The organism is uncultured Streptomyces sp. (assembly GCF_947488945.1).
Classification (GTDB): domain Bacteria; phylum Actinomycetota; class Actinomycetes; order Streptomycetales; family Streptomycetaceae; genus Streptomyces.
In genome coordinates this window covers 115,343-209,824 of the sequence record NZ_CANLBS010000015.1, presented here as the reverse complement: position 1 = coordinate 209,824, position 94,482 = coordinate 115,343, and the positions used below count along the sequence as shown (strand labels likewise).

93 protein-coding genes and 1 rRNA gene (1 of these 94 running past the window's edge) are annotated in these 94,482 nt (G+C 72.2%); 58 read left to right on the top strand and 36 right to left on the bottom strand.

Annotated features, from left to right (window positions below):
* From rrf to Q0994_RS23160, 9 genes are all read left to right on the top strand, one after another.
* Positions 1–74 (top strand): 5S ribosomal RNA (gene rrf / locus Q0994_RS23200); the annotation flags it as partial.
* A 71-nt stretch (positions 75–145) separates the two neighbouring features.
* Positions 146–790 carry an HAD family phosphatase gene (locus tag Q0994_RS23195; protein WP_299537973.1) on the top strand — a complete coding sequence of 215 codons (645 nt, stop codon included), beginning with the start codon at positions 146–148 and terminating at the stop codon, positions 788–790.
* Positions 791–832: 42 nt separating this feature from the next.
* A complete protein-coding gene (locus tag Q0994_RS23190; protein WP_299537971.1) occupies positions 833–2,041 on the top strand; it encodes an MFS transporter in 1,209 nt (402 codons plus the stop codon).
* A complete protein-coding gene (locus tag Q0994_RS23185; protein ID WP_299537970.1) occupies positions 2,010–3,182 on the top strand; it encodes an acetoin utilization protein AcuC in 1,173 nt (390 codons plus the stop codon). The genes Q0994_RS23190 and Q0994_RS23185 overlap by 32 nt, the downstream gene beginning before the upstream one ends.
* Before the next feature lie 124 nt (positions 3,183–3,306).
* Complete coding sequence (locus Q0994_RS23180) at positions 3,307–4,122, top strand: phosphatase (RefSeq protein WP_299537968.1); 816 nt, start codon at positions 3,307–3,309, stop codon at positions 4,120–4,122.
* A 128-nt stretch (positions 4,123–4,250) separates the two neighbouring features.
* On the top strand, positions 4,251–4,463 hold the full coding sequence (locus Q0994_RS23175; RefSeq protein WP_299537967.1) for a helix-turn-helix domain-containing protein: 213 nt from the start codon (positions 4,251–4,253) through the stop codon (positions 4,461–4,463).
* Between the two features lie 141 nt (positions 4,464–4,604).
* Entirely contained in the window at positions 4,605–4,703 is a 99-nt protein-coding gene (locus Q0994_RS23170; RefSeq protein ID WP_003948845.1) for a 30S ribosomal protein bS22, read from the top strand.
* Positions 4,704–4,952: 249 nt separating this feature from the next.
* Positions 4,953–6,035 carry an NAD-dependent epimerase/dehydratase family protein gene (locus tag Q0994_RS23165; protein ID WP_299537966.1) on the top strand — a complete coding sequence of 361 codons (1,083 nt, stop codon included), beginning with the start codon at positions 4,953–4,955 and terminating at the stop codon, positions 6,033–6,035.
* Positions 6,036–6,050: 15 nt separating this feature from the next.
* A complete protein-coding gene (locus Q0994_RS23160) occupies positions 6,051–7,094 on the top strand; it encodes a lysophospholipid acyltransferase family protein (RefSeq protein WP_299537964.1) in 1,044 nt (347 codons plus the stop codon).
* An 89-nt stretch (positions 7,095–7,183) separates the two neighbouring features.
* Here Q0994_RS23160 and Q0994_RS23155 read toward each other — a convergent pair whose 3' ends face one another.
* From Q0994_RS23155 to Q0994_RS23145, 3 genes are all read right to left on the bottom strand, one after another.
* The gene (locus Q0994_RS23155; protein WP_299537963.1) at positions 7,184–8,413 is read right to left on the bottom strand and encodes a DUF5667 domain-containing protein; all 1,230 of its coding nucleotides are present in this window, start codon (positions 8,411–8,413) and stop codon (positions 7,184–7,186) included.
* A gap of 312 nt (positions 8,414–8,725) precedes the next feature.
* Positions 8,726–9,502 carry an ECF subfamily RNA polymerase sigma factor, BldN family gene (locus Q0994_RS23150; RefSeq protein ID WP_299537962.1) on the bottom strand — a complete coding sequence of 259 codons (777 nt, stop codon included), beginning with the start codon at positions 9,500–9,502 and terminating at the stop codon, positions 8,726–8,728.
* A gap of 403 nt (positions 9,503–9,905) precedes the next feature.
* Entirely contained in the window at positions 9,906–10,862 is a 957-nt protein-coding gene (locus Q0994_RS23145) for an HAD family phosphatase (RefSeq protein WP_299537961.1), read from the bottom strand.
* A 188-nt stretch (positions 10,863–11,050) separates the two neighbouring features.
* On the opposite strand from Q0994_RS23145, the gene Q0994_RS23140 reads away from it, so the two are divergent.
* The 7 genes from Q0994_RS23140 (at position 11,051) to Q0994_RS23110 (ending at position 18,293) form a co-directional block, all read left to right on the top strand.
* Entirely contained in the window at positions 11,051–11,326 is a 276-nt protein-coding gene (locus tag Q0994_RS23140) for a glutaredoxin family protein (RefSeq protein WP_299537959.1), read from the top strand.
* Between the two features lie 277 nt (positions 11,327–11,603).
* Positions 11,604–12,371 (top strand): redox-sensing transcriptional repressor Rex, encoded by a 768-nt coding sequence (locus tag Q0994_RS23135; protein ID WP_299537958.1) that lies wholly within the window; start codon positions 11,604–11,606, stop codon positions 12,369–12,371.
* Entirely contained in the window at positions 12,368–13,885 is a 1,518-nt protein-coding gene (locus Q0994_RS23130) for a glutamyl-tRNA reductase (RefSeq protein ID WP_299537957.1), read from the top strand. The genes Q0994_RS23135 and Q0994_RS23130 overlap by 4 nt, the downstream gene beginning before the upstream one ends.
* Positions 13,882–14,868: a hydroxymethylbilane synthase gene (gene hemC / locus Q0994_RS23125; RefSeq protein ID WP_299537956.1), complete on the top strand. Its 987-nt coding sequence runs from the start codon at positions 13,882–13,884 to the stop codon at positions 14,866–14,868. The genes Q0994_RS23130 and hemC overlap by 4 nt, the downstream gene beginning before the upstream one ends.
* Positions 14,865–16,535, top strand: coding sequence for a bifunctional uroporphyrinogen-III C-methyltransferase/uroporphyrinogen-III synthase (locus Q0994_RS23120; protein WP_299537954.1), 1,671 nt, complete (start codon positions 14,865–14,867; stop codon positions 16,533–16,535). The genes hemC and Q0994_RS23120 overlap by 4 nt, the downstream gene beginning before the upstream one ends.
* A gap of 142 nt (positions 16,536–16,677) precedes the next feature.
* Entirely contained in the window at positions 16,678–17,676 is a 999-nt protein-coding gene (hemB, locus tag Q0994_RS23115) for a porphobilinogen synthase (protein WP_299537952.1), read from the top strand.
* Positions 17,677–17,777: 101 nt separating this feature from the next.
* Complete coding sequence (locus Q0994_RS23110) at positions 17,778–18,293, top strand: DinB family protein (protein WP_299537950.1); 516 nt, start codon at positions 17,778–17,780, stop codon at positions 18,291–18,293.
* Positions 18,294–18,297: 4 nt separating this feature from the next.
* On the opposite strand, the gene Q0994_RS23105 is transcribed toward Q0994_RS23110, so the two are convergent.
* Positions 18,298–18,828 (bottom strand): HEAT repeat domain-containing protein, encoded by a 531-nt coding sequence (locus Q0994_RS23105; protein ID WP_299537949.1) that lies wholly within the window; start codon positions 18,826–18,828, stop codon positions 18,298–18,300.
* Positions 18,829–18,941: 113 nt separating this feature from the next.
* On the opposite strand from Q0994_RS23105, the gene Q0994_RS23100 reads away from it, so the two are divergent.
* Positions 18,942–19,181 carry a hypothetical protein gene (locus Q0994_RS23100; protein WP_299537947.1) on the top strand — a complete coding sequence of 80 codons (240 nt, stop codon included), beginning with the start codon at positions 18,942–18,944 and terminating at the stop codon, positions 19,179–19,181.
* A gap of 104 nt (positions 19,182–19,285) precedes the next feature.
* Here the strand turns inward: Q0994_RS23100 and Q0994_RS23095 are convergent, their stop codons facing one another.
* The 3 genes from Q0994_RS23095 to Q0994_RS23085 form a co-directional block, all read right to left on the bottom strand.
* Entirely contained in the window at positions 19,286–19,831 is a 546-nt protein-coding gene (locus Q0994_RS23095; RefSeq protein ID WP_299537946.1) for a hypothetical protein, read from the bottom strand.
* Between the two features lie 290 nt (positions 19,832–20,121).
* Positions 20,122–22,491 (bottom strand): chitinase C-terminal domain-containing protein, encoded by a 2,370-nt coding sequence (locus Q0994_RS23090; RefSeq protein ID WP_299537944.1) that lies wholly within the window; start codon positions 22,489–22,491, stop codon positions 20,122–20,124.
* Between the two features lie 283 nt (positions 22,492–22,774).
* Complete coding sequence (locus Q0994_RS23085) at positions 22,775–23,743, bottom strand: S1 family peptidase (RefSeq protein ID WP_299537942.1); 969 nt, start codon at positions 23,741–23,743, stop codon at positions 22,775–22,777.
* A gap of 254 nt (positions 23,744–23,997) precedes the next feature.
* On the opposite strand from Q0994_RS23085, the gene Q0994_RS23080 reads away from it, so the two are divergent.
* Entirely contained in the window at positions 23,998–24,555 is a 558-nt protein-coding gene (locus Q0994_RS23080; RefSeq protein ID WP_299537940.1) for a hypothetical protein, read from the top strand.
* An 88-nt stretch (positions 24,556–24,643) separates the two neighbouring features.
* On the opposite strand, the gene Q0994_RS23075 is transcribed toward Q0994_RS23080, so the two are convergent.
* Both Q0994_RS23075 and Q0994_RS23070 read right to left on the bottom strand, forming a co-directional pair.
* Positions 24,644–24,898, bottom strand: a complete 255-nt coding sequence (locus Q0994_RS23075; protein WP_299537939.1) for a DUF397 domain-containing protein — start codon at positions 24,896–24,898, stop codon at positions 24,644–24,646.
* Positions 24,895–25,680 carry a helix-turn-helix transcriptional regulator gene (locus tag Q0994_RS23070; RefSeq protein WP_299537938.1) on the bottom strand — a complete coding sequence of 262 codons (786 nt, stop codon included), beginning with the start codon at positions 25,678–25,680 and terminating at the stop codon, positions 24,895–24,897. Before Q0994_RS23070 ends, Q0994_RS23075 begins: the two co-directional genes overlap by 4 nt.
* Before the next feature lie 152 nt (positions 25,681–25,832).
* Between Q0994_RS23070 and Q0994_RS23065 the strand changes: the two genes are divergently transcribed.
* From Q0994_RS23065 to Q0994_RS23050, 4 genes are all read left to right on the top strand, one after another.
* Positions 25,833–26,288, top strand: coding sequence for an ATP-binding protein (locus Q0994_RS23065; protein WP_299537937.1), 456 nt, complete (start codon positions 25,833–25,835; stop codon positions 26,286–26,288).
* A gap of 236 nt (positions 26,289–26,524) precedes the next feature.
* On the top strand, positions 26,525–27,673 hold the full coding sequence (locus Q0994_RS23060; RefSeq protein ID WP_299537935.1) for a YncE family protein: 1,149 nt from the start codon (positions 26,525–26,527) through the stop codon (positions 27,671–27,673).
* 256 nt (positions 27,674–27,929) lie between these two features.
* The gene (locus Q0994_RS23055; RefSeq protein ID WP_299537934.1) at positions 27,930–29,138 is read left to right on the top strand and encodes a phosphatidylserine/phosphatidylglycerophosphate/cardiolipin synthase family protein; all 1,209 of its coding nucleotides are present in this window, start codon (positions 27,930–27,932) and stop codon (positions 29,136–29,138) included.
* An 81-nt stretch (positions 29,139–29,219) separates the two neighbouring features.
* On the top strand, positions 29,220–29,648 hold the full coding sequence (locus Q0994_RS23050; protein ID WP_299537933.1) for a hypothetical protein: 429 nt from the start codon (positions 29,220–29,222) through the stop codon (positions 29,646–29,648).
* Positions 29,649–29,743: 95 nt separating this feature from the next.
* On the opposite strand, the gene argS is transcribed toward Q0994_RS23050, so the two are convergent.
* Complete coding sequence (gene argS, locus Q0994_RS23045) at positions 29,744–31,531, bottom strand: arginine--tRNA ligase (RefSeq protein WP_299537931.1); 1,788 nt, start codon at positions 31,529–31,531, stop codon at positions 29,744–29,746.
* A gap of 148 nt (positions 31,532–31,679) precedes the next feature.
* On the opposite strand from argS, the gene lysS reads away from it, so the two are divergent.
* The gene (lysS, locus tag Q0994_RS23040; protein WP_299537988.1) at positions 31,680–33,449 is read left to right on the top strand and encodes a lysine--tRNA ligase; all 1,770 of its coding nucleotides are present in this window, start codon (positions 31,680–31,682) and stop codon (positions 33,447–33,449) included.
* 28 nt (positions 33,450–33,477) lie between these two features.
* Here lysS and Q0994_RS23035 read toward each other — a convergent pair whose 3' ends face one another.
* The 3 genes from Q0994_RS23035 to Q0994_RS23025 all read right to left on the bottom strand — a co-directional run bounded on the left by Q0994_RS23035 (position 33,478) and on the right by Q0994_RS23025 (position 37,568).
* Positions 33,478–35,358, bottom strand: a complete 1,881-nt coding sequence (locus tag Q0994_RS23035) for a DUF2637 domain-containing protein (protein WP_299537929.1) — start codon at positions 35,356–35,358, stop codon at positions 33,478–33,480.
* A gap of 262 nt (positions 35,359–35,620) precedes the next feature.
* Positions 35,621–36,466 carry a DUF3558 domain-containing protein gene (locus tag Q0994_RS23030; RefSeq protein ID WP_299537928.1) on the bottom strand — a complete coding sequence of 282 codons (846 nt, stop codon included), beginning with the start codon at positions 36,464–36,466 and terminating at the stop codon, positions 35,621–35,623.
* 226 nt (positions 36,467–36,692) lie between these two features.
* Positions 36,693–37,568: a DUF3558 domain-containing protein gene (locus Q0994_RS23025; protein WP_299537927.1), complete on the bottom strand. Its 876-nt coding sequence runs from the start codon at positions 37,566–37,568 to the stop codon at positions 36,693–36,695.
* A gap of 175 nt (positions 37,569–37,743) precedes the next feature.
* Between Q0994_RS23025 and Q0994_RS23020 the strand changes: the two genes are divergently transcribed.
* Positions 37,744–38,937 (top strand): RtcB family protein, encoded by a 1,194-nt coding sequence (locus Q0994_RS23020; RefSeq protein ID WP_299537926.1) that lies wholly within the window; start codon positions 37,744–37,746, stop codon positions 38,935–38,937.
* Positions 38,938–39,093: 156 nt separating this feature from the next.
* Here Q0994_RS23020 and Q0994_RS23015 read toward each other — a convergent pair whose 3' ends face one another.
* The 6 genes from Q0994_RS23015 to Q0994_RS22990 all read right to left on the bottom strand — a co-directional run bounded on the left by Q0994_RS23015 (position 39,094) and on the right by Q0994_RS22990 (position 43,837).
* Positions 39,094–39,852 (bottom strand): SDR family NAD(P)-dependent oxidoreductase, encoded by a 759-nt coding sequence (locus Q0994_RS23015; protein WP_299537924.1) that lies wholly within the window; start codon positions 39,850–39,852, stop codon positions 39,094–39,096.
* 142 nt (positions 39,853–39,994) lie between these two features.
* Positions 39,995–40,720 (bottom strand): Mut7-C RNAse domain-containing protein, encoded by a 726-nt coding sequence (locus Q0994_RS23010; RefSeq protein ID WP_299537922.1) that lies wholly within the window; start codon positions 40,718–40,720, stop codon positions 39,995–39,997.
* Between the two features lie 156 nt (positions 40,721–40,876).
* Positions 40,877–41,443, bottom strand: coding sequence for a GNAT family N-acetyltransferase (locus Q0994_RS23005; protein ID WP_299537920.1), 567 nt, complete (start codon positions 41,441–41,443; stop codon positions 40,877–40,879).
* A 66-nt stretch (positions 41,444–41,509) separates the two neighbouring features.
* Positions 41,510–42,337, bottom strand: coding sequence for a helix-turn-helix domain-containing protein (locus tag Q0994_RS23000; protein ID WP_299537918.1), 828 nt, complete (start codon positions 42,335–42,337; stop codon positions 41,510–41,512).
* Positions 42,338–42,573: 236 nt separating this feature from the next.
* Positions 42,574–42,891 (bottom strand): hypothetical protein, encoded by a 318-nt coding sequence (locus Q0994_RS22995; protein WP_299537917.1) that lies wholly within the window; start codon positions 42,889–42,891, stop codon positions 42,574–42,576.
* A 355-nt stretch (positions 42,892–43,246) separates the two neighbouring features.
* The gene (locus Q0994_RS22990; RefSeq protein ID WP_299537915.1) at positions 43,247–43,837 is read right to left on the bottom strand and encodes a hypothetical protein; all 591 of its coding nucleotides are present in this window, start codon (positions 43,835–43,837) and stop codon (positions 43,247–43,249) included.
* A 286-nt stretch (positions 43,838–44,123) separates the two neighbouring features.
* Between Q0994_RS22990 and hemL the strand changes: the two genes are divergently transcribed.
* The 7 genes from hemL to ccsB all read left to right on the top strand — a co-directional run bounded on the left by hemL (position 44,124) and on the right by ccsB (position 51,877).
* Positions 44,124–45,431, top strand: coding sequence for a glutamate-1-semialdehyde 2,1-aminomutase (hemL, locus tag Q0994_RS22985; protein WP_299537914.1), 1,308 nt, complete (start codon positions 44,124–44,126; stop codon positions 45,429–45,431).
* On the top strand, positions 45,428–46,120 hold the full coding sequence (locus Q0994_RS22980; RefSeq protein ID WP_299537913.1) for a histidine phosphatase family protein: 693 nt from the start codon (positions 45,428–45,430) through the stop codon (positions 46,118–46,120). The genes hemL and Q0994_RS22980 overlap by 4 nt, the downstream gene beginning before the upstream one ends.
* 226 nt (positions 46,121–46,346) lie before the next feature.
* Positions 46,347–47,609, top strand: a complete 1,263-nt coding sequence (locus tag Q0994_RS22975) for a hypothetical protein (RefSeq protein ID WP_299537912.1) — start codon at positions 46,347–46,349, stop codon at positions 47,607–47,609.
* Between the two features lie 67 nt (positions 47,610–47,676).
* The gene (locus Q0994_RS22970; RefSeq protein ID WP_299537911.1) at positions 47,677–48,288 is read left to right on the top strand and encodes a TlpA disulfide reductase family protein; all 612 of its coding nucleotides are present in this window, start codon (positions 47,677–47,679) and stop codon (positions 48,286–48,288) included.
* 7 nt (positions 48,289–48,295) lie between these two features.
* On the top strand, positions 48,296–49,060 hold the full coding sequence (locus tag Q0994_RS22965) for a cytochrome c biogenesis CcdA family protein (protein ID WP_299537909.1): 765 nt from the start codon (positions 48,296–48,298) through the stop codon (positions 49,058–49,060).
* A gap of 4 nt (positions 49,061–49,064) precedes the next feature.
* On the top strand, positions 49,065–50,828 hold the full coding sequence (locus Q0994_RS22960; protein WP_299537907.1) for a cytochrome c biogenesis protein ResB: 1,764 nt from the start codon (positions 49,065–49,067) through the stop codon (positions 50,826–50,828).
* The gene (gene ccsB, locus Q0994_RS22955; protein WP_299537905.1) at positions 50,825–51,877 is read left to right on the top strand and encodes a c-type cytochrome biogenesis protein CcsB; all 1,053 of its coding nucleotides are present in this window, start codon (positions 50,825–50,827) and stop codon (positions 51,875–51,877) included. Before Q0994_RS22960 ends, ccsB begins: the two co-directional genes overlap by 4 nt.
* 93 nt (positions 51,878–51,970) lie before the next feature.
* Here the strand turns inward: ccsB and Q0994_RS22950 are convergent, their stop codons facing one another.
* Positions 51,971–53,299 carry an aldehyde dehydrogenase family protein gene (locus Q0994_RS22950; protein WP_299537903.1) on the bottom strand — a complete coding sequence of 443 codons (1,329 nt, stop codon included), beginning with the start codon at positions 53,297–53,299 and terminating at the stop codon, positions 51,971–51,973.
* 200 nt (positions 53,300–53,499) lie between these two features.
* On the opposite strand from Q0994_RS22950, the gene Q0994_RS22945 reads away from it, so the two are divergent.
* Positions 53,500–53,940: a MarR family winged helix-turn-helix transcriptional regulator gene (locus Q0994_RS22945; RefSeq protein WP_299537901.1), complete on the top strand. Its 441-nt coding sequence runs from the start codon at positions 53,500–53,502 to the stop codon at positions 53,938–53,940.
* A 98-nt stretch (positions 53,941–54,038) separates the two neighbouring features.
* On the opposite strand, the gene Q0994_RS22940 is transcribed toward Q0994_RS22945, so the two are convergent.
* Complete coding sequence (locus Q0994_RS22940; protein WP_299537900.1) at positions 54,039–54,434, bottom strand: PLD nuclease N-terminal domain-containing protein; 396 nt, start codon at positions 54,432–54,434, stop codon at positions 54,039–54,041.
* 256 nt (positions 54,435–54,690) lie between these two features.
* Between Q0994_RS22940 and Q0994_RS22935 the strand changes: the two genes are divergently transcribed.
* From Q0994_RS22935 to mqnP, 6 genes are all read left to right on the top strand, one after another.
* A complete protein-coding gene (locus tag Q0994_RS22935; protein WP_299537898.1) occupies positions 54,691–55,131 on the top strand; it encodes a hypothetical protein in 441 nt (146 codons plus the stop codon).
* A gap of 49 nt (positions 55,132–55,180) precedes the next feature.
* Complete coding sequence (locus Q0994_RS22930; RefSeq protein ID WP_299537896.1) at positions 55,181–56,632, top strand: hypothetical protein; 1,452 nt, start codon at positions 55,181–55,183, stop codon at positions 56,630–56,632.
* A gap of 68 nt (positions 56,633–56,700) precedes the next feature.
* The gene (locus Q0994_RS22925; protein ID WP_299537894.1) at positions 56,701–57,312 is read left to right on the top strand and encodes a hypothetical protein; all 612 of its coding nucleotides are present in this window, start codon (positions 56,701–56,703) and stop codon (positions 57,310–57,312) included.
* 21 nt (positions 57,313–57,333) lie between these two features.
* The gene (locus Q0994_RS22920) at positions 57,334–58,185 is read left to right on the top strand and encodes a histidine kinase (protein ID WP_299537892.1); all 852 of its coding nucleotides are present in this window, start codon (positions 57,334–57,336) and stop codon (positions 58,183–58,185) included.
* Positions 58,186–58,347: 162 nt separating this feature from the next.
* Positions 58,348–59,805, top strand: a complete 1,458-nt coding sequence (locus Q0994_RS22915) for a menaquinone biosynthesis decarboxylase (protein WP_299537891.1) — start codon at positions 58,348–58,350, stop codon at positions 59,803–59,805.
* Between the two features lie 26 nt (positions 59,806–59,831).
* Complete coding sequence (mqnP, locus tag Q0994_RS22910) at positions 59,832–60,731, top strand: menaquinone biosynthesis prenyltransferase MqnP (protein WP_299537987.1); 900 nt, start codon at positions 59,832–59,834, stop codon at positions 60,729–60,731.
* Between the two features lie 56 nt (positions 60,732–60,787).
* Here the strand turns inward: mqnP and Q0994_RS22905 are convergent, their stop codons facing one another.
* Entirely contained in the window at positions 60,788–61,381 is a 594-nt protein-coding gene (locus Q0994_RS22905) for a rhomboid family intramembrane serine protease (protein ID WP_299537890.1), read from the bottom strand.
* A 141-nt stretch (positions 61,382–61,522) separates the two neighbouring features.
* Here Q0994_RS22905 and Q0994_RS22900 point away from each other — a divergent pair, with 141 nt between their 5' ends.
* Positions 61,523–62,209, top strand: a complete 687-nt coding sequence (locus Q0994_RS22900; RefSeq protein WP_299537986.1) for a UbiX family flavin prenyltransferase — start codon at positions 61,523–61,525, stop codon at positions 62,207–62,209.
* 37 nt (positions 62,210–62,246) lie between these two features.
* Here the strand turns inward: Q0994_RS22900 and Q0994_RS22895 are convergent, their stop codons facing one another.
* Entirely contained in the window at positions 62,247–62,378 is a 132-nt protein-coding gene (locus Q0994_RS22895) for a hypothetical protein (RefSeq protein WP_299537990.1), read from the bottom strand.
* Positions 62,379–62,511: 133 nt separating this feature from the next.
* Between Q0994_RS22895 and Q0994_RS22890 the strand changes: the two genes are divergently transcribed.
* The 6 genes from Q0994_RS22890 (at position 62,512) to Q0994_RS22865 (ending at position 68,159) form a co-directional block, all read left to right on the top strand.
* The gene (locus Q0994_RS22890; protein WP_299537985.1) at positions 62,512–62,967 is read left to right on the top strand and encodes an Lrp/AsnC family transcriptional regulator; all 456 of its coding nucleotides are present in this window, start codon (positions 62,512–62,514) and stop codon (positions 62,965–62,967) included.
* 60 nt (positions 62,968–63,027) lie between these two features.
* Positions 63,028–64,191 (top strand): aminofutalosine synthase MqnE, encoded by a 1,164-nt coding sequence (gene mqnE, locus Q0994_RS22885; protein ID WP_299537889.1) that lies wholly within the window; start codon positions 63,028–63,030, stop codon positions 64,189–64,191.
* A 187-nt stretch (positions 64,192–64,378) separates the two neighbouring features.
* Positions 64,379–64,903, top strand: coding sequence for a GNAT family N-acetyltransferase (locus tag Q0994_RS22880; RefSeq protein ID WP_299537888.1), 525 nt, complete (start codon positions 64,379–64,381; stop codon positions 64,901–64,903).
* 157 nt (positions 64,904–65,060) lie between these two features.
* On the top strand, positions 65,061–65,354 hold the full coding sequence (locus Q0994_RS22875; protein WP_299537887.1) for a DUF4229 domain-containing protein: 294 nt from the start codon (positions 65,061–65,063) through the stop codon (positions 65,352–65,354).
* A 423-nt stretch (positions 65,355–65,777) separates the two neighbouring features.
* Complete coding sequence (locus Q0994_RS22870; RefSeq protein WP_299537886.1) at positions 65,778–67,145, top strand: dicarboxylate/amino acid:cation symporter; 1,368 nt, start codon at positions 65,778–65,780, stop codon at positions 67,143–67,145.
* 372 nt (positions 67,146–67,517) lie between these two features.
* Positions 67,518–68,159 (top strand): TetR/AcrR family transcriptional regulator, encoded by a 642-nt coding sequence (locus Q0994_RS22865; RefSeq protein ID WP_299537885.1) that lies wholly within the window; start codon positions 67,518–67,520, stop codon positions 68,157–68,159.
* 82 nt (positions 68,160–68,241) lie between these two features.
* Here Q0994_RS22865 and Q0994_RS22860 read toward each other — a convergent pair whose 3' ends face one another.
* Positions 68,242–69,096, bottom strand: a complete 855-nt coding sequence (locus Q0994_RS22860) for a MaoC/PaaZ C-terminal domain-containing protein (RefSeq protein WP_299537984.1) — start codon at positions 69,094–69,096, stop codon at positions 68,242–68,244.
* 5 nt (positions 69,097–69,101) lie between these two features.
* Positions 69,102–70,421: a 3-oxoacyl-ACP reductase gene (locus Q0994_RS22855; RefSeq protein WP_299537883.1), complete on the bottom strand. Its 1,320-nt coding sequence runs from the start codon at positions 70,419–70,421 to the stop codon at positions 69,102–69,104.
* 100 nt (positions 70,422–70,521) lie between these two features.
* On the opposite strand from Q0994_RS22855, the gene Q0994_RS22850 reads away from it, so the two are divergent.
* Both Q0994_RS22850 and Q0994_RS22845 read left to right on the top strand, forming a co-directional pair.
* Entirely contained in the window at positions 70,522–71,793 is a 1,272-nt protein-coding gene (locus Q0994_RS22850; protein WP_299537983.1) for an acetyl-CoA C-acetyltransferase, read from the top strand.
* 147 nt (positions 71,794–71,940) lie between these two features.
* Positions 71,941–73,869, top strand: a complete 1,929-nt coding sequence (locus Q0994_RS22845; RefSeq protein WP_299537882.1) for a long-chain fatty acid--CoA ligase — start codon at positions 71,941–71,943, stop codon at positions 73,867–73,869.
* Between the two features lie 16 nt (positions 73,870–73,885).
* Here Q0994_RS22845 and Q0994_RS22840 read toward each other — a convergent pair whose 3' ends face one another.
* Both Q0994_RS22840 and Q0994_RS22835 read right to left on the bottom strand, forming a co-directional pair.
* Positions 73,886–74,299 carry a DNA-binding protein gene (locus Q0994_RS22840; RefSeq protein WP_299537880.1) on the bottom strand — a complete coding sequence of 138 codons (414 nt, stop codon included), beginning with the start codon at positions 74,297–74,299 and terminating at the stop codon, positions 73,886–73,888.
* Positions 74,296–74,559, bottom strand: coding sequence for a CopG family transcriptional regulator (locus Q0994_RS22835; protein WP_299537878.1), 264 nt, complete (start codon positions 74,557–74,559; stop codon positions 74,296–74,298). The genes Q0994_RS22840 and Q0994_RS22835 overlap by 4 nt, the downstream gene beginning before the upstream one ends.
* Positions 74,560–74,833: 274 nt before the next feature.
* Here Q0994_RS22835 and Q0994_RS22830 point away from each other — a divergent pair, with 274 nt between their 5' ends.
* Positions 74,834–76,399, top strand: coding sequence for an APC family permease (locus Q0994_RS22830; protein WP_299537876.1), 1,566 nt, complete (start codon positions 74,834–74,836; stop codon positions 76,397–76,399).
* 98 nt (positions 76,400–76,497) lie between these two features.
* Here Q0994_RS22830 and Q0994_RS22825 read toward each other — a convergent pair whose 3' ends face one another.
* On the bottom strand, positions 76,498–78,117 hold the full coding sequence (locus Q0994_RS22825) for a CehA/McbA family metallohydrolase (RefSeq protein WP_299537875.1): 1,620 nt from the start codon (positions 78,115–78,117) through the stop codon (positions 76,498–76,500).
* Between the two features lie 224 nt (positions 78,118–78,341).
* Here Q0994_RS22825 and Q0994_RS22820 point away from each other — a divergent pair, with 224 nt between their 5' ends.
* The gene (locus Q0994_RS22820; RefSeq protein ID WP_299537874.1) at positions 78,342–79,187 is read left to right on the top strand and encodes a TIGR03619 family F420-dependent LLM class oxidoreductase; all 846 of its coding nucleotides are present in this window, start codon (positions 78,342–78,344) and stop codon (positions 79,185–79,187) included.
* 178 nt (positions 79,188–79,365) lie between these two features.
* Here the strand turns inward: Q0994_RS22820 and Q0994_RS22815 are convergent, their stop codons facing one another.
* Complete coding sequence (locus Q0994_RS22815; RefSeq protein WP_299537873.1) at positions 79,366–80,520, bottom strand: Lrp/AsnC family transcriptional regulator; 1,155 nt, start codon at positions 80,518–80,520, stop codon at positions 79,366–79,368.
* Positions 80,521–80,579: 59 nt separating this feature from the next.
* On the opposite strand from Q0994_RS22815, the gene Q0994_RS22810 reads away from it, so the two are divergent.
* Together Q0994_RS22810 and Q0994_RS22805 are read left to right on the top strand one after the other, a co-directional pair.
* Positions 80,580–81,833 (top strand): M20 family metallopeptidase, encoded by a 1,254-nt coding sequence (locus tag Q0994_RS22810; RefSeq protein ID WP_299537872.1) that lies wholly within the window; start codon positions 80,580–80,582, stop codon positions 81,831–81,833.
* Positions 81,834–81,837: 4 nt separating this feature from the next.
* On the top strand, positions 81,838–83,262 hold the full coding sequence (locus Q0994_RS22805) for an MFS transporter (RefSeq protein ID WP_299537871.1): 1,425 nt from the start codon (positions 81,838–81,840) through the stop codon (positions 83,260–83,262).
* 129 nt (positions 83,263–83,391) lie between these two features.
* Here Q0994_RS22805 and Q0994_RS22800 read toward each other — a convergent pair whose 3' ends face one another.
* A complete protein-coding gene (locus Q0994_RS22800; RefSeq protein ID WP_299537870.1) occupies positions 83,392–84,081 on the bottom strand; it encodes an HAD family hydrolase in 690 nt (229 codons plus the stop codon).
* Between the two features lie 135 nt (positions 84,082–84,216).
* Between Q0994_RS22800 and Q0994_RS22795 the strand changes: the two genes are divergently transcribed.
* A complete protein-coding gene (locus tag Q0994_RS22795; protein WP_299537869.1) occupies positions 84,217–86,799 on the top strand; it encodes a bifunctional FO biosynthesis protein CofGH in 2,583 nt (860 codons plus the stop codon).
* Between the two features lie 154 nt (positions 86,800–86,953).
* On the opposite strand, the gene Q0994_RS22790 is transcribed toward Q0994_RS22795, so the two are convergent.
* Complete coding sequence (locus Q0994_RS22790) at positions 86,954–87,400, bottom strand: DUF1772 domain-containing protein (protein WP_299537868.1); 447 nt, start codon at positions 87,398–87,400, stop codon at positions 86,954–86,956.
* A 98-nt stretch (positions 87,401–87,498) separates the two neighbouring features.
* Here Q0994_RS22790 and Q0994_RS22785 point away from each other — a divergent pair, with 98 nt between their 5' ends.
* Positions 87,499–88,077, top strand: coding sequence for a TetR/AcrR family transcriptional regulator (locus Q0994_RS22785; protein WP_299537867.1), 579 nt, complete (start codon positions 87,499–87,501; stop codon positions 88,075–88,077).
* 158 nt (positions 88,078–88,235) lie between these two features.
* Here Q0994_RS22785 and Q0994_RS22780 read toward each other — a convergent pair whose 3' ends face one another.
* The gene (locus tag Q0994_RS22780; protein ID WP_299537866.1) at positions 88,236–88,877 is read right to left on the bottom strand and encodes a TetR/AcrR family transcriptional regulator; all 642 of its coding nucleotides are present in this window, start codon (positions 88,875–88,877) and stop codon (positions 88,236–88,238) included.
* A gap of 154 nt (positions 88,878–89,031) precedes the next feature.
* On the opposite strand from Q0994_RS22780, the gene Q0994_RS22775 reads away from it, so the two are divergent.
* The gene (locus tag Q0994_RS22775) at positions 89,032–90,006 is read left to right on the top strand and encodes an aldo/keto reductase (protein WP_299537864.1); all 975 of its coding nucleotides are present in this window, start codon (positions 89,032–89,034) and stop codon (positions 90,004–90,006) included.
* A 70-nt stretch (positions 90,007–90,076) separates the two neighbouring features.
* Here Q0994_RS22775 and Q0994_RS22770 read toward each other — a convergent pair whose 3' ends face one another.
* Positions 90,077–90,541 carry a MerR family transcriptional regulator gene (locus tag Q0994_RS22770; RefSeq protein ID WP_299537863.1) on the bottom strand — a complete coding sequence of 155 codons (465 nt, stop codon included), beginning with the start codon at positions 90,539–90,541 and terminating at the stop codon, positions 90,077–90,079.
* 59 nt (positions 90,542–90,600) lie between these two features.
* Between Q0994_RS22770 and Q0994_RS22765 the strand changes: the two genes are divergently transcribed.
* Positions 90,601–91,737, top strand: coding sequence for an alkene reductase (locus Q0994_RS22765; protein WP_299537861.1), 1,137 nt, complete (start codon positions 90,601–90,603; stop codon positions 91,735–91,737).
* A 47-nt stretch (positions 91,738–91,784) separates the two neighbouring features.
* Positions 91,785–91,985 (top strand): hypothetical protein, encoded by a 201-nt coding sequence (locus Q0994_RS22760; RefSeq protein WP_299537860.1) that lies wholly within the window; start codon positions 91,785–91,787, stop codon positions 91,983–91,985.
* Between the two features lie 49 nt (positions 91,986–92,034).
* Here Q0994_RS22760 and Q0994_RS22755 read toward each other — a convergent pair whose 3' ends face one another.
* Genes Q0994_RS22755 through Q0994_RS22745 form a run of 3 tightly spaced genes read right to left on the bottom strand, consistent with a single transcriptional unit; the run spans position 92,035 to position 93,253 of the window.
* Complete coding sequence (locus Q0994_RS22755) at positions 92,035–92,229, bottom strand: DUF397 domain-containing protein (RefSeq protein WP_299537858.1); 195 nt, start codon at positions 92,227–92,229, stop codon at positions 92,035–92,037.
* Positions 92,229–92,432, bottom strand: coding sequence for a DUF397 domain-containing protein (locus tag Q0994_RS22750; RefSeq protein WP_299537857.1), 204 nt, complete (start codon positions 92,430–92,432; stop codon positions 92,229–92,231). Before Q0994_RS22750 ends, Q0994_RS22755 begins: the two co-directional genes overlap by 1 nt.
* Positions 92,429–93,253, bottom strand: a complete 825-nt coding sequence (locus tag Q0994_RS22745; protein WP_299537856.1) for a helix-turn-helix transcriptional regulator — start codon at positions 93,251–93,253, stop codon at positions 92,429–92,431. The genes Q0994_RS22750 and Q0994_RS22745 overlap by 4 nt, the downstream gene beginning before the upstream one ends.
* 152 nt (positions 93,254–93,405) lie before the next feature.
* Here Q0994_RS22745 and Q0994_RS22740 point away from each other — a divergent pair, with 152 nt between their 5' ends.
* Together Q0994_RS22740 and Q0994_RS22735 are read left to right on the top strand one after the other, a co-directional pair.
* Positions 93,406–93,693: a hypothetical protein gene (locus tag Q0994_RS22740; protein WP_299537854.1), complete on the top strand. Its 288-nt coding sequence runs from the start codon at positions 93,406–93,408 to the stop codon at positions 93,691–93,693.
* A 225-nt stretch (positions 93,694–93,918) separates the two neighbouring features.
* On the top strand, positions 93,919–94,482 hold the 5' portion of the coding sequence (locus Q0994_RS22735) for an ADP-ribosylglycohydrolase family protein (protein ID WP_299537853.1). It continues 552 nt past the right edge of the window; 564 of the gene's 1,116 nt are visible here — the first part of the coding sequence; the start codon lies at positions 93,919–93,921; the stop codon falls past the right edge of the window.

The window sequence follows — 94,482 nt, the reverse complement described above, 5'->3', positions numbered from 1 at the left end:
ACCCGGAAGCTAAGCCTTTCCGCGCCGATGGTACTGCAGGGGGGACCCTGTGGGAGAGTAGGTCGCCGCCGAACAATTTTTGTGGGGAACCCCCGTGCCTGGTGGCACGGGGGTTTTCTGCGTTCCGAGCGTCTAGGCTCGAACCATGCGCTACGAACTGGTCATCTTCGACAACGATGGTGTGCTCGTCGACAGTGAGCCGATCTCCAACACCATCCTCGCCGGCTACCTGACTGAACTCGGTCACCCCACCTCGTACGAGGAATCGGTCCGCGACTACATGGGGTCCGCGGTGCACCGCGTGCACGACCTCGTGGAAGAGCGGACCGGTGAGAAGCTGCCCGACGACTTCGACGCGACGCTGCACTCCCGCATCTTCGAGGCGTTCCAGCGGGAGCTGGTCGTCGTCGACGGGGTGGAAGACCTTCTCGGCAAGCTCGTCGCGGACGGCGTCGCCTACTGCGTCGCCTCGTCCGGGACCCACGAACGCATCCGCGTGGGCCACCTCAAGGCCGGGCTCGACCAGTGGTTCGAGGACGAGTGGATCTTCAGCGCCGAGGACGTCGGCCGCGGAAAGCCCGCCCCCGACCTGTTCCTGCACGCCGCGGAGCGGATGGGCGTCGCCCCCGAGCGGTGCGTGGTCATCGAGGACAGCCCGCTGGGCGTCGAGGCGGCACGGGCCGCGGGCATGGACGTGTACGGATTCACCTCGATGATGCCGGCGGACCGGCTCACGGGCGTGAACGGCTACTTCTCCGACATGTCCCAACTCCCCGAACTGCTCGCCTGACAGCCCTTACCCACGGGTAGCCCGTGGCCCTAGTCTCCCGCCATGACAGATGCGCGGTTGCGGCACGGCAGGGCCTCGTTGGCGTTGAGCTTCTTCGTCCAAGGAGTCACCTTCGCCCTCCTGGTCACCCGGATCCCGGCCATCCAGGACCAGTACGGGATATCCGACGGGCTGCTGCCCGTCTTCCTCGCCGCGGTGCCGATCCTCGCGGGGGTCGGCAGCGTCGTCACCGAGAAGGTGGTGACCCGCGTCCGGCCCGGAACTCTGCTCCGGTGGGCGCAGCCGCTGGTGCTGCTCGCTCTGCTCGGGGTGGGCGCCGGCGACGCGCTCTGGCACGCGGCCGCGGCCCTGGCGGTCTTCGGCCTGGCGGTGGGGGCGCTCGACGCCTCCATGAACATGATGGGTGTCAGTCTCCAACGGGCGTACGGACGCAGCATCATGCTCGGCTTCCACGCGGTCTACAGCCTCGGCGGCATCGCGGGGGCCTCGCTGGCGTGGGCCGGGGCCCACTGGGACCTGTCGCTGCTGGTCTCGTACCTGCCGGTGGTCGTGGTGGCGCTGCCCGTCGCGCTGGCCGGCAGCCGCTGGTACACCTCGGGGAAGCCGGCCGGGGAGCCGGGGGAGGAGGCCGGGGAGGCCGCCGGTGGTGCGGGGCTGTCCTTCGGCCTGCTGCTGCCGCTGTGCCTGGTGATGACGTTCGCGTACATCGGGGACTCCACCGTCTCCAACTGGAGCGCGAAGTACCTCCAGGACGTCCTCGGCAGCTCCGAGCAGATGGCGACGGTCCCGTACAACGTGTACATGGTGACCACGCTGATCGGGCGGGGTCTCGGCGACTTCGGGGTGCGGCGGTTCGGGGCCGCGGCGGTGGTGCGGGCCGGCAGCGTGCTGGCGGCCCTCGGGTTCGGCGTGGTCGCCGTCGCGCCGGGCGCGTGGACCGGGATGCTCGGGTTCACGCTGCTCGGGCTCGGGCTCTGCGTGATCGTCCCGCAGACGTTCGCGGCGGCCGGCCGGCTGTTCCCCGGTGCCAGCGACGCGGCGGTCGCCCGGCTCAACATCTTCAACTACGTGGGTTTCCTGGTGGGATCGCCGCTCGTGGGGGCGCTCGGCGACGCGTGGAGCTACCGCGGGGCGATGCTGGTGCCGATGGTCCTGGTCCTCGTGACGCTGGTGTACGCCCGCTCGTTCGGCGAGGGGGCCGCCCGATACGGTGGCGGGCATGAGCGGGCGCGCACGGTTGATGTGGGATGACGCGGTAACCGGATACGACTTCGGGGAGAGCCACCCGATGGACCCGGTCCGGCTGGCCCTGACGATGGGGCTGGTGCGGGCGTTCGGGCTGGAGGCGGCCGTGGACGTACGGACGGCGAAGGCCGCGGGGGAGTCCACGCTGCGGCTGGTCCACCGGGAGGACTACGTGCGGGCGGTGCGGGCCGCCTCGGCCGACCCCCGCGCCGCCGACCAGGCGTACGGGCTCGGCACCACCGACGACCCGGCCTTCGCGGGAATGCACGAGGCGTCCGCGCTGATCGCCGGGCTCTCGGTCGGGGCGGCGGAGGCGGTGTGGCGCGGCGAGAGCGCGCACGCGGTGAACTTCACCGGCGGGCTGCACCACGCGATGCCCGGCGCCGCCTCGGGGTTCTGCGTCTACAACGATCCGGCGATCGCCGTCGCCCGGCTGCTGGAGATGGGCGCGGAGCGGGTCGCGTACGTCGACGTGGACGTGCACCACGGTGACGGGGTGCAGGCGGCGTTCTGGGAGGACCCCAGGGTGCTGACCGTGTCGATGCACGAGCACCCCCGGACGCTGTTCCCGCAGACCGGCTGGCCGGAGGAGACCGGCGCCGGGCCCGGTGAGGGAGGGGCGGTCAATCTGCCGCTGCCCGCCGGGACGGGCGACGCGGGGTGGCTGCGGGCGTTCCACGCGGTGGTGCCGGAGCTGATCGCCGACTTCCGGCCGCAGGTGCTGGTGACCCAGCACGGGGCGGACACGCACATCGAGGACCCGCTGGCGCACCTGGCGGTCTCGCTGGACGCCCAGCGGGCCGTGATGGAGGCGTGCCACGACCTGGCGCACCGGCACGTGGAGGGCGGCCGGTGGGTGGCGCTCGGCGGCGGTGGTTACGCGGTCGTGGACGTGGTGCCGCGGTCCTGGACCCATCTGGTGGGGATCGCGGCGCACGCCCCGGTCGACCCCGGTTCGGTGGTCCCGGCGTCCTGGCGGGACGAGGTGTACGCCCGGACCCGGCAGCTCGCGCCGGGCCGGATGACGGACGGGCTGACGCCGTCCTGGCAGCCGTGGGAGGCGGGTTACGACCCGGCGGACCGGGTGGACCAGGCGGTGCTGGCGACCCGTCGGGCGGCGTTCCCGCTGCGCGGGCTGCTGGCCTGACGGGCGGGCTTGCGGGCGCGGCGGCCGGACCGTGCACGGTCCGGTGTTCGGTGATTGCGCCAAGTGTGGGCCGGAATCAGCCTTTTGGTCCCCTTGTCGTCCCTGGTCGGGGAGCATCGGCAGGGTGTTGAGCACCGGAGCGCTGCGCGCTCATCTTCTGGCGGCCCGGCTCGCCGGGCCCGTCGCCACCACCCGCGAGGACAGCCTGCGGAGCTACCGTCTGTTCGCCGCCCGGGACCCCCGGGCGACGCTCGGGCTCGATCCCGAACAGGAGTGGGACGAGCGGGCGCTGCTGGGGCTGATGGCGCGCCGGTGCGGGGTGTCCGCCGATCCGACGCACGTCGACGGGCCGGACGTCATCGACCCGCGGCGGACGGTGGAGGCGCTGGACGCCTTCGCGGAGCGGCTCGCCGAGGCGGCCCGCAGGCGGTGGCCGGTGCTGATCGGCACCGGCCACCCGCATCGGCTCCTCGGGTTCTACGCAGGGCTGGCAGACGCCCTGTCGGCGGCCGGATGCCCCGTTCTCACCCCGGCGCAGGGGCGGAGTGTCGACATGGTGACCGGGTTCGGCGTACGTACGCACCAGCTCGACTACGTACGCGGTGTCGCGTTGGTGCGGGAGCCCGGAGGGGGCGTGGGCGGCGGTGTGCCGGGGGCGCACACGCACTCGCCGCTGCCCGTGCGGGTGGCGCTGGAGGCGGCGGCCCGGGGCGGCGGGGTGCTGCCCCGGCTGGTGATCGGCGACCACGGGTGGGTCTGCGGCGCAGGTCAGCTGGGCATCGAGGCGATGGGACCGGCCGACACCAACGATCCGGCGCTGTTCGTGGGGGAGGCGGAGGGGCGGATCTCGGTGGCGGTGCCGCTGGACGACGCGGTGCGGGGGGAGTTCTACCGCCCGGTGGCGCGCTATGTGCTTAATCGGGCCCGTCTGTCACAGTAGGCGGCCGATCGTCTCCCCTCTTCCCCACTCGTACCACCCGCCCCTACTCTGGGCAGTGAGCGCACAACGACGAAGAGTCACCGGAGGGGAAGCCGGTGCGCGTCGCGTGCGGAAGGTACAGGTGGGTCATGGCTGCTGGCAGCGAGAGACCTCTGAACGAGGTCAAGTTTCTGACCGTGGCGGAAGTCGCCTCGGTCATGAGGGTGTCGAAGATGACCGTGTACCGCTTGGTGCACAGCGGTCATCTGCCGGCGATCAGGGTGGGAAGGTCCTTCCGGGTGCCGGAGCAAGCGGTTCACGAGTACCTCCAGTCGTCGTTCGTGGGGGTCGAATCGGCGTAGGGCGGCCTCGCGGGCTGCCTCGGACCGCCCCGGTCGCCCTCGGATTACGTCCCTCACCCGCTGGCGGGTAGGCTAGGCCGACGTAGGTCGTGTGGGCCCAGACGCCCCGCACCAGTGAAGAAGAAGTGAGCGAGGGTAGTCGTGGGCTCTGTTATCAAGAAGCGGCGTAAGCGGATGGCCAAGAAGAAGCACCGCAAGCTGCTCAAGCGCACGCGCGTTCAGCGTCGCAACAAGAAGTAAGCGAACGCGGTTCGTGTCATCGCAGCCCCTCCGCCCCCGGGCGGAGGGGCTGTTGTGCTGTCCGGGGACAGCCGTGCGGCGGGTCCGGAGGGCGGGGCGGCCGCCGGTGCCCGCCGCTGCCGCGACCGGGTCATGACTTCGGCAAAGCGCGCGCTGGGGACGTCACGGTGCGGCGTCCACCCGCTACGGTGGCCTGCGGAGACCCCGGCGGGGTGACCCGCCCCACGCGACGACCGGAAGGCGCTGATCTTGGGCAAGGTCGTGCTCGTCACAGGAGCGGCCCGGCAGCTCGGCGGCCGGTTCGTGCGCCGTGTGCTGGAGGACCCCGGCGTGGACCGGGTGGTGGCGGTCGACGCGGTGGCGCCGGAGCAGCCGTTGGAGGGCGCGGAGTTCGTGGTGACGGACATCCGGCAGTCGTCGATAGCGCGGGTCCTCGCCGAGCACGCGGTGGACACGGTGGTCCATCTCAGTGTCTCGGGGAAGGCGCTGGGCGCCGCGGGCCGGACGGCGGTCAAGGAGACCAACGTCATCGGCACGATGCAGCTGCTCGGCGCGTGCCAGAAGTCGCCGACGGTCCAGCGGCTGGTGGTGAAGTCGACCACCAGCGTCTACGGTTCCGCCTCCCGCGACCCGGCCGTCTTCACCGAGACGACGCCGCCCAAGTCGCTGCCGAGCGGCGGGTTCGCCAAGGACGCGGTGGAGGTCGAGGGGTACGTGCGCGGCTTCGCCCGCCGCCGTCCCGACGTCGCGGTGTGCGTGCTGCGGTTCGCCAACATCCTCGGCCCGGATCCGGACTCGCCGCTGGCGGACTACCTGGCGCTGCCGGTGCTGCCGACGGTGTTCGGGTACGACCCGCGGCTCCAGTTCGTGCACGAGGACGACGTGCTGGACGTTCTGGAGGCGGCGGCGCGCGAGCCCCGGCGCGGCACCCTGAACAGCGGGACGTTCAACATCGCCGGCGACGGGGTGCTGCTGCTGTCGCAGTGCGCCCGGCGGCTGGGGCGTCCGACGGTGCCCCTGCTGCTGCCGGCCGTCACCTGGGTCGGGTCGGCGCTGCGGACGGCGGGGATGACGGACTTCTCGCCGGAGCAGATCCGGTTGCTCACCCACGGCCGGGTGGTCTCCACCGTCCAGATGCGCGAGACGCTGGGGTTCCGGCCGAGGTTCACGACGGCGGAGACGTTCGCCGCGTACGCGCACAGCAGGGGGCCGGGGCTGCTGCCGCCGGCGGCGGTGGGCCGGGCGGTCGACCGGTTCGCGGCGGTGCTGGCGTCCGACGGCGCCCCCGGCGGTTCCCCCGACGATGTCCACACGACGCACGGCGCGAGGTAGAGGAGGGCACCCACGATGGCGGACGCCAAGGTGATCCCGTTCGACGACGACCGTTCCCGGTCCGGTTCCACCCCCCGGTCGGCGCGCCGCCGGCCGGGGCCGGCGGCCGGGCAGGAGGGCCCCGGCGCGCCGGTCAGCGCCCTGCCGGGGGCCCGGCTGCCCCTGGGCGACGAGGAGGCTCCACGGGCCGCCCAGGAGCCGCCGGAGGACGCGCCGCGGGGGGAGTGGGAGCGGCGGGTCGCGAGCGGACTGGCCTTCCTGCGCCGACGGGTCACCGGCGACTACGAGGTCGACGACTTCGGTTACGACGAGGAGCTGACCGACCAGGTCCTGATGTCGCTGCTGCGGCCGCTGGCGGACCACTACTTCCGCGTCGAGGTGAAGGGCGTGGAGAACATCCCGTCGGACGGCGGGGCGCTGGTGGTGGCCAACCACTCGGGGACGCTGCCGCTGGACGGGCTGATGCTCCAGGTCGCGGTGCACGACCACCATCCGGCCGCCCGGCACCTGCGGTTGCTCGCGGCGGACCTGGTCTTCCAGCTTCCGGTGGTGAACGAGCTGGCGCGGAAGGCGGGGCACACCCTGGCGTGTGCGGAGGACGCGCAGGCGCTGCTGGAGCGGGGAGAGATCGTCGGGGTGATGCCGGAAGGGTTCAAGGGCCTCGGCAAGCCGTTCGGCGACCGGTACAAGCTCCAGCGATTCGGCCGGGGCGGGTTCGTGTCGACGGCGCTGCGGGCCGGGGTGCCGATCGTGCCGTGCTCGATCGTCGGCGCCGAGGAGATCTATCCGATGGTCGGCAACGCGCGGACGGTGGCGCGGCTGCTCGGCTTCCCGTACTTCCCGGTCACGCCGACGTTCCCGTGGCTGGGGCCGCTGGGCCTGGTGCCGCTGCCGACGAAGTGGACGATCCAGTTCGGTGAGCCGATCCAGACCGACGGGTATCCGCAGGAGGCGGCGGAGGACCCGATGCTGATGTTCAACCTGACGGACCAGGTGCGCGAACAGATCCAGCACACGCTCTACAAGCTGCTGGTGCAGCGGCGTTCCGTCTTCTTCTGAGCGGTTTCCCGGACCGGGCGTGCGGAGCCGGGCACGACGAGGTGGGGGCGGACCCGTGCGGGTCCGCCCCCACCTCGTGCCCGGTGCCCCTACGGGGCGATGTCCTCGCCCTGGATGCCCAGGCCGGGGAGCAGGCCGGGGAGCAGCGGGGGCAGGGTGATGTCCGGGGCGGGGTCCGGAGTGGACCGGTCGCCGGGCGACGGGGTGGTGGCGTCGTCGTCCTGGCCGGTGGGGAGTTCGTCGAGCAGGCCGCCGCCCGCGCCGCCGGTGAGGAGTCCGTCCTTCTCGGGGGACTCGTCCGTGCCGGTGGCGCCGGAGGGCTCGGGGGTGTCGCTCTTCCGGTCCGCGGCGGGGTCGGAAGCGGGGTCCCCGGGCGGGGCGGGTACGGCGTCGTCGGCGCCGGGTGCGCCGCCGTCCTGCCGCGGGGCCGCGGAGCGCTCGGCGGTGCGGCTCTCCTGCGGCCCGCGGGGCAGCAGGGACTGCAGCGGGGCGATCTCGTCCTCCATGGCGTCGAGGACGGAGCTCACCTGTTCGCCCACGTCGGCGAGTTGGACGGGCAGCCGGTCGCGCAGTCCGGCCCAGGTGTCCCGGTGGGAGCGGGAGAAGGAGTCGAGCAGCTGGATCGGGCCGATCTTGCCGTCCCGCTCGTAGGCGGAGTGCAGCAGCCGGTGGCCCTCGGCGGCGTCGTGGGACATGCCGTTGAGGGTGCGCCTGACCTCGCCGAGGGATTCGTGGTCCAGGGGACCGGAACGCCCCCGCTCCATCAGGCGTCTCGCCTCGCTGAGCCGGGTGGACGCCTGGTCGAGGTAGGCCTCGCCGCGGGCGGCGTCGGAGTCGGCCATGGAGCGCTGGATGTCCTCCATGCCGCGCTTCAGGCCGTAGAGCGAGTCACCCGGCAGGGCGTCGGAGCTCGCGGCGGCCACCCCGCCGAAGGCACCGGCGGCGACCCCGACGGTCAGTCCGCCGGCCGTGAGTCCCTTCGCCCAGCGCGAGCGGGGGCGGAGCTTCTTCAGGGGGGACGCCCGGTGCGCTCCCCCGGTCCGCTGGTCGGGCACCGTAGGGCCCGTGGACGCACCGCCCTGGGCGAACATGGTCTCCATGGCGGCGACGAGCTGGGCCCGTTGCACCACTTTGACTTCGGGATCGAACTCGGGCTTCGGTACTTCACCGAGGCCGTTCGCCAGGGCCAGCAACGGTCCGTGGTCGGCCTGCTCGGCCGGCTCCTCGGGCTGTGCGGCCGCCGCACCCTGGGACGACTGCTCGTCCAGGGCCTGGGCGAAGGCGTTCGCCCGCCGGTGTGCCGAAACGTTTGCGATCACTGGCGGCACCTCCTCTCGTCATGACGGTCGACTCCCCTGAGGGTTCGGAAGGTTGCCCACCTTGAGCGCTTCCACTCGATGGAGTGAGTGGGGCGAACAGGGTGTGCGACAGGGGGCCTGCATCCGGCACAACGAGCGGCGCGGCACTTGGGTTACGGACGACGGATGATCGGACCAGCGCGTCAGGTCCGCGACACGCCGGGTCATGACGGACGTACGGATGTACGGCCCGCGAACGGGTGTGCGCGGGGTGCGGGCGGTTCTGGTGGTGCTCGGGGTGCTCGTGGTTTCGAGGGGGTGGTCGGTGCGCGGTCAGCGGGCGTCGTCGGGCAGGAGCCGGGCGAGGGTGCGGACCGCGCGGTACTGGAGCGTCTTGATGGCGCCCTCGTTCTTGCCCATCACCCGGGCCGTCTCGGCGACCGAGAGCCCTTGCAGGAACCGGAGCGTGACGCACTCCTGCTGCTGCGGGTTGAGCCGGCGCACGGCCTGGAGCAGCGCGGCGTTGGAGAGGGACTCCAGGACGGAGTCCTCGGGGGAGCGTTCGACCTCGTTGGCGTCGAGCATCTCGCCGGTGGTCACTTCCAGCCGGAAACGACTGGACTTGAAGTGGTCGGCGACCAGGTTGCGGGCGATCGTGACCAGCCAGGCGCCGAAGTCGCGGCCCTGCCAGGTGAAGGTGGAGATGCGCCGCAGCGCGCGCAGGAAGGTCTCGCTGGTGAGATCCTCCGCCGTCGCCTTGCCGCCCACGCGGTAGTAGATGTACCGGTACACGGTGTCGCTGTACTGGTCGTACAGGCGGCCGAAGGCGTCCGCCTCACCGGCCTGCGCGCGTTCGACGAGATCCATCATGCGCGCGCTGTCGCTGTCGGCGGTGGGCCGGCGAACGGTCGACGTGGCCGCGGTGCCGCGGTTGCCGCGTCTTCCGACCGCCGCGCTCCGTTCGGCCAGGGCGTAGCAGGGGCCGACAGGTGCAGGGGCGGCGAGCGCGGGGACGGCGTACGCGGTGGGGACGAGGCCGCGCAAGCGGTCGACGACCGACGCACGCAGCGTAGCCAGGCCCGAGGCGTCAACCCCGACGTGTGGGTACACGGGACTCCCAGAGGCAGAGCTTCCATCACGAGCAGTGGGAAAACCGTCACGTGACGTAAGGGTGACGGGCTTCGTTATGCGTCTGAGGAGAATAACGCTTCGTACAGGCGGCGCTACACCGAGTTGCTCAAATCATCGGTTAGGTCGTTTTCGTCATCTTTCGGTGACGGTTTCAGTCGCAGATGGTGATCAGTTATTGATCGAATTCCGTCGTGATCTGTCTTTGGTGACGACGTGTTGTGCTCGGGGGGCGATCACGGGACTCGATGCCCCAGGGGTGCACGGGGTGTGACGGGTGCGGGGATCCCCGGCACGGAACTGCCGTACGGACGGCGCGTGTCGGGCGCGGCGGAGCACGCGGGCGCGCCCGCGCGAAGGAAGGGGGAGGGGTGGAGCGGCGGGGTCAGCGGCGGCGGCGGTGCAGCGCGACCGCGGCGACGGTGCCGCCGGCCAGGGCGCCCACACCCGCGGCGGCCGGGATGCCGACCTTCGCGGCCTTGCGGCCGGTGCGGTAGTCGCGCAGCCGCCAGTCCAGGGACCGGGCGTGCTTGCGGAGCTTGGTGTCGGGATTGATCGCGTACGGGTGGCCGACCAGCGACAGCATCGGGATGTCGTTGTGCGAGTCGCTGTACGCGGCGCAGCGTTCGAGGTCGAGTCCCTCGGCCGCGGCCAGGGCGCGGACGGCCTCGGCCTTGGCGGGGCCGTGCAGGGGCTCGCCGACGAGGCGGCCGGTGTAGACGCCGTCGACGGACTCGGCGACGGTGCCGAGGGCGCCGGTCAGGCCGAGCCGGCGGGCGATGATCGTCGCGGTCTCCACCGGGGCGGCGGTGACCAGCCATACCTTCTGCCCGGCGTCCAGGTGGGCCTGGGCGAGGGCGCGGGTGCCGGGCCAGATGCGGTCGGCCATGTACTCGTCGTAGATCTCCTCGCCGATGGACATCAGCTCGGAGACCCGGTGGCCCTTGACGATGGACAGGGCGCTGTCGCGGGCGTCCTGCATGTGCTCGGGGTCCTCGACGCCGGCCAGCCGGAACCACGCCTGCTGCCAGGCGAAGCGGGTGAGCTCGCGGCGCTGGAAGAACTTCCGCTTGTACAGTCCGCGGCCGAAGTGGAAGATCGCGGCGCCCTGCATCACGGTGTTGTCGAGGTCGAAGAACGCGGCCGCGCGTTCGTCCCCGGCCACCGGGAACGCCGGCACCTCGGGAGCCTGGTCGGCGTCGCCGGGGGGCCGGGTGAGCAGGGAGGCGTCGTCCGGGGCCAGCGCCGCCTTGCGGGCGGCCTCGGCCGCGGCTTCACCTGCGAGCACGCTGCGTGCCGTGGCGGAGCGCCTACGGGGCGTGAGCCATCCAAGAGAGGCCATGCGGCGAGCATAACCAGTCCGGGCGTCCCCGGCCGCGCGCCCCGTGGGCGAGGGCGTGAACTCTCCGCGGCGTCGTCGTGACGCGCCGGGCGGGCCGTTTCCCCGCGCGTTTCCCCCACGCCGTGCCCCGTCGTTCCGGTGTGCGGCACGGGGTCGGAAAAGCGGGGCGGGGGCGCAGAATGGTGGACATGAGTGCCCTGTTGCGTCGTACGAGGAAGAGGCCCGCGGACCGGGTGGTCACGCTGGTGGGGAAGCCCGGCTGCCATCTGTGCGACGACGCGCGGGCGGTGGTGAGCGAGGTGTGCGCGGAGACCGGGGCATCCCTGGTCGAACGGGACATCACGCAGGACGAGGCGTTGTACAAGGAGTACTGGGAGCAGGTCCCGGTGGTGCTGGTGGACGGTGAGCAGCACACGTTCTGGCGGGTGGACCCGGCGAGGCTGCGCAAGGCGCTGGGTGCTTGAGGCGACGAAACCCGGTTAACATTACGGGCGTTTTGAGTGGTGTTCGGGGGCGGAGTCGTGAGGAGTGTGTACCGCTTTGTCCCCTTCGAGCCCGCAACGGGTTGATGCGGTCCGTGGTTCCTGGAACAGGCGGGAAATCCGCGTGACCCCGGTCACTTTGACCGGACAAACCGGACACAATCTTTGTGCACGTGTTCACAAAGACATAGCCTGCTGTGGACGGGGCGGTCTTGGGACATACGGCCGCCTGCAGCCCCGCTCATCCCGCAGGAGCACCGTGGCAACTGGCCGAACTCACCGACCGGCGACCCGAAGCCGAGGAATTCCCGAGGCCACGGTCGCCCGACTCCCTCTGTACCTCCGCGCGCTGACCGCGCTGTCCGAGCGTTCCGTTCCCACGGTCTCCTCCGAGGAACTCGCGACGGCGGCCGGGGTCAACTCCGCGAAGCTGCGGAAGGACTTCAGCTACCTGGGCTCCTACGGGACGCGCGGTGTCGGCTACGACGTCGAGTACCTCGTCTACCAGATCTCCCGCGAACTCGGCCTCACCCAGGACTGGCCGGTCGCCATCGTCGGCATCGGCAACCTCGGCGCGGCCCTCGCCAACTACGGCGGGTTCGCCTCGCGCGGCTTCCGGGTCGCCGCGCTGATCGACGCGGACCCGGCCATGGCCGGCACGCCCGTCGCGGGCATCCCCGTCCAGCACACGGACGAGCTGGACCGCATCATCAGCGACAACGGCGTCTCCATCGGCGTCATCACCACCCCGCCCGGAGCGGCCCAGCAGGTCTGCGACCGGCTGGTGGCCGCCGGGGTGACGTCCATCCTGAACTTCGCGCCGACCGTGCTCCAGGTGCCCGAGGGCGTCGACGTGCGCAAGGTCGACCTCTCGATCGAGCTCCAGATCCTCGCCTTCCACGAGCAGCGCAAGGCGGGCGAGGACGGTCAGCCCGAGGGCGACGACGCCGCCGCGCCGCCCATGCGCGCCACCCCCGCGAGCCGGAAGGGACCCGACGGGGACATGCCCGCCGTGATGCCGGCATGAGTCTCCTCGTCGTCGGACTGAGCCACCGCAGCGCCCCCGTCTCCGTACTGGAACGGGCGTCGCTCGCCGCGGAGGCGCAGGCCAAGCTGTTGCAGGACACCCTCGCCGCGGAACCCGCGACCGAGGCCGCCGTGCTGGCCACCTGCAACCGCATCGAGCTCTACGCCGACGTGGACAAGTTCCACGCGGGCGTCGCCGAGCTGTCCACCCTGCTCGCGCAGCACAGCCGTGTCGGCCTGGACGAGCTCACCCCTTATCTGTACGTGCACTACGAGGACCGCGCCGTCCACCACCTGCTCTCGGTGGCCTGCGGGCTGGACTCGATGGTCGTGGGCGAGGGCCAGATCCTCGGCCAGATCAAGGACGCGCTCGCCCTCGGCCAGGAACTCCACACCGCGGGCCGGCTGCTGAACGACCTGTTCCAGCAGGCCCTGCGGGTCGGCAAGCGCGCCCACAGCGAGACCGGGATCGACCGCGCCGGGCAGTCCCTCGTCACCTTCGGCCTGGAACAGCTGGCCGCCGGGCAGGAGGTGTCCGCCTGGGCGCGCGGCAAGCGCGCCCTGGTGATCGGCGCCGGCTCCATGTCGTCGCTGGCCGCCGCCACGCTCGCGCGGGCCGGGGTCGCCGAGATCGCCGTCGCCAACCGCACCCGCGCCCGCGCCGACCGGCTGGTGGAGATCCTCGGGCAGCCCGGCGGGTCCGGGGTGCTCGCCAGGGCCGTCGAGATGACGGCCGTACCGGCCGAACTGACACGTGCCGACATCGTCGTCTCCTGCACCGGCTCGACCGGTCTCGTGCTGACGGCCGAGGCCGTCGCCGGGGCCCTGGGCGTCGGCTTCGACGCCTCGGCCACGGCGCCGGCGGTGCCCGCGCCCGCCGGCCGCGAGGCGATGGACCAGCACGCCGCCTGGCTGGAGAACGGCACCGTCGCGTACGCCGACGGGCCCGGCACGGCCGGGCGGACCACCGCCGTGCGCCGGGCCACCGTGCCCGCGCAGAACAGCGGCCCGGTCCGGCTCGCCCTCCTCGACCTCGCCATGCCGCGCGACATCGACGGCGCCGCCCAGCGGATCGACGGGGTGCGCCTGGTCGACATCGAGACGCTCGCGGAGGCGTCCGCGGACGCCCCGATGGCGGCCGACGTGGACCGGGTCCGCTCCATCGTCTCCGACGAGGTGGCCGCCTTCGGCGCCGCCCAGCGGGCCGCCCACATCACGCCGACCGTCGTCGCCCTGCGCATGATGGCCGCCGACGTGGTCGCCGGCGAGCTCGCCCGCCTCGACGGGCGCCTCCCCGGCCTCGACGACAAGCAGCGCTCCGAGATCACCCAGACGGTGCGCCGCGTCGTCGACAAGCTCCTGCACGCGCCGACCGTGCGGGTCAAGCAGCTCGCGAGCGAGCCCGGCGGCGCCGGGTACGCCGACGCACTGCGAGAACTCTTCGACCTCGACCCGCAGACGGTCGCCGCCGTCTCCCGGGCAGACCTGAACGACCCGAATAGAGGGCGGTCATGACCGACAGCTCACCCCAGGGTGGGGGAACCACCACGCCGCTCCGGCTCGGCACCCGGCGCAGCAAGCTCGCCATGGCCCAGTCGGGCATGGTCGCCGAGGCCGTCCGCGAGGTGACCGGACGGCCCGTGGAGCTCGTGGAGATCACGACGTACGGCGACGTCTCGCGCGATCAGCTGGCGCAGATCGGCGGCACCGGCGTCTTCGTCGCGGCGCTGCGCGAGGCGCTGCTGCGCGGCGAGGTGGACTTCGCCGTCCACTCGCTCAAGGACCTGCCGACCGCGCAGCCGGAGGGCCTCGTGCTCGCCGCCGTCCCGGTCCGCGAGGACCCGCGGGACGTGCTGGTGGCACGGGACGGGCTGAGCTTCGAGCAGCTTCCGGCCGGCGCCCGCGTCGGCACGGGCTCGCCGCGCCGCATGGCGCAGCTCAACGCGTACGCCCGCTCGCACGGTCTGGACATACGGACCGTCCCGATCCGGGGCAACGTCGACACCCGCATCGGCTTCGTACGCGGCGGTGAGCTCGACGCCGTGGTCCTGGCCGCGGCCGGGCTGAGCCGCCTCGGCCGGACCGGAGAGGTGACGGACTTCCTGTCGCCCGACACGGTCCTGCCCGCCCCCGGCCAGGGAGCACTGGCGATCGAGTGTGCCGCGACCGGCACCGAACTCGCCGCAGCGCTCGCCGAGCTCGACGACCCGTACACCCGGATCGCCGTGACCGCCGAACGCGCCCTGCTCGCCGCCCTGGAGGCCGGCTGCTCCGCACCCGTGGGTGCGCTGGCCGACCTCCTGGTCGACGGGCAGGCTGTCAACGAACTGCGCCTGCGCGGCGTCGTCGGTTCCACCGACGGTTCCTCGCTGGTACAGATGTCCACCACCGGTCCCGTTCCCACGTCGCACGACGACGCGGCGGCCCTCGGACGCGAACTCGCGGCCGAGATGCTCGCCAAGGGCGCGGCCGGTCTTATGGGGGAGCGAGCACTTTGAGCCCCACCGGCCACGCCGCATCCGACTTTCCGGTCCTGTCCGCACAAGGACACGTCACCTTCCTCGGCGCCGGTCCCGGCGACCCGGGACTGCTGACACTGCGCGCCGTCGAGGCGCTCGCGAGCGCGGACGTCCTTGTCGCCGAGCCGGGGGTGCTCGACGTCGTCCGCCCACATGCGCGCGCAGGCGTGAGCACCCCTGAACTGGCCGCCGTTGACAGTGCGTCAACGGCCGCCGGTGTGCCTGTGCTCAGGGACGCGGCCAATCTTGTCATGGAGGCCGCGAAGGGCGGCAGGCGGGTGGTCCGTGCCGTCGCGGGCGACCCCGGACTCGACGGGGGCGCGGGGGCCGAGATGCTGGCCTGCGCCGCCGCCGGGGTGCCCTTCGAGGTCGTGCCCGGCGTCGCCCACGCAGTCGGCGTCCCCGCCTACGCGGGCGTTCCGCTGCGGGACGCGCAGGGCACCGACGTGCGCTTCGTGGACGCCCGCACCGCGTCCGACCGCTGCTGGAGCGAGGTCGGCGCGAGCGACGCCACCGCCGTCGTGTCCACCACGCTCGACGCGGTGGCCGCCGCGGCCGGCGAGCTGGTCTCGGCGGGCCGCAAGCCCGACACCCCGCTGACCGTCACGGTGGCCGGCACCACCACCCGGCAGCGCACGTGGACGGCGACGCTCGGCACCATCGCCCAGGTCTTCAAGCAGGGCAAGGTCCTGCCGTCGCCGGACGGCCACCAGCCGGTGATAGCCGTCGTCGGCGAGCGCAGCTCGGCGGCCCAGCGCGACCAGCTCGCGTGGTTCGAGTCCAAGCCGCTGTTCGGCTGGAAGGTCCTGGTGCCCCGCACGAAGGAGCAGGCGGCCTCGCTCTCCGAGCAGCTGCGGTCCTGCGGCGCGGTGCCGCACGAGGTGCCGACGATCGCCGTCGAGCCGCCGCGCACCCCGCAGCAGATGGAGCGGGCCGTCAAGGGCCTGGTCACCGGGCGCTACGAGTGGATCGCGTTCACCTCGGTCAACGCGGTGAAGGCGGTCCGGGAGAAGTTCGAGGAGTACGGTCTCGACGCCCGCGCGTTCGCCGGGATCAAGGTCGCGGCGGTCGGCGAGCAGACGGCCGCCTCGCTGATCGAGTTCGGCGTGAAGCCGGACCTGGTGCCCTCGGGCGAGCAGTCGGCCGCCGGTCTGCTGGAGGACTGGCCGCCCTACGACCCGGTCTTCGACCCGATCGACCGCGTCTTCCTGCCGCGCGCCGACATCGCGACGGAGACGCTGGTCGCCGGGCTGATCGAGCTGGGCTGGGAGGTCGACGACGTCACCGCGTACCGCACGGTCCGCGCGTCGCCGCCGCCCGCCGAGACGCGGGAGGCCATCAAGGGCGGCGGTTTCGACGCCGTGCTCTTCACCTCGTCCTCGACCGTCCGCAACCTGGTCGGGATCGCGGGCAAGCCGCACAACGTGACGGTCATCGCCTGCATCGGCCCGGCCACGGCCAAGACCGCCGAGGAGCACGGCCTGCGGGTCGACGTGCTCTCCCCGGAGCCCTCGGTGCACAAGCTGGCCGAGGCGCTGGCGGAGTTCGGCGCGCGCCGCCGGGACGCGGCCAAGGAGGCCGGTGACCCGGTGACCCGGCCGAGCGAGCGGCGCCCCGGCGCCCGCCGTCGCCGGACGACCACCTGAGCCGTCGGCACACCCGCGGGGCCCGGTCGCTTCGGCGGCCGGGCCCCGGTGCGTTCCGGCCGCCGCACACCGGCTGCCGCGGCCCGGTTTTCCGGCAGGGGTGTCGGTAAGAGGACGGGGGAGGCGGGTCTATCGTCGAAGGATGACTGCGTACGGAAACTTCCCCGGCTCCCGCCCCCGCCGCCTGCGGACGACGCCGGTGATGCGGCGCATGGTCGCCGAGACCCGGCTCGACCCCGCCGATCTGATCCTGCCCGCCTTCGTCCGCGAGGGCATCGACGCCCCGGTGGAGATCTCCGCGATGCCGGGCGTGCGCCAGCACACCCTGGACACCCTGCGGAAGGCGGCCTCGGACGCGGTGGCGGCCGGCGTCTCCGGGATCATGCTCTTCGGCGTCCCGGCGGACGAGAACAAGGACGCCCGCGGCACCGCGGGCACCGATCCGGACGGCATCCTCCAGCTCGGCCTGCGCGCGGTCCGCGAGGAGGTCGGCGACGACCTGGTGGTCATGTCGGACCTCTGCCTGGACGAGTACACCGACCACGGCCACTGCGGGGTGCTGACCGCCGACGGCCGGGTCGACAACGACGCCACGCTGGAGCGGTACGCCGAGATGGCGCAGGTCCAGGCCGACGCGGGCGCCCACGTGGTCGGTCCCAGCGGCATGATGGACGGTCAGGTCGGCGTGGTCCGCGACGCGCTGGACCAGACGGGCCACGAGGACGTGTCGATCCTCGCCTACACCGCCAAGTACTCCTCCGCCTTCTACGGGCCGTTCCGGGAGGCCGTGGGCTCCTCGCTGCGGGGCGACCGCAAGACCTACCAGCAGGACCCGGCGAACCTCCGCGAGTCGCTGCGCGAGCTGGCCCTCGACCTGGAGGAGGGCGCGGACATGGTCATGGTCAAACCGGCCGGACCGTACCTCGACGTCCTCGCCAAGGTCGCCGACGCGGTGGACGTGCCGGTCGCGGCGTACCAGATCAGCGGCGAGTACGCGATGATCGAGGCCGCCGCCGAGAAGGGCTGGATCGACCGGGACGCCGCCATCATGGAGAGCCTGCTGGGCATCCGGCGGGCGGGCGCGAAGATGATCCTGACCTACTGGGCGACCGAGGTCGCCCAGCGGCTCGGCCGGGGCTGAGCGGACCGGACCCGGGCGGGAGGCGGTGCGCCGGGCGCCACGGGTGCGCCGGCCGGGCAAATCATTCGACAGACGTTTCCGCTTCGGGGATCGTGCGCGGGATGAGCGAACGCAGCGACACCCCCGATGCCTGGGACGAACGCACCCAGCTGACCACCTTCCTGGAGTACGCCCGCGCGACGGCGCGGGCGAAGTGCGAGGGGCTGTCCGAGGAGGACGCCCGCCGCGCGCCGCTGCCGGGGTCCCCGCTGATGACGATCAGCGGCCTCCTCAGCCACCTGCGCTGGGTCGACCACTACTGGCTCGACGTGGTCTTCCTGGGGAAGGAACTGGAGGGGCCCCTCGTGGACGAGACCGAGGACGACCCCGATCCCGAGATGCGGGTCGCCGTCAACATCCCGCCGGCGACGCTGCTGGCCGAGTACGAGGAGCAGAGCGAGCGTCTCGGGCGCCTGGTGGCCGCGCACGACCTGGACACCAGGGCCGTGCAGCCGATCCGCGACGGCCGGCACGTCGACCTGCGCTGGATCCTGCTCCACCTCATCGAGGAGACCTCCCGCCACAACGGCCACCTGGACGTCCTGCGCGAACTGATCGACGGACGGACCGGCATGTGAGGTCTCAGGCGGCCGGGGCGCGGCCCCAGGCGGTGAGTATGCGCAGGGCCTCGTGGCGCAGGGTGGTGTCCTCGGCGAGCCGGTGGAGCACTCCGGCGCGCCGTTCGTCCGGGCCGGCCTCGCTGAGGGCGGCGAGCGCGTTGTCCCGCACCAGCCGGTCCTCGTCGCCGAGCACGGCGTCGGCCAGCGCCTCGTGCACCCCGGGGTCGTCGGCGTACGGGGCGAGGGCCATCGCGGCGTACTGCCGGACCAGGTCCTCGTCGGGGTGGGAGAGGGCGGCGCGCAGCGCCGAACCGGCCCGTCGCCGTAGGTCCGGGTCGGCCGGCGGCCACAGCCGCAGCGCCTTGGTGGCCTCCACGCGGGCGAGGTCGAGGTCCTCGTGGTCGGCGGCGACCGCGATCAGGAAGTCCAGCACCCCTTCGTCGTCGGGGCGTTGGTCGAGCGACCGGCCCAGCGACGCGACGAGATCGCGCCGACGGCCGCTCTCCTCGGGCAGGGCGTGGTACTCCGCGATGGCTTTTCCCGTCCGGTCCATGGTGTGAGCGGTGCCCGGTCCGCGCCGGTCCATGCCTGGGCGGGGCGGACCTGCGCGGCGGGCATACCGGCCGTGTCGCATCCGCGGGGCGGGTCGGGGCGGAAGTACGGACCATGCCGCCCGACGACGAACTGACGCGAGCCTTCCGCCTTTCCGACGGCCGGTTGCTCATCGCCGACCTGGACCCGGCCGTTCCCCCCGCCCGCAGCCCTCTCCGGCGTGCCCTCCGCACGAGCGGCGGCCGTCTGACGCCCACCCACCTGCCAACCGCCGGGGAACCGGGCGAGGACGGCACCGAAGAGGACGCGGGTGCCGGTGACGGGGGCGAGCGGGACGGGCCGTTCGCCGGATGAGGTAACACGCCCGCCGCACGCCACCCTTCGGCGGTGCGGATCGAGTCGCGGAGCAACGCGCCGTCGGCGCGGGCGGACACGTCACTCCGGGGGCCCGATGGTCGTCAGTCGGGGCGGGGCGTGGCCGCGTAGGTGTACGGGGCCGAGACTCCGGCGCTGTGGTGGGTGGCGGCGGCGAGCGCGGCGGTGAGGCGTTCGCGCGGGGCGAGGCGGAGACCCGCGGTGGCGTGCAGGGCGCCGCGCGCGAGGTCGTAGCCGCAGCCGACCGCCGCGTAACCGTCGACGGACTCGCCCACCTGGAAGTCGCTCTCGATCTGGAACAGCCGCCCCGCCACGCCGACGAGGAAGGTCCCGCCCTCCTCCTGCTCGGACTCCTTGCGGGCCCAGCCCCCGTCCTTGAAGCAGGTGCGCAGGGCGTCGACGAAGGTCGTGACCATGAAGCGGTCGAGGTTGCCCGAGGGGTGCGGCGCCTCGAACGCGTGGTGCAGCAGCTGTCCCATCCGGAAGGAGGTGGTGAACCCCATGACGTACGGGCCCTTGCGGAACACCTTGGTGTCGCGCCGGACGGTGATGCTGAGCCCGGCGACCCCGGCGGAGTCCCCGCCGAGATGGACGCGCTGTTTGTGGACGAGCCCGACGATGACGGTCATGCGCGGCGGCCTCCCTGGGATCGGTGCCGGTGCTGGTGCTGGTGCTGGTGCTGGTGCTGGTGGCGACGCGTGCCCGGCGCGGCGTCCGGCGCGACACGGTGTCCGGCCCGGAGAGGCTCCCCGCCGGGCGGCCCGCCGACACCGGGGCCCGGTCGCGGCGCGGGGCGCGCGGAGGCACGCCCGAGGCGCACGGCCGGGGCGCGCGGAGGCGCGGGCGGACGCGGGAGGACCCGGTGGCGTCGGGGCCACCGGGTCCTCCCGGGCGTCGGGTCAAGCGGGCAGGCCGGGGGTCAGCACGCGCCCTGGTCCTTCCAGACGCCCCAATCACCGGTGGTGCCGGGCTCCTCGTTCTGCGTCCACCAGCCGGCCTTCCAGTTGCGGCCCTTGTGCGAGACCACGGTGCCGCTGTTGTAGACCTGCCCCGCGACGTACGCCGGGTTGGTGCAGGCACCGCCCGGAGGCGTCGTCGGCGGCGTGGTGGGCGGCGTGGTCGGCGGGGTGGTGGGGGGAGTCGTCGGCGGGGTGGTGGGCGGGGTGGTGGTGCCCGGCTCCACCACCGTGGTGCCGCGCGCCAGGTCGCCGGCGAGGGCGTAGGTCGTGCCGGAGATGTTCACCGTCCAGTTGGAGGGCGTGGACACCGGCAGGTAGTAGTTGAACGCCAGGTCGACCGAGGCGCCCGGGGCCAGCGCCTGCCAGGCCGGGAGCTTCAGGGATACCCGGTGGAAGTCGCCCTTCAGACCACCGACGTTGCTGCCGGTGTGGTCGCTGCTGATCACCTTCGTGCCGAATCCGGACTGGTCCGAGGCGTTGTTCGGAGCCGAGGTCGCGTAGTCGAACTGGAACTCGGTGCCGCCCGGCAGTGAGGTCCGAGTGTTGTTGGTGATCTTGATCTTCGGTGTGATCGGGTAGTTGGAGTCGCCGAGCTTGAACTCGGTGAACTCCGTGGTCACGTCCACGGCCTTCTTCGGCAGCGCCGTGTTGGACTTGCTCGCACCGTACGGCGAGGCCGCCTTGAACTTGTCGTACATCAGCGAGGTGAGCGTGTCGCCGCTCTCGTACTGGCCCTTGGCGGCGTTCCAGGAGTAGTCGCCCGCCATCTCCCAGACCATCGTGCCGCCGATGCCGCGGTCCACCACGTAGTCGGCCTTGGCCGCCACGGACTGCTCGTCCTCGGTGGAGAGGAAGACCTTCTTCTGGGCGTTCCACAGCCAGGGCGCGACCAGCTTGGAGTCGTACTTGCGGACGTAGGTGCCGGTCAGCGTGGTGTTCGCGGGGAAGCCGTACGCGGTGACGTAGTCGCCGACGATCCCCTTCTCCAGGTTCTTGGCGTGCCACATCGGGTTGCTACCGGCGGGTGACTCGACCCCGTTGGTGTCCTTGTCGTGCCACAGGTTGTCGATGCCCACGGCACCGTCACCGCACTTGGTCAGTCCGGCGCCCGCCGGGCAGGTCGTCGCGGACGCCTTGCCCCACAGGCCGTCGGTGCCGCCCTGCACGTTCTTGTGGCCGCGGGTGTAGTACGGCAGGCCGATGTTGATGCGGCCGGCCGGCATCGAACCGCGGAAGTAGTGGTAGGCCCAGTCGGTGTTGAGGTACCCGACGCCTCCGTACTGGGAGCTGCCGTAGACGTTCGCGGACGCCAGCTCGGCGTCCTTGCCGTCGTCGAAGAGCGAGGCGTTGGGGCCGACGTACTCGTTCCAGGCGCCGTGCAGGTCGTAGGACATGATGTTGACGTAGTCCAGGTACTTCTGCATCTGGAACGTCTCCATGCCCCGCAGCAGGTAGCCGGAGGAGGGGGCGGCGACGGTGAGCAGGTAGTGCTTGCCGTCGGCGGCGCCCGCGCGGTCGAGCTTCTCGCGCAGCGACTTCATCAGCGCCGCGTAGCCCTTGACCAGCCCGGCCCGGCGGGCGTTGGAGATCTGCCAGTCCAGCGGGTTGCCCGCGTCCTTCATGGTGGTCGGGTACTCGTAGTCGATGTCGACGCCGTTGAACCCGTACGTGCGGATGAACTCGACCGAGGAGTTCGCGAAGGTGTCGATGCCGGCCTGGTTGACCGAGCCGTCGGCGTTGGTGGCCATCGAGTAGAAGCCGCCGGAGTCGACCCTCTTGCCGTCGTCGCCGAAGTACCCGCCGGTCTCCGCCCAACCGCCCACCGATATGAGGGTCTTCACGTTCGGGTACTGCTTCTTGAACTTCGTCAACTGGTTGAAGTGGCCCTTGTAGGGGAGGGCCGGATCCATCTCGGCACCCGCGACACCCGGCCAGGTCATCCCGGTGGCCGCGTTGTTCGCGTTGTTCGCGCCCACGGAGATCTTGTTGTCCCCGCCGACGTGGGCGAAGGCGTAGTTCAGGTGGGTGACCTTGGACCAGGGGATGTTGTTGGCGAGGTAGGCGGGGGTGCCGTCCTTGCCGGTGCGCCATCCGGTGAAGTAGCCGATGACGCGGCGCTGGTGGTCCGCGCCCATTTTCTCGCGGCCCTCGGAGTCGTAGACCGAGCAGTACGGGACGTCGACGCCGGCCGTCTTGTACAGCCCGTCGGGACGGCACGACTCGTTGTCGGCGGCGTGCGAGACGCCGGCCGAGAGCCCGCCGACCAGCAGTCCGGCGATGGCGGCGCCGGATGCCAGAAGGAGTGCTCTCGTGCGTGCGGGGGACGGCATGGTGCCTCCTGGGGAGGGGAGGATGTCAGGACACAACGTGGATCAACATGCGTAGCGGCGAAGCTGGTTGGCCCGCGACGTGCGCAGTTTGACGGGCCGGCTGCTGAGAAGATGAAGGGAACGTTAAGAGGACTAGACCAACCCGTCAATAGGTCTGGACCAATACGTGAGGGGCGTGCGCGTCCGCCGCCGTCGGTCGCCGAACGGTCGTCCGACGCCGAGCAACCGTCCGCCGCCGACCGGGGCGGTCGGCGGCGGGCCGGGCGCGGGAGGGGGGCGGGGCTTACCCGACGGTGGCGCCGAAGGCGTCGAGGGCTTCGACGACCGGCTGGAAGAAGACGGTGCCGCCGGTGGTGCAGTCGCCGTTGCCGCCGGAGGTGAGCCCCGCGGCGGTGGCGGTGCCGTCTCCGTTGGTGAAGTAGAACGCGCCGCCGCTGTCGCCGGGTTCGGCGCAGACGTTGGTGCGGGTCAGGCCGGTGACCCGGCCCTCCTCGTAGTTCACCGTGTAGTCGAGGCCGGTGATCTGGCCGGGCTCGCCGGCGTCGGCGCCGTGCAGGCCGGTGGTGGAGCCGATGCGGCTGACGGCCTCGCCGACGACCGCGTCGCGGGCGCCGGTGACGGGCAGCGGGGCGAGCCCCTGGCGGAAGACCTCGCTCGGGTGGGCGACGGACGTGTCGGTGTACTCGGCGAGGGCGTAGTCGTTGCCCGGGAAGCTCGATCCGCCGTCCGGCACCAGGGCGACCTGCGGCCCGGCCTGGGAGAGGGACCAGCTCTTGACCGGGTTGCCGCAGTGGCCGGCGGTCAGCAGGGCGTCCGGCTTCCCGGCCCGCCGGACGTTGAAGCCGAGGGAACAGCGCGCCTGGACCGGTGAGTCGGCGGATCCGTAGATCGCCTCGCCGCCGGAGAGGAGCGACTCGAACTTCTTGTCGGTGCGCTGGAGTCGCACCGTCGTCCCGAGCGGTTCGAGGATCTTGGCGAGCGCGGTCGCCCTGGTCCCGGTGACGGTCGGGTCGGCGGTGACGACGACCCGGCCGAGGGCGGGGTCCAGGCCCCAGGCGGTGCCGGGGATCAGCTCGCTGGAGTTCAGGGTGACGAGCGCGGCTTCGAGCTGCGGGTCGGAGAACTGGACCGGCTTCGGCCCGACCCCCTCCGAGGCTCCGGCGGCGGGGGCGGCGAGGGCGACGGCGGCCAGCACGGCGACGGCGGTCGCCGTCCGTGCGGTGGTGCGGCGCGGGGGGACGGTGAATCGCAAGGATGCTCCTCGGTGCGGACACGGATCGAGGTCCGGGTCGGGACTGACACGACTCGAAGATCAAAGCCTGCGCCGAGGGTGATATGACGTACATTTCATCTTTGCCCGCCGTGGGGGACGGGGACCGCCCGACCGGCTCCCTGAGGATTGGGCCGGTCGGAGCAGAGCCGGTCTCCCGGTGGTGCGGTGCGTCGGCGTGCTCCGTGCGCTTATCACCTTGCCGGTGCCGGCGGGGTGATGCGAGGCTCTCGGCCGTGACGTCCCCCGAACTCAGCGACCTGGACTATCTCCGGGAGATCGAGCGCCTCGCCGACCGCGTCAGGGTGGAGGCGTCCCGTGAGGGATGGCTCGCGCTGCGGGCGGACCCGGCGGACGCGACACCGCTCCGACGCAGCGTGAACCTCCTTGCCCGGGCTCTGCGGCACCACCATTTCGAAGGCGACGGGTGCCTGGAGGAGGACCGGCCTTTCCTCCGTCTCGTCGGCGCCTCGGTGTGGAAGCCCGGGACCGTGCCGGCCGGGGTGGACGGAACGTACGAGGAGATGTGCGCACGCCTCGGCGTCGACCCGAGGCCCGAGGGCTGGGCGCTGTGGAACACCTGGAGCGACGGGGACCTGAAGGTGACCATGGTGGTGTCCGCCGTCGCCACGACGGAGGGGCTGTTCGCCAACTGGATCCGCGGCAGGGCGCTCGACCCGGTCTCGCCCCTGCCCTCCCAGGTCGCCCTCGTCCGCCAGGGCTGGATCGGCCCGATGACCTTCTCGCCCCGCGGCGTGAACCGGACGGGCCTCGGCGGTCGACCGTTGTCCTAGCCGAGCTGGACTCGGGTCGCCGAATCCGGCCCTCCGCGGAACGGCCGAGCCGTGGCCCGGTGCACGGGGGCGTCGGAGGCATGGGCGGTCAGCCGGCGAGCGTTCCGCGAGCGGCGTGGCCCGCGAAGGCGGTCCAGGTGGTGGGTGCGACGGTGAGGACGGGGCCGTCGGTGTGCTTGGAGTCGCGGATGTGGACGGCGGTGGGGTGGGCGGCGACCTCGACGCACTGCCCGCCTTCGTCACCGCTGTAGCTGGACTTGTGCCAGTCGTAGGCGACTTCGAGGCACTCGCCGCCTTCGCTGCCGCTGTAACTGGACTTGAACCACTCGCGTGCCATGCTCATTGCTCTCCTAGCAGCCGGTCCAGCAGGTCCCTCGACTCTTCCGTGTTCAGGGCCTGCGTCCGCAGCATCGCATATTTCTGCGCCAGGATGCTGACCTCATTCGGGTCGTTGATGAGCTGGCTGCCGCGCTGGGTCTCGGTGTAGGCGAGGTGCTGGAAATCTGGTGTCTCCAGCAGGATGAACGGTCCGTCGAGAGAGGCATGAGTATGTCGAATGGATGGCATGACCTGGATGGTTACGTTGGGCAGGCGTGCGCACCTGCGCAGGTTGCGGATCATCTCCTGGTGCACGTCATCTCCGCCGAGGCGGGCCAGCAGAATGGCCTCGGCAAGGATGAAGCTGGTTGTCGGCGGTAGTTTGCGCCGCAGCACCTCTTGGCGGTGCAAACGGTTCTCGACGTGCGTCTCGATCTCCTCTTCACTGAACGCCGGTACTCGGCTGCGGAACACGGCGCGAGCGTACGACTCCGTCTGGAGCAGCCCCGGGAGCACTTGATTGGCAAAGAAGGACAGCGCCAACGCCTCCTTCTCCAGGTCCATGTACTGCTCCGCCCACGCCGGGATCAGGTCCACTTCCGGCATGTTCGCGACCGCCGTCTCCAGCGCGCCCTTCGTGGACAGCAGGGTGTCCATGCTGCGGGCGAGGTCGGGGAGGAGGGCGCGGCGGCCCTGTTCGATGGAGGCGACCGTCTCCTCCTGTACGCCGACGTTCGCGGCGAGCTGGGACTGTGTCAGGCCGGCCGCGACGCGGAAGAGGGCGACGAGTCTGCCCACGAGCTTCATGGCCGACGCGTTCCGGCGCTGCCGATTCCTGGGGTGCATGTGGCTCCCTCTCCCCATCCGCATCCGTACTTCACGCCTCCGCGACCCGTACAACACCCGTGTACGGGTCGACGCACTGCATCAGGGTAGCTACCCAACGTGACTCTGGTGCCATGAACGAGACTGTGGAACTCCCCCTGACGCGCGAGCTGTTCTGCCATCGACGGCGCAGGTCGGTGGCCGGTGCGCGGGAGTTCGTACGAACGGCCGTGCTGGAGTGGGGCTTCGCGGCGCGACTGGACGATGTGTTGCTGTGTGTGAGCGAATTGGCCACCAATGCCCTGCTGCACGGGGTGCCGCCGGGGCGCGGGTATCTGGTCAGGGTGGAGCCGTCGGCCGGGATGCGCGGGCTGAGGGTCGAGGTGCACGACAGCGGCGGGGGGCTGCCCGCCGTGCGGGTGCCGGAGGGTGAGGGTGGGCGAGGGCTGCTGCTCGTGGAGGCGTTCGCGGACCGGTGGGGGGTGTCGGGGCGGGTGCCCGGCAAGACCGTCTGGTGCGAGTTCGACCGGCCGCCCGTCCGTGTGACGGTGGGCGGGAGGCCCACCGGCCGCGCGGCGATTGCCCCTTGAGGAGAATTTAGCTTAGGCTTACCTAAATTTTACCCGAGGCGGAGCGTCACGGTACGTGTGTGAGGTGCCCTTACATGCGCCCCATCATGTGCGGGGCACGGCAGTCGGCCCGTCGGACGCCTCGGGCACAGCCGTGACGGCGGCGGATCCAGGGGCGGGCCGCGCGGCCCCCGTCCCCGCCCCCGCTTTCGCCCGCCCTCGCCAGAGCCGCAGCCCGTAGGGAGAAACCCGTACCCATGTCCTTGCTCGATCGGCCTGTCCTGCGCGCCTCGGCCGGCGCCGTGTCCCTCGTGGCCGTCGGCGCTCTCGTCCTGACCGCCCCCGCGACCGCCGCCGACGTAACCGCCGCGACCACGTCCACGGTGACCGCCCCCCACGCGGCGACCGTCCGCACGGCGACCACCCCCACCACCCCCGCGACGGCCGCCCGTGCCACCTCGTCCGTCTCCGCGCCGCTCGCGCGGGGGCTGTACCAGTCCGCGTACTCCGAGCGGAACGACGTGCTGTGGGCGACCGCCGCCGTGGGGCAGCCGCCGGCCCCGGTCACCGGGGCGCGGCTGGTGAAGGTCGACCCCGACACCCTGGAGGTCGTCTCGTCCTACGCCCCGCCGCTGGACGCCACCGGTCAGATCCAGGCCGCGTACGGCATCGACGTGGACGACGAGCACAACACCGTGTGGGTCACCGACACCCGGTCCCACTCGGTCTCCGTCTACAGCCAGCGCGACGGCAGGCACCTGGCCACCCTGCCCGACGTGCCGCACCCTCGTGAGGTGGTCGTGGACGAGGCCCGCGACACCGTGTGGGCGACGGCCTTCGGCGATGGCAGCCTGGTGGCCTTCGACAGCCGTACGTTCGAGGAGACCGGCCGGGTCACCGTGCCCGGCGCGGGCCCGACGGGGCTCGCGGTGAACGAGCGGACAGGGGCCGCCTACGCCGCCGACTTCACCCACGACCGGATCATCGAGGCCGCCCCCGGCGCCGCCGTCCCGCGTCTCATCCCCACCGGCGACGGCCCGCTTTCCGTCGCCCTCTCCGTCGACGGCCGCACCGCCTACACCGCCGACCAGGGCACGGGCACCCTGTCCGTCGTCGGTCTGCGCGAGGGTGCCGTGGTGGCCACCGTCCCTACCGGGGCCGGCGCGAAGTCCGTCGCCTCCCACCCGCGTTCGGGCCGGGTGCTGGTCGTCAACCGGCTGGCCGGCAGCGTGTCGGTGGTGGATCCGCGCACCCGCGTCGTCGTGGAGACCGTCACCACGGCCGCGCTGCCCAACCACGTGCAGGTGACGAACGACGGCACCGCGTACGTCCTCGACAAGTCGGCTTCCGGCCCGGCCGGCGAGGACCTGATCACCCGCGTCCGGCTGGGCGCGTCCCACCGGTAGGGCGTGGGGACGCGCGCCGGGCGGCCACCGGCGCGCGCTCCCGCGCTCCAGGGGCGTCGTCCCTGCGCCCCTTTCACCGGCTGCGGCCGGGGAGTGCATCCGTCGCGGCGGGGTAGCTGTGGCGAGGGCTCACCGAACACCCGTCCGGATCTTCTTCCGGAAGTACGGGCGTACGGTGTGCCCCGCCGGTGCGGGCACGGGAGTGCCTGTGCCGGTAGCCCCCGTACGCCCACTCTTGCCAGTCAGCAGGTGAACCATGGCCACCACCACCGCCCCGACCGCCGGCGGCGACCTGGACACGCCCTCGTCCGACCAGAAGGCCCACCGCCTCAGACGGCGGCTGGAGCGACTGATCGGCATCGCCGCGACCGAGGGGAACGCCCTCGTGCCGCTGCGCAACGGGGACGAGATCTTCGGCGCGATGCTCGCCGCCATCCGCGGCGCCAAGCACACCGTCGACATGATGACGTTCGTCTACTGGCGCGGCGACATAGCCGAGGAGTTCGCGGAGGCCCTGGCCGAGCGGGCCCGCGCCGGCGTGCGGGTGCGGCTGCTGCTCGACGGGTTCGGCAGCCGGCTGATCGAGAAGGACCAGCTCGCGATGATGGACGACGCGGGCGTCCACGTGGCCTGGTTCCGCAAGCCGCTCTACCTCTCGCCGCTCAAGCAGAACCACCGCTGCCACCGCAAGGTCCTGGTCGTCGACGAGGGCACCGCCTTCACCGGCGGCGTCGGCATCGCCGAGGAGTGGTGCGGCGACGCCCGCAACGAGAACGAGTGGCGCGACACCCATGTGCAGGTGCGCGGCCCCGCCGTCGACGGACTGGCCGCCGCGTTCGCCCAGAACTGGGCCGAGTGCCACGACGAACTCTTCGACGAGCGGGACCGGTTCGTCGCGAGCGACCCGCAGGGCGACTCCATCGTGCAGGTGGTGCGCGGCTCGTCCAGCTTCGGCTGGCAGGACATGCAGACCCTGATCCGGGTGGTCCTCGAATCGGCCGAGAAGCGCATCCGCCTCACCACCGCCTACTTCGCCCCCGACGCCTTCTTCACCGAACTGCTCTGCGCCGCCTCCCGGCGCGGCGTCGAGGTGGAGATCCTGCTCCCCGGCCCGCACACCGACAAGCGGGTCTGCCAGCTCGCCGGACAGCGGTTCTACGAGGACCTCACCGACTGCGGCGTGAAGATCTACCACTACCAGCCGACGATGCTGCACTCCAAGGTCATCACCATCGACGGGATCGCCACCCTCATCGGGTCCACCAACTTCAACCGGCGCTCCCTCGACCACGACGAGGAGGTCATGCTCGCCGTGCTCGACCCGGAGTTCACCGCCACCCTCGACGGGCACTTCGACGAGGACCGCGAGGTCAGCGTGCTGATCGACGGACACCGCTGGAAGGGCCGCCCGGCCGTGCAGCGGCTGCGCGAGGCCGCCGTGGTCCCCATCCGCCGCTTCCTCTGACCGCGCCGCGCCGCGTGTGCCGCGCCCCGTCCGGGGCAGACGGACGGGCAGCCGTTGTTCGTCACCCGAAGGGAATGGCCCATGAGTGCGTCAGCCGACATCTCGCAGGGAGTGACGGCAGCGGTGATCACCGAGCCCCTGCCCGACCTCCAGCTCCAGTTCCTCATCCAGCTCCTGGACCGGGAGGCCCGCTCCAGCCTGCCGATCACCCTGACCCTCGCCGGCGGCATCCTGCACGGGGACGTCATCGGCCACGAGGAGTGGAAGGCGGACTGGGCGCGCAGCCTGCGTCAGGTCGAGGGGGAGGGCGCCAACCTGCTGGCGGAGTTCCCCGAGACGGTGGACCAGGGGCTCGGCGAGATCGGTGCGGCCACGGACCAGGGGCTGCCGCGCTGGATCCACCTCCGCGACGTCACCCTCTCCTTCGGCACGGTCAGCCCCGTCTCGCTGGCCCTGTGGCGCGGTCGGCTCGCCGACGTCACCGGCTGGTCCCTGGGCCGCCCGCAGTAGGACCGGCAGCACACGTGACGGCGGCCTGACCCCCGAAAATCCGGGGGGCAGGCCGCCGTCACGCGTGTGCGGGACTTCCGTGTCCCGCCGCCGGGTCAGAGGCGCTCGGGCGTCCGGATGCCGAGGAGCTTCATGCCCCGGTGCAGGGTCCGGGCCGTCAGCTCCACCAGGAACAGCCGGTTCTCCACGACCTCCGGGGCGTTGTCGTCGCTGAGCACCTGGCACTGGTCGTAGAACGTGGTGAGGTGCGAGGCGAGCTGGTAGAGGTACGCCGCCAGCTTGTGCGGCTCGTATCCCGCGGCCACCTCGGCCAGCGTCTCGCCGAACTGGTCCAGGTGCAGGCCCAGCGCGCGCTCCGCCTTCGCCAGCTCCAGCTCCGGGTGGGCGACCGGCTTCGCGTCGCCCGCCTTGCGCAGGATCGACTGGATCCGGGCGTAGGCGTACTGGAGGTACACCGAGGTGTCGCCGTGCAGCGACACCATCTGGTCCAGGTCGAACTTGTAGTCGCGCACCGCGGACGTCGACAGGTCGGCGTACTTCACCGCGCCGATGCCGACGTACCGGCCGTTCTCGACGATCTCGTCCTCGGACAGGCCCACCTTCTCGGCCTTCTCCCGGACCACGGCCGTCGCCCGCTCCACCGCCTCGTCCAGCAGGTCGACCAGCCGGACCGTCTCGCCCTCACGGGTCTTGAACGGCTTGCCGTCCTTGCCGAGCACCGTGCCGAACGCGAGCTGGTGCGCCTTCACGTCGTCGTTGAGCCAGCCCGCCCGGCGGGCCGTCTCGAAGACCATCTTGAAGTGCAGCGACTGCCGGGCGTCCACCACGTACAGCAGGCTGTCCGCCTTGAGGTTCTGCACCCGGTCGCGGATCGCGGAGAGGTCGGTGGCCGCGTAGCCGTAACCGCCGTTGGTCTTCTTCACGATGAGCGGGACCTTGTTGCCGTCCGGGCCCTTCACGTCGTCGAAGAAGACGCACAGCGCACCCTCGGAGCGGACGGCGACGCCCGTCTCCTCCAGGATCCGGCAGGTCTCCTCCAGCATGTCGTTGTACCCGGACTCACCGACGATGTCGGCGTCCGCGATCTCCATGTCCAGCTTGTCGAAGACCGAGTAGAAGTAGATCTTGGACTCGTCCACGAACCGCTGCCACATCGCCAGCGTCTCCGGCTCGCCCGCCTGGAGGGCGACGACCCGGTCCCGGGAGCGCGCCTTGAACTCCTCGTCGGAGTCGAAGAGCGTCCGGGACGCCTTGTACAGCCGGTTCAGCGCGGACATGGCGGCCTGGCCCTCGTCCTCGGCGCCCTCCGCCTCCGCGGGCTCGTGGCTCAGTTCGTCCGGGTGCTCGATGAGGTACTGGATGAGCATGCCGAACTGGGTGCCCCAGTCGCCGATGTGGTGGCGCCGGACCACGGTCTCGCCGGTGAACTCCAGGATCTCCACCATGGCCGCGCCGATCACGGCGGACCGCAGGTGACCGACGTGCATCTCCTTGGCGACGTTCGGCTGGGCGTAGTCGATCACCGTGGTGCCCGGGTGCTCGGCGTACGGCACACCGAGCCGGCCGTCCGCGTCGGCGGCCCGCGCGGCGAGCGTCTCGACGATCGCGCGGTCCGTCAGCGTGATGTTCAGGAAGCCGGGCCCGGACACCTCGATGTCCTTGATCGGCCCGTCCGCCGGGAGGGCCGCCGTGACCTGCGCCGCCAGCTCACGGGGGTTGCCCTTGAGCTTCTTCGCGAGCGCCAGGATGCCGTTGGCCTGGAAGTCGGCCCGGTCGCTTCGGCGCAGCAGCGGGTCCGCGGCGCCGGTGTCCGGCAGAGCTGCCGTCAGGGCGTCCGCCAGCTGCTGCTGGAGCGTGGAAGCGAGGGAGGTGACCGAGGCCATGTGCCGGCTGCCGTTTCCGTAGGAGTAAGGGGTGATCGGGCCAGTATCCCACGGCGGGCGGGGCCGGAATCAAAGTCGTTTTCGCGCTGCCGGACGGACCTGGGAGAATGGAGGAGCCCCCAGCGAATTGCCTGTACGAGAGAAGGGCGTGCCGACCGTGGCCGAGAGTCAGACCAGCACCGAGACCGACTGGGTCTCCCGCTTCGCGGACGACGTGATCGCCGAGTCGGAGCGTCGTGCGCCTGGCAAACCGGTCGTCGTCGCCTCCGGCCTGTCGCCGTCCGGCCCGATCCACCTGGGCAACCTCCGCGAGGTCATGACCCCGCACCTGGTCGCGGACGAGATCCGCCGCCGGGGGTACGAGGTCCGCCACCTCATCTCCTGGGACGACTACGACCGGTTCCGCAAGGTCCCCAACGGCGTCCCCGGCGTCGACGCGTCCTGGGCCGAGCACATCGGCAAGCCGCTGACCTCGGTCCCCGCCCCGGCCGGCTCCGCCCACCCGAACTGGGCCGAGCACTTCAAGGCCGCCATGACGCGGGCCCTGGACGAGCTGGGCGTCGAGTACGACGGCATCAGCCAGACCGCGCAGTACACCGCCGGCGCCTACCGCGAGCAGATCCTGCACGCGATGAAGCACCGCGCCGACATCGACGCCGTCCTCGACCGCTACCGCACCAAGAAGGCCGCCGGGGACACGGCGGTGGCGGCCAAGGGCAAGGGCAAGCAGCAGCAGAAGAAGGTCGACGAGGCCGAACTGGAGGCCGCCGAGGGCTCCGGCGCGGCGGACGAGGACGACGGCAGCGGCAACTCCGCCGGGTACTTCCCGTACAAGCCCTACTGCGGCAACTGCGGCAAGGACCTCACCGTCGTCACCTCCTACGACGACCGGACCACCGAGCTGAACTACACCTGCTCGGCCTGCGGCTTCGCGGAGACCGTCCGGCTCAACGAGTTCAACCGCGGCAAGCTGGTCTGGAAGGTCGACTGGCCGATGCGGTGGGCGTACGAGGGCGTGATCTTCGAGCCCAGCGGCGTCGACCACTCGTCCCCCGGCTCGTCGTTCGTCGTCGGCGGCCAGATCGTGCGCGAGGTGTTCGACGGCGTGCAGCCGATCGGCCCGATGTACGCGTTCGTCGGCATCTCCGGCATGGCCAAGATGTCCTCCTCGAAGGGCGGCGTGCCGACCCCGGCCGACGCGCTCCAGATCATGGAGGCGCCGCTGCTGCGCTGGCTCTACGCCCGCCGACGGCCCAACCAGTCCTTCAAGATCGCTTTCGACCAGGAGATCAACCGGCTCTACGACGAGTGGGACGCGCTGGAGCGCAAGGTCGCCGACGGCAGCGTGCTGCCCGCCGACGCCGCCGCGCACTCCCGCGCCGTCCGCACCGCCGCCCGCGAGCTGCCCCGCACCGCCCGCCCGCTGCCCTACCGCACGCTGGCCTCCGTCGCCGACATCACCGCCGGCGCCGACGACCAGACGCTGCGCATCCTCGGCGAGCTCGACCCGGAGAACCCGCTGACCTCGCTCGACGAGGTCCGCCCCCGGCTCGACCGCGCCGAGAACTGGATCACCACCCAGGTGCCGGCCGAGGCCCGCACGATCGTGCGCGACGAGCCCGACGCCGAGCTCCTCGGCTCCCTCGACGACCAGGGCCGCGAGTCGCTGCGGCTGCTCCTGGAGGGCCTGGACCAGCACTGGTCCCTGGACGCACTGACCACCCTCGTCTACGGCGTGCCGAAGGTGCTGGCGGGCCTGGAGCCGGACGCCAAGCCGACGCCCGAGCTGAAGACGGCCCAGCGGTCGTTCTTCGCCCTGCTCTACCGCCTGCTGGTCAGCCGGGACACGGGCCCGCGCCTGCCGACCCTGCTGCTCGCCGTCGGCGCCGACCGGGTGCGCACCCTGCTGGGCGCCTGACGCCGCGATGCGACGAAGGGCCGGCGGCTCAGGCGATGTGGTCCTCGGCCATCTCGGCCTGATGGCGGGTCTTGAACCCCGGCATCAGCTTCCGCAGTAGCGCGGTGCCGCGCGGGTGGTGGATGCCATGACGGTCCTGGATGTGTATGTCCAGGACCTCGACGCTGGGCACGCCGTCCCGGGCCAGCGCCCGGTACTCCTCGTACGCGGCGGCCTCGTACGCCATGTCCTGCCGGGCCCACTCCGCCGCCTGCGCCTCGTCGCCCGGCACCGGCTCCGCGGCCTCGTCCCGCGCCGGCTGCTCCCGCACCGGACGCGCGGGCTCCTGCCCGGCCGCGGGCGCGGCGTCCTCGGCGCCCGGCCGCGGGGACGGAGCCCCGTCGGCCGCGCCCGCGTGGCCGAGCGGACGGGTACGCCCGCCGGGACCCGAGGGCACCCGCACCTGGTGCGGGTCCGCTTCCTCGGCCTGGTGGGGGTCGTAACCGCCGCCGTACGCGACCGGCAGCACCTGCGGCGCGGCGAACCAGGGGCTGGTGCCCTCCTGCACGGCCTCCTGGACCCCGCCGGGAACCCCGCCCTGCACGGTTCCGCCCTGCACGGTTCCACCCTGCGGAGCCGCCGGCCCCTGGGCGAAGAGCTGAGGCTGCTGCCCCACCTGCGGCCCGGCGTACTGCTGCGCCTGCACGGCGGCCTGCTGCGCCGGCCCCGCGAACTGCTGCGCCTGTGCCTGCGCCGCGTACTGCTGCGCCTGCGCCTGCACGGCGGCCTGCTGCGCCTGCTGCTGGAAGAACCGCTGCCGCTGCTGCTCGAAGTGCTCCTGCCGGGCCAGCAGTTCGGTGTGCTGCTGCTCGGTGTACGGACCCTGCACCGGCCGGCCCGCCGGTGCGCCCTGCCCGCCCGGCGCGCCGACGAGGGCCGGGTCCTGCGGATACGGGCCCTGCCCACCCCGCTCGAACGGCGGGGCCGGGTCCTGCGGGTGCCGCTGCTGCCAGGAGGCCGGCACCTCGTAACGCTGCTCCGGGTCCTCCGGACCGCCCTGCGGGTGCTCCTGCGCCCCCTCCGGCCCGCGCTCCCCGTCGCCGGGCCGCGCGGGCTCCGCCACCTGCTTCCGGGCCGGCACCGGCGCCCCTGCGGTCAGCTCGGGCGTCCCGTCCCCCGCGGCGAGTTCCGGAGAACCGTCGGCCGCCGTACCGGGCCGCGCCTCCGGCGGCAGCAGCGCGGGCTCGATGCCCGCCGCCGCGAGACCCGACGGAGCCGTCTCGGCGAGCGGCACACCGTACTTGGCGAGCCGCAGCGGCATCAGCGACTCGATCGGGGCCTTGCGGCGCCAGTTGCGGCCGAACCGGGCCTGAAGACGGGCCTGGTAGATCAGCCGGTCCTGTTCGAGCTTGATGACCTGCTCGTAACTGCGCAGCTCCCACAGCTTCATGCGGCGCCACAGCTTGAACGTCGGCACCGGCGACAGCAGCCACCGCGTCAGGCGTACGCCCTCCATGTGCTTGTCGGCCGTGATGTCGGCGATCCGGCCCACCGCGTGCCGGGCGGCCTCGACCGCCACCACGAAGAGGATCGGGATCACCGCGTGCATGCCCGTGCCCAGCGGGTCCGGCCACGCGGCCGCGCCGTTGAACGCGATCGTCGCCGCCGTCAGCAGCCACGCCGTCTGGCGCAGCAGCGGAAACGGTATGCGCATCCACGTCAACAGCAGGTCCAGCGCGAGGAGTACGCAGATACCCGCGTCGATGCCGATCGGGAAGACCAGGGAGAACTGCCCGAACCCCTTCTCCTCCGCGAGCTCGCGCACCGCGGCGTACGAGCCCGCGAAACCGATCGCGGCGATCAACACCGCACCGGCCACGACGAGTCCGATGAGTATCCGGTGCGTGCGTGTCAGCTGCATCGCGGCCACCCGCGCTCCCCTCCCGCCATCCGTCTGCGCCGGACGAACGTCACCCGGCGAGGGCACAGCCTGGCACATGTGTTCGTGATCCGGTGCGCCGGGAGCGGGAGAGCCCGCCCTCCGGAGGGAGGGCGGGCTCGTCGAAGGGGCCGCCGCGGGGCGGAGCCGGCGGGCCGCGGCGGGCGGCCGTCGGACGTACCGCTCCGGGGGCGTCCGGACGCCCGGACGCCCCCGGACCTCAGGACTCCGCGGTCGTCCGGACGCGCGGGCCTCAGGACTTCGCGGTCGCCTTAGCCGAAGCGCTGGACTTCACGGCGTCGCCCTTCTTCGCGTCGGCCTTCTTCGCGTCGTCGTTCTTCGCGGCACCGCTCGACGTGGCGCTGGGCGAGGACGAACCCCCGGAGGAGCCGTTGGCGGCGTCGACGGCCGCGACGGCCTCCTTCGCGGCCTTCTGGGCACCCTTCAGGATGTCCTCGGCCTTGGGCGTCTTCCCGCCCGCGTAACCGGCCCCGTTGTAGGTGAGCGTGACCAGGACGTTGCCGGTACGGGCCACGACCGTCGCGTACTTGAAGTCCTCGTCGGTCTTCTTCAGGTCGTAGGTGACGGCCGTCGCCTGCTCACCGACACCGGTGACCGGCGCGGTGGCCACCTTCTGGGCGCCCTCGGCGGCCTCTTCCTTGGCCACCTGCTTGGTGAACGCCTCGGTCGCGCGGTCCGCACCGCTGCCGAGGGCCTGGTCGGACTCGTAGCGGGAGAAGCCGACGTCGAGCCAGCGGTACTGCGAGCCGTCGACGCCGTTGTCCTTCAGGCCGTTCCAGGAGCACGCGGCGCGGGTGTCGAGATCGGTGGACTCGCCGGCCGTGCCGGTCTTGTCCTTGGCCGAGGGAACCAGCGACGCCGTCGTCTTCTTCGCGAGGGCGGAACACGGGTCCGGCAGTCCGGCGAACTTCGCCGGCTCCACGGTGGGGCTGGCCGAGGCGGAGGGAGATGCCGAGGCGGACGCGGAGCTCGCGGCCTTGTCGCCGTCGGAGTCCGACGAGCAGCCTGCGGCGGCGAGCATCACCGGGACGGCGGCGCAGACGAGTATGCGGGACAGGCGCGGAGCGGATCGGTGCATGGTTCCTTCACTCGGGCGGCACGACGGTCTCGGACGTGCGGTGTACGGACGGTTCAGGGCGGCCGCGGGCCGGAAACCCGGCCCCCGGGCGCCCGGAACACGGTTCCGTGCGGGTGACGGGCCGTGTTCCGGAGAGCCACGGTACGACGGACCGCCCCCGGACGCCGCCCCCGCGCCCGCCCCCGGCTCCCGCGCGCGAGAGCTCGCCGGAAGCCTCCGGACGGTCCTACTCGCTCAGCCGGTCGGCCAGCGTCCGGGCCAGGGCCTGTGCCTTTTCCTGGAGTTCCGTGCTGTCGGGCACCTCATCGGTGAGCCTCGGCTGCTCGGCGTACCGGATGGTCACCACCACGTTGGATGTGCGGAACACCACGCTCACCGTGCGGTGCTGGGCGGTCGAACCGGAACTTTCCAGGACATCACTCGTGAATGCCTCATTGGCCAGGCCGGTGAGCCGACGCGGCGGGAGTGTCTGTGCCGCGTCGTCCGCCGGGGTGGAGCCGCCGGTGGTGGGGGTGGGCGACGGGGTGCCGGCCGGTGTCGCGGAACCCTGGGCGGCGGGACCGTCGCCCGTCCCCGCGCCGGAGCCCGCGTCGCTCGGGGAGCCGGTGCCGGTCGGGGACGCGGTGCCGCTCGGGGACGCGTCGGCTTCTCCGGTGGCGTCCGCGTCCGGGGCGGCCGGAGCGAGACCGGCCGCCTCCGCCGCCTTCTCGTAGACCAGGTCGGCGCGGCTGTCGTCGCTCACGGCCGGGTCGTAGGAAACCACCCGTTCGAAGTCGACCGTCAGGCTCCGTGAGGCGTCGTCCGCCTCGGCCTTCCAGCGGCACCCGGCCTTGCGGTCGGTGTCGAAGGTGACCGACGCGGTGCCCTCGTACAGCGACTCGCGCTGGTCCTCGGTGCGCGCGGTGTCGTCCGGGAGCAGGGCCCTGAGCGTGGCGGCCGGCACCGAACTGCACGCCTCAGGCAGCGTCCGGTACCTGCCGGGCGCGGCCACCACCGTGGGGCCGCCCGCCTTGTCGTCGTCGGCGGATTCGTCGGTGCCCGATCCGGAACTGCAGCCGACGACGAGCGCTGCCAGAAGCGCGACGCCGGGTGCGTACGCCATGTGTCGCACGGGTTCCCAGGCTCCCTTCGGTACGAGAAAACAAGTTGCCGCGCGTCGGCGGCCGATGGACACAATGTGTATCGCACGCGCAGCTGTGGACGCCGGTCGGCCGACTGCTTTGCCGACCTTGGCACCGGTATTGCGTTTTCAATCTTTTCGGGGGAAACGAGGGGTTATGTCGTACGTAGAGATGCCGGGCGCGCAGGTTCCCATCCGGATGTGGGCGGACCCCGCAACGGTGGAGGACGTGGCGATGCAGCAGCTCCGCAACGTCTCCACCCTGCCCTGGATCAAGGGGCTCGCCGTCATGCCGGACGTCCACTTCGGCAAGGGCGCGACGGTCGGTTCCGTGATCGCGATGCACGGCGCCGTCTGCCCGGCGGCGGTGGGCGTGGACATCGGCTGCGGAATGTCCGCCGTCAAGACCTCGCTGACCGCCAACGACCTGCCCGGCGACCTCTCCCGGCTGCGCTCCCGGATCGAGCAGGCCATCCCCGTCGGCCGCGGCATGCACGACGACATGCCCGACCCCGGCGCGCTGCCCGACTTCACCGCCTCCGGGTGGGACGGCTTCTGGGACCGGTTCGACGGGATCGCGGAAACGGTCAAATTCCGTCAGCAGCGCGCCATAAGGCAGATGGGAACGCTCGGCGGGGGAAATCACTTCATCGAAGTCTGTCTTGATGAGTCAGGCTCAGTCTGGCTCATGCTGCACTCCGGTTCGCGGAACATCGGCAACGAGCTCGCCGACCACCACATCGGCGAGGCGCAGAAGCTGCCGCACAACCAGGATCTGATCGACCGGGACCTTGCGGTCTTCGTCGCGGACACCCCGCAGATGGCGGCGTACCGGAACGACCTCTTCTGGGCGCAGGAGTACGCGAAGTTCAACCGCGCGATCATGATGGGGCTGCTCCAGGACGTCGTGCGCAAGGAGTTCAAGAAGGCGCGCGTGACCTTCGACCCGGTCATCTCCTGCCATCACAACTACGTGGCGGAGGAGCGGTACGACGGGATGGACCTGCTGGTCACGCGCAAGGGTGCGATCCGGGCCGGGTCCGGGGAGTTCGGGATCATCCCCGGCTCCATGGGTACCGGCTCCTACATCGTGAAGGGGCTGGGCAACGCGAAGTCGTTCAACTCGGCCTCGCACGGCGCCGGCCGTCGGATGAGCCGCAACGCGGCCAAGCGGCGTTACACCGCACAGGACCTGGAGGACCAGACGCGCGGGGTGGAGTGCCGCAAGGACTCGGGGGTCGTGGACGAGATCCCCGCCGCGTACAAGCCGATCGAGCGGGTCATCGAGCAGCAGCGGGACCTGGTCGAAGTGGTCGCGAAGATCAAGCAGATCGTCTGCGTGAAGGGATGACGCGGGCGGGTCCGCCCTCGGGTGGACCCGCCAGTGGCTCAGGAGTCGTCGGCCGGGCAGTCGGTCGGCAGGGGCCTGGCCTCCGTGCCGCGTTTTCGGCGCGGTAAGCAGCCTGAACGAGTGGTCCCCGGACGCCGTCCCCGCCGTCCCCGCGCGTCACAGGGTGCGGTGGACCTTGGTGTTGGAGGCCTGGGCGCGGGGGCGCAGGACCAGCAGGTCGACGTTGACGTGGCTGGGGCGGGTGACGGCCCAGGTGATGGTGTCGGCGACGTCGTCGGCGGTGAGCGGGGCGTCGACGCCCGCGTAGACCTTGGCGGCCTTCTCCGCGTCGCCGCGGAAGCGGTTGGCGGCGAACTCGTCCGTCTTGACCATGCCGGGCGCGATCTCGATGACGCGCACCGGGGTGCCGACGATCTCCAGCCGGAGGGTCTCGGCGAGGACGTGCTCACCGTGCTTGGCGGCCACGTAGCCCGCGCCGCCCTCGTAGGTGCCGTGTCCGGCGGTGGAGGACACGACCACGACGGTGCCGTCGCCGCTCGCGGTGAGGGCCGGCAGCAGGGCCTGGGTGATGTGGAGGGTCCCGATGACGTTGATCTCGTACATCTGCCGCCAGTCGTCGGGCGACCCGGTGGCCACCGGGTCGGCGCCGAGCGCCCCGCCGGCGTTGTTGACCAGGACGGCGAGCGAGCGGAACGCGGTGGCGAACTCGTCGACCGCGGCCCGGTCGGTCACGTCGAGCGGGTAGGCGGTCGCCTGGTGCCCGGCCGCGTTGATCTCCTCCGCCAGCGCCTCGATGCGGTCCTTGCGGCGGGCGGTGAGCACGACCCGGTAGCCCGCGGCGGCGAGCTGCCGGGCGGTGGCGGCACCGATACCGCTGCTCGCTCCGGTGACGACGGCGATGGGGGTGGCGGCCATGACGAACTCCTCGGACAGCTGATCGGTACGGGCCCAGGATAGGCAGCCGGACGCGCGCTCGGTCGGGCCGGTGGCGACCGGGGAGCGCGGGGGAGCGCACGGGATGTGCGCCGAGCCGGGGGTCGGCGCTCGGGGTGCGGTGCTACCCGCCGAACTCGCGGACCGCGTCGGTGACGACCTTCTCCAGATGGCCGTGGTGTGCGCCGCGCCAGTAGACCCGGTCGCACGCGGTGCAGCGGGCGAACACGTCGTACGCCTGCTGGGTGCCGTGCCGGAGCCGGTCGGCGACCGCGTCCTTGTCGGCGTCCACGAGGACGCCGTTGCAGGCGGTGCAGCGCGTCCAGGGCCGCAGGACCGGCGCGAAGCGGCCCAGCACGTCGCGGAGCTGCTCCTCGGGCCGGTCGCTGTAGACGTAGCCGCCCGCCCAGATCTCGCGCCGGCGCAGCAGCCCCCGGTCGCGGGAGAGCAGCACCCGGCGCTCGCTCGCGGAGAGCGCGGCCAGGGCGGGGTCCCCGAGGTCCTCGCTCTCGTACCAGGCGTCGACGCCGAGGAGGCGCAGCCGGCGGGCGAGGGTGCCGAGGTGGACGTCCAGGAGGAAGCGCAGCGGGGCGCCCGGGACCCGTTGCGGGCGTTCCACCGCCCGCACCTCGACGTGTTCGCCCGCGCCGGGGACGTGGGCGGCCGGCACCGGGGCGCCGTCCACGAGCAGGCTGCCGACCTCGGTCAGCGGGACGCCCAGCGACTCCACGACGTGGCCGAGGGTCGAGACCCCGTCGGTGCGGACGACCGAACGTCCGGGCCGGCGGTCGTGGGCGACGAACAGCCGTAGTCCGGGTGCTACTTCGAGGGTGATCTCCGGGCGTTCCACCCGGTCAGCATGTCACCGCGCGGGGCGTCCGACCAGGGAATCGCGCCCCGGGGCACGGGCGTGCCCCGCCGCGCTCCGGTGCGACCCCGGCCGACTTCGCCGCGCCCGCTTCAGCCGGCCGCCCCGCCCGTGCCGCCCGCGCCAGCCGCGCCCGCTTCAGCCGGCCGCCCCGCCCGCGCCGGGCGTCCCGCCCAGGAGGTCGAGGCGCCAGTCGTTGGCGCGCATCGGGCGGCCGGGCGGGTACTCCAGGTCGCACGGTCCGAGGAGGGTGAAACCGGCCTTGCGGCAGACCGCGTTGGAGGGGCCGTTGTCCACCGAGGGGAAGGCGTGCAGGTAGCGGTGGCGGCGTTCCGCTCCTGCCCGCTCCGCGACCGCGCGGGCGGCGGCGGAGGCGATTCCCCGGCCGTGGAAGCCGGGGAGGACCGTCCACCCCGTCTCGTAGACACGCTGGTCGACCCAGTCCTGCTCCCAGTAGCCGATGATGCCCGCGGTCTGGCCGCTTTCGGCGACGACCACGCGGAACATCCGGCCCCGGCCCGCGTGTTCGGCGCTGAGACCGACGTACCGGGCGTGCCGGACCAGGAGTTGGTCCTCGGTCTCGGGGCCGCCCAGGTGTTCCATGAGTTCGGGCGCGTTGGCCCGGCGGAGCAGGTCCAGGTCGCCCGGCGACCAGGGCTCGATCCGCACCCTCGCCGGGGTGGCCGGGCCGTTGGGGTCAGTCATACCGACGACCTTAGACCGGGGGTCCGACAACGGGACGGTCGCGGCGGGGCCCCGGCCGCGGGGCGCTCAGGGGGCGAGGGCGGTGGGCGGTACGCCGAGGGTCGCGGTGAAGTCCCGTACGAGGTGGGGCTGGTCGCTGTAGCCGAGTTCGGCGGCCAGCCGGGCCCAGTCCACCTCCGCCGCGTCCCGGCCGGCCCGTTCCAGTGCTTCGTGCAGGCGGTGGCGCAGGACGACCCACTTGGGGCCGACCCCGACGTACGCGGCGAACAGGCGCTGGAGCGAGCGCACCGACATCCCCCCGGTCCGGGCCAGCCGGTCGACCCGGCGCACCGAGCGGTCGGCGCGGACGAGCGCGGCGAGGGCGGTGGCGTGGTCGGCGCGGGGGTCGGGCCGGGGGCCGAGGGCGAGCAGGAAGGCGTCGAGCGCGGCGACGCGGGCGGGGTCGTCGTCGGGCCCGAGGACGTCCGAGGGGTGCGGGCGGGCGGGGTCCGGGACCCGGAACACCTGGCGGGCGGGGACGTTGCGGCCGGTCCAGTCGGAGACCGGGTGGCCGGGGGCGAACGGCCGGAACGCGCCGGGGCGGAACTGCACGCCGCAGACCCGGCCGGTGCCCTCCAGGGTCCGCACGTCCAGGCCGGTGCCGACCCCGGCGACCTCGGCGAAGTCGCCGCGGGCGGCCGCGTCCCCGGTGCCGTAGCGCTGGAAGACGAGATTGACCGAGGGGTGCGGGACGACCCGGGAGCGCCAGGGGGCCGGGAGGTCCCAGTCGATGAACCAGTAGTGCTCCAGGTAGGGCCGCAGCGCGGGAGCGGGCTCGTGGCGCCGGAAGCGTACGCGGGTGAGGAGACCGGCGGGGTCCACGATGCCGCGGGTGTCGCGTCGGGGTCCGGACATGCCGCGATCGTAGGCCCCCGCCCCCGGCCCGTCATGTCCCGGCCCGCCGCCGTCCCCATCCGGCTCCCCGCCTTGCCCCACGGCCCGCCTTGCCCTCACGGTCGCCCACGCCCCCGGCCCGTCTCGTCCCACCGCGTTCCGCCCCACCGCGTTCCGCCCCACCGCGTTCCGCCCCACCGCGTTCCGCCCCGCCGCGCTCTGTCGCGGCCCAGGCGGTCGTGTCAGGTGCGGTCGTGTCAGGTGCGCGGGGCGGCGCCGGGGGCCGGGTCGGGTTGCCGGCGGTCGGCCGGGCCGCCGGAGGCCCCGTGCGGCGCGGTGCGGGCGGGCGGCGGGCGGCCGGGGAGGTCGTAGAGGGGGCCGAGCGTCGCGTGGGCGTCCTCGACGATGCCCTCGGCGCGGGCGAGTGCGTCGCGCTCGGCCAGCAGCAGGGCCCGGCGGGTGTACGGGGACGGCGGGGCGGGCCGGCGGCGGCTCCACCGGCAGGCGAAGGCGGCGTACAGGCCGCTCGCGCACAGCAGGGCCGGCACGGACAGGGTCAGCAGAGCGTCGCCCACGGGACCTCCTTCGGCGGGTGCCCTTTTCCTCGGCATGTTCGACCGCCCGGCTGGAGATCATTCTTCGGCCATTCACTGGCCGGATCGAACCGGCGAACGCATGCTCCCCGGACACCTTGGCGAGGACGTGTCCCCTGCTGGGGCGGCTCCCCGGTCGCCGTACCGCCCCGCCCCCGGCGCTTCCCGCCACGGCCGCGCAGGCGTCCGCCTACTCGCACGCCCGCATACCCTCCGCGGCTCCGCAGCAGCCGCCCGCGTACCCGCAGCAGCCGCCCGCGTACCCGACGCGCCCTCGTAGGAGCCGTCCGCCGCGGCCGTACGGACGAACCGTCCCGGTCGGCCGTCCCGCGGTGGGCTACGGCCACACCAGGCAGTAGGCCTGGTGTCCCGCGTCGTGCAGGCGGTGGGAGAAGTCCTGCCACTCGTGCAGGAGTTGGTAGACGTTGAAGGCGTCGCGCGGGCCGCCGCGGTCCGGGACGGTCGACCATATGAAGGCCGCCGCGCCGACGGTCTCCTCGCCGACGCCGCGCAGCGGGTCGACGACCGTCATGGGGAGCTTGACCACGGCGTAGTCCGGGTGGAGGACGACCAGTTCGAGCGGTGGGACTTGGTGCAGGGGCATGCCCTGTATGCCGGTGAGGACCATCGCGGCCACCGTCTCCGGCTTGATCTTGGTGAACATGCCGCCCATGCCGAGCTCGTCCCCGCCGAGCTCCTCCGGGCGCATCGAGATGGGCACCCGCGCGGCCGTGGCCCCGTCGGGCGCGCCGAAGTACTTGTAGGTCACCCCCACGCGGCCACTGCTCCTGCCTCCGGGCCCGCCGGGGCTGTCCGCCGGTCTGCCCTTGCCCTGTACGCGCTCAGCCTCGCGCCGGTGCCGCCCACGCCGGGCAGGCTCGGGCCCCAGGTCGTCGGTCCCTTCGCCCACTCCGCCACCGCGATGCATATCTCATCCACCCGACTACTTCATAGGAGACACGACCCCCGCCGCGCAACCCGATCATCGTGTCAGTGACCTCCCCCGCGGGGCTGCGGCGAAACACCTGCCCGCAAGACCGTCCGCGGCTCTGACACCATGGCATGTGTGAGCTTTCCCTAATGACGCCCCAGTTTCGCAGACGCGAGAAGGCCGAGGCCCTTTCGTGACGCGAGGAGCGTGTGCGCCTTGCTCGCCGGTGGCCGAGATGTCCGGACCGGCCTCCCGACCCCCCGAACCGCAGATCAGGACCAAAGTGGCGTATTCATACGAAGCCCCCGTTTCGCAGTCGCTCTTCGACCGTGCGTCCGTCGTGACGCCTGGCGGTGTGAACTCTCCCGTGCGTGCCTTCCGGGCCGTGGGCGGTACGCCCCGGTTCATGGTGTCCGGGTCCGGTCCGTACCTGACGGACGCCGACGGCCGTGAGTACGTCGACCTCGTCTGCTCGTGGGGTCCGATGATCCTCGGCCACTCGCACCCCGAGGTCATCGCCGCGGTGCAGGACGCGGTCGCCCGCGGCACCTCCTTCGGCACGCCGGGCGAGGGCGAGGTGGCGCTCGCCGAGGAGATCGTGGCCCGGATCGAGCCCGTCGAGCAGGTGCGGCTGGTGTCCTCCGGCACCGAGGCGACGATGTCGGCGATCCGGCTGGCGCGCGGCTTCACCGGCCGGGCCAAGGTCGTGAAGTTCGCCGGCTGCTACCACGGGCACGTGGACGCGCTGCTGGCCGCCGCCGGGTCGGGGGTGGCCACGTTCGGGCTGCCCGACACGCCCGGTGTGACGGGCGCGCAGGCCGGCGACACCATCGTGCTGCCGTACAACGACCTGGACGCCGTGCGCGCCGCGTTCGCCGCCGCTCCGGGCGAGATCGCCTGTGTGATCACCGAGGCGTCGCCGGGCAACATGGGCGTCGTCCCGCCGGTGGAGGGCTTCAACGCGGGGCTGAAGGAGATCTGCGCGGCCGACGGCGCGCTCTACATCTCCGACGAGGTCATGACGGGCTTCCGCACGTCGAAGGCCGGCTGGTACGGCGTCGACGGGGTCCGCCCGGACCTGATGACGTTCGGCAAGGTCATGGGCGGCGGCTTCCCGGCCGCGGCCTTCGGCGGCCGTGCCGACGTGATGGCGCACCTGGCCCCGGCCGGCCCGGTCTACCAGGCGGGCACGCTGTCCGGGAACCCGGTCGCCACCGCGGCCGGGCTGGCGCAGCTGCGGCTGCTGGACGACGCGGCGTACGCGAAGATCGACGCGGTCTCCGCCGAGCTGCGCGGCCTGGTGGGCGAGGCGCTCTCCAAGGAGGGCGTCGCGCACACGGTGTCCGCCGCGAGCAACATGTTCTCCGTGTTCTTCACCGACGAGCCGGTGCGCGACTACGAGGGCGCGAAGAAGCAGGAAGCTTTCCGCTTCACCGCGTTCTTCCACTCGATGCTGGCGCAGGGCGTCTACCTGCCGCCGTCCGCGTACGAGTCCTGGTTCGTCTCCACCGCCCACGACGCGCGCGCGATCGAGCGCGTCGCCGCCGCCCTGCCCGCCGCAGCCCGAGCCGCATCGGAGGCCACCGCATGAGTCCGACCGGATCCCGCGACGACATCACCGTCGTCCACCTGATGCGCCACGGCGAGGTGCACAACCCGGACGGCGTCCTCTACGGGCGCCGGGACGGGTACCACCTGTCCGAGCTGGGCCGGCAGATGGCCGACCGGGTCGCCGAGCACCTGGAGAAGCGCGACGTCACGCATGTCGTCGCCTCCCCGCTGGAGCGGGCCCAGGAGACCGCCGCCCCGGTGGCGAAGTCGCACGGGCTGGACCTGGTGACGGACGAGCGGCTGCTCGAAGCCACCAACGTCTTCGAGGGCAAGACCTTCGGTGTGGGCGACGGCGCGCTGCGCAGGCCGGAGAACTGGAAGCACCTGACCAACCCGTTCAAGCCGTCCTGGGGCGAGCCGTACGTCGAGCAGGTCGTGCGGATGATGAGCGCGCTGGACGCCGCCAAGGACGCGGCGCGGGGCCACGAGGCGGTGTGCGTCAGCCACCAGCTGCCGATCTGGATCGTGCGGAGCTTCGTGGAGCGGCGCCGGCTGTGGCACGACCCGCGCAAGCGGCAGTGCACGCTCGCCTCGCTGACCACGTTCACGTACCAGGGCGACAAGATCGTTTCGGTGGGCTACAGCGAGCCGGCGCGGGACCTGGTGCCGGCCCACCTGCTGGCGGGCGCCAAGCCGGTGAAGGGGAAGTCGAAGGCTTTCGGCGCGTAGGCGCCGTCTCCCCGCGGCGGGGAGACGAGGGCGCGTCCGGACTCCTGCGGGGGGCCGGACGCGCCTTTCCGTTTTCCGGTTGCCCCGGTCCTGTGCGGGTCCTGCGGGGGTCCGGACGGGTATGGAAAAGTGTGATTGTCAGTGGAACCACCGTGTTGCTTCCGCCCTCTCATCGATAGCCAGTTTGTATGACTCGGAGACAAAAGCGACTGCGGATGGGGACGGAATGCCTGACATCGACCGAAGGGGGCTGCTGGGAGCGGGACTGGGCGCGGCGGCGGCGCTGGGAATGGCCGGCTGCGGCACCTCCGGGGGCGAGAGGCACACGGGTCCCGAGCCGCACCGGGGCGCCGGGGACGCCCCGCACGGCGGCGGCGGCAAGGAGGGCGCCGGATCGGGGGCGAGCGGCGTACGGCTGATCGGCGACGGATCCACGGCCGACACGGGGAAGCAGCCGGGACAGCCCTCCGCGCCCGTTCCCCTCGAACCCGGGCAGCGCCCCCCGCAGTTCGTGGTCTTTTCCTGGGACGGCGCCGGCGAGGTCGGCAACGGACTGTTCCCGCGCTTTCTCGAACTTGCCCGGGAACACGACGCGAAAATGACCTTCTTCCTCTCCGGGATCTATCTGCTGCCCGAGTCGAAGAAATCCCTCTACCGTCCTCCGAACAACCCGCGCGGCGCCTCCGACATCGGCTATCTCACCGACGCCCACGTCAAGGAGACGCTGCGCCACGTCGGTGAGGCGTGGCGCGACGGGCACGAGATCGGCACGCATTTCAACGGCCATTTCTGCGGCGGTTCGGGTTCCGTGGCGAACTGGACCCCCGCGCAGTGGCACAGCGAGATCAACCAGGCGATCTCCTTCGTCACGGAATGGCGGACCAACACCGGCTGGGAAAACGCCGAACCGCTCCCGTTCGACTACCGCAGGGAACTCGTCGGGGGCCGCACCCCGTGCCTCCTCGGCCAGGAGAACCTGCTGCCCACCGCCGCCAAGCTCGGCTGGCGCTACGACGCCAGCTCGCCCGGCGGCCTCCAGGTGTGGCCGGACAAGAAGCAGGGCGTCTGGGACCTCCCGCTCCAGGGCATGCCGTTCCCCGGCCATTCCTTCGAAGTCCTCTCCATGGACTACAACATCCTCGCCAACCAGTCGAACAACTCCACCAACGGAATGCCCGCGCGTTTTCCGGGCTGGCGCCACCAGGCCACCGAGGCGTATCTCTCCGGATTCCGCCGGGCGTACGAGACGAATCGCGCGCCGTTCTACGTCGGAAACCACTTCGAGGAGTGGAACGGCGGCATCTACATGGACGCCGTGGCGGACGTGTTGAAGCGCGTCGCCGGAGAAGCGGATGTGCGCCTCGTCTCCTTCCGGCAGTTCGTCGACTGGCTCGACGTGCAGGACCCGGCGGTTCTCGCCAAGCTCCGTACACTGGGGGTCGGCGAGGCGCCCGCGGGTGGCTGGAACACCTTCTTTAAACGGGCCTGACAAGGGGCTTTACGGGCACCGAGGGGGGTGCCCGAGATCGCCGGAACTGCCATGCGAAACTTTTCACATGAGCCATGGCCGCGTACCCCGACGCCGCTCCACCCTGCTCGCCGCCACCGCCGTCGCCGTGACCGGCGCGCTGACGCTGTCCGCGTGCGGGGCGGACGACAACAAGACCGGTGGCGGTGGTGACACCCACTTCGTCACCGGCAGCGCCGGCATCTCCACCGTGGCCGCGTCGGAGCGCCCCGCGGCACCGAAGCTCACCGGCACCACCCTGGACGGCGAACCGCTCGACGTCGCCGACTACCGGGGCAAGGTCGTCGTCCTCAACGTCTGGGGCTCCTGGTGCGGCCCGTGCCGCGCGGAGGCCAAGCACTTCGCCAAGGTCTCGCGGGAGACCGCCGACGACGGCGTCCAGTTCATCGGGATCAACACGCGGGACGTCCAGAAGGACGCCGCCGTCGCCTTCGAGAAGGACTGGGACATCACCTACCCCAGCTTCTACGACCCGATCGGCAAGCTCCTGCTCCGTTTCCCGCAGGGCACGCTGAACCCGCAGGCCATCCCCTCCACGATCGTCCTCGACCGGAACGGGAAGATCGCCGCCCGCACCCTCCAGGCGCTCGACGCGGAGAAGCTGCACACGATGATCGACCCGCTGATCGCGGAGAAGTGATCTCCAGGTGTTCACCCTCGCAGCGGCCACCGGCTACAACGAGACGGTGCTCAGCGGCGCCCTGCTGGTCGCCCTGCCCATCGCCCTGCTCGGCGGGCTCGTCTCCTTCTTCTCGCCGTGCGTGCTGCCGCTGGTCCCCGGCTACCTGAGCTACGTCACCGGGGTCAGCGGCACCGACCTCGCCGCGGCGCGGCGCGGCCGGGTCGTCGCCGGCGCCTCTCTCTTCGTGCTCGGCTTCACCGCCGTCTTCGTCTCCGGCGGCGCCCTGTTCGGCTACTTCGGCCAGCACCTCCAGGAACACAGCGAGGTGATGAACAAGATCCTCGGCGTGCTGATGGTCCTCATGGGGATCTTCTTCATGGGGCTGATGCCGTGGATGACCCAGCGCGAGTTCCGTATCCACAAGCGGCCGGTGACCGGCCTCGCGGGCGCGCCGCTGCTGGGCGCCCTGTTCGGCATCGGCTGGACGCCCTGCCTGGGTCCGACGCTGACCTCGGTGAGCATGCTGGCCATCGACCAGGGGACGGCCGGGCGCGGGGCGATACTGACCGTCGCGTACTGTCTGGGACTCGGTGTCCCCTTCGTCCTCGCCGCGGTCGCCTTCCGCAGGGCGCTCGGCGCCTTCGGCTGGGTGAAGCGCCACTACGCGTGGGTGATGCGCATCGGGGGCGTCATGATGATCGCGACCGGCGTCCTGCTGCTGACGGGCCTGTGGGCCACGCTCATGCAGGACCTGCAGGTGTGGTCCAACGGTTTCACTGTGGGGATCTGAGTCCATGAGCAAGTTGAACAGCACCGACGGGCGCGCCGCGGCTCGGGCGGCGGAGGAGGAGCGGGACGGTGAACTCGGGGCCGCCGGGGCCCGGCTCTCCACCGCCCCGCGCGAGGAGCGCCCCGACGCCGCGACGGAGACGGGCGGTGTCCCCGCGATGGGGGTCGTCGGCTGGGTCCGCTGGTTCTGGCGGCAGCTCACCTCGATGCGGGTCGCGCTGATCCTGCTGTTCCTGCTCTCGCTCGGCGCCATCCCCGGCTCGCTGATCCCGCAGACCGGCGCGGACGAGCTGAAGGTGCAGACCTTCAAGGCCGCCCACACCACGGTCACGCCGATCTACGAGAAGCTCCAGCTCTTCGACGTGTACAGCTCGGTGTGGTTCTCCGCGATCTACATCCTGCTGTTCGTCTCCCTCATCGGCTGCATCGTGCCGCGCACCCTGCAGTTCGTCGGCCAGCTCCGCGGCCGGCCGCCGGGCGCGCCGAAGCGGCTGGACCGGCTGCCCGCGTACACGACCTGGCGGACCGGGGCCACGCCGGAGGAGGTGCACGGGGCGGCGCTGTCGCTCCTGCGCCGCCGCCGTTTCCGCTCGCACGTCACCGGGTCGGCGGTCGCGGCCGAGAAGGGCTACCTCCGCGAGGCCGGGAACCTGATCTTCCACGTCGCGCTCATCGTGATGCTGGTGGCCTTCGCCGCCGGGCAGCTCTTCAAGTCCGAGGGCGGCAAGCTGATCGTCGAGGGCGACGGCTTCTCCAACACGCTTCCGCAGTACGACGACTTCAGGTCGGGCTCGCTGTACGACACCGACGAGCTCGAACCGTTCAGCTTCACCCTCGACAAGTTCGTCTCCACGTACGAGCGGACCGGCCCGCAGCGCGGCACCGCGCGCACCTTCGAGGCGCACGTCACCTACGCCCGGGGCGCGGACGGCGAGGAGAAGAAGGACGTCATCACGGTCAACGACCCGCTGGAGGTCGACGGCACCAAGGTGTACGTCATCTCCCACGGGTACGCCCCGGTCGTGACCGTGAAGGACGGGAGCGGCAAGCAGATCTTCAAGGGCGCCGTGCCGCTGCTGCCGAGGGACGCCAACATCACGTCCACCGGTGCGATCAAGGTGATGGACGGCTACCGCGACAAGGACGGCGAGCGCGACCAGCTCGGCTTCCAGGCGTTCTTCGTACCGACCTTCGCCGGCGCGGGCAACGGCACGATGCTGTCCCAGTTCCCCGCCCCCGACAATCCGGTCCTCGCGCTCAACGCGCTGCACGGCAGCCTGGGCGTCGACTCGGGCCTGCCGCAGAACGTCTACCAGCTCGACACCACGAAGCTGAAGCCGTTCAAGGACGCCGACGGCAACGACCTGAAGCAGCGGCTGGCCGTCGGCGACACGATGAACCTCCCGGACGGCGCCGGCTCGGTCACCTTCGAGGGCGTCGAGGAGTGGGCCAGCTTCCAGATCTCCAAGCAGCCCGCCAGCGGCTGGGCGCTCACCGGGGCCGTCGCCGCCATCGCGGGCCTCGCCGGCTCGCTCTTCATCCAGCGCCGCCGCGTCTGGGTGCGGGCGGTGCGCGGCACGGACGGGGTGACCGTCGTGGAGATGGCGGGCCTCGGCCGCAGCGAGTCCGCGAAGCTGCCCGAGGAACTGTCCGCCCTGGCCACCGCCCTGTACGACCGGGCGCCCGGCGTCCTCGACCACGATCCGACCGCGACCGATCCCGGTCCCGACGTACCTGCCGCAGCATCTGCCGAAGGGGCTGAGAAGTGAATCTCGCCGCCGCTACCAACGAGAACCTCGCGCACACCAGCAATGTGCTGATCTATTCGTCGATGGCCGTCTACACCCTGGCCTTCTTCGCGTACATCGCCGAGTGGGTGTTCGGCAGCCGCAGCAAGGTGGGCCGCACCGCCGCCGCCCTGTCCGGCGAAGGGACCGCCGCGGCGGCCGGGCCGGTGGTGCTGGGCGGTCCCACGATCGTCACCCGGTCCGCGGCCGGCACCCGTGACGTCCCGGACGGCCCCGGCGCGTCCGGCGGCACGTACCGGGGCGACATGTGGGGCCGGATCGCGATCTCGCTGACGGTCGTCGGGTTCCTGGTCGAAGCCTGCGGGGTGATCGCCCGCGCGATGTCCGTGGAGCGTGCTCCGTGGGCCAACATGTACGAGTTCTCGATCACCTTCTCCACCGTCGCGGTCGGCGCGTTCCTGGTGCTGCTGGCGCTCGGGAAGAACGTCCGCTGGATGGGCCTGGCCCTGGTGACCACGGTCCTGCTGGACCTCGGCGTCGCCACCACCACGCTCTACACCGACAGCGACCAGCTCGTCCCGGCGCTCCACTCCTACTGGCTGTGGATCCACGTCTCCACCGCGATCATCTGCGGCGCGGTGTTCTACCTCGGTGCGGTCGGCACGCTGCTCTACCTCTTCCGCGACAGCTACGAGAACAAGATCGCCCAGGGCGGCACGCCCGGGAAGTTCGCGCGCTCGGTCCTGGACCGGCTGCCGTCCGCGGCGTCGCTCGACAAGTTCTCGTACCGGATCAACGCGGCGGTCTTCCCGCTGTGGACGTTCACGATCATCGCGGGCGCCATCTGGGCGGGCGACGCCTGGGGCCGGTACTGGGGCTGGGACCCGAAGGAGACCTGGTCCTTCATCACCTGGGTCGCGTACGCCTGCTACCTGCACGCCCGCGCGACGGCCGGCTGGAAGGGCCGCAAGGCCGCCTACCTGGCGCTGATCGCCTTCGGCTGCTGGCTGTTCAACTACTACGGCGTCAACATCTTCATCACCGGCAAGCACTCCTACGCCGGCGTCTGACCCGCGGGCGTCCGACCGCACGACGGGGCCCCGCCTCCGGTACGTACGCGTGCCGGAGGCGGGGCCCTGTCCGTGGCGCCGCAGGGGCCGGGGTCAGCCGAGCGGGGTGTCCAGGACCGCCTTGCGGTGGCTGAACGTTTCGATCGAGTACGGGCCGTGGTAGCTGCCCATGCCGCTCTCGCCGACGCCGCCGAACGGCAGGTCGGAGACGGTGAGGTGGGCCAGCGGCAGGCCGAGGCCGACGCCGCCGGACGAGGTCTCGGCCAGCAGCCGGTCGCGCACGGCGTCCGAGCCGGTGAAGGCGTAGAGCGCCAGCGGCTTGTCGCGGTCGTTGACGAAGTCGATCGCCGCGTCCAGGCCGTCGACGGTCACGATCGGCAGGATCGGCCCGAAGATCTCCTCGCCCATCACCGGGGAGTCGGGGGAGACGTCCGCGAGCACGGTCGGCGCGATGTACCGGGTCTCACGGTCGTGGACGCCGCCGGTGACGGTGCGGCCCGAGTCGAGCAGCCCCACCAGCCGGTCGAAGTGGCGCTCGTTGACGATCCGGCCGTACTCGGCGTGGGTGGCCGGGTCCGAGCCGAACAGCGACTCGACGGCCCCGGCGAGCGCGTCCGCGAGGGCGGCGCCGGTCTCCGGGTCGGTCAGCACGTAGTCGGGGGCGACGCAGGTCTGGCCGGCGTTCAGGAACTTGCCGGACGCCAGCCGGGCCGCGACCGTCTTCAGGTCGGTGTCCCGGTCCACGAAGGCCGGGGACTTGCCGCCGAGTTCGAGCGTCACGGGGGTGAGGTGGCGGGCGGCGGCGGCCATCACGATCCGGCCGACCGTGCCGTTGCCGGTGTAGAAGATGTGGTCGAAGCGCTGCTCCAGCAGCGCCGTGGTCTCCGGGACCGCCCCCTCGACGACGGCGACCGCGTCGGTGTCGAGGTAGCGCGGGAGCAGCCGGGCGACGGCGGCGGAGGTCGCCGCGGCCAGTTCGCTGGGCTTGGCGACCACGCAGTTGCCGGAGGCCAGCGCGCCGACGACGGGAGCGAGCAGCAGTTGCGCCGGGTAGTTCCAGGGCGCGATGACGAGGACGACGCCGAGGGGGTCCAGCACGGTGTGCGCGGTGGCCCCGGCGGCGGCCAGCTGGGCAGGCACGGGGGCGGGTTCGGGGCGCAGCCAGTCGGCGAGGTGCTCCAGGGTGTGGTCGATCTCGCGGATCGTGAAGTCGATCTCGGTGCGGTAGGACTCGGTGCGGCTCTTGCCGAGGTCGGCGTGGAGCGCCTCGGCGAGCTCGTCGCCGTGCTCGGTGAGCAGCGCGCGCAGGCGGGTGAGCTGGCCGGTCCGCCAGTCGAGGTCCTTGGTGCGACCGGTGCGGAAGGTGGCGCGGAGGCGGGCGACGAGGTCGGCCGGGGACTCGACGGGGGACTGGGTGGGCATGCGTGCTCCGTACGGGACTGCGGGTGCGGGGGGCCGGCCGGCGTCACGGCGCCCGTCTCCGGGGCCGCGGCGGGCCTGGTTCCGGGGCCCGCGCGCCGACCAAAGCTTGATATGCTCAAGCAACACTGTTCATGGAACTACCAAAACTTGAGCACGTCAAGTAAGTCGGTGCGTGTTCCCCGATCGAAGGATGACCGGTCATGGCCCAGGAGCCGGGGCGGCGCCCCGTCCCCACCCCGGACGAACTGCTGGAACCGCTGGCCGTCGTCGTCCGCGGCCACTACGACGACCTCACCGCCGTGGCCGGCCGGCACAGCCTCAGCAGCGCCCAGGCGCGCGCCCTGATCGCGCTCACCGAGCCGATGCCGATGAGCGCCCTGGCCCAGCACCTGGTGTGCGACGCCTCCAACGCCACCGGCCTGATCGGCCGCATGGAGGCCCGGGGCCTGGTCACCCGCACCCCGTCCCCGGAGGACCGCCGCTCCAAGGTCGCCGCCCGCACCCCCGAGGGCACCGCCCTGGCCCACCGCATCCGCGACGAGATGCGGGTGGTGCACGGCGCCCTGGAGGCCCTCACCCCCGAGGAACGCACCGCCCTGCTTCCCCTCCTGCACCGGCTGGGGGCGCTGCTGGCGCCCTGACCCGGCCGCACGCACGACCGCACGACGCGCCGCGCCCCGGCGACCTGGATGAGGTCACCGGGGCGCGGCGCGGGCGGGTCGCGGGCGGGCGCGGTGCGTCAGGAAGCGGTCGGCGGGGTCGCGTCCCCGTCCTCGCGCCGCTTCAGCTCCTCCTCGCGGCGGCGCAGGTCCGCCTCCCAGTCCTTCAGGACCGACTCGTCCTTCTTGTTGTCGTCCCGGAGCGTCTTCAGGAACTCCGGATTGTCGTCCGGAGCCACCCACTGGGTGCGGTGGTTGCGGTGCCACTCGGAGGGCGTACGGCCCCCGGCGGGCACGTGGCGCGTCTTGCCGGCCGCGAACCAGACGATCGGCCCGACGATCCAGAACAGCAGGATGATGAAGACCCAGGCCAGCTTCGGCAGATGCTTCGCCTCGTCCTCGGGCGTGTTGAGGCAGTCGATGAACGCGTAGATCGTCAGCGCCAGCGGCAGCAGATAGATCAAGGCCCTGAGCATGGGTCGGGTCCCCCTGGGAACGTCGGCGGGCCCGTCGGCCCCCCGGTGAGGCGGCCAGGGTACCGGCTGCCGGTGACGGCCCGGCCGTCACCGGGGGAAACACGGCCCGCCCGGGTCACGGCCGGTTCCGGCCGGCCCCGCCCGTCCGGCCGGCGGGAACCGGCCGAAGGCCTGCCGCGTCGTCAGTACGGCACCATACGGTGAGCGGTGCTGGGCGACGCAAGGCCGTGATCGAGCAACGGGGGTCGGTGGATCGATGGGTTTCGACGAGGAGTGGGCGCACGTGCGGGCCGGGGCGGCGGAACGCGCATCCACGGGCATGCAACTCAACCGGGTCCCCGAAGAGGGTCCCTCCGCCGGGTCCGGTGTGCCGAAGCTCGCCTCGACGCCGGCCGAGAAGTCGGCTGCCGCGAACACCATAGAGAACGAGCTGCTGACCAGTACCGGGAAGGCGGGAAGGCACGCCGACGAGGCCAATGGCAATGCCGCGGCGGCTCTCTCCGGGTGGGCGACCGCGGCAGCGCTGAAGAAGACGCAGACCACCTGGCAGGGGCAGGTCAAGACGCTGATGGCACGCCTGGGCAGGGAGCGCGACGGTCTCCGGAGCACTGTGACGATCCTGTCGGGAACCGATGTCGGTCGTCACGACCGGATCAAGAACATTTCCGCCCCGTCGGTGTTCGACAGCTACCAGTGACCCCGATACTGCCCGCCGCTGACTCCGCGGTGACCCGGGAGAAGAGAGCATGCTGACTTATCCGGACGTCATGTCGGCCGACTTCGGGCCGCTCTCCACCGCGGCCGACCAGTGGGCCTCCATGGCGGACGAGTTCGCCAAGGTCGAGAAGCGGTACCGGGACAGCGTCCAGAAGATCACGCTCGGCGACAGCTGGCTGGGCGACAGCGCGAACGCGGCGGCGCTGAACTTCGCCGCCACCCGCTACGAATACCAAGCCGCCCAGACGCAGGCGAAGGCGACGGCGACCCTGCTGCGCAACGCGTACACGCAGTTCGTCGATCTCAAGAAGCAACTGGAGACCGCGCGTGCCGACGCCGTCAAGGCGGGCATGAGGGTCTCCGAACAGGGCAACGTCGCTTTCGACTACGAGCGCGCCACCGAGAGCGAGCGCAATGCGCTGCGGCACGACCCGGACTACGCGCGGAGCGTCCGGGAGAGCGAACAGTCTTGGGCCGACTACATCAAGTCCTGTGTGAAGGCCGTCGACGACGCGGACGCGGACGTGCGCAAGGACCTCGAATCCGTGGTCAAGGACGAGGGCGGCGGCAAGAACGACGGCACGACGGGCGGCTTCAACGGCGCTGCCGGCAAGGTCGCGAAAGCGGACGAGCAGCAGAAGCAGGAGCGCATGGAGCTGGCTTCGCTGGCGATGCGCGACGGCGAGACCCTGGACGACTACCTGCAGCGCCTCCAGAAGGAGGGCGTGGAGAAGGTGACCGGCAGCAAGAGACTGGCGGAGCTGTTCGCCGGAGTCCAGAAGGGCACCGTCACCGCCGCTGCGTTCTCCACGGCCCTCGGCGGGACGCTGGGGAGTTCGTGGAAGCTCTTCAAGTACCTGAAGACCGGCAAGGACGTGACGGCGCCAGGCACCTTCCTCTCCACCTTCATCAACAACCGGATGGCCGGAGCCGCCCCCGGTAGCCTGCTGGGCAAACTGCCCACCGGCCTGGTGAACGCCGTCACCGGGTCCGACGAGGCGGCCATGTTCGGCGGATTCATGCGCAACGGCGCATTCGTCATGCCGTCCGCGGCCGAGGCGAACCTGCTGAAGGTCGCCCAGAACGGCGGCCTCGCGAACGCGGCGAAGGCGGCCGGTTGGATGCGCGGTCTCGGCGTCGCGGGCGGTGTCGCCGCGACCGCGTACGGGGTGGCCAACCTGGCCACCTACGACGCCGACATGATCAAGGCCAACCCTTCGAAATTCGCTTCGGACCTCAGCGGAACGGCGTTCAGCGCATCCATGACCGCGTTGACCGTGGCCCCCAACCCGGTCACCGCGGGTCTCGCGATCGGCACCGGTGTGGTGTACGCCGGCTGCCTGATCTGGGACAACCACGAGGCGATCGGCGAAGGGATCGACAAGGCGGGGGACTGGATCGGGGACAAGGCCTCGGACGTGGGGGACGGCATAGCCGACGGAGCGAAGAAACTCGGCAGTGCGCTCAATCCGTTCGACTAGTGGTACCGAACGACGTCCGACCCCGGACCCGCCCGCACGGCCGGTTCGTCCGAACAGCGAGGAACTGCATGCACACGACGATCAGCCCGTTCGCGCTCGCGTACTGGAAGGAGAAGCAGCCCGTCGGCGCCACCAAGTTCGGCTGGCGGGGCGTCTCCCCCGAGCTCGGCGACATCCACGTGGTGTACCCGGCGGGAAAGGACGTGCCGAACCTGGTCGTCACGGAGGTGACCGGGAGCGTGATTCCTTCTGCCACGTTCGAGACACGGGGCGTCCACACGGACGTTCTCTCCATGCCGACACTCAACCGCGCCACGCTTCGCGTGGGGGGTGGACTCGTGCGGATGAGCCGGAACCGGTGGGCGCCGACGCATGGAGGACGCTCCCTGCGCATGGTGTATCTGGGCGACGTGTACCGGCTCAAGGCGATCAACCGTCGGGCGTACGAGGTGTCCCGGCAGGGCGACTCCGAGGACCCCGGGGCCGTTGTCACCGTGCGGCAGTCGGGCCTGGGAAGCAGCCGGAGGATGGCCGTGCAGGCGCAGGGCAGGGTGCTGCCCGCCGACGTGACCATCGCGGTCCTCTTCGCAGGCGTCGACCGGTCCGTGCTGACCCGTCGCGGTGCCGTGCGGGCGGGTTTCTCGAGGATTTTCAATTTCTGGGCCGATTCTCAGGCCTGAGGCACGAGTGAGTGAGTGAGTATGCCTTCGTTCGACATGACCCGGTCCCGTTTCCGACTGTCCGACGAGCACGTGATCGTGCTGTCCGAACTGGCGGCGGGGGCAAAGGCGCCGGACGAGTTCGCCACCGCCCACGGGGAGCTGCTGGAGTGCGGTCTGATCGATGAGGACGCGAAGTTGTCCCCCTCGCTGCTGCCGCTGATGAAGACGGTCCTCACCCCGGGGGTGATCGTGTCGCTCGAAGCCGCTGGCCGTCAGGGCAGACTGCACCACGGGATGCTGGTGGGCGAAGAGCACGTCGTCGCGCACGAGGCCTGGCCCGGTACGGCGGAGGCGGAATACTCCCTGGTGGAGCCGAAGATGCTGGTCTGGAAACTCGCGGACATGGTGAACCTCCAGCGGTCCTCGCCCCCTCGGGAGACAGCCCTGTCCGTGGTCGAGACGACCCTCGGCACCGCCGAGGCCGGGCTCGCCGTCCTGGAGGGCGAGCCGCCCGTCGTGCGGACCGCTCAGGCGGAGCGCGACGCGATACACGGGGCCCTGGCCCGGGGCGGCGACCTCACCGAGCCCGCGCTGACGCTCGTCACCGACCTCGTCGGCGAACTCCGTTCGAGCTGGCGGCTGACGGCTGCCTGGCGGACACGCATCGGTGGGCGGGAGGGTGTGGAGACACGGGGGTTCGCCGTCTGGGACTGCGGTCCCCTCGGCCTCTGGCTGCGAGAACTCCCCGCCGAGCCCGTGCCCGAGGAACGGCTCGTTCCCACGAGCGCCTTCCGACTCGTCAGGGTGGAGGCCAAGGAGATATGGAATCGGATCACTGGCCTGCTCCCCGACGCGGACGAACTACGGCAGGGTTCGGTACGCCTCGGCTGAGCGTTGTGCCTGGGCGACGTGCTCCGCATCACGGACAGCCGGGGGCGCCGTCCGGAAGAAGCGGCCGACCGGCGGCTGACCCGCCCCCGCTCCGCCCGGCCGCGCGCGTGGCGCGGGGGAGGGGCCGTGGGGGACGGGGGCGGGGATGACAAACTGGAGGGCATGGCCTACGACGATCTTCGCTCCCTGCTCCGCGCACTGGAGCGTGAAGGCGATCTCCAGCGCATCAAGACCGAGGTCGACCCGCACCTGGAGGTCGGTGAGATCGTCGACCGGGTGAACAAGGCCGGCGGGCCGGCGCTGCTCTTCGAGAACGTCAAGGGGTCCTCGATGCCCCTGGCCATGAACGTGTACGGCACCGACCGGCGGCTGCTCAAGGCGCTCGGGCTGAAGTCGTACGCCGACATCAGCGACAAGATCGGCGGGCTGCTCAAGCCCGAACTGCCGCAGGGGTTCATCGGGATCCGGGAGGCCTTCGGGAAGCTCGGGTCGATGGTGCACGTGCCGCCGAAGAAGGTGAAGGGCGAGAGCGCCCCCGTGCAGGAGGTCGTCCTCACCGGGGACGACGTGGACCTCGAACGGCTGCCCGCGCTGTTCACCTGGCCCGAGGACGGCGGCTCGTTCTTCAACCTGGGGCTCACCCACACCAAGCACCCCGAGACCGGCGTCCGCAACCTGGGCCTCTACCGGCTCCAGCGGCACGACAAGCGGACCATCGGGATGCACTGGCAGATCCACAAGGACAGCCGCAACCACTACCAGGTCGCCGCCAAGCGCGGCGAGCGGCTGCCGGTCGCCATCGCCTTCGGCGCGCCGCCCGCCGTCACCTACGCCTCCACCGCCCCCCTGCCCGGGGACATCGACGAGTACCTGTTCGCCGGGTTCGTGCAGGGCAAGCGGATCGAGATGGTCGACTGCAAGACGGTGCCGCTCCAGGTGCCGGCCCACGCCGAGGTCGTCCTCGAAGGGTGGCTGGAGCCGGGGGAGATGCTGCCGGAGGGGCCGTTCGGCGACCACACCGGCTTCTACACCCCGCAGGAACCGTTCCCCGCGCTGACCATCGACTGCGTGACCATGCGCAAGCGTCCGCTGCTCCAGTCGATCGTGGTCGGCCGGCCGCCGACCGAGGACGGCCCGCTGGGCCGCGCCACGGAGCGTTTCTTCCTGCCGCTGCTGAAGATCATCGTGCCGGACATCGTGGACTACCACCTGCCCGAGGCCGGCGGCTTCCACAACTGCGCGATCGTCTCGATCGACAAGAAGTACCCCAAGCACGCCCAGAAGGTGATGAGCGCCGTCTGGGGGGCCCACATGATGTCGCTGACCAAGCTGATCGTGGTGGTCGACTCCGACTGTGACGTCCACGACCTGCACGAAGTGGCGTGGCGGGCGCTCGGCAACACCGACTACGCCCGCGACCTGGTGGTCTCCGAGGGCCCGGTCGATCATCTGGACCACGCCTCCTACCAGCAGTTCTGGGGCGGCAAGGCCGGAATCGACGCCACCAGGAAGCGGCCCGAGGAGGGCTACACGAGGGACGGAGGCTGGCCGGAGATGGTCGAGTCCGACCCGGAGACGGCGGCGAAGGTCGACCGCCGCTGGAAGGAATACGGACTGTGAGTGCCGCAGACAGTGGAGCGGACACCGTGCTGGAAGCCGGCTCCGCGCCGGCCGCCGGCAAGGTGAAGGCGTTCCTCCGGCTGGTGATGATCGAGCACTCGGTCTTCGCGCTGCCGTTCGCGTACATCGCCGCGCTGACCGCGATGTTCCAGGTCAGCGAGTCCATCCACTGGGTCGAGCTGCTGCTCGTCACGGTGGCGATGGTCGGGCTGCGGACGTTCGCGATGGCGGCGAACCGGATCATCGACCGGGAGATCGACGCCCGCAACCCGCGCACCGCGGGCCGCGAGATCGTCACCGGCGCGGTGTCGGTGCGCTCGGCGTGGACCGGTGCGCTGGTGGCGCTCGTCTTCTTCCTCGGCGCGGCCGCGCTGCTGAACCCGCTCTGCCTGGCGCTGGCGCCGATCGCCGTCGTGCCGATGGTGGTCTACCCGTACGGCAAGCGGTTCACGAACTTCCCGCACGCCATCCTCGGCATCGCGCAGGCCATCGGGCCGATCGGCGCCTGGCTCGCGGTGACCGGGAGCTGGTCGTGGGACGCGGTGATCCTCGGCCTCGCGGTCGGCGTCTGGATCGGCGGGTTCGACCTGATCTTCGCCTGCCAGGACGTCCGGGCGGACCGTGCGCACGGCGTGCGGTCGGTGCCGGCCCGCTTCGGCATCCCGGCGGCGCTCTGGGGCGCGCGGGTCTGCCACGTGATCACGACCGGGCTGCTGGTCTGGTTCGGCCTGGCCACCGACGCGCAGCTCTTCTACTGGATCGGCATGGTGGTCGTCGCCGTCGCCTTCGTCTACGAGCACCGGGTGGTCCGGCCGCACGACCTGTCGCGGCTGAACCGGGCGTTCTTCTCCGTCAACGGGTTCATCGGCATGGCGCTCTTCGCCTGCGCGCTGCTCGACCTGCTGGTGCGCGGCCTCACCCCGTGAGCCGCCTGGGCCGCGAGAGTCGCGTGGACCGCGTGAGCTGAACGGGACGGCACGGCTCAGACGGTGATCGCGCGGGGCGTGCGGCGGAAGGCGAAGGCCGCGCCCACGCCCCCGATCAGCCCGAAGAGGTGGCCCTGCCAGCTGATCCCCGAGTCGGTCGGCAGGACGCCCCAGAGGATCGAGCCGTAGACGGCGGTGATGACCACGCCGACCACCACGTCCAGCAGCCGGCGGTCCACGAAGCCCCGGACCAGCAGATAGCCGAAGAGGCCGAAGACCACGCCGGACGCGCCGAGGGTCACGCTGTTCGGCGGCGAGGTCAGCCAGACGCCGATGCCGCTGCTCAGCACGATGGTGACGACCACCGCGACGAACCGGCCGGTGCCGCCGAGCGCGGCGATGAAGCCGAGGACCAGCAGCGGGACGCTGTTGGAGGCGACGTGGTCCCAGCCGCTGTGCAGGAACGCCGAGGGCACGATGTCCCGCAGCTCGGCCGGATCGCGCGGGGTGATGCCGTACGTGTCGAGGGCGTGGCCGCTCGCCGTGTCGACGGCTTCGAGTACCCAGAGCAGGGCGACCCAGCCGGCCATCAGCGTCGCGGCCGTCATGGCCCGCGCCCCGGTGCCGGAGCCCGTGCGGATGTCCGTCATGGCTTCCCCCTGCCCCTCGCGGTGGTCCGCCTGCGGCGTGCCCTGTCACCGTTCGTAACGCCCGGGGCCCCCACGTCGGTTCCGGGTGCGGGCCGGGGCGGTGCGGCGGATAGGCTCGGCGGTGTGGAATCCGACACTTCAGTGAGTCAGGGGCAGCGGCGGCCTTGGATTGTCGGGGTCTCCGGCGCGTCGGGGACCCCGTTCGCCGCCTCCGTGCTGCGCGGTCTCCTCGCCGCGGGCCGGTCCGTGGACCTGGTGGTGAGCCGTGCCTCGCGGTTGACCCTGCTGGACGAGACCGGGATCGCGTTCCGCGACGGGCACTGGCGGGAGGACCTGCGGAACTGGCTGGCGCGGGGCGCCGACGGCAGGCCGCACACCTTCGCGGTGACCGACGAGGCGCTGGACCGGGTGCGCCACTGGCCCGCGGGCGATCTCGCCGCCGGGCCGTCCTCGGGGTCGTACCCGGCCGAGGGGATGCTGATCGTGCCCGCCTCGACGGCGTGCGTGGCCGGGGTGGCGCTGGGGCTGTCGAAGGACCTGCTCCAGCGGGCCGCGAGCGTCACGCTCAAGGAGCGGCGGAAGCTGGTCGTCGCGGTGCGGGAAACGCCGCTGAGCGGGCAGACGCTGAAGCAGATGGTGGCCCTGGACGAGGCGGGAGCGGTCGTGCTGCCCGCCTCGCCGGCGTTCTACGCGGGCGCGACGCACATCCAGGACCTGGTCGACTTCGTGGCCGGGCGGGTGCTGGACGCGGCCGGGGTGGAACACGGGCTGTACCGCCGGTGGGAGGGGGAGCTGGGCGGCGGGGGAAGGCGCGGTGCGGCGGACTGAGCCGGCCCGGACGGGCCCGGGGGCCCGTCGGCGCGGGTCAGCGCTTCTTGGCGCGCGCGAACCGGGCCCTGACGGCCGGACGCGGTTCGGCGGGGCGGTGGGCACGCGAGCGGTTGGCCTGGTCCTGCAACTCGCGCATCCGGGCGTAGGCCATCTCGATCGTGTACACGGTGTTGCACTCTCCTGAAGATTCGAAAGCTTTTCTCGGACGTTATGAAAGATTCGCAGGGTCTGTGCCCTGCATGCCTTAAATTCTACACTCAAGCTCGCGGTATAGCTGAACAATGGAAGGTTTCAGTCACATGGACGCGGTGGACAGGCAGCTCATCCAGGCCCTCAGGGAGAACGGCAGGGCCTCGTACGCCGAGCTGGGGCGGCTCGTGGGGCTCTCCGGCCCGAGCGTCACCGACCGCATCAACCGGCTGGAGACCGCCGGGGTCATCACCGGTTACCGCGCCACCGTCGACGCCGCCTCGCTCGGCCTCGGCGTCACCGCGCTGATCGGCATCTCGCTCTCCGACGCCGCCGACCACGAGGACGTCGCCCACCGGCTGCGGGACCTCGCGGAGATCGAGGACGCCTGGTTCATCGCGGGCGACGACTCCTACATGCTCAAGGTCCGCGTCGGCGACGTCGACGGGCTGGAGAAGACGATCCGGCGGCTGAGCGGCACCAAGGGCGTCTCCCGCACGCGTACGACCATCGTGCTCTCCACGAAGTGGGAGAACCGGGTCGGAGACCTGCCCGAAGAGGGTTAGGCGTACGGTTGGTCTGCATCTGGACACACATCGGAACACGGCAGTAAAGGGAGGCGCCTGGTGGACGCGGGACTCAAGCGCGAGCTGGAGGAGAAGGTCCGGGCCGGCGAGCGGCTGACCCGCGAGGACGGGATCGCCCTCTACGAGTCCGACGACCTGGCGTGGCTCGGCGGCCTGGCCCACGAGGTGCGCACCCGTAAGAACGGTGACGTCGTGCACTTCAACGTCAACCGCCACCTCAACATGACGAACGTCTGCACCGCGTCGTGCGCGTACTGCTCGTTCCAGCGCAAGCCGGGCGAGAAGGACGCGTACACGATGCGGATCGAGGAGGCCGTCCGGCTCGCCACCGCGATGCGCGGCGAGAACCTCACCGAGCTGCACATCGTCAACGGTCTGCACCCGACCCTGCCGTGGCGCTACTACCCGCGCTCCCTCAGCGCGCTGAAGGAAGCCCTGCCGGAGGTCGCCCTCAAGGCGTTCACGGCGACGGAGATCCACCACTTCGAGACCATCTCCGGGCTGTCCGCCTCCGAGATCCTGGACGAGCTGATCGACGCCGGTCTGGAGTCGCTGACCGGCGGCGGCGCGGAGATCTTCGACTGGGAGGTCCGCCAGCACATCGTCGACCACCGCACCCACTGGGAGGACTGGTCGCGCATCCACCGCCTCGCGCACGAGAAGGGTCTCAAGACCCCGGCGACGATGCTGTACGGGCACATCGAGGAGCCCCGTCACCGCGTCGACCACGTGCTGCGGCTGCGGGAGATGCAGGACGAGACCGGCGGTTTCCAGGTCTTCATCCCGCTGCGCTACCAGCACGACTTCGTGGACATGAAGGACGGCAAGATCCGCAACAAGCTCCAGGCGCGCACCACCATGGCGACCGGGGCCGAGGCGCTGAAGACCTTCGCCGTCTCCCGGCTGCTGTTCGACAACGTCCCGCACGTGAAGGTGTTCTGGGTGATGCACGGCGTGCAGACCGCCCAGCTCGCCCTCCAGCACGGCGCGGACGACATGGACGGCTCGGTGGTCGAGTACAAGATCACGCACGACGCCGACAACTACGGCACGCCGAACAAGCTCGGCCGCGAGGACCTGCTGGACCTCATCCGCGACGCCGGTTTCCGGCCGGTGGAGCGCAACACCCGGTACGAGATCATCCGCGAGTACCCGGGCCCGGACGCCGGCCGCCGCGAGGAGCCGCAGCCCATGCGCGTCTGAGGCCGGCCCGTCCGTCCGCGGCGGTGACGCCGAGAAGCCCCGGCCGGGTCCCGGCCGGGGCTTCTCGGCGTCCGGAGGCGGACCGGGCGCAAGCTCCGGGACCCCGCCCGGCGGCGCGGAACCCGGTGCGCGGTCCGAGGGGTGAAACGGGTTGAGGACCAGAATCGGTAATAGTTAAACTCGGCTTATGTCTCTTACGTTCGAGCTGGATCCGGAGTTCGACGCAGGGCTGCGGGACGGAGTCCTCACCCTGTGGGCCGACGTCACCAACGCCGGGGGCGCGGTGGGTTTCGTCCCGCCGGTCACCGTCGAGGACGTCCGCCCCGAGCTGCTGAAGCACCTCGCCTCCCTCGCCGAGGGCCGCGTCCGGCTGCTGGTGGGGCGCGACGAGGACGGGGCGGTCGCCGCCACCGCCTTCCTCACCCTCAACACCCACCGGCTGATGGGCCACTGGCTCTGGCTCTACACCGTCATGGTCCACCCCCGCCACCAGGGCAGGGGGTACGGCAGGGACCTGATGGCGGCGGCCGCCGACGCGGCGCGGAGCATCGGGGGCATCGAGGCGATCCGGCTCACCTGCCGGGGCGGCACCGGCGTCGACCGCTTCTACGCCTCGTGCGGCTACAAGGAGGTGGGCCGGGTGCCCGACGCGATCCGGGTCGCTCCGGGCGACGACCGCGACGACATCACGATGTACCTCCCGCTGTACTGAGCCGCCGCGCCGGCCCGCCGCGCCGGGCGCGTTCGGTCGTCGCAGGTCGGCGCGCGGACGCGCCGGAGCCGCGGGGCCCGTGAACCGATCGAATTCGGGGCATGCTTCACTGGTCGGGCAGGTCGCGTCGATGTCGTACGTAGGAGATGAGCCAGCCGTGTCCGCTGCCAAGCCGAGCGCAACGATCCGGTACACCGCCTTGCGCATCCTGATCTTCGTCGCGTGCTTCTTCGTGTCGGGTGTCGCCGTCCACTTCGGTCTCGTTCCGGCCGGCCTCGGCGGCTCCAACCTGATCTGGGTGATCCTCCTCGGCCTGGTGCTCTCCGCCCCGCTGAGCTACGTCCTGCTCCGCAAGCAGCGCGACGAGATGTCCGCCCAGCTCATCTCCACGGTCGACCGGACCAAGGCCCGCCTGGAGGAGAACCGCGCACGCGAGGACGCCGTCCAGTAAGGCGCGGGTAAGAACCGTGTAAGCCGTGTCACACACCCCACGCGCCCCGCGGTGCACGCCGACCCCGGACCGGAGCGAACTCGCTCCCGTTCCGGGGTTCTTGGCTTTCCGGGACGAGTCGGACACCTGCGTCGCCCACGAGATCGGCCAAAGAACTCCTTTCAGGATCCATAAGTTCCGGTGTTAACGTGTTCGACATGAAGACAGCAGTGCGCCTCCGTCATGCCGCGAGCCCTCCGCTCGTGGCGCGCCTGCACGTCGATCTCTGCCGCTGTATGTCCGCGGTCTGTTGCCGGAGTCTGTGACCCGGTACCCATGCAGCGGCGCCGCCCGATCCGCGGGCGCCGCACCCCCTGTCCCCGTTCGACCGCGCGGCCCCACGTCCGTATCCGGGCCGTGCCGTGTCTTTCCAGGAGTGTGTTCGTGTCCGCGAATCCCGCGCCCGCAGCCCAGGACGCCGGCAAGCCCGCCGGCTCCGGCTTCCGCATACCCAAGGTCCCGTTCTGGGCCCAGATCGTCGCCGGTCTGGTGCTCGGCGTCCTGCTCGGGTGGCTCACCCGCAGCCAGGACATCGGCTGGCTCTACACCACGCTCGACCAGGTCGGCCACATCTTCGTCCAGCTCCTGAAGCTGGCCGTCGCGCCCCTCGTCTTCTTCGCGATCCTGGTGTCGATCACCAACCTGCGGCAGGTCAACAACGCCGCCCGGCTGGCGACCCGCACGCTGCTCTGGTTCATGATCACCTCGCTGATCGCGGTGGCCATCGGCCTCGTCATCGGTCTGGTCACCAACCCGGGCTCCGGCACCGGCCTGACCCCGAAGGACGGCGTCAAGCCCGAGCACGCGGGCTCCTGGCTGGACTTCCTCACCGGCATCATCCCCACCGACGTCATCACGCCGTTCACCGAGCTGAACGTCCTGCAGATCGTCTTCATGGCCGCCGTCGCCGGTATCGCCGCGCTGCAGCTCGGTGACAAGGCCAAGCCGATCCTCACCCTCAGCCACTCCATCCTGGAGCTCCTCCAGAAGGCGCTGTGGTGGGTCATCCGCCTCGCCCCGCTCGGCACCGTCGGCCTCATCGGCTACGCCATCGCGGACTACGGCTGGGACCTCATCGGCAAGTACGCGACCTTCACCGCGGACGTCTACATCGGCTGCGCCCTGGTGATGTTCGTGGTCTACCCGCTGCTGCTCGCCACCGTCGCCAAGGTCAGCCCGCTCCAGTTCTTCAAGGGCGCCTGGCCCGCGATCCAGCTCGCCTTCGTCTCCCGCTCCTCGGTCGGCACCATGCCGGTCACCCAGCGCGTCACCGAGCGCCTCGGTGTGCCGAAGGAGTACGCGTCCTTCGCCGTGCCGTTCGGCGCGACCACCAAGATGGACGGCTGCGCCGCGATCTACCCGGCGCTCGCCGCGATCTTCATCGCGCAGATCTTCGACGTGCAGCTGGGCGTCGGCGACTACATCCTGATCGCGTTCGTCTCCGTGATCGGCTCGGCCGCCACCGCCGGTCTGACCGGCGCGACGGTCATGCTGACCCTCACGCTGTCGACCCTGGGCCTCCCGCTGGAGGGCGTCGGCCTGCTGATGGCCATCGACCCGATCCTCGACATGATGCGCACCGCCACCAACGTGGCCGGCCAGGCGCTGGTCCCGGTGATCGTCTCCGCCCGCGAGAAGATCCTGGACCACGACATGTACGACAACGCCACCGCCTCCCCGGTGGACCTGGACGCCGACGAGAACGCGGAGCCCGCGGACGCCGAGCGCGACCGGGTGCCGGTCCCCGCGTAACCCGCACCGCTCCAGCGGCCCCCGTCCCCGGATCCCTCCGGCGGGCGGGGGCCGTCGTCGTGGTCCGGGGGCGTACCCGGCCGTCCACGTGTCGCCGGGGCCCGGGGCCGGGCCGATGCCGGGACGGCCGCGGTCACCGGACGTACGGAGGGACCATGACGGACGGCGCCGGGCCGGTGACGGTGCTGATCGCGGGGGGCGCTGGACACCGTGATCGGGCCGGCGGTGGTGGCGGTCAAGCTGCTGAGCCACTGAGAAGAGGCCCGGCCGCGTGTCCGGTTCGGGTGGTATGGCACCGGACGGCTCCCCGGCGGGCCGGAGCGGAGCCGTACTCTTACCGGGTAGGACGAGTGGGGGCGGGAGGAGTCCGGTATGGGTGCGGTGAAGAGCAAGCGGATGCCACGCGCCGTCCGGGAGCGGCAGATGATGGACGCCGCGGTGCGGATCTTCGGACAACGCGGCTACCGCGCCGCGTCGATGGACGAGATCGCCGAACTGGCCGGAGTCTCGAAGCCGCTGGTGTACCTGTACCTGAACTCCAAGGAAGAGCTGTTCACCGCGTGCATCCGGCGCGAGGCGCAGGCGTTGGTGGAGGCGGTGCGCACCGGTGTGCTGCGGGGGGAGCCGGCCGACCGTCAGCTCTGGTCCGGGCTGCGGGCGTTCTTCACGCACACCGCCGAGAACCCGGACGGCTGGTCGGTGCTGCACCGCCAGGCGCGCACCCACGGGGAGCCGTTCGCCCGCGAGGTGGTCGTGATGCGGGACGAGATCGTCGCGTTCGTCACCGGACTGATCGGCGCGGCGGCCCGTGAGGCGCACCACGATCCCGCCCTGCCCGACCGGGACGTGGCCGGGCTGGCACAGGCGCTGGTGGGCGCGGCGGAGTCGCTGGCGGGCTGGGCCAACGAGACGCCGGGCGTCTCGGCCAAGGAGGCCGCCGCGACGCTGATGAACTTCTCCTGGGCCGGTCTGGAGAACCTGATGAACGGCCGCGCCTGGCAGGCCCCGGCCTGACACCGCCCGCGCCCGGCAGGCCCCGGCCTGATCCCGGCGCCTGCCGGACCGGGCGGGGGCCGGTGCGGCCCCCGCCCGCCCCTCAGCGCCGCACGGTCCCCGTCAGGTGGAGCCGCGCGCCGTCCGTGCCGCCGCGCAGCGCGAAGGCGCCGGTCGCCGGATCGGCCGTGTAGGTGACGGTGGAGGGCAGCAGCACCGGGGCCCGGAAGTCCGCGCGGGCCTCGCGCACGCCCGCCGGGTCGTCGTTCTCGGCGAGGCAGCGGGCGACCGTCCACATCCCGTGCGCGATGGCCCGCGGGAAGCCGAACAGCCGGGCCGTCAGCGGGTGGAGGTGGATCGGGTTGCGGTCCCCGGAGACCGCCCCGTACCGCCGTCCCAGGTCGGCGGGCAGCCGCCACTCGGCCCGCGCGGGCAGGGCGGCGGGCGGTGCGGTCGCCCGGTGCGGCGGGTCGTCCGCGGCGGGCGCGTCCGCGCCGGGGGGCGCGGTCCGGTGCCGGGCGAGGTAGCCGCTGCGGGACTCCCAGACCAGCGAGCCGCCCACCCGCGCCTCGGTCACCAGGGTCACCTCGGTGCCGCGCCGGTGCAGGGCCAGCCCGTCGGCGTACACGGTGAGTCCGAGCGGCTCGTGCGGGTCGAGCGGGCGGTGGGCGGCGAGGGTGATCCAGGTGTGCACCAGCCCGAGGACCGGCAGCGGGAACGCGCGGGCCGTCATCAGCCGCATGGCCAGCGGGAAGCCCAGCACGTGCGGGTAGGGCAGCGGCAGCGGCCCGTCGGACGGGTGGCCGCACAGTGCGCGGTAGCGGGCCAGCGGGGCCGGGGCGGGGACGGCCGCCGGGCGGACCGCCCGGTCGGCGGGGAGCACCGCGCCGGGGCGGCCGGCCCGCTTGAACGGGGAGCCGGCGGCGCCGCGCACCAGAGAGGCGGTGAGGCTGTCCACCGGGATCACGCCCCGAGCAGGCTCTGGCCGCAGACCCGCACGACCTGGCCGTTGACGGCGGTGGAGCCCGGATCGGCGAACCAGGCGACGGTCTCGGCGACGTCCACCGGAAGGCCGCCCTGGCCCAGCGAGGTCATCCGGCGGCCCGCTTCCCGGATGAACAGCGGGACGGCGGCGGTCATCTTCGTCTCGATGAAGCCGGGGGCCACCGCGTTGACCGTCACGTCGTGGTCGGCGGCCGCGCGCGGGGCGAGCGAGCGGACCATCCCGATGACGCCCGCCTTGCTGGCGGCGTAGTTGGTCTGGCCGTTGTTGCCGGCGATCCCGGCGATGGAGGCGGTGGCGACGATCCGGCCGCCCCGGTTGACGGCGCCCGCCTTCAGCAGCGCGTCGGTGGTGCGCAGCACGCTGTCGAGGTTGACCTCGACGACGGACGCCCAGCGGTCGGCCGGCATGTTGGCGAGGCGGCGGTCGCGGGTGATGCCGGCGTTGTGGACGAGGACGTCGAGGCCGTCCGGGGCCGCGGCGGCGATCCGGTCGGCGGCGTCCGGGGCGGTGATGTCGAGCGGCAGCGCGGAGGCGCCGAGCCGGTCGGCGGTGCGGACCAGGTCGTCCTGGGCCTGCGGCACGTCCAGGCAGATGACGTGCGCGCCGTCGCGGGCGAGCACCGAGGCGACGGCCGCCCCGATGCCCCGCGCGGAGCCGGTGACCAGCGCGGTGCGGCCGGCCAGCGGGGCGGCCGGGTCGGCGACGGGTTCGGGGGTCGCGTCGGTCAGCTGGACCACCTGACCGCTGACGTACGCGGACTTGGGCGAGAGCAGGAACGCCAGGGTGGAGGCGGCGGAGGCGGCGGCCCCGGGGGCGATCCGGACGAGCTGCGCGGTGGAGCCCCGGCCGATCTCCTTGCCGAGCGAGCGGACGAATCCCTCCAACGCCTGCTGGGCGGCGGCCTGGTGGTGGTCGTCGGGGGACGGGTGGGCGCCGAGGACGACGATGCGCCCGCTGTCCGCGAGGGAGCGTACGACGGGGTGCAGGGCGGCGTGCACGTCGGCGAGGCCCGCCGCGGTGGTGACGCCGGTCGCGTCCAGGACGATGCCCGCGGGGCGTCCGGCCGAGGCCGCGACGGTGAGGCCGGTCCGGGCCAGCGCCGCACCGATCGCGTCGGTGGCGTCCGACGCGCCCGCGGTGAGGTGCAGCAACGGCCCGTCGAGCGTGGGGGTTTCGAGCGACCAGCGGCGCAGGGCGGCCGGCTGCGGCAGGCCGAGCCGCGTGGTGAGGAAACGGCCGGGTGCGGTGCCGGTGAAACGCAGATAGCGGTCGGCCATTGTCCAGACTCCCTGCTCGGTCGTAGATTTACTCCAGAGTAAGGTTACTCAAGGGTCAGGAGTAGGTCGAGATGAACCGTGCCCCTGCGACCGGGACGAGCTGGTCGCGTTGATACCTCTTCCGCAACCGCGCCGTGTCGCCGTACTCGGCGGCAGCCGCATCCCGTTCGCGCGTTCCGACGGCCCCTACGCCGAAGCCTCCAACCAGCAGATGCTGACCGCGGCCCTCGACGGCCTGGTCGAGCGGTTCGCACTGGCCGGGGAGCGGATCGGCGAGTTCGTGGCCGGAGCCGTCCTCAAGCACAGCCGCGACTTCAACCTGGCGCGCGAGACGGTGCTCGGCTCCCGGCTCGACCCGCGCACCCCCGCCTACGACGTCCAGCAGGCATGCGGCACCGGGCTCCAGGCTGTCATCGCGGCGGCGAACAAGATAGCCCTCGGCGCCGTCGATTCGGCGGTGGCCGGCGGGTCCGACACGACCAGCGACGCCCCGCTCGGCGTCAACGACGAACTGCGCCGCACCCTGCTGGCGGCCCGCCGCGCCAAGACGGCCGGCGGCCGGGTCAAGGCGCTGGCCGGGGTCCGCCCCCGCCATCTGGTGCCCGACGTCCCGCGCAACGCCGAGCCCCGCACCGGGCTCTCGATGGGCGACCACGCCGCGATCACCGCCCGCCGCTGGGAGATCGGCCGGGCCGACCAGGACCTGCTGGCCGCCACCAGCCACCAGCGGCTGGCCGCCGCCTACGACCGCGGCTTCCTGGACGACCTGGTGGTGCCCCACCTCGGCCTGGAGCGGGACCAGAACCTGCGCCCCGGCTCCACGGTCGAGAAACTCGCCACGCTCAAGCCGGTCTTCGGCACCGATCGGCCCGGTGCGACGATGACGGCCGGCAACTCCACCCCGCTCACCGACGGCGCCGCCACGGTGCTGCTGGCGAGCGAGGAGTGGGCGGCGGCCCACGGCCTGGAACCGCAGGCCTACCTCACCCTCTACGAGACCGCGGCGGTGGACTACGTCGGCGGCGAGGACGGGCTGCTGATGGCCCCCGCGTACGCGGTGCCCCGGCTGCTGGAGCGCGCCGGACTCTCCGTCGAGGACTTCGACCTGTTCGAGGTGCACGAGGCGTTCGCCTCCCAGGTGCTGGCCACCCTCGCCGCCTGGGAGAAGCAGGGACTGGCCCCGGTGGACCGGGACAAGCTCAACGTGGCGGGGTCCTCCCTCGCCACCGGGCACCCCTTCGCCGCGACCGGCGCCCGTATCGTCGCCACCCTCGCCAAGCTGCTCGCCGAGCGGGAGGGGCCCGGCCGCGGGCTCATCTCGATCTGCGCGGCCGGCGGCCAGGGGGTGACGGCCGTCCTGGAACGGCCGTGAGGCGAAGGACCGACCACGCGTCGGGACGAGCCCCCCGCGGGGCGCCGGTCGGACCCGGCGCTCCGCCCGAACGTCCCGCGCCGGCGCCCCGTCCGGGGCGACCGGTGCGCCCGGTGAACCGCACGACCCCCAGTTGAGGAGCCGCACGTGTCCACGCCCCCCTCCACCACCGCGCCCGAGCCGGCGACGGCCCCCGCCACCCCCGTACTGGTCGAGCCCACCGTGCTGCGGGCGCCCGACGGGACCGTGCGGGAGGCGTCGGTGCCGGCGCTCGCCCCGCCCGTGCGGCGCGGATCGCTCGCCGAGATCCCCTTCGACAACGCCCGCGAGGCGCCCTCCGAAGCCGTCGTCAGCCGCAAGCAGCCGGACGGCTCCTGGCAGGACATGACGGCCGCCGCGTTCGCCGCCGAAGTGCTGGCGGTCGCCAAGGGCCTGATCGCCGAAGGGCTGCGGCCCGGCGACCGGCTCGCCATCATGGCCCGCACGACCTACGAGTGGACGCTGCTCGACTTCGCGGCCTGGGCGGCCGGGCTGGTCACCGTCCCCATCTACCCGACCTCCTCGGCCTTCCAGGCGCGGTGGATCCTCCAGGACTCCGGCGCCGTCGCCTGCGCCGTCGAGACCACGGAGCAGGCCCGCGTCATCAGCCAGGAGCGCCGTCAGCTCGGCGACCTGACACACCTGTGGCAGTTCGACACCGGCGCGATCGGCCACCTCAGGACGCGCGGCGCGGACGTCCCCGACCGCGCGGTGGCCGACCGCAGGGCCGCGCTGGAACCGGCGACCCCCGCCACCCTCATCTACACCTCCGGCACCACCGGCCGCCCCAAGGGCTGCGTGCTGAGCCACGGCAACTTCTTCGCCGAGGTCGACAACGCCATCGAACTGCTCCACCCGGTCTTCAAGTCGGTCTCCAAGGACCCGGCGTCCACCCTGCTGTTCCTGCCGCTCAGCCATGTCTTCGGCCGGATGGTGGCGATCGGCTGCCTGCGCGCCCGGGTCCGCCTCGGCCACGCGCCCTCGATCAAGACCGAGGACCTGCTGGCCGACCTCGCGGGGTTCCGGCCGACCTTCCTGCTGGCCATCCCCTACGTCCTGGAGAAGGTCTACAACACCGGCCGGGCCACCGCCGAGAAGCTGGGCCGCGCCTCGTCCTTCGACCGCGCCGCCCGGATCGCGCAGCGCTACGGGCAGGCCGTCGAGGCCGCCGAACACGGCACCGGGCCGGGGCCGGGCACCGGCCTGAAGCTCGCCCGCGCCCTCTACGACCCGCTGGTCTACCGCCGCATCCGGGCCGCGCTCGGCGGCCGGGTCCGCTACGCGATCTGCGGCGGCTCCCCGCTCGGCGACCGGCTCGGCGCGTTCTACGCGGGCGCCGGCATCCAGATCTTCGAGGGGTACGGGCTGACCGAGACCACCGCCGCCCACACGGTGACCCCGCCGCTCAAGCCCCGTATCGGCACGGTCGGCTGGCCGCTGCCCGGTGCGGCGGTCCGGATAGCGGACGACGGGGAGGTGCTGCTCAAGGGCGGCCAGGTGTTCCAGGGGTACTGGGACGCGGAGCGCGGCGAGCCGGTGCCGGTCCTCGACGACGGCTGGTTCGCCACCGGCGACCTCGGCGCGCTCGACGACGAGGGCTACCTCAGCATCACGGGCCGCAAGAAGGACATCATCATCACTTCGGGCGGCAAGAACGTCACCCCGGCCCCGCTGGAGGACTGGCTGCGCGCCCACCCGCTGATCAGCCAGTGCATGGTGGTCGGCGACAACCGCTCCTTCATCACCGCGCTGATCACCCTGGACCAGGACGGGCTCGGGCACTGGCGGCAGATGAAGAAGAAGCAGGACGTACCGGTGCGGGACCTGATCCACGACCAGGAGCTGCGCGAGGCACTGCAACGCGCGGTGGACGAGGCCAACCGGCTGGTCTCGCGCGCCGAGTCCATCCGCAAGTTCACGGTGCTCCCCGGTGACTTCACCGAGGAGAGCGGCCATCTGACGCCGTCCCTGAAGCTGAAGCGGGACGCGGTCGCCCGGGACTACGCGGCGGAGATCGAGGAGCTGTACCGGAAGTAGGGGCTCGGCGCCGGGGTCAGACCTTGACGACCGTGACGCGGTCACCGCACAGCGCGATCAGGTCGTCCGGATCCGACGTGAGGATCGTGGTCGGTCCGGGGGCCGCGAGGGCCGTGGCCGCAAGCATGGCGTCGATGGCGTACTTGTGGCCGTGCAGCCCGGCGTCGGAGAGAAGGGCCGTTGCGCTGACGCCCACGGCCTCCGTGACCGGCTCGACCACTATGCGGGAGAGGGTCCACTCCAGCGCCGGGCGGTTGATCCGGGGGTGGACCACCTCCACCAGCGTGGCGACGGAAGTGAGCACGCGCTGGTCGTCCGCGCGCGCCAGTGCCAGCCAGGCGGTCACGGTGCGATCACGCAGTACGGCTTTGGCCAGTCCTTCACTGTCGAGGACCAGAGTTCCGCCGGGGGCGGCCTGCTGACGGTTCATGCGGCGTTGGCTCCCGACCGGCGCTGCTCGCCACGAGCTCGGTGCAGCTCGTCACGCAGGGACTGGATCTCCTCGTCCGATACGGGACCGTGTTCGGCCTCGGCCACCTGGATGAGTTCGTCGAGGTTGTCACGTTCGATCTGGCGCGCCACGGCGGCAGCCACGTACGCAGAGAGGCCGGAGGGGCCGCCGCGGGCTCTGGCGGCCTCTGCGATGTCACGGGGCATGGTGATCGAGTACTTGCCGGTAGCTTCACTCATGCTCCTCATCCTACCAGTGATCCTACCGAGCGGGCGTCCACTCCCCGTCCGGAATCCGGACGTCCGCGGGAAAATTTTGAACCGGGGCAAAAGGGGCGGTGCTGCGGTTCTCGCACTGTGTGTCGGTCGTATACAAGCCGCTTAACCCAAGGCATATACAGTCGCATGCCTTCGATCTACCTACGGTAAATCCGGAGTTGGCTTTCCATTCAAGGGTGAGACGGGGGAGTCTCACCCTCCGTATGTGGAAATCGCAGCGCATACGGTCTTGCCCATGACACAGCTGGACGCGCGGCCACGGGCCGGAGACACGGTACGGGGAACCGACCCCGGCGACGGTGGCGTACGCGGCAAGGGGCTCGGCGGGAACTCCGTCGGCCTGATGGGCAGTGCCGTGATCGGCGTGTCCACCGTCGCCCCCGTCTACTGCCTGACCTCGACGCTCGGTTCGACCGCCGGCGAGGTGGGCCTCCAGATGCCCGCCGTCTTCCTCGCGGGCTTCCTGCCGATGCTGCTGGTTGCCTTCGCCTACCGGGAACTGAACAAGGCGGTGCCCGACTGCGGCACCTCGTTCACCTGGACCGTGAAGGCGTTCGGCCCACGCCTCGGCTGGATGTGCGGCTGGGGCCTGGTGATCGCCACGATCATCGTGCTCTCCAACCTCGCGGGTGTCGCCACCTCCTACTTCTGGCTGCTGGCCGGTGAGATCACCAACAGCGCGTCGGTCGCGGACCTGGACGACAGCAAGCCCGTCCACATCCTCACCTGCCTGATCCTCATCGCCGCCGCCACCGCGATCAGCTACCGCGGCATGACCGCGACCAAGGGCGTGCAGTACACCCTGGTCGGCCTCCAGCTCGTCGTGCTCGCCCTGTTCGTGGTGATGGCCGTCCAGAAGGCCCGGAGCGGCGACTTCGCCGGCTCGGTCGACTTCTCCTGGTCCTGGCTGAACCCCTTCGCCGTCCAGTCGTTCGCCGCCTTCACCGCCGGGCTCTCCCTGTCGATCTTCATGTTCTGGGGATGGGACGCCTGCCTCACCGCGAACGAGGAGACCATCGGCAGCGAGAAGACCCCGGGCCGCGCCGCGCTCATCGCGATGGTCGTCCTGGTCGGCTCCTACCTCGCCACCGGCATCGCCGCGCAGATGGTCGTCGGCTCCGGCGACCAGGGCCTCGGCCTCGCCAACCCGGAGACCTCGGACAACGTCTTCGCCGCCCTGGCCGGCCCGGTCATGGGCCCCGGCCTCGGCATCCTGCTCTTCCTCGCCGTGCTCGCCTCGGCCGCCGCCAGCCTCCAGACCACCTTCATCCCGGTCGCCCGCACGGTCCTCGCGATGTCCTCCTACGAGGCGCTGCCCGCCTCCTACGCGCGGGTCCACCCGAAGTTCAAGACGCCGGGCAGGGCCACCGTCGTCGCAGGCATCGCCACCGGCGTCTTCTACACCGTGATGACGCTGGTCAGCGAGCACGTCCTGGTCGACACCATCTACGCCCTCGGCCTGATGATCTGCTTCTACTACGCGCTGACGGCCTTCGCCTGCGCCTGGTACTTCCGCGCCGAGCTCACCCGCTCCCCCCGCGACCTCCTCTTCAAGGGCCTCTTCCCGGTCGTCGGCGGCCTCCTGCTGACCGCCGTCTTCGGCAAGACCCTCTACGACATGTGGGACCCGGCCTACGGCTCCGGCTCCTCGGTGTTCGGCGTCGGCTCCGTCTTCGTCATCGGCGTCGGCCTGCTGCTGCTCGGCGTGGTCCTCATGGAGATCATGCGTCGCCGCAGCCCCGCCTTCTTCCGCGGCGAGGTCCTGACGAAGGAGACCCCCGCGCTGGTCGTCGCGGACTGACGGCGTCGTCACCCGCGCGAACGGGCGGCCCGCCGCCGGAGGCTCCACGCCTCCGGCGGCGGGCCCCGCCGTCTCCCCGGGCCGCCCGGGGCCCCGCCTCACCGGCCGAGGAACACCGGGTTGGTGAGCGCCGCGAAGGCCCCCGGCAGACCGGGCACCGTCGCCGGGTGCCGCACCTCGGCACGCACGTAGGCGGCGTACGCCGGAGTCGTCGTCCACTCCACCGAGGCCGTGCCGGAGTCCGGCAGCACGCTGCTGAAGAGGGTGCCCTGGTCGGTGACGAAGTGGGCGGTGCGGCCGGGGGCACCCGTCACGCCGAGCCGCACGGTCACCGGGGTGTCCGCGTCCACCCGCAGCCGCTCGCCGATGCCCGCGCGCAGGCCGCGTCCGCCGGTCGCGGCGAACTCCACGGTGATCGCGGACGACTCGGCCACGTACGACCGGCCGGCCCGGATGCCGTCGGTCACCGCCCGCCGGGTCAGGTCCTCGGCGAGCACCACGGTCTGCGGCAGGCCCACCACGTCGGGGTCGCGGTGCGCGTCGCTGCTGCCCATGGCGGGCACCCACGAGCGGCCGTCGCGGACGGAGGCGACCAGCGCGTTGTCCCATTCGGCGAGCGCCACCTCGTCGTCCGCCGTGTACGGGCCGTTCCACACCTCCACGGCGTCCGCGTCGCCGAAGCCGAACTTCCAGTGGCAGCCGATGCAGGTGGAGTGCGGGTGCGCGGGCACGACGAGGCCGCCCGCCCCGCGCACCGCCTTGGCGAAGTGGCCGAACCGGTTGTCGCGGGCCCGGTAGCGCCAGTCCACAAGGGTGCCGGGGTCGGTGCCCAGCGCGATCACGTGCCCGTTGCGGGTGGTGACCTCCTCGCCGGTCAGGATGAGCAGGTCGTCGCCCCACAGGCCGCCCCAGGCGCCGTGCGCGGAGGTGGTGTTGTGCTCGCTGCTGTTGATGAAGTCGAGCCCGGCCGCCCGCGCGGCGGCGGCGATCTGCGCCGGAGTGCGCCTGCCGTCCGAGTGCACGGAGTGCAGGTGGCAGTCGCCCCGGTACCAGGCCCGGCCCCGCCCCTTCGCGCGCTCGGGCGGGTACACCGGCGCGGGGGTGGCGCCCGGCTCGCCGAACCGCAGGGTGATCGTCACCTCGTACGGCAGCCCCTCGGGCGCCACGGTGTACGGCCCCAGCGCGACGTGCCAGGTGCCGGGCCGCACGGGGCCCGCGAGGTAGCCGGGGGTCGCCTCGTCGGCGCGGACGAAGAAGCTGCTGCGGGCCCCGCCCGACCAGCCCCGGAAACCGCGCCCGCCGAGCGCGGTGCCGCGCTCGTCGAAGAGGCCGATGTCCAGGGCGTTGTTCTGGGTCCCGGCCGGCACGGTGGCCTTGGTGTAGGTGTAGGACACCGCCAGCTCCCGTACCCCGCGGGGCACTTCGACCGGCAGGTAGACGAAGTCCGGGGAGCCGGGGGGCAGAACGCCCCGCACGGTCCTCGTCCGGTCGGCGGTGCCTCTCGCGGCGCCCGGCCCGGCGCCGGCGTCCGTACGCGGCGCGGCGGCGGCGAAGTCCACCGGGGCCAGGGTGACGACCGCCGCGGCGGCCCCGGCGAGCAGCCCGCGGCGGGCGAGGGCGGAGCGGGACCCGGCGGTGCCGGGGGCGTGCGGGGCGGGCGACGGGGCGGGGTCCGCCGGGGACGCGGGCGGCGTGGGCGACGTGGGCGGCGTGGTCATCAGGGTGTGCCTCCGGGGCGTGGGGGGTGTCATCGGCCTCCCGCACTCTGGCCCGCGCCGGTGAACGGCGGGAGGCGTCCCGGTGAGACCGGGGAAGCGGGGCGTGAGCGGCCGGGGCGACCGCGGCGGCCGGGTGCGCGTTCCGGTACCGCACAGCTCTACGTTTTCCCAGGTGCGCGCCCTACGTTGGACCCGTCACCCACGACGACGGAGGTCTCCCGACGATGCGGATCGCCACCACCATCTTCCTGACCGACGAGACGATCGCCCCGGTCCCGCTCGCCCGCGCCCTGGAGGAGCGCGGCTTCGCCGGGCTCTACCTGCCCGAGCACACCCACATTCCCGCGGTCCGCGCGTCGCCCTACCCGCCGGGCGGCGACCTGCCCCGCGAATACGGCCGGACCCTGGACCCGTTCGTCGCCCTCGGCCAGGCCGCGGCGGTGACCGAACGGCTGGCGCTGGGCACCGGCATCACGCTGATCGCCCAGCACGACCCGATCGACCTGGCCAAGCAGATCGCCACCCTCGACCACCTCTCCGGCGGTCGCTTCACCCTCGGTATCGGCTACGGCTGGAACAAGGAGGAGGCCGCCGACCACGGGGTGCCGTGGGGACGGCGGCGCGACCTCGGCCGCGACCGACTGGCGCTGATGCGCGCCCTGTGGGCGCCGGAACCCACCGCGTACGCCGGCGAGTTCGGCTCCGTACCGGCCAGCCTCGCGCACCCCAAGCCGGTGCAGAAGCCGCGCGGACCGCTGACCGGGCCGCGCACCCTGATCGGCGGCGCGGCGGGCCCGAAGCTGTTCGAGAACATCGCGCGGGACGCCGACGGCTGGCTCCCGATCGGCGGCCGGGGCCTGACCGAGGCCGTCCCGACGCTGCGCGCCGCCTGGGCGGAGGCCGGCCGGGACCCGGGCCACCTCCAGGTGGTCCCGTACGCGGTACGTCCCGACGCGGGCAAGTTCCGGCACTTCGCGGACCTCGGCGTCGAGGAAGTGGTGCTCCAGCTCCCGCCGGCCGGTGAGACGGAGGTGCTGCGCGCGCTGGACGCGTTCGCCGCGTTCCTCTGAGCGGCGTCAGTCGCCCGCCGCGCCGCGGGCCGGTGCGGCGGGCCCGCGCCGGCCCGTCGGCGGCAGGGCCGGCTCCGCGCCCGCCAGGACGGTGAGCGCCGTGAGGGCCGGCAGACCGCCGGTGAGGAACGTGCCTCCGCGGCCGACCGGGCGTGCCGCTTCTGGGCCGGCGGATGGGTCAGCGGCCCGCGCGCAGCCGTTCCAGCAGGGCGTCCTCCGCCCGTCCCGCGTCGCCGTCCTCCCAGAAGGTGACCGGCACGCCCCTGATGTGGCGACCGCGCGGATCGAGCAGATGTCCCGCCAGCTTCAGCTGCCAGAGCGCCACCGCCCGGTCGGCGACGACGAGTTCGGGGAATCGGGTGGTGAGCCGGGCCTCGAAGGCGGCGATGTCCTCGGGGGACCGCAGCCACACCGTGAGCATCAGGTTGTGCGGCCCGGAGAGCGAGGCGCAGAGCCGGGTCTCGCGCATCCGGATCAACTGGGCGGCGATCCGGGAGGTCTCGGCCGCCGGTGCGGCGCCCCAGAGGGTGACGGAGACCGGCCAGCCGGAGAGGTAGCGCGCCACCTCGCAGCGGTAGACCAGGGCGTCCTGCCGGTGCATGCGGTCCAGCCGTCGGCGGACCGTGGTGGGGCTGACGCCGAGCCGCTGCGCGAGCCGGGCGGCGGGCTGTCGGAAGTCCTCGCTGAGCAGCAGATACAGCCGGGTGTCGAGCGCGTCGGGGGCGGCCAGCCCCCGGCGGGGCGTGGCCACCGGGGGCCGGTCCGCCGCCAGCACGTCCTTGCTGTCGGGGCCCAGCCGGTCCAGCCGCCAGCGGCTGCCCTCGGTGTGCACGGCGGTGGCGAGCTGCGTCCGGGTCGCGGACACGCCGGGCAGTCGGCCGAGGCGGAAGCCGACGTACCGGGTCAGTGCCGCCTGGTCGGGGAAGGCCGCGTTCAGGATCAGGTCCCGGGAGCCGCTCATGTGCTCGATGGTGATGAGGTGGGGATCGTCCGCGATCTCCGCCGCCACCGCGTGCAGCGAACCCGCCGCGCAGTCCACCTCGATGAAGGCGATGATCGGCACCGCCGGTCCCACGGCCACCGTGTAGCAGCTCAGCCAGGCGTGACCGGCCTCGGTGAGCCGGTTCCAGCGGCGGGCCGCCGTGGAGGCGTCCACCCCGAGCGCCTTGCCGATCTGGGCCCACTCGGCGCGCGGCGAGGTCTGCAGGGCGGTGATCAGGAGGTAGTCCTGCTCGTCCAGCAGCGGCGGGTGCGCGGCGCGCAGCAGGGCGCCGGGACCGGCCGGGTCCGGCGGCTCGGACCACCCGGTGGATTCGTGCGTCGAGGGTGGCATCGGAGGCGCTTTCCTGCGGATGTTCCGGCGCGGAGGGGTTCGCTCCGCACGATACGCCCATGTCTCTGCTCCACGATGCCCACGCACTCGCCCCCTCGCTCACCGCCCTGCGGCACGCCCTGCACCGGGAACCCGAACTCGGACTGGACCTGCCGCTGACCCAGGCCCGGATCCTCGACGCGCTGGACGGCCTCGGCCTGGAGATCCGGCGGGGCCGCGCGCTGACCTCCGTCACCGCCGTCCTGCGCGGCGGCCGCCCCGGACCCGCCGTGCTGCTGCGCGCCGACATGGACGCCCTGCCCGTCACGGAGGACACCGGCCTGCCCTACGCCTCCGTGCTCGACGGCCGGATGCACGCCTGCGGCCACGACCTGCACGTCACCGGGCTGGTCGGGGCCGCGCGGCTGCTCGCGGCGCGGCGCGGGGAACTGGCGGGGGACGTGGTCTTCATGTTCCAGCCGGGGGAGGAGGGCATGGGCGGCGCCCGGATCATGATCGACGAGGGGGTGCTGCACGCCGCCGGGGAGCGGGTGGTCGCCGCGTACGCCCTGCACGTCGTGTCCACCGGCGCGCCCACCGGCTACGCCGCCACCCGCCCCGGCCCGATGCTCGCCGCCTCCGACGCCGTGCACGTCACGGTGCGCGGCCGGGGCGGCCACGGTTCCTCCCCGCACTCCGCCACCGACCCGGTCCCCGCGCTGTGCGCGGCGGTCACCGCCCTCCAGACGGCGGTGACCCGTGAGATCGACGTCTTCGACCCGGCCGTGATCACCGTCGGCAGGATCGAGGCGGGCACCGCCGCCAACGTCATCGCGGAGACCGCCCGGTTCGACGCGACCGTGCGCACCTTCTCCGCCACCGCGCGGGCCACCGTCCGCTCGGCCTTCGAACGGACCGTGCACGGGGTGGCGCGGGCGCACGGCGTCACCGCCGAGATCGACTACGTCGAGCAGTACCCGGCCACCGTCAACCACGCGGGGGAGGCCGCGTTCGCGCTGGAGACCGCCCGCGCCGTGCTCGGCGGGGACCACGCCTTCGAGGCCCCGCACCCCATGGCCGGGGCCGAGGACTTCTCCTTCGTCCTGGCGGAGGTGCCCGGCGCGTTCGTGGGCCTCGGCGCCTGCCCGCCCGGCACGGACCCGGCCACCGCCCCGATGAACCACTCGGCCCGGGCGGTCTACGACGACGGAGCCCTGCCGCACGCCGCCGCCCTGCTCGCCGGGCTCGCGCTGCGCCGCCTCGGCGCCCCGCTCACCGCCCCGGACGCCGTCCCGGACCTCCGGACCGTCCCCGCGCCCGCCCGTCAGGAGTGATCCCGTGACCGCCACCGCCACCCCGCCGCCGGACACCGCCGGGCCGAAGACGCCTGCCGCGTCCGTCACCGCCGTCGTCGGACTGCTTGTCTTCTTCGAGGTGACCAGCGGCTTCCTCCAGGTCGGGCTGGCCCCGCTGCTGCCGGACCTCGCCGACCACCTGGGCATCGGCTCCGCCGCGCTGAACTGGGTCGTCTCCGTGCAGTTGCTGGCCGCCGCCGTCTGCGTCCCGCTGTTCGGCCGGCTCGGCGACCTCTACGGCCACCGCAGGCTGCTGCGGATCGCCCTCGCGATGATCGCCGCCGGCACCCTGGTCGTCGCCCTCGCGCCGGACTACGGGGTGCTGCTCGCCGGTCGGGTCCTCCAGGGGCCGATCGCCGCGCTGCTGCCACTGGAGATCGCCCTGGTGCGCGACCGGCTGCCGGTGGCCGACGCCCGCCGGGCCATCGCCCGGCTCGTCGGCGCGCTGACCGTCGGGGCACTGGCGGGCGGCCTCGTCATGGGGCTGGTCGACTCCGCCTCCGGCTCCCTGCGGCTGACGCTGCTGGTGCCCGCGCTGCTCGCGGCGGTGTGCGTCCCGATCTCCTTCGTGGCGGTACCGGAATCACGCAGCAGGGCCGCCGGGCGGGTCGACTGGGCGGGGGTGGCGCTGCTGAGCACCGCCATGATCGCCCTGCTGGGCGGGGTGTCCGGCGCCGCGGACGGCTCGTGGGGCTCGGCGCGGGTGCTCGGCCCGCTGCTGCTCGGCCTCGCGCTGCTCGCCTGCTGGACGGTGGTCGAGCTGCGGAGCGCCGAACCCCTGGTGGACGTACGGGCGCTGGCGGCGCGCACCACCGCGCCCTTCTACCTGGCGGCGTTCCTGTTCGGCGTCTTCTACTTCGGCAGCCAGACGCCCAACGCCACCTTCTACGCGGCCGACCCGGAGGCCACCGGCTACGGCTTCGGTCTCAGCGCCCTGGCCATCTCCCTCGCCTCGCTGCCCGGCGCCGTAGGCAGCGTCGTCGGCTCGCTGGCCACGGCGGCGGTGGCGCGGCGGATCGGCTACCGGGCGACCCTGATGACCGCCTTCGGCCTGGTGGCGCTCACCTTCCTCCAGTTCGCCCTCGCGCACGGCGCGTTGTGGCAGATGGCGGCCGGATCCACCTTCCTCGGCCTCGGCATCGGGCTGGCGCTGGGCGCGATGCCCACGGTGATCGTGGAGGCGTCCGACCCGACCCGCACCGGTATCTCGGCGGCCCTCTACAACAACGTGAAGACGCTCGGCGGAGCCGTCGCGGGCGGCGTCTTCGCCTCCCTGCTCGGCGCGTTCACCTCCGCCGGCGCCGACGAGCCCGGCGACGGCGGCTACACGGCGGTCTGGCTGGTCTCCGCCGCGTGCGCCCTGGTCGCGGTGGCGTGCGCGGCCTTCTCGCGGCGGAGGGAGGGGTGAGGGGCGGGGCGGGCGCCCGGTGAGGCGGGGCGGGCGCCACAGCGGGCCCCGGCACGCCCTCGGCGCATCCCCCTCGGCGCACGGCTATCAGCGCACGGCTATCAGCGCACGGCTCTCAGCGCACGGCTCTCAGCGCACCGCGCGCAGCGCCCGGCCCGGCGGGGGCACGTCGGTGGTCCTGGTCCGGCCGGTCAGCGCGGCCAGGTCCGTCAACGCGTCGATCCGCCAGTCGGCGTTCTCCACCACGTCCGGGTGGTCGGCCCACCAGTAGCCGTAGGGGCCGCGCCGCAGATGGGCGGTGCGCAGTCCCGCCGCCTTCGCGGGGAACAGGTCGTCCGCCGGGTGGTCGCCCACGTAGAGAGTGTCCTGGGGGTCGGCGCCGGACGCCTCCAGGACCCGGGCGAAGAACGCGGGATCGGGCTTGGCGACGCCCCACTCCTGCGAGGTCGCCACCAGGTCGGCCGGCAGGTCCAGCGCCCGCAACTGCTCGCCCGCCCGCGCGGTGCGGTTGCCCGCCACGATCACCCGCACTCCCAGCGCGCGCAGTTCGGCCAGCGCGGGCCGCACGTCGGGATAGAGGTCGCGTTCGCCGACGTGCTCGCCGCGCCCGGCGCTCTCCCTCGCGCGGACCGCTTCGGCGACTTCCATCTCCGGGCGCAGCAGACGCAACGCGTCCCCGTCGTCCCCGCCCTGCACGACCGCCGCGCCCACCAGGGCGCTCACGGTGTGCGGGGGGACGCCGAGCCAGCCGGCCCACGACGTCCAGTAACGGTCGTCGCGCAGCAGGGTCTCGCCGATGTCGAACACGATCGTTTCCATCACCGTCCCGACCCTACGGGGCGGGCACGACGCGGCGGCTCTCATTCGCCGCCGGTCACCGGGGGTGTCACAGATCTCCCCCTCACCTTCCCTGCCTCCGGACCGGCCGTCCGAGGGCGCTCGTATGCTCGGAACATGACCGATGCTCAGAGCGGACGCCCTACCACCAATGCCATGCGGCGCGCCCTGCGGCGGGCCCGGGACGGTGTCGCCCTCGACGTGACGGAGGCCGCGGTCCTCCTCCGGGCGCGCGGCGACGATCTGACGGACCTCGCCGCTTCGGCGGCCCGGGTGCGCGACGCCGGCCTGGAGGCGGCGGGCCGGCCGGGCGTGATCACGTACTCCCGCAAGGTCTTCGTCCCGCTCACCCGGCTCTGCCGGGACACGTGCCACTACTGCACCTTCGTCACCGTCCCCGGCAAGCTGCGCCGCGAGGGCCACGGGATGTTCCTCTCGCCCGACGAGGTGCTGAAGATCGCCCGCGACGGCGCGGCGATGGGCTGCAAGGAAGCGCTGTTCACGCTGGGCGACCGCCCCGAGGACCGCTGGCCCGAGGCGCGCGAGTGGCTGGAGGCCGAGGGGTACGACGACACCCTCGCGTACGTCCGGGCCATGGCGATCCGGGTCCTGGAGGAGACCGGCCTGCTGCCGCACCTCAATCCGGGCGTGCTGAGCTGGACCGACCTCCAGCGCCTCAAGCCGGTCGCCCCGTCCATGGGCATGATGCTGGAGACCACAGCCACCCGCCTCTGGTCGGAGAAGGGCGGCCCGCACCACGGCTCCCCCGACAAGGAACCGGCCGTCCGGCTGCGGGTGCTGGAGGACGCGGGCCGTTCCAACGTCCCCTTCACCACCGGCATCCTGATCGGCATCGGCGAGGACTACGAGGAGCGCGCCGACTCCCTGTTCGAGCTGCGCAAGACCGCCCGCGCCTACCACGGCCTGCAGGAAGTCATCGTGCAGAACTTCCGCGCCAAGCCGGACACCGCGATGCGCGGGATGCCGGACGCGGAGCTGGAGGAACTGGCCGCGGCCGTCGCGGTGGCCCGGCACATCCTCGGCCCGTCCGCCCGCATCCAGGCCCCGCCGAACCTGGTCGACTCCGAGTACGCGCTGCTCATCGGCGCCGGCATCGACGACTGGGGCGGCGTCTCGCCGCTCACCCCCGACCATGTGAACCCCGAGCGCCCCTGGCCGCACATCGAGGAACTGGCCGCGAAGACCGCGGAGTCCGGCTTCGAGCTGCGCGAACGCCTCACCATCTACCCGGAGTTCATCAAGCGCGGCGAGCCGTGGATCGACCCGCGGGTCCTTCCGCACGTCCGGGCCCTCGCCGACCCGGAGACGGGTCTCGCCAAGGAGGGCGCGGTCCCGGTCGGCCTGCCCTGGCAGGAGCCCGACGAGGAGTTCGGCGCGAGCGGACGCACCGACCTGCACGTCACCATCGACACCGAGGGCCGCACGGGCGACTGCCGGGACGACTTCGACGAGGTGTACGGGGACTGGGAGGCGCTCCGCGAGGCGGCGGCCCCCGGCATGGTCCCGTCCCGCATCGACGGCGACGTGCGCGAGGCGCTGAGCCAGGCCGCCGACGACCCCACCCGGCTCACCGACGACCAGGCGCTCACCCTGCTGCACGCGGACGGGCCCGCGCTGGACGAGCTGTGCCGGATCGCGGACGCCCTGCGCCGGGACGTGGTCGGCGACGAGGTCACCTACATCGTCACCAGGAACATCAACTTCACCAACGTCTGCTACACCGGCTGCCGGTTCTGCGCCTTCGCGCAGCGCCGCACCGACGCCGACGCGTACACCCTCTCGCTCGACCAGGTCGCGGACCGGGCGGCGCAGGCGTGGGACGTCGGCGCGGTGGAGGTCTGCATGCAGGGCGGCATCCACCCGGACCTGCCGGGGACCGCGTACTTCGACATCGCCCGCGCGGTGAAGGAGCGTGTGCCGGACATGCACGTGCACGCCTTCTCGCCGATGGAGGTCGTCAACGGCGCGACCCGCACGGGCCTGTCGATCCGCGAGTGGCTGCTGGCGGCGAAGGAGGCCGGTCTCGGCTCGATCCCCGGCACGGCGGCGGAGATCCTCGACGACGAGGTCCGCTGGGTCCTCACCAAGGGCAAGCTGCCGACCGCCACCTGGCTGGAGGTGGTGAAGACCGCCCACGAGGTGGGCCTGCGCTCCTCGTCCACGATGATGTACGGCCACGTCGACCAGCCCCGCCACTGGCTCGGCCACCTGCGCACGCTGGCCCGGCTCCAGCAGGAGACCGGCGGGTTCACGGAGTTCGTGACGCTGCCGTTCATCCACACCAACGCGCCGGTCTACCTCGCGGGCATCGCCCGCCCCGGCCCCACCGATCGGGACAACCGCGCCGTCACCGCGATGGCCCGGCTGCTGCTGCACCCGCACATCACCAACATCCAGACGAGCTGGGTGAAGCTCGGCACCGAGGGCGCCGCCGAGATGCTGCGCTCGGGCGCCAACGACCTCGGCGGGACCCTCATGGAGGAGACCATCTCCCGCATGGCGGGCTCCAGTTACGGTTCCTACCGCTCCATCCAGGACCTGATCGCCATCGCGGAGCTGGCCGGCCGCCCGGCGAAGCCGCGTACGACGCTGTACGGCGAGGTCCCCGAGGAGCGGGTCGCGGCGGCGACCGCCTCCGACGGCCACCTCCCGGAGCTGCTGCCGGTGCTGCCGAGCTGACGGCGGGGCCTGTCTCCGGGAGGCGACGGAATGGAGCGGGTCCGGCCGTCGGGGGACGGCGGCCGGACCGTGTGCCGGCCGGAGTGCGAGCGGCGCGGGGGCCGGGCCCGGCCCCCGCGCCGCGGGACGGCCTCCGGTCCGAACCGGACCGGCCTCAGACGAGTGCGGTGACCAGGAGGGTGAAGGCGGCGACGATGACGGCCACGCGGACGTAGTGGTAGCGGTCCCACCGGTTCATCTGCTCCTTCCAGTCCGCGGGCCGGTTCTCGGGCGTCCACGTCTTGCCCCGGTTGTTGATCGGGACGAGCAGCAGGAGCGACATGACCACGCTCACGATCAGGAGCGCGGCGGCGACGACGACGAGGCCGGTGCCGGGACGATTCCATCCGGCGATCGCCCAGACCGCGCTGAGGACGAGTGAGCCGATGTACCAGAACGGCATCAGGGTGCCGAGCATCCGGCCCCCGTGGGAGCGGGCGAGCTGGTCGCTGTCCTCGGGAAGGGCGTGGAAGATCCGGTTCATGACGAAGGCGACGGAGAACTCCACCCCCACCATCAGGCCGACGATCACGGTGGTGAACACCTCGAGCGCGTGGAGCATGATGACCCCTCCAGGGAGATCGATCTAGCGTTGCTAGCTGTTGATGCAAGGCTAGGTCTGTCACAGCTCTGTTGTCTAGCGGTGCTAGGATGCGAATCATGTCGGTACAGGAACGCAAGCGGCGCGAACGGGCGGAACGTGAGCGCCTGATCGTGGCGACGGCCCGCGAACTCGCCGAGCAACAGGGCTGGGACGCGGTCACCACCCGCCGGCTCGCCGAGCGCATCGAGTACAGCCAGCCCGTCCTCTACAGCCACTTCCGCGGTAAAAGGGAGATCATCGGCGCCGTCGCCCTGGAGGGCGCCGCCGAGCTGGCCGCGGCGGTGCGTGCCGCGACCTCCGCCGCGGACGGCCCGCGCGAGCGGGTCACCGCGCTCGCCCGCGCCTATCTCGACTTCGCCGCACACAATCCGGCGGTCTACGACGCCTTGTTCCGGCTCGACGGCGGCCTGGCGTACGCACGGGAGGACACCCCGGAGCCGCTGAAGGACGCCTTCGCCGCGCTGCTGGAGAGCCTCGGCGAGGTTGCCGGGGACGGCGTCCACCCGGGGCTGTTCACCGAGACGTTCTGGGGTGCCCTGCACGGCCTCGCGACCCTGACCCGGGCGGGAAGGCTGCCTCCGGAGGACGCCGAGCGCAGGACGGCGCTGCTGGTGGACCGGCTCGCCGTGGTCTGACCCGCCGTCCCGGCGAGCACGCGGCCGGGTCCCCCGCCACCGCCCGCTCGCGGCAGGGCCTGCGGTCCCTCGGTCCCCCGCGGAGGTCTCGTCGGACGTCGTGACGATCGCCTCGTCCGGCACCTCGCGGCGGCCGACCCCCGTCGGAGCACGCCGACTCAGAGGGCGGCAGGGGGTGCCGCGTGGCGCAGCCGTTCGCCGGTGATGAGGTTGCGGGCGGCCTCCGTGGCCGGTGCGGTCAGGTCCTCGGGCCGTCGTCCGGCCGTCGGGTAGCTGCCCTGGATGAGCACGGTCGCGTACCCGTGGGCGAGGGAGACGTGCGCTTCGAGCAGATCCATGGCGCCGGCGAATTCGTCGGACCCCGACGCGGCCACCACCAGCGGCAGCAGGGTGTCGAAGAACTTGCGGGTCCCCTCGTGCAGGTCGCGGAAGCGGGGCTCGTGGAATCCGGGGGCGAACAGCAGCTCCATGCCGACCCGGCCCTCCGCCACGTACCGGGCGTAGGCGCCGGCGGTCGCGGCGAGACGCTCCACCGGGTCGTCGCCCGCCGCGTCCGCCGCCTCGGCCATCCGGTCCGCCAGCCGGCCCACGACCACGGTGGCGCAGGCGGCGAGCAGGCTCTCCCGGTCCGGGAAGTGCCGGTAGGGGGCGGCCGAGGAGACGTGGGCCCGTGCGGCGACCTTGGCGACCGAGAATCCGGAGACGCCCGCTTCGGCCAGCAGTTCCAGCCCCTCGTGGACGAGCCGGGCGCGGAGGTCGCCGTGGTGGTAGCCGCGTCGCGCGGTCGTCGAGTCGCTCACGGGGGTGATTCTCCCTCCTCGCCCGCCTCCCGCGCCCCGATGTGAGAGTGCACTTACATTCTAGGGCGATGTAAGCGTACTCTTACATCAGGTCCGGCAGGTCTCCCGCGTACACGCTCCCGACGCCGCCCGCCGGCCCGGAAAGGGCACACTCATGCAGCAGCGACACCTCGGCGGGCAGGGGCTGACGGTCTCCGCGCTCGGCTACGGCGCGATGGGCATCAGCCTCGCCTACGGCCCGTCCGACGAGCAGGAGGGGATCGGCACCCTCCGCCGGGCGTACGAGCTGGGCGTCACCTTCTTCGACACCGCGGAGCTGTACGGCCAGGGCGCCAACGAGCGCGTGGTGGGCCGGGCGCTCGCCCCGTTCCGCGACGACGTGGTCATCGCCACCAAGTTCGGCTTCGACTTCACCGGCACCCGTGCGAGCGGCCTCGACAGCCGCCCGGACCACATCCGCGAGGTCCTCGACAACAGCCTGCGCCACCTCGGCACGGACCACGTCGAGGTGCTCTACCAGCACCGCGTCGACCCGGACGTGCCGATCGAGGAGGTCGCGGGCACCGTCGGGGAACTCATCGACGCGGGCAAGGTCCGGTACTTCGGCCTGAGCGAAGCGGGCGAGCGCACCATCCGCGCGGCCCACGCGGTCCAGCCCGTGTCCGTCCTGCAGACGGAGTACTCGCTCTTCGAACGCGACGTCGAGGATCTCTTCCCGGTCCTGCGCGAACTGGGCATCGGCTTCGTGCCGTACTCCCCGCTGGGCCGCGGCTTCCTCACCGGACAGGCCAAGCCGGGCGCGGAGTACCCCGACGGCGACATGCGCCAGTGGGACCAGCGGTACCAGCCCGGCAACTTCGAGAAGAACCAGGAGGCCACCCGCCTGCTGGGAGAGCTCGCCGCCACGAAGGGCGCGACGGTGGCCCAGCTCGCGCTGGCCTGGCTGCTGGCCCGGGGCGACGACATCGTCCCCATCCCCGGCACCCGCAGCGCCGCCCGCCTGGAGGAGAACGCCGGCGCGGCCGCCCTCACCCTCACCCCCGAGGACCTCGCCCGCGTCGCGGAGATCCTTCCGCACGGCGGCTACGGCGACCGGTACCCGGCCGAGCACATGCCGACCTGGAGCTGACCCGGCACGGCGGGGTCCGCGCCCGGAGCCGAGCGGGCCCGGCCGGGGCCCGTGCCCGGAACCGGAGAGGTCAGACCGGGCCGGGCGGGGTCCCGCCGGGGCGATCCGGGCCGGACGTGGCCTTGCCCACGCGCTCCGGGCCGGGTCGCGGACCGTCTGGGCCTCCGGCCCCAGGAACTTCCTCGGACGCCGTGACGATCACCTCGTCCAGCACCTCGCGGGACCGCCGCAGCTCGTCGATCATCCGGTCGATGCGTGCCCGTTCGGCAGTGAGGTCCTCGACCAGTCGCGGGGTGGCGACCGCGGACGGCCCGCCGTCCACATCCCGTACACAGGGCAGCAGTCGGGCGATCCTCGGGCTGTGCAACCCGGCGGCGAAGAACTCCTGGATGCGGATCACCCGGTCCACCGCCCCCGCGGGATAGTCCCGCTGTCCGCCGGGGGTGCGTCCGGCGGTGAGCAGGCCCTGCTCCTCGTAGTAGCGCAGCGACCGCTCGCTCACGCCCGTGCGTCTGGCCAGTTCGCCGATACGCATCCGGCCCACCCCTCAAGGGACTTGAAGCTGACACCGGTGTCAGATTTTACCGTCGCCGCATGACGGACACACCGGAACGCCCCGGCCTCTTCGACCCCGCCGCCCTCGGCCCGCTGCACCTGCCCAACCGGCTGGTGATGGCACCGCTGACCCGCAACCGGGCGACCGCCGACGGGGTGCCCACTGCGATGATGGCGACCTACTACGCCCAGCGCGCCACGGCGGGCCTGATCGTCGCCGAGGCGTCCACGCCGAACGCCGTGGGGCAGACGTACCCGAACATCACCGCGATCCACACCCCCGCCCATGTCGCCGGCTGGCGGACCGTGACGGACGCGGTGCGGGCGGCGGGCGGCCGGATGTACCTCCAGCTCCAGCACGGCGGCCGGGTCGGGCACCCTGACACCAGTGGTCTGAGGCCCGTCGCACCCTCGCCGATCGCGCTGCCGGAGACCATCCACACACCCGCCGGCCGCACACCGTCCGTGGTGCCGCGCGAGATGACCGCCGAGGACATCCGCACCACCGTCGCCGACTTCGCACGGGCCGCCCGCCTCGCGCTCGACGCCGGCTTCGAGGGCGTCGAGGTGCACGCCGCCAACGGGCATCTGCTCCACCAGTTCCTCTCGGCCGGCACCAACCGCCGTACCGACGGCTACGGGGGGTCCGTCGCCGGTCGCGTCCGCTTCGCGGTCGAGGTGACCGGTGCGGTGGCCGAGGCGATCGGCCCGGAACGCGTCGGCGTCCGGGTCTCGCCCACCGCCACCTACAACGGCATCGACCCGGTCGACGCGGCGGAGGTCCAGCCCGCCCTGGTGACGGCACTGGCGGAGATCCGGCCGGTCTACCTGCACGTCGTCCACGCCGACCCGGACGCGCCCCTCTTCCAGAAGCTCCGGGCGCTCTGGCCGACCACCCTGATCGCCAACCCGGTGCTGCCGCCCGACCGCATCCCGGCCGACGGCGGCCGGCACCGGGCCGAACGCCTCCTCGCCGCCGGCGCCGACCTGATCGCTCTCGGCCGCCCGTTCCTCGCCAACCCCGACCTCACCGCCCGCCTGCGCACCGGCGCCCCGGTGAACCAGGTCAGGGACGCGTACCTGATGTACGTGGGCGGCGAGGTGGGCTACACGGACTACCCGACGCTGTCATCGGCAGCCGCGCCGGGCGGTGTTCCGACTGCTGGTCCGGGCTGACGAGCGCGCGCACGGAATGGCGGTTCACGGTCCGGCTGTTCACCGACGTGATCGCCCGCAGCCTCCGCCGGTGCGCAGCGCTTGACGCCTATGCGCGTGCCGACCTCGACTATCTGCACGGCCGCATCAGCATGGCCCTCGACCTGGGCCACCGGCGCACGGCGCACCACGAGCCGGCCCGCCTGCGGGAACTGGAGACCGAGGTCCGTGCGCGGCACGCGGGCCCGGAGGCGGCCGATCCGGCCTGAGAGCCGCACGGCCGCACCACCGAGCCGCGCGGCCCTACGGACTTCCCACTCAGGCCCGTACGGTGTCGATGAACGCGGTCCAGGCGGGTGTGCCGAGGATGAGGACGGGGCCGGTGGGGGTTTTGCTGTCGCGTACGGGGACGATGCCGGGGTGCCCGTCGGCGACTTCGAGGCAGTTGTTGTCACCGCCGTCGCTGTAGGTGGACTTGCGCCAAGAGGTGGCAAGCAGGGCCGTAGGGGTCATCAGCCGTTCCCCCGTACGGTGTCGATGAACGCGGTCCAGGCGGGTGTGCCGAGGATGAGGACGGGGCCGGTGGGGGTTTTGCTGTCGCGTACGGGGACGATGCCGGGGTGTCCGTCCGCGACCTCGACGCAGTTGTTCGCGCCGCCGTCGCTGTAGGTGGACTTACGCCAAGTGACGGTGGACAGATCCGTCGTACGGTTCATTCTCTGTGCTCCTTCAGGACGCCCCGGACGAACGCGGCGGAGTCGGCCGGGGGCAGGGCCAGGTCTCGAAGCCGATCGTAGGACAGCCGGGCGCGGGTGACGTCGTCCACGTCCTCCTTCAGCTCGGCGCAGTGGTTGCCTTCGGTGTAGGCAACCGCGCTTCCGTCGTCCTGCCACAGCAACGTGAGTGATCCGTCCATCAGGTGGTGGGCTCCTGCGGCGAAGGGCAGGATTTGCAGGGTCACCATCGGCAGCTCGGCCACGTCTAGTAGGTGCCCCAACTGCTCCTGCCAGGAAGTGCCGTCGCGTACGGGTCGGCACAGCGCGTACTCATCGATGATGAAGCGGGCAGACGGCGCAGGAGTGCGGTGCAGGAGCTGCTGGCGGCCCGATCGGGCTATGACCTGCTCCTCCACCTGGTCCGCTTCTGCTTCCGTTTCCTGGTCCCCCGACAACAGCGCCCGCGCCACCTCTTCCGTCTGGAGCAGGCCAGGAATGCCGAGCGTGAAGACGTGCATGATGCGCGCCGTTTGCTCCAGCCGCATGAACTCCTTGTAGCGGTCCTTGAAGACCTCCTTGCGGGCCACCCGCCACAGGCCGCAGAGCAGCTTGCCGCAGTCGTAGTAGCGGTCCAGGTCCTCCATCACCGCCAGCTTGGACAGCCGCTTCCCGGTCTCCATCCGGGAGAGGTAGCTCTTGTCGTAGCGGGTCTCCTCGGCGACCTGGCTCAACGACTTCCCGGCGCGCTCGCGCAGCCAGCGGAGGGTCCGGCCGAGGGCGGCACGGGCCGACTCGTCGTCCTCGTCGGCGAGTTCGGTCATTCCGGGCTCCCTTTCGTTGTCCCTCCGGCAGGCAATCGCGCGCCTCTTCCGAGCGTAGGGCCGGGCAGTGATCATCGGAGTACGAACGGTGACCGTCACCCGATGGAGGTCGCCGGCCGGATATCTGATCCGTACGACCGAGAGGCACCCCCGTGAGCGACATCTCCCTCCGCCTGCTGCCCTGGACCTCCCCCGAGGGCAAGCCGTGCTACCTGTCCACCGACCACCCCGGCGGCCGTCTGTCACGGCTCGCGGACGAGGTGGAGGCGGAGTTGGTCGAGTGCGGCGAGGCGGTGCTCTCCGGCGCCCGTGCGGTGCTCGCCGACGCGGGTGCGGGGGAGACCGCGCTGCGCTTCGCGCTGACCCGGACCACCGAGTCGCTGCGGGACGTGCTGCGGGTCGCGGAGTGCCGGGAGCGGGCCGGCGACGTGGCGCGGTGATTACCGCCGGTGGCTCCCGCCGCGCATCCACAACCCTCCGGCCGCGCGCATCCCGCCCGCGGAGCACTCCGGCCGACCGCGTCCCGCCCACCGGAAATCCCGGTGAATGTCGTTCAAAAGTGATCTCAGAGCCACTCCGCTACATAACGATCCGACCCTGAACCCGTCGTTCCCGTTCCATTACAGTGCTTCGGGAGCCGTACCGGCGGTAGGGGGAGGTGTCGGGTGAGCGCAGGGACCACGGCTGTCTGGGGTCGCGCGGAGCAACAGGACTTCCGGAGCCGGGTACGCGGCGCCCTGCTCGGCGGGGCGATGGGCGACGCCCTCGGGGCGGCGGTCACGCCGCTGGGCCTGGAGGAGATACGTGCCGCGCACGGCGTCGACGGGGTGACGGACTTCCTTCCGGCGTACGGCAGACGGGGCGCGGTCACCGCGATCACCCAGCTCACCCTCTTCACCGTGGACGGCCTGATACGCGCCCAGGTCCGCCGGGACACGGGCGCCTGGCACCCGCCGACCGACGTGCACCGGGCCCATCTGCGCTGGGCCGCCACCCAGCACGACTGGGGGCCCGACGAGCGCCGGGAGGGCGACGGCTGGCTCGCTCGCGAGGAGTGGCTGTACGCGCGCCGTGCACCGGCCCGCGAGTGTCTCGGCGGCTTGGGGGACACGGTCATGGGCACCCTCGACCGGCCCAAGAACCCCGCCGCCCGGGACTCCGCCGCGCTGACCCGGTCCGCGCCGTTCGGTCTGCTGGTGGGGTGGGAGCCGGAACTGGTGCTGCAACTC

What these genes read in the sequence shown, in the direction of transcription:
- Q0994_RS23195 (WP_299537973.1), top strand. Translation starts at nt 146, where the DNA reads ATGCGCTACGAACTGGTCATCTTCGACAACGATGGTGTGCTCGTCGAC.
- Q0994_RS23190 (WP_299537971.1), top strand. Translation starts at nt 833, where the DNA reads ATGACAGATGCGCGGTTGCGGCACGGCAGGGCCTCGTTGGCGTTGAGC.
- Q0994_RS23185 (WP_299537970.1), top strand. Translation starts at nt 2,010, where the DNA reads ATGAGCGGGCGCGCACGGTTGATGTGGGATGACGCGGTAACCGGATAC.
- Q0994_RS23175 (WP_299537967.1), top strand. Translation starts at nt 4,251, where the DNA reads ATGGCTGCTGGCAGCGAGAGACCTCTGAACGAGGTCAAGTTTCTGACC.
- Q0994_RS23160 (WP_299537964.1), top strand. Translation starts at nt 6,051, where the DNA reads ATGGCGGACGCCAAGGTGATCCCGTTCGACGACGACCGTTCCCGGTCC.
- Q0994_RS23145 (WP_299537961.1), bottom strand. Translation starts at nt 10,862, where the DNA reads ATGGCCTCTCTTGGATGGCTCACGCCCCGTAGGCGCTCCGCCACGGCA.
- Q0994_RS23140 (WP_299537959.1), top strand. Translation starts at nt 11,051, where the DNA reads ATGAGTGCCCTGTTGCGTCGTACGAGGAAGAGGCCCGCGGACCGGGTG.
- Q0994_RS23130 (WP_299537957.1), top strand. Translation starts at nt 12,368, where the DNA reads ATGAGTCTCCTCGTCGTCGGACTGAGCCACCGCAGCGCCCCCGTCTCC.
- hemC (WP_299537956.1), top strand. Translation starts at nt 13,882, where the DNA reads ATGACCGACAGCTCACCCCAGGGTGGGGGAACCACCACGCCGCTCCGG.
- hemB (WP_299537952.1), top strand. Translation starts at nt 16,678, where the DNA reads ATGACTGCGTACGGAAACTTCCCCGGCTCCCGCCCCCGCCGCCTGCGG.
- Q0994_RS23110 (WP_299537950.1), top strand. Translation starts at nt 17,778, where the DNA reads ATGAGCGAACGCAGCGACACCCCCGATGCCTGGGACGAACGCACCCAG.
- Q0994_RS23105 (WP_299537949.1), bottom strand. Translation starts at nt 18,828, where the DNA reads ATGGACCGGACGGGAAAAGCCATCGCGGAGTACCACGCCCTGCCCGAG.
- Q0994_RS23100 (WP_299537947.1), top strand. Translation starts at nt 18,942, where the DNA reads ATGCCGCCCGACGACGAACTGACGCGAGCCTTCCGCCTTTCCGACGGC.
- Q0994_RS23095 (WP_299537946.1), bottom strand. Translation starts at nt 19,831, where the DNA reads ATGACCGTCATCGTCGGGCTCGTCCACAAACAGCGCGTCCATCTCGGC.
- Q0994_RS23090 (WP_299537944.1), bottom strand. Translation starts at nt 22,491, where the DNA reads ATGCCGTCCCCCGCACGCACGAGAGCACTCCTTCTGGCATCCGGCGCC.
- Q0994_RS23075 (WP_299537939.1), bottom strand. Translation starts at nt 24,898, where the DNA reads ATGAGCATGGCACGCGAGTGGTTCAAGTCCAGTTACAGCGGCAGCGAA.
- Q0994_RS23070 (WP_299537938.1), bottom strand. Translation starts at nt 25,680, where the DNA reads ATGAAGCTCGTGGGCAGACTCGTCGCCCTCTTCCGCGTCGCGGCCGGC.
- Q0994_RS23065 (WP_299537937.1), top strand. Translation starts at nt 25,833, where the DNA reads ATGAACGAGACTGTGGAACTCCCCCTGACGCGCGAGCTGTTCTGCCAT.
- Q0994_RS23060 (WP_299537935.1), top strand. Translation starts at nt 26,525, where the DNA reads ATGTCCTTGCTCGATCGGCCTGTCCTGCGCGCCTCGGCCGGCGCCGTG.
- Q0994_RS23055 (WP_299537934.1), top strand. Translation starts at nt 27,930, where the DNA reads ATGGCCACCACCACCGCCCCGACCGCCGGCGGCGACCTGGACACGCCC.
- Q0994_RS23050 (WP_299537933.1), top strand. Translation starts at nt 29,220, where the DNA reads ATGAGTGCGTCAGCCGACATCTCGCAGGGAGTGACGGCAGCGGTGATC.
- argS (WP_299537931.1), bottom strand. Translation starts at nt 31,531, where the DNA reads ATGGCCTCGGTCACCTCCCTCGCTTCCACGCTCCAGCAGCAGCTGGCG.
- Q0994_RS23030 (WP_299537928.1), bottom strand. Translation starts at nt 36,466, where the DNA reads ATGCACCGATCCGCTCCGCGCCTGTCCCGCATACTCGTCTGCGCCGCC.
- Q0994_RS23025 (WP_299537927.1), bottom strand. Translation starts at nt 37,568, where the DNA reads ATGGCGTACGCACCCGGCGTCGCGCTTCTGGCAGCGCTCGTCGTCGGC.
- Q0994_RS23020 (WP_299537926.1), top strand. Translation starts at nt 37,744, where the DNA reads ATGTCGTACGTAGAGATGCCGGGCGCGCAGGTTCCCATCCGGATGTGG.
- Q0994_RS23015 (WP_299537924.1), bottom strand. Translation starts at nt 39,852, where the DNA reads ATGGCCGCCACCCCCATCGCCGTCGTCACCGGAGCGAGCAGCGGTATC.
- Q0994_RS23005 (WP_299537920.1), bottom strand. Translation starts at nt 41,443, where the DNA reads ATGACTGACCCCAACGGCCCGGCCACCCCGGCGAGGGTGCGGATCGAG.
- Q0994_RS23000 (WP_299537918.1), bottom strand. Translation starts at nt 42,337, where the DNA reads ATGTCCGGACCCCGACGCGACACCCGCGGCATCGTGGACCCCGCCGGT.
- Q0994_RS22990 (WP_299537915.1), bottom strand. Translation starts at nt 43,837, where the DNA reads ATGCATCGCGGTGGCGGAGTGGGCGAAGGGACCGACGACCTGGGGCCC.
- Q0994_RS22980 (WP_299537913.1), top strand. Translation starts at nt 45,428, where the DNA reads ATGAGTCCGACCGGATCCCGCGACGACATCACCGTCGTCCACCTGATG.
- Q0994_RS22975 (WP_299537912.1), top strand. Translation starts at nt 46,347, where the DNA reads ATGCCTGACATCGACCGAAGGGGGCTGCTGGGAGCGGGACTGGGCGCG.
- Q0994_RS22970 (WP_299537911.1), top strand. Translation starts at nt 47,677, where the DNA reads ATGAGCCATGGCCGCGTACCCCGACGCCGCTCCACCCTGCTCGCCGCC.
- Q0994_RS22960 (WP_299537907.1), top strand. Translation starts at nt 49,065, where the DNA reads ATGAGCAAGTTGAACAGCACCGACGGGCGCGCCGCGGCTCGGGCGGCG.
- Q0994_RS22950 (WP_299537903.1), bottom strand. Translation starts at nt 53,299, where the DNA reads ATGCCCACCCAGTCCCCCGTCGAGTCCCCGGCCGACCTCGTCGCCCGC.
- Q0994_RS22945 (WP_299537901.1), top strand. Translation starts at nt 53,500, where the DNA reads ATGGCCCAGGAGCCGGGGCGGCGCCCCGTCCCCACCCCGGACGAACTG.
- Q0994_RS22940 (WP_299537900.1), bottom strand. Translation starts at nt 54,434, where the DNA reads ATGCTCAGGGCCTTGATCTATCTGCTGCCGCTGGCGCTGACGATCTAC.
- Q0994_RS22935 (WP_299537898.1), top strand. Translation starts at nt 54,691, where the DNA reads ATGGGTTTCGACGAGGAGTGGGCGCACGTGCGGGCCGGGGCGGCGGAA.
- Q0994_RS22930 (WP_299537896.1), top strand. Translation starts at nt 55,181, where the DNA reads ATGCTGACTTATCCGGACGTCATGTCGGCCGACTTCGGGCCGCTCTCC.
- Q0994_RS22925 (WP_299537894.1), top strand. Translation starts at nt 56,701, where the DNA reads ATGCACACGACGATCAGCCCGTTCGCGCTCGCGTACTGGAAGGAGAAG.
- Q0994_RS22920 (WP_299537892.1), top strand. Translation starts at nt 57,334, where the DNA reads ATGCCTTCGTTCGACATGACCCGGTCCCGTTTCCGACTGTCCGACGAG.
- Q0994_RS22915 (WP_299537891.1), top strand. Translation starts at nt 58,348, where the DNA reads ATGGCCTACGACGATCTTCGCTCCCTGCTCCGCGCACTGGAGCGTGAA.
- Q0994_RS22905 (WP_299537890.1), bottom strand. Translation starts at nt 61,381, where the DNA reads ATGACGGACATCCGCACGGGCTCCGGCACCGGGGCGCGGGCCATGACG.
- Q0994_RS22890 (WP_299537985.1), top strand. Translation starts at nt 62,512, where the DNA reads ATGGACGCGGTGGACAGGCAGCTCATCCAGGCCCTCAGGGAGAACGGC.
- Q0994_RS22880 (WP_299537888.1), top strand. Translation starts at nt 64,379, where the DNA reads ATGTCTCTTACGTTCGAGCTGGATCCGGAGTTCGACGCAGGGCTGCGG.
- Q0994_RS22865 (WP_299537885.1), top strand. Translation starts at nt 67,518, where the DNA reads ATGGGTGCGGTGAAGAGCAAGCGGATGCCACGCGCCGTCCGGGAGCGG.
- Q0994_RS22855 (WP_299537883.1), bottom strand. Translation starts at nt 70,421, where the DNA reads ATGGCCGACCGCTATCTGCGTTTCACCGGCACCGCACCCGGCCGTTTC.
- Q0994_RS22840 (WP_299537880.1), bottom strand. Translation starts at nt 74,299, where the DNA reads ATGAACCGTCAGCAGGCCGCCCCCGGCGGAACTCTGGTCCTCGACAGT.
- Q0994_RS22835 (WP_299537878.1), bottom strand. Translation starts at nt 74,559, where the DNA reads ATGAGTGAAGCTACCGGCAAGTACTCGATCACCATGCCCCGTGACATC.
- Q0994_RS22830 (WP_299537876.1), top strand. Translation starts at nt 74,834, where the DNA reads ATGACACAGCTGGACGCGCGGCCACGGGCCGGAGACACGGTACGGGGA.
- Q0994_RS22825 (WP_299537875.1), bottom strand. Translation starts at nt 78,117, where the DNA reads ATGACCACGCCGCCCACGTCGCCCACGCCGCCCGCGTCCCCGGCGGAC.
- Q0994_RS22820 (WP_299537874.1), top strand. Translation starts at nt 78,342, where the DNA reads ATGCGGATCGCCACCACCATCTTCCTGACCGACGAGACGATCGCCCCG.
- Q0994_RS22815 (WP_299537873.1), bottom strand. Translation starts at nt 80,520, where the DNA reads ATGCCACCCTCGACGCACGAATCCACCGGGTGGTCCGAGCCGCCGGAC.
- Q0994_RS22810 (WP_299537872.1), top strand. Translation starts at nt 80,580, where the DNA reads ATGTCTCTGCTCCACGATGCCCACGCACTCGCCCCCTCGCTCACCGCC.
- Q0994_RS22800 (WP_299537870.1), bottom strand. Translation starts at nt 84,081, where the DNA reads ATGGAAACGATCGTGTTCGACATCGGCGAGACCCTGCTGCGCGACGAC.
- Q0994_RS22795 (WP_299537869.1), top strand. Translation starts at nt 84,217, where the DNA reads ATGACCGATGCTCAGAGCGGACGCCCTACCACCAATGCCATGCGGCGC.
- Q0994_RS22790 (WP_299537868.1), bottom strand. Translation starts at nt 87,400, where the DNA reads ATGCTCCACGCGCTCGAGGTGTTCACCACCGTGATCGTCGGCCTGATG.
- Q0994_RS22785 (WP_299537867.1), top strand. Translation starts at nt 87,499, where the DNA reads ATGTCGGTACAGGAACGCAAGCGGCGCGAACGGGCGGAACGTGAGCGC.
- Q0994_RS22775 (WP_299537864.1), top strand. Translation starts at nt 89,032, where the DNA reads ATGCAGCAGCGACACCTCGGCGGGCAGGGGCTGACGGTCTCCGCGCTC.
- Q0994_RS22770 (WP_299537863.1), bottom strand. Translation starts at nt 90,541, where the DNA reads ATGCGTATCGGCGAACTGGCCAGACGCACGGGCGTGAGCGAGCGGTCG.
- Q0994_RS22765 (WP_299537861.1), top strand. Translation starts at nt 90,601, where the DNA reads ATGACGGACACACCGGAACGCCCCGGCCTCTTCGACCCCGCCGCCCTC.
- Q0994_RS22755 (WP_299537858.1), bottom strand. Translation starts at nt 92,229, where the DNA reads ATGACCCCTACGGCCCTGCTTGCCACCTCTTGGCGCAAGTCCACCTAC.
- Q0994_RS22750 (WP_299537857.1), bottom strand. Translation starts at nt 92,432, where the DNA reads ATGAACCGTACGACGGATCTGTCCACCGTCACTTGGCGTAAGTCCACC.
- Q0994_RS22745 (WP_299537856.1), bottom strand. Translation starts at nt 93,253, where the DNA reads ATGACCGAACTCGCCGACGAGGACGACGAGTCGGCCCGTGCCGCCCTC.